Origin of the sequence: Aeromonas sp. 601027, assembly GCF_049174455.1 — a bacterium.
GTDB classification, from domain to species: Bacteria; Pseudomonadota; Gammaproteobacteria; order Enterobacterales; family Aeromonadaceae; genus Aeromonas; species Aeromonas veronii_A.
The window spans coordinates 1-115,343 of record NZ_JAAKTN010000005.1; the positions used below are offsets into that span (position 1 = coordinate 1).

The following is a 115,343-nucleotide window of genomic DNA, read 5'->3' on the forward strand; positions in this document are numbered from 1 at the left end:
CAGACTGTAAATCTGACGGCTCTGCCTTCGAAGGTTCGAATCCTTCTCCCTCCACCATCATTCAGAAAACCCGGCCTAGTGCCGGGTTTTCGCATTTTTGGCCCATCGCAATTCATTCTCCCTCTGCACTGCCAACCTTTATCACGGCTTGCCCGCGGCCGATCGAGCAATACAAAACGGGAGGCCTGCGCCTCCCGTTTAGATTCATATCAGCCCTGTTACGGGATGAAGCGTTACAGAGTAAAGCGATAGAAGATATCGACCGCCTGAGCCACCCCGCTCATCGCCTGCAGATAGAGCCGTGGCAATACCTCGTAGCGCAGCTTGAACTCGGCGATGGGGCTGAAGACCCCGACCCCGTACTGGAACTGCAGGCCCGGCAGCAGATATGCAGACAGAGTCACCTGGGTGTTGTCACCACTGCCCGCCGTATCGAGGGAGACATCGCTCATCCCCAGCGACTCGCCGATGCTCGACACCACGCCGTTGGCCTGACTCACCGCGCCGGCTACCAGCAGGCCGTTGAAACCGCCATCCTCACCGCCGGTCTGCAACCCTTTGCCGCGCAGCAGATAGGAGAGCTGTTCCGACTGCGCCATCTGCGGTTCGGAGTAGACAGTGATCTCCGGCTTGCTGGCAGGGCCAGTCACCCGCACCCCGACCGTCACCTGACCCTCGATGGTATCGGGATCCCGGTTGGCCTCGATGTTGAGGAACGGCCGATCCAGCGGACCGGAGAAGAGGATCCGCCCCTCCTTGATGATGAGGTTCTGACCATAGGCCTTGAAGCGGCCGTTGGTCAGCACCAGCTGGCCGTTGCCTGCCAGCGGTTTCTCGGGATCCTGACGGATATTGAGGCCACCGGAGACATCGGTCTTCAACCCCATGGCATCGAGCTTCACATCGTTGCCAAGGCGGATCGCCACCTTCATCGCCAGCGGCAGACTTGCCTGCTTGGGAGCAGGGGGCAGATCGTCATAGACCACGGTCACATCATCGGAGACCGCCACCGCCGAATCCGGCAGACTCTTGACCAGAATGCGCGCCCAGGGAATATCCACCTGACCGGTAATGCGGGTCTCCTCACCCAGCGACACCGCGATATCGGGCGAGACTCTGACCCGGCCCATGCCTGGATATTGCGCCTCCAGATCCTTGCCCTGAATGGTGAGGCTGCCGCTGACCGGCATCTTGGCCCAGCTGAGCCAGCCTCCCAGTGCCAGCGGCCCCTTGCCCACCAGCATGGAGCCATCGAGCTCGGCGCGATTTCCCTCGATCTTGAGGCGGGTCACCAGCTTGGTCAGGGTCACCATATCGGAGTGAGTCTGCACTTCACCGTCACGCAGGTTGAGCTGGCCAAACAGCAGGGGCGCCGCAAGCGTGCCGTCGAAACGGGCATCGGCGGAGATGATCCCTTGCAGGGAGCGCACCTCAGGGATGAGCGGCGCGAAGGTATTGAGCTTGAGATCGTCAAACTTGAGCTGACCACCGAGCAGACCGCGACCGGCAGGCTCCCTGATCAGCAGATCGGTATCGATATTGCCGATCTGTTTGGAGGCAAAATCGAGGCGAATGGCCGCCTGCTGCCGCTCGAAATCCAGGGCCAGAGCCAGCTGCTGATAGTCGGTCTTGAGGCCATCTGCCACAAAAGTGCCCGGCGTGGTGCGTACCACCGCATGCAGGGTCGGCTGATTGCCACGCCAGCTGGCACGCCCATCGGCCGAGAGCATCGCCTGCCAGCGGAAGTTGTCCGGCAACCAGGGGCGCAGCCGCTTGAGATCAAACTCGCTCAGGGCAAACTCCAGAGTCCCCTGGGCAGCGGAAACCTGACTCCCCTTGACGCAGAGGCTGGCCCCCTGGGAGCCGAGGCAGAGATCCCCCATCGCCAGACGCTGACGCGGCAGATCGAGATCCAGTGCCCACGGGGAGCTCAAGTCCCAACGGCGCAGCGGGGTTTTCAGCCGCAACTCGGAGAGCGCCCCGCGCCAGTGATCCCCGCGCACGCCGCCACCCAGTTTGAGGTTGGCCGCAACAGGGTCACCCTTCATGGTCAGGGTCAACAGATGTTGACTGATATCGCCGCTGAGGTTCAGGGCAAGCTGGCTGAGCTTGGTTTCGCCCTGTTTCAACTGCGCCACCAACAACGCGAGATCACCGGCCGGTTTGGCGCCGATCGCCGCATTGCCCTTGAGGCTAATACCCTTCATGTCGGTGCCGGCATAGTAGAGCCGCTCGGAGGCGAGATCCGCATCGATTTTTGGCGTCTGCTGATTGCCACTGACCTTCACCTGTCCCTTGATATCCCCTTTCAGGCCGGGATAGATGCCCCCCAGCTGGGGAGCCAGCAGGTTGGCATCGAGCTTCCACTGGGCGCTGCTGATACTGCCCTTGGCCTGCAACTGGTTGGGGCCACTTTGCAGCGAGAGCGTCGGGATCAGCCACTCCATCTTGTCGTTACCGCTAAGCTCCCCCTTGAGGGCCAGCGGATACTGGTTGAGTTTGCCATCCACCTTGAGCTTGGGCAGTTTCAGCTCCCAGTGGCCCGCTTCGTTCATCACGAAACGGCTCTCCAGCTCACCGGCCAGCGTCCCTTTCAGCTCGGGCAGCAGCTCGGCCGGATTGATCCCCTTGAACAGGGTGGTTCCCTGCCACTCGATCCCCTTGTTCCAGGCGAGCTTGCCATCGAGCTTGAGCTCCCCCTTGAGGGCATTGAGCTGCAAGGCGATCTTGCTGAGCCGCTCCAGATCCCCCTTCCCGTCCAGCGCAAGCTTGAAGGGGGGCACATCGGTCCCCTTGCCGGAGGTATTGAGGGCAAACTGGTAGCCGGAGAGCTTGCCCTTGGCAGTCAGGCTCCCTTTGTCCAGCCGATAGCTCGGCTCATCTTTGGCAGGCTTATGAAATGGCCAGCCGAGGCTCTTCCAGTCGAGGGCCAGATCAAAAGGGAGATCCGGGTCGAGGGCGGCCAGCGAGCCCCTGAGATTGGCGGCGACCGGCCCCTTGGCCGACAACGCCAACCCCAGCTTGCCGACCGAACCGCTCAGCGCCAGCGTGGCCTGCTCCCCTTGCAGCTCGCCATCCAGCAGTCCCTTGCGGGCCTTGGCATCCAGCGTCACCGCCAGCGGGTAGTCATCACTTAGCTGAATGTGGCCATTGAGCGCCAGATCGGCCATGGCGTGGCGCAGCGAGAGCTCGCGCACCTCGATGCGATCGTCGGCAGCAGTGGCCGACAGCAGCAACCTGTCGAGCCCTTCGATCAACTCGCCCTGCTTATATTGCACCCGGGTCGCGCTGACCCCTTCCAGCTTGATGGGGAAAGGAAGATGAATGGCGGGCAGGAGAATGGGGGCAGCCTTTGTCGTATTTGCAGCTGGCGCCCCTTTGCCCTGTTTGGCTGTCTCGGCGCTGGCCTTGTCGTTGCGCGCCACCGCAGCACCGGCTTGCTTCTCGTTAGCGGCTGGCTGCTTGGCAGATTTGGCTGCGCTGGCGGGTGCCGCGTCATCCAGCGTCACCGTCAGGTTATCAAGCACCGGGCCGCGTACAATCAGCCCCTTGCGGTTGAGGGTGGCGCCGATATCGAGGGACCCCAGGGTCACGGCAACACCGGGCACCGCCAGATCGAGATCGGCCACCTTGAGGCTGTCGACCTGAATTTTGAGTGGCAGCGGGCGCCAGACAAAGGGTTCGGAAGGCTCTTCCGGTGCAGGCTCCGAGTCGGCCACCTTCACCACCGGATGAGTCACTTCAAGCGATTTGATCCAGAGTTTGCCCTGCAGCAACTTGCCGAGATCCCAGTCGAGCACGGCGCGATCCACCGTGACATCCACCAGCTCATCCTGCCAGCCGGCCCCTTCCAGGGTCCAGCCATAGCCAAGCTGACCGGCAACCAGCTCCCCCTTGAGGGAAGGCAGCGCCCCTTTGGCCTGTTGCCACAACCACTTGTTGCCCTGATGGGTAAAGCCCAGCAGGCTGACGCCGATGAGCAGCAGGAACACCAGCCCCATCAGCCAGAGAAAGATGCGTTTTAGCCAGATCACAATGCAGACCCCCGCGAAAGATACAGCCGCAGCGGCCAAAGAAAAAAGCGTTTAGACAACATCATAATTCAGGCCCCAGTGCGAAATGCAGCCGCAAGGGCTTGTCCTCCTCCGATACCCCGACCGCCAGATCCAGCCTGACCTGGCCGATGGGGGTGACCCAGCGCACACCGACGCCGGTACCTATTTTCCAGGGCTCGCTGTAATCGGTGGTGGAGGTGCCGCCATCCACAAACATGGCCCCCAGCCACTTCTCGCTGAAGCGGTAGTTGTATTCCAGACTGGCCACGCTGGTGTAGCGGCCACCGGTCAGCTTGCCATCCGGCCCGGTGGGGGAGATGCTCTCGTAACCAAAGCCGCGCACCGTCTGATCGCCACCGGTAAAGAAGCGCAAAGACGGCGGCACCAACGAGAAGCTGTCACCTATGATGGCCCCCTGCTCTGCCCGCATCAGGAATCTGTGGTTATCGCCGAGGGTTCGCAGCCACTTGCTGCGTCCCCACACCCGCATAAAGCTGATGTCGGAGCCCCATCTGGGGTCGGAGAACTCCAGCGTCAGTTGCTGGCGATCCCCCCAATCGGGCACCAGGGTGCCGCGCACCCGCAGTCGGGACCAGGAGACCCCGGGGATCAGCAGCAAGCTGTTCCCCTCGTCGGCGCCCTGGGTATAGATCTCGTTCTCCAGCCGGATAAAGACGTCCCGATCCCAGCTCTCCGGCCGCCGCGTCCAGCGGTGCACACCGATGGTAGTGAGATCGGATCGGGTATCGTTGTTGTCCTTGTACTGGTAACCGGTCTGGATGGAGTAGTAGTCCCGCAGCGGGTTGCCCACCGGGATCTGGTAGTCGAAGCTGAGCTCGGCCTCCGGCGCCGACACCTTGGCGGTGGCAAACAGGCGGTGGCCGTAGCGGTTGACCCAGGGCTTCTCCCAGGTGGCACTCATCCGCGGCCCTACGTCGGTGGCATAACCGATACCGGTCTCGATTTCGTGATCGACCCGGTTATCCAGCGTCACCGCGATGGGCACCCGATAGTTGCTCGCCTCGCTCAATACCGGCTTGATATCGACCTGACGGAACAGCTTGGTGGAGGAGACATCCTGCGACATCTCGGCCAGACGGATAGCGAGATAGGGGTCGCCGCTCTTGATGTTGATAAGCGGGCGAATAAGGTGAAGCGCTTCGGGGGTGGCATCGTAGCGGATCTCGCCAAAACGGTAGCGATGGCCCGATTCGAACAGAATAAAGATCTCTGCCGTCCCCTTGTCCGGGAACACCTTGACCTGACTCTTGCTCAGCTTGGCATCAAAGTAACCGCGAGCCAGTCCGAGGCTGCCCAGATCCGCCTTGATGGATTCATACTTGGCGTGGTTGAGGGGCTCGCCCTCTTTGAGGGGCAACTTGTCCAGCAGGGCGCTGTAAAGCTCGTCGCTGCCCGCATCCCCCTCCAGCAGAATATCGAGGCGGGAGACGATGACCGGCTCCCCCTTGTCCACCTCAATCACCACTTTGGACGGGGTTTTCTTATCGCGACTCAGGGTGATTTTCGGCTGGTAGTAGCCATAAACCTGCAGCGCCTTTTGCACGCTCTCGGTGATTTTGGCGCGGGCCGGGCGGTATTGCCGCTCCTGATAGACTGGCAGGGCATTGAGGTAGGCTTCGACGTTATCCTTGTTCTCCCCTTTCAACCCCTTGACCTGATAGGTGAGCTTGGCGGCAAACGCGGGCGAAGCCAGCAGCGACAGCAACAGGCCCACCCCCAGTACCCGCAGGCCGCGGCGAAAGGCAGAGCCAGACAGTGAACGCCCTGCCAGCAGGGATGAAATGCATCCTGTCAAAGGTCAATATTCCTGAATCTGTGGTGAAGGAAACCAGCGCCCTTTCGGGCCAACCCCGAATGCGGCGCAGCACGCCATGCCGTGCATGGCCGTGACACCAAAATGCGCGCCAGAAAAATGGCGAACCTTATCCTAACATAGGCATCGGCCAGCGACAGCGCAGCACCATTGGCAAATTCGCCATATCTTTTAAGAGGTTGACCACAAATCACACATTTTGGTGACAATGACGCCGCCCGCTTTCCCGATGGAAGCGAATTGACCTGCCCTGAATAAGGCTCACCCCACCATCAGGCACCATTTGTCACCTCTCCTCCTCTCTTTACCACCAGAAACCCACCACGACAGAGTTTGTCGGCATCACCCCACCCTCACCGTTTAACAGGCCCGGCACACGCCAAAGCCCGCCGTAGCGGGTGATTAAGAATTGCTCGTTCAGCGCAATCGAATTATCCCGCTGCCTTTGCAGACGTCCCTCCCTCACACTTGAACCATCAACTGAAGGAGACACATCATGCATGCACGTAGCGAACAGATGGCTGACTATATTGCCGATCGTCTCGAGTTCATCACCTTCCTCGCCTGTTGCAGCGCCCTGCTGGCCCTGCTGACCGGCATGAGTGGCCAGCAGGCGCTGGCCTTTACTGCCCTGAACCTGCCTTTTGGCCTCGGCATTTTGCTGGCGATGGCGATGCTGGCCCCCCTGCCCGTCCACTGGCGGCTGCCGGGGGTCACCTTGCTGCTGGCAGGTTGCGCTCTGATGACCCTGCAACTGGGGGGCGAATGGCTCAATCCGCTGGCTATCTGGAGCCTCTACGCCCTGCTCGGGCTGGAGATCATCTGGCAAGCTCGTCCCCGCGCCGTGCTGGCCACCCGCGCTCGCCAATAACAGGGCCGACGAGCGCCGATAAATGGCAGGCAGTGATGGCTGACGCCGGTGGCAAATTGGGGTACTCTTGCGCCCCCATTTGTCACCACACTTGGCATTAACAACCTTCGCCATCACTCCCAGGAGCGCCCCGATGAAAAAAGCCTGTGCCCAGCACATTCTGGTCAAGACCGAAAAACAGTGTCTGGAGATCAAGGAGAAGATCGAGAAGGGAGCCGACTTCGGCCAGATGGCCAAGCGCTTCTCTACCTGTCCCTCAGGCAAGCGTTTTGGCGATTTGGGAGAATTTTCCAAGGGAGATATGGTGAAAGCATTTGACGATGCCGTATTCAAGGGTGAACTGCTCAAGGTGCTGGGGCCGGTGCGCACCAAGTTCGGCTTCCATCTGATCAAAGTGCTCTATCGCAACTAAGTCATCGCAACTTAACATTATCTCGGTGAAGCTCCCGTCAGGCGGGCTTCACCGACCTCTGTATACCCCTCGCAAAACTGACCAAAACCACGCCAAACTCTCATCAATTTACTAACGTTATCAGGCAATTAAGTTTATCCTTCTCGGCATTGTCCACATTCGACGATGGATCCCGTGCTATGCCCCGCTCTTGCTTGTGGCCCCTGATGGCTTGGTTACTCCCGCTCGCTGGCGCCCTCGGCAGCCGCTTTCATCTCTGGCCTTGGTGGATCGGTTTTGCGATCTGTCTCATCGGAGCCCTTGTCTCCCTGATCTTGCTGGTACGCCTGCCCTGGAGCCGTAACCGCTATGCCAGCGGCCTTGGCGCCTTGCCACTGCTGCTGCCGCTGACCTTTGTGGCGCAGGCGCTGCGCATGCCGCTGATCAACGATGTGAGCACAGATCCCTACAATCCCCCCCAGCTACGCTGGGCGGCAGAGCTCAGAACGGCGCAGGATCTGCCAATTAATAGCGCACCGCTGAAAGCATTTGAAAGAAATCCCGGTCCTCTCTTTACCCATACCGCCCCCGAAGAGGTGGTTATTGAGGCTGAGGAGCTGATGCAGGAGCTGGGCTGGCAGGTACTACCCAGCCCCGACGGCCTGGATGCAGTGGTCACCACCGGCTGGTTCGGCTTTCAGGATGATGTGGCGCTGCGGGTCTTTGCCGGCCCCAAAGAGACTCGCATCGATATGCGATCAGCCTCCCGTCAGGGGCAAAGCGATCTGGGCACCAACCGGGCGCGGATCGAGGATTTCCTGACCCGCCTGAATGAACGGTTGGGCCAAGCCTACAAACCCAATTTGAAACCGTAAGTGTGAAACAACAAGAAGGTAACTGATGCGCGTTGAGGTCAAACCCGACCGGGAATATGCCTGGTTTATCCGCCCCTTTTTCTGGCTGCAAAAGCGCAACTATGGTCAAGTGCTTATTCCGGGCAAGTGCTGGGGCCGCTCGCCGCGCCTCTTTGCCGCCGTCGCCACCCTCTATGGCGTCATCAACCGCAAGCGATCCCCCATAGATCCCGTGCTGCGCTCACTGGTGACGGTGCGGGTCTCCCAGCTCAACTGGTGTCGTTTTTGCGTCGACATCAATGCCATGACCCTGGTAAAGAGAGCTGGCTCCAGCGAGAAGGTGGAGGCGCTGGCCAACTGGCGCGAAAGCCCCTTGTTTGACGAGCGGGAAAAAGCGGTGCTCGACTACACAGAAGCGATGACTGGCCTCGATGGGGTGAGCGACGAGCAGGCGGCCCGCCTCAAACCCTGGTTCGATGACGATGCCATGGTGGAGCTGACCGGCCTTATCGCCTTCCAGAACATGTCGGCCAAGTTCAACGCCGCCCTCGATATCGCGCCTCAGGGCTTCTGTCAGCTGCCGGTGCAACCGGAACGCCCTGCCCAGCCAGACAGCAAGGACGCCTGATGAACCGGACCCGCCTGCTGCTTGCACTGGTGATGGGTAGCCTTATCGGCGCCTTTTTTGCCCTCGATCTCGGTCGTTACCTCACTCTGGACGCCTTGCAGGCACAGCAGGCGACAGTGGCGCAATGGGTCGACAGCCACTTTGTCTCGGCCAGCCTGCTGTTCGTGCTTATCTATGTGCTGAGCACCGCTCTCTCCCTGCCCGGTGCCAGCCTGCTCACCCTGGGTGGCAGCGCGGTGTTCGGCGTCGGCTGGGGGCTGCTGCTGGTCTCCTTTGCCAGCACCCTAGGCGCGACCCTGGCCTTTCTCAGCGCCCGCTTTCTGCTGCGCGACTGGGTCACCGCCCGCTTTGGCGACAAGCTGGCCACCTTTCAGTCCGGCATGGCGAAGGAGGGGGCCTTCTATCTGCTGAGCCTGCGCCTCATCCCCATCTTCCCCTTCTTTCTGGTCAATCTGCTGATGGGGCTCACCCCCATCAGAGTCAGCACCTACTACTGGGTCAGCCAGCTTGGCATGCTGCCCGGCACCTTCGTCTATGTACTGGCGGGCAGCGAGCTTGGCCAGTTAACCAGCACCGGCAATATCCTCTCCCCCGGCCTGATGGTCGCGCTGACCCTGCTGGGGCTGATGCCCTGGCTGGTCAAGAAATTGACCACACACCTTGCGCAGCGGCGCCTGCTCGCCCCCTACCGCAAACCCGCTCGCTATGACTACAACCTGCTGGTGATCGGTGCCGGTGCAGGTGGGCTGGTTACCAGCTATATCGCGACAGCGGTGAAGGCCAAGGTGGCGCTCATCGAGAAGCACAAGATGGGGGGCGATTGCCTCAACAGCGGCTGTGTCCCCTCCAAGGCGCTGATCCGAAGCGCCCGCTTTGCCGCAGAGCAGCGTAAAGCCGATGAGCTGGGCTTTAGCCCAAGCCACTCCCGCGCCGATTTTGCCGCCGTGATGGAGCGGGTGGCTGAGGTTATCAAGGAGGTCGAGCCCCACGACTCCATCGAACGCTATCAGGGGCTTGGAGTGGAGTGCATCGAAGGAGCGGCACGACTGGTCTCCCCCTGGGAGGTAGAAGTCAATGGCCAGCGCCTCGCCAGCCGCCATATCGTTATCGCCACCGGCGCCCGGCCGCTGGTGCCCAAGCTGCCGGGGCTGGAACAGGTGCCTTACCTCACCTCGGATAGCCTCTGGCAGCTGCGCACTCCACCGCGTCGCCTGCTGGTGCTGGGCGGTGGCCCTATCGGCTGCGAGCTGGCCCAGAGCTTCGCCCTGCTCGGCATTCCCGTGACCTTGGTGGAACTCTCGGAGCAACTGCTACCCCGCGAAGAGAGAGAGGTAGCCGACGCCCTGGCAGGGCAGATGAGCCGCGATGGCGTGCAGCTACTCACCGGCTGGCGCGCCGAACGAGCCGACTATCTGCCCGCAGCCAAGGGGAATCTCCCCATCCGGCTGCAACTGCGCCGGGGCGATGAGACACAAGTGGTGGAAGGGGATCAACTGCTGCTGGCACTGGGTCGGGTCGCCAATGTGAGCGGCTTCGGGCTCGAAGCGTTGGGAGTCGAGCTTGCCCCCCGCGGCACCATCGCGGTCGATGGCTTCCTTGCCACCAACTTCCCCAGCATACTGGCTGTAGGAGACGTAGCGGGCCCTTACCAGTTCACCCACTTCGCCGCCCATCAGGCCTGGTATGCGGCGGTCAATACCCTGTTTGGCCAGTTCAAGCGCTTTCGGGCCGACTATCGGGTCATTCCGGCGGCCACCTACACCACGCCGGAGATTGCCCGGGTCGGCCTCAATCGCAAGGAAGCCGAAGCGCAGGGGATTCCCTTCGAGGCGACCCGCTTTGAGCTGGCTGAGCTGGATCGTGCCATTGCCGATAGCGAGCGCCACGGTTTTGTCGAGGTGCTGACCGTGCCGGGCAAGGATACTATCCTTGGCGCCACCATAGTGGGCACTCACGCCGGTGAGCGGATCGCCGAGTTCGTGCTCGCCATGCGTCACCGCCTCGGCCTTGGCAAGATCCTCGGCACCATTCACGCCTATCCCACCCTGATGGAGGGGAACAAATACGTGGCAGGTGAATGGAAACGGGCCCACCAGCCCACCCGGGTGCTGGCGTTGCTGGCCCGTTATCACCGCTGGCGCCGTGGCGCCTGACAACTAGAGAAACGTTTATGCTCAAGCCATTCTCACTGCTCGGCTCACACCTCAACTCTCGGCTCAAACAGCGGCTAAATGCGCTGCTGTGCACCCTGCCACTGCTGGCCAGCGGCCCGCTGTTAGCCACCCCTGATGACAACTGGCAACAGACCCTTGAGGAGGCGAAGGGGCAGACCGTCTACTTCAACGCCTGGGGCGGCAGCCCGGAGATCAACGCCTATCTGGTGTGGGCCGGGCAGGAGCTGGCGCGCGACTATCAGGTCAAACTGGTGCAGGTGAAGGTGGATGACATCGCCCAGAGCGTCAGCCAGTTGCTGGCCAACAAGCAGGCGGGCAAGCAAGCTGGCGGCCCCATCGATCTGCTCTGGGTCAACGGCGAGAATTTCAAGGCGCTCAAGGAGCAGGGGCTGCTCGGCGCTCCCTTTACCTCCGAGCTGCCCAACATGGCACTGGTCGACAGCAGCCTGCCGGTGAGTGAGGACTTCACCCTGCCGGTGGAAGGGCTGGAAGCCCCCTGGGGCATCGGCCAGCTCAATCTGATGGTCGACACAGAAGAGGTCGCCAGAGCGCCCACCTCGGCAGCTGCCCTGCTGGCGTGGGCCAAGGCCCATCCCGGCCGCTTCACCTATCCCAAGCCGCCCCAGTTCCATGGCTCCAGTTTTCTCAAGCAGATCCTGCTGGAATTGACGCCAGACCCCGCCCCCCTCTATCGGGAGGCGACCGAGAGCGATTTTGCCCAACTCACCGCCCCGCTCTGGGCCTGGCTCGATGAGCTGCATCCGGCACTCTGGCGCAAGGGCAAACTGTTCCCCACCAGCGCCGCCGAAACCCGCCAGCTACTCGATGATGGCGAACTGGCCATGGCTATCAGCTTCAACCCGCAGGAGGCGCAGAGTGCCGCCCAGATTGGCGCCCTGCCCCCCAGCGTGGAGGCAGTTGCCATGGAGAAAGGGGCGCTCACCAACAGCCATTTTCTCGCCATCCCCTTCAACGCCAGTGCCCGTGCGGGTGCCAAGGTGGTGGCCAACTTCCTGCTGAGCCCGGCGGCGCAGGCGCGCAAGGCCAATCCGGCCTTCTGGGGTGATCCCAGCGTGCTGCGGGCCGATGCCCTGCCTGATTCAGCCAAGGGGCAACCGGCACTTCGCTTCAAAGCGGTGGCCGAGCCTCACCCCAGCTGGCAGCTCAAACTGGAAGCGGCCTGGGCCGAGCGTTACGGCCACTGATGAGTGCCGCTGGTCACCCGCTTTCCCGCTCCCGACCGTGGCGCCAGTTGACACGCCACCCCACTATGAGTACGGGGATGGCGGTCATTTATCTGGCACTCTTCGTCATCCCATTGCTGGCGGGGCTGTGGCAACTGCTGGCGGAGGGGATGGCCGCCTCTCATCTCGCCTTGCTGCTGGCCCAGCCAGGCCTGTGGCACTCCGCTGCGCTGAGCCTGTGGATTGGCGCCGCCTCCACCCTCGGCAGCCTGCTGTTGACCTCCTTGCTGCTGGCCCACAGCGACAGCCGGGCTTTCGGGCTGCTCCGCCGCCTGCTCTCGCCCATGCTGGCCATGCCCCACGTCGCCTTTGCCATCGGTTTTGCCTTTTTGCTCGCCCCCTCCGGTTGGCTGCTGCGGCTCATCTCGCCAGCTCTGACGGGGTTTGATCTCCCCCCCGATTGGCAGACCATCCGCGACCCTTGGGGGCTCGGGCTGATTGCACTGCTCGTTTTCAAGGAGACCCCCTTTTTGCTGCTGATGGCGATGGCCGCACAACAGCCCATCTTGCTGGCACGCCAGCAGTGGCTGGGGGCAAGCCTCGGTTTTAGCGCCCCCCAGATCTGGTGGCGCCTGCTGCTACCGGCGCTCTGGCCCGCCCTGCGCCTGCCCATCTATGCGGTGGCGGCCTACGGTGTGGCGGTGGTGGATCTCGCCCAACTGCTCGGGCCCGATGCCCCCGCCCCGCTGGCGGTGCGGTTGTGGCTCTGGTATCAGGACCCGGATCTGCTCTGGCGCGGCGCCACCGCCAGCGGCGCCCTGCTGCTGCTCGCCATCACGGCGCTGCTGATCGCCATGCTCAGATTACTGGAGTGGCTTCATCAAGAGGTGAGCAAAGGCTGCTGGCTCGATGGCAAACGGGCTGCGTCCCACTCCTTTGCCAACCGGCTCGCAGCAGGCTTTGCCTTCACCCTGATCACCCTCAATCTGGCGGTGCTAGCGGCGCTGCTGCTCTGGTCACTGGCGCGCCGCTGGCCCTTTCCCGCCCTCTGGCCGAGCCAGTGGAGCACCCGTTATTGGCTCGACCTGTTGCCGACCCTGTCGCCGCTGCTGACCACCAGCATCCTGCTAGCGCTGGCGAGCGGGGCGATAGGGCTGGCGATGGCGGTGCTGAGTCTGGAGGCACAGGCGGGCCGTCGCCCCTGGCCGCTCTGGCTCATCTGCCTGCCGCTGCTGCTGCCGCAGGCCAGCCTGCTGTTCGGCATTCGGCTCGGGGTGGACTGGTTCAGCCTCGGGTGGGGGGGCGATGGCATAGGCTGGGGCTGGGTGCTCTGGAGCCAGCTGCTGTTTGTCTTTCCTTATGTCTATTTGTGTCTGCACGGCCCCTATCGCCAGTTCGATCCGCGGATCACTCAGAGCGCCCTGCTGCTGGGGGCTACGCCGTGGCGAGCCTGGTGGCAAGTCAAAGCGCCACTGCTAGCGCGCCCGCTGCTGTTTGCCTTCAGCGTCGGAGCGGCGGTGAGTTTGGCCCAATACCTGCCGACCCTGCTCTTTGGGGCTGGCAGAGTGGTCACCATCACCACCGAAGCAGTGGCCATCGGCAGCGGCCTCAACCGGCGGCTGGCGGGGCTCTACGGCCTGCTGCAACTGCTGCTGCCGCTCGTTATCTATCTGCTGGCACTCTGGCTGCCGGCGCGGATCAATCCGGCGCTCAAGGGGGGCGGCTCACGATGAACTCTGATGATGGAAACAGCCATATGCTGAGCACCACGCCTCTTCGGCTTTACCTTGATGAAAATCTGCTGCTTTCGCTGCCCGCCCTGCAAGTGGCCCCCGGCGAGGTATTGACCCTGATGGGCCCAAGCGGCTGCGGTAAAAGCTCCCTGCTAGCGGGGCTGGCTGGAGTACTACCGAGCGCGCAGACAGATAGCGGCCCGATCCGGCTGGAGGGGGAGGTAAGGCTCGGCGAGCGGCCACTCAACACCTTGCCTGCGCAAGCACGGCGCATCGGCATGCTGTTTCAGGATGACCTGCTGTTCGACCATCTGACGGTGGCGGAGAACCTGATGTTCGGTATGCCTGCGACCATCAAGGGAAAATACGCTCGGCGGGAAAAGGCATTGACAGCGTTAACGCAGGTCGCGCTGGTGGATCAGGCTGACAAGCTGCCGCAGTTGCTGTCAGGGGGTCAGCGGGCGCGGGTCAGTCTGCTGCGGGCACTGTTGGCGGAACCCGACGCCCTGCTGCTGGACGAGCCCTTCTCCCGCCTCGACAAGCCGCTGCGGGCGGCCTTTCGCGAACTGGTGTTCGCGCAGATCAAAGCGCTGGCCATCCCCGCCATCCTGGTGACCCACGATGCGGAAGACGCGCCGGGCACCATACTCCACCTCACCGAATCCTGTTTTTGACCGAGGAGTTCACCTTGTTTGACCGCCATCTGATCCCCGTGATCCGCAGCCCCCTCGCCCAGCTTGCCAAACCGCTCTGCCGCGCCGGGGTCAGTGCCAATCAGGTGAGCCTCACCGGCTTTGCCATCGGCATGCTGGCGCTGCCGCTGCTGGCCTTTGGCTGCTATCAGTGGGCACTCGCGGCCATCCTGCTCAACCGACTGCTGGACGGGCTCGATGGCGCCGTGGCGCGGGAAACCGGCATCACCGACTGCGGCGGCTTTCTCGACATCACGCTGGATTTTATCTTCTACGCCGCCGTGGTACTGGGCTTTGCCCTCGCCGCCCCCGCCAATGCACTACCCGCCGCCACCCTGCTGTTTGCCTTTATGGGCACAGGGTCGAGCTTTCTGGCGTTTGCCATCATGGCGGGCAAGCGGGGGATCGACAATCCGGTCTACCACCACAAATCCCTCTACTATCTGGGCGGCCTCACCGAGGGGAGCGAGACCATCGCCCTCTTTGTGCTGATGTGCCTGTGGCCCGCCGCCTTCGCCCCGCTCGCCTACGGCTTTGCCCTGCTCTGCGCCATCACCACCCTGACCCGGCTCTGGAGCGGTTATCACACTCTGCGCCCCCCCCAGCCCTAAACTGCACAGCCCTCACCGGAGGGCTAATCCATCGCACGATGAATTGGCGGCAAACAAGGCGCACGGAACACTTGCACGGGGATGACAATGTTTTACCATTGCGACACTTTTATCAGTCTCTTTGAGAACCCTATGCGTCGCCTTGCCTCTCTTCTCACTCTGTCATTATTCCCCCTGCTCGGTGGCTGCAGCAGCGCCCCAGCGCCAAAACCCGTGGTCGTCCCCCAACCCAAGAGCGCCTTTATCAATCAGGCGCCATCGAGCAAACCCGTTTATACACAAGGGGTTAGCAAGGGGGACTTCGCCAATCGCCCCAACGTGGACCGGTTCGTCCAGAAGATGGTCGAAAAGCACGGTTTTGACAACGCCCAGCTGCATCAGGTGCTGGCACAGGCAGAGCGTTACGACTGGATCATCCGCCTGATGGATGCCCAGGCGCCGACCACCGCCAAGCCCACCGGCCCGACTGGCGCCTGGAACCGCTATCGCGCCAAGTTCATCACCCCCGACAACGTACAGAACGGCGTCAACTTCTGGCGTGAATACGCAAGCGAGCTGAACCGGGCGGAGCAAATCTACGGGGTGCCGCCGGAGATCATCGTCGGCATTATCGGGGTGGAGACCCGCTGGGGCCGGGTGATGGGCAAGACCCGCATTCTGGATGCGCTGGCCACCCTGGCGTTTGATTATCCGCGCCGCGCCGAATTCTTCACCAGCGAGCTGGAAGCCTTCCTGGTGATGACCCGCGATGAGGGGATGGACCCCACCGAACCCAAGGGCTCCTATGCGGGCGCCATGGGCTACGGCCAGTTTATGCCCTCCAGCTTCCAGCGCTATGCGGTGGACTTTGACGGCAACGGCCACACCAACCTGTGGGATCCGGTGGATGCCATCGGCAGCGTCGCCAACTACTTCAAGGCCCACGGCTGGGAGAAAGGCCAACCGGTTGCGGTGCGCGGTCAGGGCCAACTGCCCGGCTATGAGCATGGCTTCCAGACCCGCTACCCGGTCGCTACCCTGCGCCGCGCAGGGCTGACCCCCACCAGCAGCCTTGGCAACCACAGCGAGTCGAGCCTGCTGCGCCTCGATGTCGGCACCGGCTACCAATACTGGTACGGCCTGCCCAACTTCTACACCATCACCCGCTACAACCACAGCACCCACTACGCGATGGCGGTGTGGCAGCTGGGTCTGGCGGTGAAAGAGGCCAAAGGCGGTTACTGAATCATTTGCTTATAAACGCGAGGCAGGCCTGTCCAGGCCCGCCTCGTCTGCACTCCACACGGCGCCTACTGGCACCGTGTCGGTTTAAAGCATCCCGGCCGCGGCCAGTCTGTCCAGCTCAGCGATCAGCTGGGTCGGCTCTGCGCGTTGGGTGTAGTCCACATTGACGAAGTGGTAGCGCACCACCCGATCCTGGCCAAGGATATACGTCGCCGGGACAGGCAAAGTAAAACTGTCATCCCCGTTGCTGGCCGGAATATCGATACCAAAACGCTCATAAATTGGGCGCAGCACCTCGGGCAGCTCGAATACCAACCCCAGCGAAGCCGACACCCGGTTGCCTTCATCGCTGAGCACGGTGATCGCCAGCTCGTTGGCGGTGAGAGTGTCCTGCGCGGTTGTTGGCATCTCGGGAGTCAAACCGAGGAGGGTGACCCCCCGTTTCACAAGCTCGGGCAAAGCGATATTGAGTGCCTGCATCTCGAGATTGCAATAAGGACACCAACCACCTCGATAGATGTTGAGCACCACAGGCCCCTCAGCCAGATAGTGGGAGAGCGGGCGCACCACCCCGTGCTGATCGGGCAACGTAAAGTCAGGAAACTGATCGCCAGTGACAAATGCCCCTTGTCCCAGTCCGCTCGCCCGTAGCGCTTCTGTTACCCCCTCCATCACCGCCAGTACATCACCAGGGACTTTAGTTCGCTTTATCGCATCGTACTCTTTGATTTTTTGCTCAAGTGTGGGCATGATTACCATCCTTTCTGTAGTGGTCACTACAATATCAAACAAGCCACCAACACTGGTCAAGATGTTTTTTAGTGATCACTACAAAAAGACAACGCAAGCAGGAATCGAAATGGCAAGACCGGCATCATTTGACAGAGAACAAGTTCTGGAGATTGCCCTCAACAGCTTCTGGGAAACTGGCTTCAGCAACACTGGCATCGCCACACTCGTTGACAGAATGGGGTTGAAGCCCAGCAGCCTGTACGGCGCCTTCAGCTCAAAAGAGGGATTGTTTATCGAAGTGTTGCAGCGCTATTCAGCACAGAGTCTGGCGCAGATCGAACTGTTGCTGGCCTCGGCAGATTCTCCCCTAGCCGGTGTGCGAGCCCTGCTCGATGCTGTAGCTCGGGATGCCATAGCCAGCGAAACACATCGTGGCTGCCTGCTGGTCAATACCCTGCTGGAAGTGGGGCGCCAAAATCCAACGATTCAGCATGAAGCCAGCGTGCACTTAGCCGAAGTGGAAAAGCGGGTGGCCAATAACTTGCGCCAGGCACAAGCCGTTGGAGAACTGGCCGCCGAGCGCGATATCGACACCCTCGCGGCTTTGTTGATGACTATGGTGTGGGGAATGCGCGTACTGGGTCGCACCCATCCACCTGCCGCCAAGGTACAGGCAGTGTTGGCCCAGATACAGGCCATGCTTTAAGCCACAGACCAGCAGCCCCTCGCACAATTCGTAGCCACCACAGAAAAACAGAGGAGCCGATTTGGCTCCTCTCTTCACCTTGTCTTTAGCCCGAGGACCCGGGCGCTGACGTGATGCGCTGCTTAGACACCTGCCTTAGCCAGTGCCGCGGAGACGATCTGCTGGGCTTCCTGCTGGATGAGGTCGAGGTGCGTGTCGCCCTTGAAGCTCTCCATGTAGATCTTGTAGATGGACTCGGTGCCGGAGGGGCGCGCCGCGAACCAGCCGTTCTCGGTCACCACCTTGAGACCGCCGATGGCGGCATCGTTGCCCGGCGCCTTGGTCAACTTGGCGATGATGGGCTCACCGGCCAGGGTTGAGGCTTCCACCAGTGCCGGATCCAGCTTGGAGAGCACCGCTTTCTGGGCACTGTTGGCCGGTGCGTCGATACGACGATAGCTGGAGCGGCCAAACTTGGCTTCCAGTGCGTCGTAGTGGGCCTGCGGATCCTTGCCGGTCACCGCCAGAATTTCCGCCGCCAGCAGCGCCAGAATGAAACCGTCCTTGTCGGTGGTCCAGACGGTGCCATCTTTGCGCAGGAAGGAGGCGCCCGCGCTCTCCTCGCCGCCAAAGCCGAACTCGCCGCTGTAGAGGCCATCCACGAACCACTTGAAGCCGACCGGCACCTCTTTCAGGGTGCGGCCAATCTCGCCGGCAACCCGGTCGATCATCGAGGAGGAGACCAGCGTCTTGCCGACGGCCGCATCCGCAGACCAGCCGGTACGATGGGTAAACAGATACTGGATCGCCACCGCCAGATAGTGGTTCGGGTTCATCAGGCCTGACTTGGTGACGATGCCGTGACGGTCGTAGTCAGGGTCATTGCCAAGGGCGATGTCGAACTTGTCCTTGAGCGCGATCAGGCTCGCCATGGCGAACGGGCTGGAGCAGTCCATCCGGATCTTGCCGTCTTTATCCAGGGTCATGAAGGAGAAGGTCGGGTCGACCTTGTAGTTCACCACCTCGATATTCAGGCCGTAGGTCTTGGCGATGACGTCCCAGTAGGCGACACCGGAGCCGCCCAGCGGATCGACACCGATCTTGATGCCCGCGTTCTTGATGGCATCCATGTCCAGCACGTTCTTCAGATCATCCACATAGGGGGTGACATAGTCGTACTCGACCACGAACGGGCTCTTGAGCGCTTCGGCGAACGGCATCCGTTTCACGCCAGCCAGACCCGCTTCCAGAATCGCGTTGGCACGGTCCTCCACCCACTTGGTGATCTCCCCTTCGGCGGGGCCACCGTGAGGCGGGTTGTACTTGAAGCCACCATCTTCCGGCGGGTTGTGGGACGGAGTGATCACCACGCCGTCAGCACGGGCAGCCGGTTTGCCTGCATTGTGGCGCAAGATGGCGTGAGAGATGACAGGGGTCGGGGTAAAGCCGAGGCCAGCCTGAATGCGGGTTTCAACGCCGTTGGCGGCCAGCACTTCGACGGCGCTGGCAAAGGCGGATTCGGACAGGGCGTGAGTATCCATGCCGACAAACAGCGGGCCAGTAATGCCGGCCTGCTGGCGATACTCCACCAGGGCCTGGGTCACAGCCAGAATATGGGATTCGGTAAAGGCGCTGTGCAGGGCGCTGCCGCGATGGCCGGAGGTACCGAAGGCAACTCGCTGCTCGGGGCGGCTCATGTCCGGCTTGTTGAGGTAGTAGGCGCTGACCAGACGGGGGATGTTAGTCAGATCGCTTAAACGGGCCGGTTGACCGGCGTGGGAATGCTGAGCCATGGCGTTTTCCTTGCGTAATGGCGGCCTTGCCGGGCAAGGCCTGAGTCTTGAAGAATCGTTAAATGGCGCCACACACCTGCGCGATCACCTCTTCGCCATAGCCCATGCTGGCCATCAGCTGGGCAACCATGTTCTGCTTGCGGCTGGTGTTGGTGTTGGTGATCACCCAGAACGGGGTCTCCGGTACCGGCTTGGGCTTGGTGGTGCTACCACTGGCGCGCAGAGCCTCGGGATCCTGCGAGAAGTAGACGCGCTTGCGCCCCTTGATTTCGGTGGCCTGGGTAAAGCCTTCCGGGTTATCCCGGTAGAGGGTACTCAGCACCAGCATGAAGCGGTTGATGGACTTCTCTTCTTTTTGCAGCTCACCAGAATCGAGCAAGGCTTGCAGCCCTTGTTGGGTGGCTACGGTACTGGGCTGCGCGACAGCAACGGGCTCGGCAACCGGCACACGTTGGTGAGCAGGCTGTTCCAGCAGACGGCGCAGGATATCGGAGGCACTCTCACCAATGTGCCGGGTCTGGCTGGCGATATAGAAGTAGAGATCGTCATCAAGCTCGATGGTTTTCATAGGGATGCGCTGGACTCGTCGAAATTCGGATGCGGCGATTATACATAGGCAAACCCGACAGCCCAAGCAAGGGGCTGGCAGATGTACATGAATCTCATCGAGAATACGGCATAATAGCGGGCCAAGTGTGTGATCAGCCGCACTGATAGCCGATCCGGACGGGATTTTTTAGAAAAAAAACCACATAAAATCCCAATCCATTGGACGAAATCCTTTTCTTTCCAGTGCGTTAAATAAAACAGCGATACGCACCCACGACCGACAAGGTGTCATTTTGCAACAAAACAGCATATTGAACTTCAAGGAGCAGGGTCAGGGGCCGGCGGTCATTCTGATCCACGGCCTGTTTGGCAGCCTCGACAACCTCGGCCTGCTGGCCCGTGCTCTCTGTGAACAGTACCGGGTCATCAGCGTCGATCTGCGCAACCACGGAGCCTCCTTTCATAGCAGCGAGATGAGCTATCCGGCGCAAGCGGCCGACATCCTGACCCTGATGGATCGGCTGGAGATTGCCGAAGCGGCCCTGATTGGCCACTCGATGGGTGGCAAGGTGGCGATGCAGCTCGCCAAGCTGGCGCCAGAGCGGGTGACCAAACTGGTGGTGGCCGACATGGCGCCGGTCGCCTATCCCCACTCCCGCCACCAGAATGTCTTTGCCGGACTCAACGCCACACTGCGCACGCCGCCGCAAAGCCGCAGTGAAGCGGAAGCCATGCTGGCGCAGCATATCGAGATCGCCGGGGTACGCCAGTTCCTGCTCAAATCCTTCGCCAAAGGTGAATATGGCTGGAGTTGGCGCTTCAATGTGCCCGCCCTTGAGCAAAACTACGCCAACATCATGGGCTGGCCAGAGGATGAGCATCGCTTCGAGGGGCCAGTGCTCTTTATCAAGGGGGGGGATTCCGATTACATGCAGCCCCAATACAGCGAGACGGCACTGGCCCAATTCCCGGCGGCAAAGGTGCGTGTCATCGCGGGTACCGGCCACTGGTTGCATGCGGAAAAACCGGCTCTGTTCAACAAATTGGTTGTGGATTTCCTGTCGACAGGCGGTTAACAGTTTCAAATCCTTTGTGATATAGTGCGCCGGTCATAAGGAGTGTGCGCAATCCATGCTAAGTGAACATATCGACCTGATCGAAAGTTTGGGCCTCAAGTTATTCTTTGTGGCCATTTTCATATTGATTGGCCTGGCCATTCAGGACGTGCTCAAGCGCGGCAACGTGCCCCGTTTCGGTCGTTTTATCGTCTGGTTGGTACTGTTTCTGGGTTGTGCGGGTTTTGTCGCCAAGGGGCTGATCGAACTGGGCTGGGAAGGCTCAGGACTCGGCTAACTTATTTTCATCTGTGATGTATGGCCAAACAGCAAACTGATCGAACAACACTGGATCTGTTCGCAAATGAGAAGCGCCCCGGCAGGCCAAAGACCAATCCACTCCCCCGCGAGACCCAGCTCAAGATCAACAAGCGTAACCAGCTTAAGCGCGATCGGGAAAATGGGCTGAAGCGGGTAGAGTTAAAGGTGGAGGCCGAGTTGCTGGAGCGCCTGAACCAACTTGCGTTACAACAGAACATCAGCCGAGCCGAGCTGATCCAATCTATCCTGAAACAACAGATTGAGTCCGCCTTTGCGGTGGACATTGCAGTCTGAGCGTCGAGCATTAACACCAAATACGGGTAACTAAACACTATGGCAAGTGTAGGTCTGTTTTTTGGCAGCGATACCGGTAACACCGAAGCTGTCGCCAAGATGATCCAGAAAGAGCTGGGCAAAAACCTGATTGAAGTCCGTGACATCGCCAAGAGCAGCAAGGCCGACATCGAGAGCTTTGATCTGCTGATGTTCGGCATCCCGACTTGGTACTACGGCGAAGCCCAGGCCGACTGGGACGACTTCTTCCCCGATCTGGGCGAAATCGACTTCACCAACAAGCTGGTCGCCATCTTCGGTTGCGGTGATCAGGAAGACTATTCCGAGTACTTCCTCGACGCCATGGGCACCCTGCGCGACATCGTTGAAGCAAAAGGCGCCATCATCATCGGTCACTGGCCGACTGCCGGCTACGAGTTCGAAGCCTCCAAGGCACTGGTCGATGACAAGCACTTTGTCGGTCTGGGTATCGATGAAGATCGCCAGCCGGAGCTGACCGCCGAGCGCGTCAAGGGCTGGTGCAAGCAGCTGCACGAAGAGATGTGCCTGGGCGAGCTGGAGTAATCCGCCTCCCTTCATTTCTCTGACAACAAGGGCCCCGACGGGGCCCTTGTTGTATCTGCAAGTGGCAATGCCTGCCTTCATTCTCCCCTGTTATTCACCTCTGTGCTCCGGTTTGGCTCGCACATAGAGGGTGCGCTTGACCTGCGCCACCAGTTCGCCGCTCTTGTCCTGCACCGAGACCTCGAATTCTGGGAAGTGTTTGTTGCCACCTTCGGTCGCCGCCACGATTTCGGCCAGCTTGCCCTCGGTCAGGTTAAACTCGGCCACCAGCTTGCCCTTGCCCGGCTTGATGTAGTTGATGCTGCCCGCCTTGTCCCAGACGTAGTAGCGATTCTTGAAGTAGCCCATCAGCATCAGCGGATAGATGGGGTCAGTCATGGCAAACATGCTGCCGCCAAACTGGGTGCGGTTGGCATTCTTGTTCCACCAGCGGGATTTCAGGGTCACCCGACAGTAGCGAAAGTCATCGCTCAGGGTCTCTATCTTGATACCGGCCCCCCAGAAAGGGGGCCAGGCGTTGAGTGCGCGGCGCACCCAGGCCGCATTGTCAAAAAGCCAATCCATGGATCTCATCCGACCAGAAATATGAAAGTTACATCTTATCAACATCTGCCATGCCAGCAAGTCGGACGACACGATTGATTATTTCAATCCAACCGGCCATTTATGGCTAAACCCCTTGAATTGCTGGGTTTATTTTTAGGGAGGCTACGACCTATAATGACAGGCCAAGCGAGTTCAAGGTTGCCATTCCTGCGGCAGTCCATCAGAATAACCCCACCTTCGAGAATGCGAATAAGTAGAATATGGCAGACAACAACCAAGCGTTAAAAAAGGCCGGGCTCAAGATCACCTTGCCCCGGGTCAAAATCCTGGAAATCCTGCAACAGCCGGACTGCCAGCACACCAGCGCCGAAGATCTCTATAAAAGACTGATCGACCTGGGTGAAGAGATTGGTCTCGCTACCGTCTATCGCGTTCTCAACCAGTTTGATGATGCCGGTATCGTTACCCGTCACCACTTCGAAGGTGGCAAGTCGGTATTCGAGCTGGCCACTCAGGAGCACCACGACCACCTGGTTTGCCTCGACTGCGGCAAGGTGATCGAGTTCTCCGACGAAGTGATCGAACAGCGTCAGCGCGAGATCGCCAAGAAATTCAATATCCGTCTCACCAACCACAGCCTCTACCTCTACGGTCATTGTGCTACCGGTGAGTGCAAGCACGACGAATAAGTCGCCCGCGACTTGCAGATAACGGACAATAAAAAAGCCAGCATCAGCTGGCTTTTTTATTGTCCGGCGCAGGCCTTTGGCATCGCACAGGGCAGGGTCTCCCCTGCCCCATCGGCTTAGCCTTCGACTTTGCCCCAAGAGTCGCGCAGGGCAACGGTGCGGTTGAACACCAGATGCTCCGGGCTGGAGAGCTTGTTGTCGGCGCAGAAGTAACCTTCACGCTCGAACTGGTAAGCTTGCTCCGGCTTGGCGTTTTTGAGCGACGCCTCGACACGGGCACCCTCGATGATCACCAGGGATTCCGGATTCAGGGCGGCTTCGAAGTCATCCTCGGCACCCGGGTTCGGCACCTTGAACAGACGATCGTAGAGACGTACTTCCGCTGGCAGGGAGTGAGTGGCGCTGACCCAGTGGATCACCCCTTTCACTTTGCGGCCATCGGCCGGATCCTTGCCCAGAGTCTCGGGATCGTAGGAGCAGTAGATGCAGGTGACTTTGCCATCGGCATCTTTCTCGATGCGCTCGGCCTTGATCACATAGGCATTGCGCAGACGCACTTCCTTGCCCAGCACCAGACGCTTGAACTGCTTGTTCGCCTCTTCTTTGAAGTCCGCTTCGTCGATGAAGATTTCACGGGTAAAGTTCAGCTCGCGGGTACCCATCTCGGCATTGCTCGGGTGGGCCGGGGCTGTCAGCACTTCGTCGGCAGCCAGGTTCTCGATGACCACCTTCACCGGATGCAGCACGGCCATGGCGCGCGGTGCATGCTCGTTGAGGTCTTCGCGGATGCAGGCTTCCAGCATGCTCATCTCGACGATGTTGTCCTGCTTGGTGACGCCGATGCGCTTGCAGAACTCGCGGATGGAGGCCGGGGTGTAACCACGACGACGCAGACCGGAGACGGTCAGCATGCGCGGGTCGTCCCAACCATCGACGTGCTTCTCGGTCACCAACAGGTTCAGCTTGCGCTTGGACATGACGGTGTATTCGAGGTTCAGACGAGAGAACTCGTACTGACGGGGGTGGCAGTCGATGGTGATGTTGTCCAGCACCCAGTCGTACAGACGACGGTTGTCCTGGAACTCCAGGGTGCAGATGGAGTGGGTGATCCCTTCCAGCGCGTCCGAGATGCAGTGGGTAAAGTCATACATCGGGTAGATGCACCACTTGTCACCGGTCTGGTGGTGGTGGGCAAACTTGATGCGGTAGATAACCGGATCACGCATCACCATGAAGGGGGATGCCATGTCGATCTTGGCGCGCAGGCAGGCGGTGCCTTCGGCGAACTCGCCGTTCTTCATTTTGGCAAACAGCGCCAGGTTCTCTTCCACACTGCGATCGCGGAACGGGCTGTTCTTGCCAGCTTCAGTCAGGGTGCCACGGTACTCGCGCATCTGCTCGGGCGTCAGCTCGTCCACATAGGCCAGACCCTTTTCAATCAGCTCGATGGCGTAGCCGTGCAGCTTGTCGAAATAGTCGGAGGAGTAGCAGATCTCGCCATTCCACTGGAAGCCGAGCCACTGTACGTCCTGCTTGATGGACTCTACGTACTCGATATCTTCCTTCACCGGGTTGGTGTCATCGAAACGCAGGTTGCACTGGCCCTGATAGTCGCGGGCGATGCCGAAGTTCAGGCAGATGGATTTGGCGTGGCCGATATGGAGATAACCGTTCGGCTCGGGCGGAAAACGGGTATGCACGCTGCTGTGCTTACCGCTGGCCAGATCTTCATCAATGATCTGACGAATAAAGTTAGTTGGGCTGTTCGCCTGACTCATGGCTCACCTCAAAAAAGCGTCACTGGCGGAAGTTGTGCCGGCTGGCACCCTCATCCCCCCGCCGTCAAGCCGGGTATGATCCCTTATTACGGGCGCTGTCTCAACCTGAATTTGGCACTTCCGGGCCATTTCCCGGCCATTGCACCGCTAAAAACGGCGTGGCTTGCCACATTGCACACCAAATGCATAAAAAAGCCCCGCACTGGGCGGGGCTGAAAGTGATGAAAAACGCAAAACAGACAATTACACACAACAAAGGCTCACACGCACAGTCAACCTTTCCCAAACCCGATGCGCCATCGCCCTTGGGAAAGGCGGGTCTTGCGACCCACCTCATGTTAACGGTTGACTGCTATCAGTTCAGTTCGGTGACACGGCTGGTGCGTTTGCCATCGAAGCTGGTGGTACGCAGGTAGACCTTGCCATTCACGCTCGGCTTGGCCGCGGCGTCATAGGCACTCCAGTTGGTACCGTCCAGGCTGTACTGGATGGGCAGACCCGGCAGATCCACGTTCGCTTCCAGCACACCGTTCACTACCTTGGCACCCGGTACGGAGAGGCGGTATTCAACACCGGCCTGATCCAGTTTCGGCAGCACGCGCTGACCCAGTACGTTGGCAAACTGGTTCCACTCTTTGTTGAGGGTGGCCTTGTTGACGAACTTGGTCTCGCCGGAGAACTCACGACCCTTCACATAGTTCAGCTCGAAGCCACCTTTGTGCCAGGCACGCTCGGCCACGGAGAAGATACGCGGGTAGACCATGTACTCGTACTGAGCATCGGTACGCACGGTTTCACTCCACTGCTGACCGGAGATCCCCTTGAACTTGACCGGATCCTGGTCACCCTTGGCCACGAAGGCGTTGCCGTCGCGATCAACCGAGGTCTCGGCGTTCTGTGGCAGGTTTTCCGGGGCGAAGGCAAACACCTTGCGCGTGTCGTTGAAACGGGTTGCCCAGTAGTAGCCACGCTCAGCCGGGTGTACTTCGTTCGGGAAGTCGAAGTAGAGGTAATCCGGGTTGGACAGCACTACTTGGTAACCCTTGTGCGCCCACTTCATCGCTTCGTTGAAGCCACCCCAGTAGAGGGTTTCCCAGAAGTTGACACGGGTGTTGTCGGTGGCAAAATCCTTGGCTCCGCTGGCGTACTTCAGACCATCTTCCCACGCCTGCAGGGTAGAGAAGCCGCGGTCTTTGACCATCTGGCCCACTTCCTTGGCGAAGTAAACCGGCAGCTCGCCCACTTCCTTGATCTTGCCTTCGTCGATCATCTTCTGGCACATCGGGGACTTGCCAAACGGCTTGTCCTGCTTGCTGGAGTCGACGTTACCTTTCCAGGCGACCAGCTCTTCTTTCTTGGTGACGGCCGGATCCTGATAGCCACCGCCCTGCATGATGTTCTTAGCCTCATCACCACCGTAGTGCCATGCGGTCAGCGGCTGACCGGCGGCCTGGTGCATCTGGGCAACTTCATCCATTACCTTGGCCACGAAGGTGGCAGCACCTGGCTGGCAAGGGTTAATGAAGGACATCTTGTCGTAGAACTGGACTGAGGTGACGTTGGAGGTGTCAGCCGGATCAGTCAGACGGAACTGGTTGGCTTCCGCTTCTTTGCCTTCCGCCATCAGACGCTTGTAGCGCGCTTCCATGGAGACCACGGCAGCACGGGCGTGGGCCGGCATGTTGATTTCGGGGATCACAGTCACACCGCGAGCCTTGGCATAACGCACCAGATCCACGTAGTCAGACTTGCTGTAGAAACCGGAACCCTGGTTGTCGCTGGTCGGGCCGGAACCCAGTTGCGGCATCAGGCACTTGGTTTCGGACTCGTCGTGGCAACGCTGGCTACCGACCTGGGTCAGCTCCGGCAGACCCGGGATCTCCAGACGCCAGCCTTCATCGTTGGTCAGGCCAAGGTGCAGCACGTTGAGCTTCATGGCAGACATCTGGTCAACCAGCTTCTTCATGGTATCCAGGCTGCGGAAGTGGCGGGCCACGTCGGTCTGCATGCCACGGTATTCAAAGCGCGGCGCATCCTCGACGGTCATCGGGCTCACCAGCTTGTCATCAACACCCAGCAGGGAGATCAGGGATTGTGCCCCCCAGAAGGCGCCATCGATGTCGCGACCCTGGATCACTGTGCCCTTCTGACCGATGGTCATGTCATAGCCTTCAGCCTGCTTGAGCTTGCTGCCGAGCTTGATGGTCACCGGGTAGCCGGTGTCGGAGAGGGTAACACCCAGCTTGGTCAGTTGAGCCTTCAGAGCCTCGGCGCGATCGCTCGGCAAGTCCAGGGCATTGAGTTTGATGGTGGAGAAGTCAACCTGCGGGCCAGCTTTGACTACCTGCTTCATCGGGGTCGGCAGGATCTGGTTGTCAATCTTGCCAGCAGGCAGCAGGGTGCTGGTCTGGTTGGCCGCGAAACGGGTCTCGCTGTTCATCAGGATGTTCTTGTCATCCTTGGTACGCTTCCAGCCATCAGCCGGCATCGGCTTCTCGTAGGTGCTGGCATCATTGATGTTGCTCATGCTGGCCAGTACTTTCGGCTCGGCACCTTCGCTGGCGACATACCAGTTCGGCATGATGTCAGATTCGAACAGTACCCAGTATTCCACCACCAGCGGCACTTCGACCGTGGCATCCTTGGCAAAGCCCTGGAACTTCTCGGTTGGCGTCAAACGATAGAGATCGCCGGTCAGGTGAGTGATGGTGAACTGGTCGTTATCCACACGCTGGATACGACGGATGGAGGAGACGTAGATGCTCCAGTCTTTGGAGGTGACGTCCGCACCGGTATTGGTCAGGTGCAGCTTGGCAACGCCACAGCTCGCCCACTCGGAACCCAGCGCCTGGCAATCGAGGCCGGCACCTGCACCGTCGTTGGTGACCACTTCATACTTGACCACCAGGTTGTTGGCGAGGGAGTCGACCACAGCCTGCTTGGCGGCATCGGCTGCCTGGACCTGGCTGACAAAAACGGTAGACATGGCAATGGCTAACAGAGAATGTTTCAAGTTCATAACTGCTGCTCTCATTTGAAGTAAAGGTTGGATTTTCTTGGCTTTTTTATATAGGGCCCCTGAGCGGGGCCCTTAGTTATGTCAACAATGGACTTAGACTTGAGGTGAGCGAGTCGCTCGATTAACGCAGGGCTTTCATCTCACCGGCGATGATTTCGGCCAATGGGCCCAGAATCACCTGCAGGTTCTGCTCACCGAGTTTGACCACACCGGCAGCACCCAGGGCTTTCAGCTTGCGCTCATCGACGATGCTGCGGTCTTTCAGAGTCAGACGCAGACGGGTGATGCAGGCATCGATGGAGACCAGGTTCTCTTGACCACCCAGCACTTCCAGGTATTGCTTGGCCAGCTCGGTACGGTTGGTAGATTGAGCGGCAGCCGGAGCAGTCTCTTCGTCATCTTCACGACCCGGGGTTTTCAGGTTCAGCTTGGCAATCACTACGCGGAACACGGTGTAGTAGAGGCCGAAGAAGACCAGACCCTGAGGGATCAGCATGTACCAGTTGGTCGCCAGCGGGTTACGGCTGGAGAGCACCATATCCACCAGACCGGCACTGAAGCCGAAACCGGCCATCCACTGCATGGAGGCAGCGATGAACACGGAGATACCAGTCAGTACGGCGTGAATGACATACAGTACCGGCGCCACGAACATGAAGGAGAACTCGAGCGGCTCGGTTACACCGGTGAAGAAGGAGGCAAAGGCAGCTGCGATCATGATGGAGGCAACTTTCTCTTTGTTCTCTTTCTTGGCGGAGTGGTAGATGGCCAGAGCGGCACCCGGCAGACCGAACATCATGATGGGGAAGAAGCCAGCCTGGTACATACCGACCACGCCTTTCACCTGCTCCAGGCTCTTGCCAGCGGCCAGAGCGGCATCGATGGTAGCCTGACCACCCAGGAAGTTCGGGATGTCGTTGATACCGGCCACGTTGAACCAGAACACGGAGTTCAGGGCGTGGTGCAGACCGATCGGGATCAGCAGACGGTTGAAGAAGGCGTAGATACCGGCACCGGTTGAGCCCAGGCTCACGATGGACTCACCGAAGGAGACCAGACCACCGTAGATTGCCGGCCATACGGCCATCAGGATGAATGATACGACGATCATCACCACGGAGGTTACGATCGGTACCAGACGACGACCGGAGAAGAAGGAGAGTGCCTTGTGCAGCTCGACGTTGCTGAAGCGGTTGTACAGCTCAGCGGCGATAACACCACACAGGATACCCACGAACTGGTTGCTGATCTTGGCAAACGCGGCAGGAACCTGCTCCACCGGGATGCTCTTGATCTGGGCCACGGCACCCGGGCTCAGCAGGGTGGTAACGACCAGGAAGCCGACCAGACCTGCCAGAGCAGCAGAACCGTCTTTATCCTTGGACATACCGTAGGCGACACCGACTGCGAACAGTACGGACATGTTGTCGATAATGGCTGCGCCCGCCTTGATCAGGAAGGCAGCCAGCGCACTGTCACCACCCCAACCATTCGGGTCAATCCAGTAGCCAACCCCCATCAGGATCGCGGCGGCAGGCAATACCGCTACCGGCACCATCAGGGCACGGCCGATCTTTTGCAAATAACCGAGAATGTTCACGGTTCCTCTCCTTAGTTAATGTTTTTCTAGAAATTAAGTGCTTATCACGTTTGACGCATAAGCCATCAAGGCTTGATTGGCAGTCTAGGGCTTTTATTTCGCTGCGCAAATTAATAAACCGATAATCGTGATCGTTATCACCCAAACAAGATAAAGGTGGTGGATAGATGTGGCTTAGTTCGCAATCTTTATTTACGCTATAAAACAACTTGAATCCGTCTTAGCCAATTGCCACCGCCAAACCGGTCGCAACCCGACACAGAGGTATCCCATATGCGCCTGATCCCGTTGAAATCTGCCAGCCAAGTAGGCCTGTGGTCTGCTCGTTACATCGTTGACCGCATCAACGCGTTCAAGCCGACCAGCGATCGCCCTTTCGTACTGGGCCTGCCCACCGGTGGCACCCCGCTCAACACCTACAAGCGCCTGATCGAGTTGCACAAAGCCGGTGAAGTGAGCTTCCAGAACGTGGTCACCTTCAACATGGACGAGTACGTCGGCCTGCCGGAAGATCACCCGGAGAGCTACCACAGCTTCATGCACAACAACTTCTTCAGCCACATCGACATTCGTCCCGAGAACATCAACATCCTCAACGGCAATGCAGAGGATCTGGTGGCCGAGTGCAAGCGCTACGAAGACAAGATCAAGTCCTACGGCAAGATCCACCTGTTCATGGGTGGCGTGGGTAACGACGGCCACATCGCGTTCAACGAGCCGGCCTCTTCCCTCTCCTCCCGCACCCGGGTCAAGACCCTGACCGAAGATACCCGTATCGCCAACTCCCGCTTCTTCGGTGGCGACATGGAGCAGGTGCCCAAGCTGGCCCTGACCGTTGGTGTAGGCACCCTGATGGATGCGGAAGAGATCATGATCCTGGTTACCGGTCACGGCAAGGCACTGGCCCTGCAGGCCGCCGTGGAAGGCAGCGTCAACCACATGTGGACCATCTCCACCCTGCAACTGCATCCGAAGGGAATGATGGTGTGTGACGAGCCCTCCACCATGGAGCTCAAGGTCAAGACCGTTCGCTACTTCCAGCAGCTGGAAGCCGCCAACATCGGCCGTCTGTAAGGAGTCGTCATGTACGCATTGACCAACTGCACCCTCTACACCGGCAGCTGCGTGCTGACCGGCTACGGGGTGCTTATCGAGGGCGACAAGATTGTCGCCATCTCTCACCTGGCCGAACTGCCTGCGGGCATCGAGCAGATTGACCTCAAAGGCGCCAACCTGACCGCCGGTTTTATCGATGTGCAGCTCAACGGCTGTGGCGGGGTGATGTTCAACACAGACATCACGGTCGAGACCCTGGCAACCATGCAGGCGGCCAACCTCAAATCCGGTACCACCAGCTTCCTGCCGACCCTGATCACCAGTCCGGATGCGGATATGAAGCAGGCCGTTGCGGTGACCCGTGACTACATGGCTGCACACCCCAACGAGGTGCTGGGCGTCCATCTGGAAGGGCCTTACACCAACCTCAAGCGCAAGGGGATCCACCCTGCCGCGCAAATTCGCCAGCCAGCGGACGAGATGATCGACTTCTTCTGCGCCAACGCGGATGCCATCACCAAAATCACCCTGGCTCCGGAGCGCAACGAACCGGCCCATATCCGCCGTCTGGTGGAAGCGGGCATTCTGGTCTCGGCCGGTCACACTGCCGCCAGTTACGATCAGGCCATGGCCGGGTTCGATAACGGTATTCGCTTTGCGACCCACCTCTACAACGCCATGACCCCGACCCTCAACGGTCGCGAACCGGGCGTCGTGGGCGCCATCTATGATCGCAAGGATGTCTACGCGGGCATCATCGTCGATGGCCACCATGTGCACTGGGCCAACGTGCGTCTTGCTCACAAGGCGCTGGGGGAGCGACTGGTGCTGGTCACCGATGCCACCGCAGCAGCCGGAGCGCCGGAAGGCTTTGAGAAATTTGATTTTTGTGGCACCACCGTCTTTTTACGCGATGGTCAGTGTGTCGACGAGAATGGTACACTCGGCGGTTCCTCCCTCACCATGATTGAGGGGGTGGAAAATCTGGTCAAGCAGGTCGGATTACCGCTCGATGAAGCACTGAGAATGGCCAGCCTCTACCCCGCTCGCGCCATTGGATGGGACTCATGTCTCGGTAGTATCCAGGTCGGTAAAGTAGCCAACCTCACTGTCTTCGATCAGGACTTCACGGTCCGTGGGACCGTGGTTAACGGACACTACACACAACAGTGACATCATGACTGGCGGACAAATAGCAAACGTAGATCTTATCAAGCAGGTCAACAGTGCAGCCGTGTATCGGCTCATCGACCTGCAAGGCCCCATCTCCCGGGTCAAGATTGCCGAGTTGAGTCAGCTGGCACCGGCCAGCGTGACCAAAATAACCCGGCAACTGATCGAGCATGGCCTGATCAAGGAGACCTCTCCGCAAGCCTCAACAGGCGGGCGGCGTGCCATCTCCCTGACCACCATCAAACATCGCTTTCAGTTTGTCTCTGCCAAGCTGGGCCGCGGCTACCTGCAACTGAGTCTCTATGACCTCGATGGCAAGGAGCTCGACCAGCACGTCATTCAGGTGACCGAGATCGACCAGCAACCCGTGGTCGACATGCTGCTGCGAGAGATTGGCGCCTTTATCGATGCCAACCGCGAACGCTGTCGCAACCTCATCAGCATCGCGCTGACCATGCCGGGTCTGGTCAACCCGGAATCCGGTATGGTCATCTACACCCCCAAGTACCAGATCCGCAATCTGGGGCTGGCGAAGCTGCTTGAGAACCACTTCAACCTTCCCTGCTACGTGGGTAACGACACCCGTTCCCTCGCGCTGGCCGAACACTTCTTCGGTGAGTCCCGCGACTGCATGGACTCCATTCTGGTGAGTGTTCACCAGGGGACGGGCTCGGGGATCATCACCAAGGGTCAGGTGTTCCTCGGTCAGAACCGCAACGTCGGCGAGATCGGCCATATTCAGGTCGAGCCGCTCGGCAAGCGCTGCCACTGTGGCAACTTCGGCTGCCTCGAAACCATCGCCTCCAACGAAGCGATCATCGACAAGGTGAAGGAGCTCATCAGCCGCGGCCACCAGAGCGCGCTGCAGGAGAAGCACATCACCATTCAGGAGGTGTGCAAGGCGGCGCTGGCAGGTGATGAACTGGCCCGCAGCGTCATCGAGAACGTGGGTGAGCATCTGGGACGGGCAGTGGCCATCACGGTCAACCTGTTCAACCCGCAGAAGGTGCTGATCGCCGGTGAAATCACCGCCGCCGAAGAGATCCTCTTCCCGGCCATCCGTCGCTGCGTCGAGCATCAATCCCTGCCGAGCTTCCACCGTGGCCTGCCCATCGTGAAAGCCCGCTTCCAGAACCAGCCGACCTATGGCGGCTTTGCGCTGGTCAAGCGCGCCCTGCTGGAGGGAGATCTGCTGCAGATCATCATGGAGCAGAAGTAAGGCACTGACCTTGCGAGATAACAAAACGGCAGCCACTGGCTGCCGTTTTCTATTGTGTGCTTGCTAGCGGTTTAACCCGCCCGACATGGCTTGAACAGGTCCAGCTTGTTGTCGTAAACACGGGTCTGCACATCCATGATCCCCAGCATGGAGTGAAAGAGGTTGTCATGGGAGAAGCGCTGGCTGCTCGCCTCCGCCGCCAGGCAACCCATATCAAGCTGGCGATCGGCCTGTAACTGGGGCGAGAACCAGGTCAGCAGCGGCACCCGGGTCTGATCATCCGGCGCAAACTTGTAGGGCGTGCCGTGCAGATAGAGCCCCATAGCCCCAAGGGATTCGCCGTGATCGGAGAGATAGACCAGTCCCACATCATACTGGCTCTCCAGCGACTTGAGCTTGTCTATCAGCAGTCCCACCACCTTGTCGGTGTAGCGGATGGTGTTGTCATAGGTGTTGACCAGCTCTTCGTTGCTGCAGTTTTCAATGTCGCTACGCGGGCAGTCCGGCATAAAGGCGCGCTCGCTGGCAGGGTAACGACGAAAATAGGTCGGGCCATGGCTGCCCATCAGGTGAAAAGCCACCAGCTTGTTGCCCTTCATGCCGGCAATCTGCTGATCCAGCCCCTCCAGCAGCACCTCGTCATAGCAAGACTCCCCCTGACAGAGCGCAGGATAGGATTTGGGGAGGATCTCGATGGTCGGCACATTGCGGCACACCCCTTTACAGCCGCCATCGTTCTCTTTCCACAACACCGAGACCCCGGCATGTTGCAGCACATCGAGCAGGCCGTCACGGGAGCTGGCAAGCTGGTCATCGTAACCGCGGCGAGTGAGGTTGGAGAACATGCAGGGCACCGAGACGGCGGTGGCTGTACCGCAGGAGCGCACATTCCTGAACGACACCACCCCCTGCTCTTTTGCTGTAAAGCTGTTGGTCGCCTTGCCATACCCGTTAAGGGAGTAGTTCTGGCTGCGCGCCGTCTCCCCCACCACCAGGAACATCAAAGTCGGCTTGCTTCCCCGCGCCACCACCCTGGCATCTGTCCCCAGATGCTGGTAGGGGATCGGCGTGGCAAACAGCACATCCCGCCCATATTTGTAGAGGCCGTGCACATAGTTGGCGGGCACAATCTCTTTGGCCAGCGACTTGTTGTTGCGCCCGACCGAGGCGTAATCCTGATAGTAAAGTGACGCGACGCCCCCGATAAACAGCAGAGAGATAGCCAGTGCACCAGCCCGCCACGCCAACCCCTGATACCAGCGAGCCGGATAGCGGATCCGCAGTGACCAGAGCACCAGAACAGGCAGCAGCCCGGTCAGCAGAAACCAGAGCGCAACCGAGCCATTCAAATAGGCACCCGCCTCACCACTGTTGGTCTCCACTATGTTCTGGATCATGCCGGCATCAAAGATGACACCGTATTTGAGCATGGCGTAGCTGACGATGGAGCCAGTCAGAATGAGCACGGTAAAAAAGGGCTTGAGCACAAACCGGAACGTGAAGGGAATAAACACGGCATTGAGCGCAGCGATCAGCACCAGCGGGATCGAGATGGCAAATCCGGCTTTGACATGGGTCAGGGCGCTGAGCACCGTATAGAAATGCAAAAAGATTGGCCAGTTCAGTACCAGGGCGAAAAAGAGCACCAGCAACAGATTGGTCTGCAGTACACCGAGAGTTACACGCATAAACAACTCCTACATACCGGCCTGCAGCGCAGCGGGCCGGCCAAGCCAACAAAAACGACGGGGCCAGCGTAGGAAGTAAAACTTAAGCGCGAATTAAGAGGAGAAGCACGGCGCTCGTGCGCCCCATAACAGCACGGGGTGCTCCGTAGCCCCGAAATGGATTTTTAGTTGTCTATCCATCGGATTTTGCTAGCTTGTTGAGTAGGCATTCCAGAAATGCAGGTTAACCGATGGCACTGATCCAAGCCTCCATAGAACAGTTGCGGGTAGGCCACTATATCCATCTCCCCACCGGATGGACCAACCACCCGTTTATGTTCAATGCCTTCAAAATCAAAGATCAGCAGCAGCTGGATATCATCCGCCACCTTGATCTGAGCCTGATGATGGTGGATCCGGACAAGAGCGATCTGCCTATCGAGCCACTGTTGCGTGGCGATATCCCCGATGCCGGGCCCGATCTCGAAGAGCTGGAGTCCCTGATTGATGCCGGCCCGCCCCCTTTTGACGAAAAAGCCTTTCGCCGCTCCATGCGCGCCGCCGACAAGGCCTTTGGCCAGTCCATGAGCGAGCTGCGCGATGCGCTCGGGGCACTCAACCTCAAACCGGATGAAGGGCTGGCCAACACCGCCCAGATCGTCCGCAATGCCGCCTTCACCCTCAGTCAGCACGAGGGCCCCCTCGGGCTCCACCTGATCCGCAGTCCCCACACCGATGTCCTGCTGCAGCACAGTCTCAACGTGGCTTTCATTGCCATGTTGATGGCGCGCGAACTGGGGATGAATCCCATCGAGCTGGAAGAGACCGGGCTTGCGGGACTTATCCACGATATAGGTGAACTGAAAATTCCCAGCCAGATCACCCAAAAGCGTGGTGAGCTAAACAAGGCTGAGCAGAACTTCCTCAAGATGCATCCCCAGTACGGATTTGACATGCTGAACCAACTCAATGCCTTTGAGCCCAAAATTCGTCAGGTAGCCCATCTGCACCACGAACGGCTCGACGGTAGCGGTTATCCGCTGGGGATCAAGGGGGGGGAGATCCCGCCGCTGGCGCGGCTGATCGGACTGGTCGACTTCTACGACGAGCTGCTTCATCCCCGCAACAGCGGCACGCCGGCGGCACCGAGTCAGGCCATCAGCCAGCTCTACAAGTTATCCCAGAAGAAGTTCGACCAGAATCTGGTCAAGTTGCTGGTCAAGGTGCTGGGGGTCTACCCGCCGGGATCCCTGGTGAAACTCTCCGACGAGAGCATTGCGCTGGTACTCTCTACCGAACCCACCATGCCCCTCAAGCCGAAGATCCTGCCCTATATCAAGGCCCAGCGGCCGGAAGCGGTCGCCATGATCGATCTGCGGGAAGATGAACGCACCATCAGTGCCTTTATCAAACAGGAGGAGCTGGATGAGGGACAGCGGCAGTTCTTCAATCTGACCCGCCGCTTCTGTTACTACTTTGCATTCTGAGTTATCCCCAGAAGCTGGGGATAACTCATTGGACAAACCGGAATAATTGCACGAATCCCCACCAACAGGTTGCCATCTGATCATGTATAAAAAACGCCCAGCTAGGGGGCCGGGCGGAGCATGCCACTTCCATGTGGCGTATCCGACGGATACATTCATGCTCTATCCATCAATAGCAATCTGTCGCCTCTTACACAAATATCAATTTAACATGCTGATTTAATGTAGTTTTATCCATTTGTTCTGGCAAACTGGCGGTCCGTTGCGACCCGCAGGGCCAACCGAACAAGATCTTGATCACACTTATTCACGGGCTGGTTGTTTTTTAGGCTGGCTGATGAGGCGCGTTTTTTATGCAGTTGGTTCTCTCTTTGTTACAGCAGATGAGCGTCAGCCTGGTGATCGCCTATCTCTTCTCGAAAAGCCCGCTGCTTCGCCCGCTTGCCAACTATTCAGTGAGGATTCCTCACAAGGTACTGATATACATAATATTTTCATGTTTTTGCATCCTCGGAACCTATGTGGGCCTAGATATCGACGATGCCATCGCCAACACCCGGGCTGTCGGCGCCGTCTTGGGGGGATTATTGGGGGGACCGCTGGTGGGCTTTCTGGTGGGGCTGACCGGCGGTCTGCACCGCTATACGCTGGGGGGATTTACCGATCTCGCCTGCGCCATCTCCACCACCTGCGAGGGGTTGCTCGGGGGCATAGTGCACTGGCGACTGATGCGCTCGGGGCGAACGGATGCCCTGTTTGAACCACGCATCGCCTTCTTTACCACTCTCTATGCCGAGATCATGCAGATGGTCATCATCCTGCTGGTGGCGACCCCGTTCGACAAATCCCTGCTGTTGGTACGCACCATCGCCACCCCGATGATTCTGGCCAACTCCTGTGGCGCGGCGCTCTTTATCAGCATGATCCGCGACCAGCAGCGGATGTATGAGAAGTTCTCCCGGGTCTTCTCCGCCAAGGCGCTCAATATCGCCAACCGTACAGTGGGGATCATGAGTCAGGGCTTTACCCCACAGGCAAGCAACAAGATTGCCCGCATCATTCAGGAGGAGACCGGCGTTGGGGCGGTCGCCATCACGGACACCGAGCAGATCCTCGCCTTTATCGGCACCGGCGAAGATCACCATCTGCCGGGCACCCCCATCGCGTCAGCCATCACCATGCAGGCCATCGCCCAGAACAAGGTGCTGTTTGCCGATGGCAACAGCCAGCCCTATCGCTGCAGCCTCTCCTCCGCCTGCCAGCTGGGCTCGGTGCTGGTGATCCCGCTGCAGGGGGACAAGGGGGTGATCGGCACCATCAAGCTCTACGAGCCGAAGAAGCGACTGTTTCTCAAGATCAACCACACCCTGGGGGAAGGGATTGCCAACCTGCTGTCACAGCAGTTGCTGGCCGGTCGGCTGGAGCAGCATCAGCGGCTGCTGGTGCAGTCCGAACTCAAGCTGATCCAGGCCCAGATCAACCCCCACTTTCTGTTCAACACCCTCAACACCATCAGTGCCATCACCCGGCGCGATCCGGACAAGGCGCGGGATCTGCTGCTGCATCTGTCGCTGTTCTTTCGCAAGAACCTCAAACGCCAGAGCGGCCTTGCGACTCTGCAGGAGGAGCAGGAGCACTGCCAATCCTATCTGGAGATCGAGCTGGCCCGTTTTGGCGATCGGCTGACGGTGATAAACGAGATCCCGCCCCATCTGGCCACACTGCGACTGCCCAGCTTCACCCTGCAACCGTTGATCGAGAATGCCATCAAGCACGGCATCTCGACTCTGCTGGAGCAGGGGCGCATTCGCCTCTGGACCGATGAGCATCCCACCAGCGTCACCATCCATGTGGAAGATAATGCAGGCACCTGGCAAGCACATCCCGCTGGCGACGGTCTGGGCATGACCATCGTAGACCGGCGACTGAAAAGCGCCTTTGGCGAGCGCTATGGCGTGACTATTGCGTGCGAGCCGGAACAGTGGACCCGGGTGTCGTTCACCATCCCCAAGGAGCAACCATGATCCGCACTCTGATAGTCGATGACGAACACTACGCCCGCGAAGAGCTGAGGCAGCAGCTGGCCTGCGATCCTGCCATCGAGATCGTGGGGGAAGCGGCCAACGCCATCGAGGCGCTGCCGCTTATTCAGCGCCTCAAGCCTGATGTGGTGTTCCTCGATATCCAGATGCCCAAGCTGAGCGGCATGGAGCTGGTCGCCATGCTCGACCCCCTGCCCCGCATCGTCTTTGTCACCGCCTTTGACGAATATGCCATTCAGGCCTTTGAAGAGAACGCCTTCGACTACCTGCTCAAGCCGGTGGAGCCCGCCCGGCTCGCCAAGACGCTGGCTCGCCTCAAGCAGGATATCTCCCCGCAGCCCATCGAGCGGCTGGCCCCCACCATCGCACATATTCCGGGCTATCTGCACAATCGGGTCAGGCTGCTGCCCATCGCGCAGGTGGAGTATGCCTTCTCCGATCTGGGCGGGGTCCATGTGGCCTGTCAGGGCGAGCTGTTCCACACCCAGCTCACCCTCAAATCGCTGGAAGAAAAGAGCCCGCTGCTGCGCTGCCACCGCCAGTATCTGGTCTCCCCCAACGCCATCTTCGAGATCCGGCTGCTGGATAACCAGCTGGCAGAGATTGTCACCCCGAGCGGCGCCCGAGTGCCGGTCAGTCGTCGCTATCTCAAGGAGCTCAAAGATCAGCTGGGGCTGGACTGAGCCGCGGAGTGTGCGCCTGATCACAGCCGCCGACCGCTCGGCGCGCCAAAGCGCCGCTCGGGGAGTTTCACCTGCCAGTCAGGCGCAACCGTTTTAGACTCGCTCTGCACACTAAAAAATAACAATGCAGGAGCGTAGCAATGATCTGGTTCTTCCTCTGTGTCGGCTTACTTGTGGCCGGCTACTTCATATACGGCAAATTCATCGAACGGATATTCAGCCCGAAACCCGAGCTGAAAACCCCCGCAATCACCATGGCTGACGGGGTGGACTATGTCCCCATGTCGGACAAGAAAGTCTATCTGGTTCAACTGCTCAACATCGCAGGTGTCGGCCCCATCTTCGGCCCGATCCTGGGTGCCCTCTACGGCCCCGTCGCCATGCTGTGGATCGTCTTTGGCTGCATCTTCGCCGGTGCGGTACATGACTACTTCTCCGGCATGCTGTCGGTGCGCGCCAAGGGTGCCTCGGTGCCAACCGTGGTCGGTGAGCATCTGGGCACCGCCGCCAAGCACTTCATGAACCTGTTTGCCGTGGTGCTGCTGATGCTGGTGGGCGTGGTATTCGTGCTGAGCCCGGCAGGCCTCTTGGCCAACCTCACCTCCACCGATCTGGTCTACTGGATTGTGGCAATCTTTGCCTACTACATCCTCGCGACCATAGTCCCCATCGACAAGATCATCGGCCGCTTCTACCCCATCTTCGGCGCCCTGTTGGTCTTCATGTCGGTCGGCCTCATCGTTGGCCTGATCGCCTCCGGCAAAGGCTTCTACAACACCGGGATGGACTTCTCCAACCTGCACCCGACCGAGCTGCCGCTCTGGCCGCTGCTGTTCATCACCATCGCCTGTGGCGCGGTATCCGGCTTCCACGCCACCCAGTCACCGCTGATGGCGCGCTGCATGCAGAACGAAAAATCCGGCCGCTTCATCTTCTACGGTGCAATGATCGGTGAAGGGATCATCGCCCTTATCTGGTGCACCCTGGGTCTCTCCTTCTACGACAGCACCGAAGCGCTCAACGCTACCATGGCCAACGGCGGCCCGGCAGCCGTGGTACACGAAGTCTCCACCAGCCTGCTCGGCACCGTAGGAGGCATTCTGGCCATCCTCGGCGTGGTGATCCTGCCCATCACCTCCGGTGACACCGCGTTTCGCAGTGCTCGCCTGATCGTGGCGGACTTCCTGAAGATGACCCAGAAACCGCTGGCCAAGCGTCTGCTGATCGCCATCCCCATGTTTATCCTTGGTTTCATCATCTCCAAGGCTGAGTTCGGGGTGATCTGGCGCTACTTCGGCTGGGCCAACCAGACCACCGCCGTCATCATGCTGTGGGCTGCGGCTGCCTACCTCATCAAAGAGGGCAAGCTGCACTGGATCTGCACCATTCCCGCCATGTTCATGACTGCTGTAGTGATCACCTATCTGGCCAACGCCCCCATCGGGTTCGGGCTGGAGATGGGGACCTCCACCATCATCGGCCTGACTGCAACGGCGGCCATTACCGTGGCCTTCCTGATGAAGTTCCGCCAGCCCTTGGTCAGCAGTACCAGCGAAGGGTAAAACAGCAAAAAATTGCTGCGAAAGCAGTACAAAAAAGGCGCCTGATGGCGCCTTTTTTAATGACAAAAAGACTAATAAGACAACTGTCGAACGGCTTCAGCTTCAATACAGCAAATAGCTTTAAGATTCCGGGCAAACTGACGATAAATGTGTGATTCTTAATTGCTTTAGTGCTTGTTGGAACCCATGATTAAGCTGTGCGTCATGCCAGTGGAGGTTATAAATGGCCCTTGATTATTTTGCCCTTGGTCTGCTCGTCTTTGTCGGGCTGGTCATTTTTTATGGCGTCATCGTTATCCACGATATTCCTTACGAGATTGCCAAACATCGGAATCACCCTCATCAGGATGCCATTCATGTGGCAGGTTGGGTCAGCCTGTTTACCCTGCACGTGCTGTGGCCCTTCCTCTGGATCTGGGCAACCCTCTATCGGCCGGATCGCGGCTGGGGCTTTAGCCAGCGGCTGCAAGAAGATGAAGAGGAGCTGGCGGCCCTCAAGCAGGAGTTGGCGGATCTGAAGAGCCGTATCAACACTATCGAACAGAGTGAGCAACAGGGATAAACCATGGACCTGCTACTGATCCTGACCTACACGGCACTGTGTGTCGCCATATTCAAAATCTTCCGCATCCCGCTCAACAAGTGGACCGTCCCCACCGCAGCACTGGGCGGCGTGCTGCTCATCGGCACCCTGATCATGCTGATGAACTACAACCACCCCTACTCCGAGATGGCGCGCAACTACTACGTCTCCACCCCCATAGTGCCGCTGGTCAAGGGCCGGGTGGTTGAGGTGCCGGTACAGGCCAACCAGCCGGTGAAAAAAGGGGATGTGCTGTTTCGCATCGATGACGAGCCGTTCCGCCTGAAAGTGGAGAGCCTCACCGCACGGGTCGAATCCAACCGCGAACACCTCAAGTCCATCGAGGCGAGACTGCGCTCCGCCAGGCTGGATCGGGATCGCGCCAGCGACCTGATGCGCCGTGGCGTGGGCAAGCAGCGCGACCTCGACGTCACCCAGGCCAACGTGGACGACATCGTGGCCCAGATTGACCAGCAGAAAGCCACCCTGAACGATCTGCAGGCCCAGCTGATGGAAGCCAAGTACCAGCAGTCACAAACCGTGGTCTATGCCCCGAGCGATGGTCATGTGGTGCAATTGGCCCTACGCCCCGGCATGATCGCCACCCCCTTCATGTATCGTCCGGTGATGACCTTCATCCACAAGGATGACACCGCCTACGTCGGCTGGTTCTGGCAGAACAGCATGCAGAGACTGGCGGTGGGCGATGAGGCCGAAGTGGTGATCGATGGCGTACCCGGCAAGATCTTCAAAGGCAAGGTGACAGCCGTGGTTCCGGCCATTGCCGCCGGTAACGTGCAGGCCAACGCCGGTCTGCTGGATCAAACCACTGCGGTGCGCCCGGGTCGTCTGCCGGTGGTTATCTCCATCACCGACCCCGAGTGGGCCAAGTATCAGGTAATTGCAGGCTCCAGCGGGCAGGCTGCCATCTATACCCACTACTTCCACCATGTATCTGTGATGCGCAAAGTGCTGCTGCGCATGGCAAGCTGGATGAACTACATCTTCCCGTTCCATTGATCAGCACCCAAGCACCCTGCGGGCCGGCATCATGCCGGCCCGCTGTTTTTGTGACGGCAAGCACCCTATAATGGCGCCATCTTGCACCACCCCACATCGACATACCCAAGCCTGCATGTTCGTTCTCAGACCCTATCAGACCGACGCCGTCAACGCCGTTATCAGCCACTTTCGCAAACACCCGGATCCCGCCGTGGTGGTGCTGCCCACCGGGGCCGGCAAGAGTCTGGTGATCGCCGAGCTGGCCCGCAAAGCGCGCGGTCGGGTGCTGGTGCTGGCCCACGTCAAGGAGCTGGTGGAGCAGAACCACGCTAAATACGAGGCGTGGGGGCTCAAGGCCGATATTTTCGCTGCCGGCCTGGATCGCAAGGAGGCGAGCGCCCAGGTGGTGTTCGGCTCGGTGCAGTCGGTCGCCCGCAATCTGGCGGCCTTCGACGGGGCGTTTTCGCTGCTGATCATCGATGAGTGCCATCGGGTCTCGCTCGATGACGACAGCCAGTACCATCAGGTGTTAGGCCACCTCAAGGCCGCCAATCCCGCCCTCAAGATCCTCGGCCTCACCGCCACCCCCTATCGGCTCGGGCTGGGCTGGATCTACCGGCGCCACTACCACGGCATGGTCAAGAGCCACGGCGAGCGGCTGTTTGGCGACTGCGTGTTCGAGCTGCCCTTGCGTTTTATGGTGAAAAACGGCTACCTGACGCCGCCGCGCATGGTGGATGCCCCCATAGTCCACTACGACTTCAGCAAGCTGGTGGCGAGGGAGAACGGCCTCTTTAGCGAGGCAGATCTCAACGGAGAGCTCAAGCGCCAGCAGCGGGTCACCCCCCATATCCTGAGTCAGGTGCTGGAGTATGCCGCCGACCGGCAGGGGGTGATGATCTTCGCCGCCACCGTCGAGCATGCCCGCGAAATTCACGGTCTGCTGGGCGCCCGAGGCCAGCAGGCAGCCCTTATCACCGGCGAGACGCCGGGGCCGGAGCGCGATGCCCTCATCAGCGCCTTCAAGGCGCGGGAGCTCAAGTTTCTGGTCAACGTGGCGGTACTCACCACCGGCTTCGACGCCCCCCATGTCGATCTTATCGTGATGCTCAGGCCCACTGAGTCGGTCTCCCTCTACCAGCAGATCGTGGGGCGGGGCCTGCGCCTCTCGCCGGGCAAGAGCGATTGTCTGGTGCTCGACTATGCGGGCAACAACTTCAACCTGTTCGCCCCCGAAGTGGGGGAGCCTCGCCCCCACGCCGGTACCGAGCCGGTACAAGTACCCTGCCCCGCCTGCGGTTTTGCCAACACCTTCTGGGGCAAGACCGACGAGGATGGCAAGGTGATCGAGCACTACGGACGCCGCTGTCAGGGGCTGTTTGAAGATGACGAGGGCAACCGTGAAGAGTGCGACTACCGCTTTCGCGCCAAGATCTGCCCCGGCTGTGGCGCGGAGAACGACATCGCCGCCCGCCGCTGCCAGAGCTGCGATCAGCTGCTGGTGGACCCTGACGACAAGCTCAAAGAGGCGCTCAATCTCAAGGATTGTATGGTGATCCGCTGTGCGGGGCTAACCCTCACAGCAGGGCGCGGCAAACAGGGGGAGCGGCTGGAGGTGACCTACCACGATGAGGATGGATTGACCCTCAGTGAATACTTCGGATTTCACTCCCCGGGCGCACGGCGCTTGTTTCAACAGCACTTTGTGCGTCATCATTGGCCCGCCCCGGGGCTGGAGCCCGAATTTGCCACCCTGGCGAGCGTGCTGGCCGCGCAAAGCCAGTTCCGTCATCCCGATTTTGTCATCGCCCGCAAATCGGGTCGCTTCTGGCAGATAAAAGAGAAAATTTTTGATTATGAGGGTCGCTATCGTACCGCCAACTCGATGACATGATGGCGACCGGCATACATGGCATGAATTGCGTTATCCCGTCGATCCCGCATCGGCGGGTTGAATTATCAGGGTCGGCACCACTGCCGGGCCCTTCGTCACGTTAGAGGATGTTATGCAGCGGCTGTTGATTGGTTTTTGTGCTCTCTTTTCTTCTCTGGCGGCTCATGCCGCCCCGCTGACGCCCCCTCAGGGTGGCCAGTACGCCATCATGGTGCAGGGCAATAACGGCGTCGAGTTCGCCCGCCATGCGGATCAGATGATCGCCCCCGCCTCCACCATGAAGGTGCTCACCGCGCTGGCGGCCCGCCTCGAGCTGGGTGCCGATTTCCGCTTCGCCACCGATATTCAGTCCCAGCCGGGCGCCAAACAGGGTGACACCATCAACGGCGATATCTGGATTAACTTCGTCGGCGACCCCACCCTCTCCCGCATGGATCTGCTCGCCCTGTTCAAACAGCTCGGCGTCACCAGCATCAAGGGCAATGTCTACGTCAACACCGGCGCCTACAACGGCTACGAGCGCGGCAACGGCTGGTCGTGGGGAGATCAGACCCTCTGCTTCGCAGCACCTGTCTCCTCGGTCATCATCGACAAGAACTGCGCCTACGCCACCATCACCGCCACCCAGATCGGCAAACCAGCTGTGGGCAATGTGGCCACCGGCGTCCCCATCGGGGTCGGGGCCGACAACGTGGAGGTGATGAGCTATGGCGACATGGCGCGCCAGTTCTGCGCACTGGAAGTGGACATGGCCAAGGGCAACTTCTACGAGCTCAAGGGCTGCATCACCCCGAATAAAGAGCCGCAGGGGCTGCGTTTCGCCATCCACGACGTGGAAGCCTGGGGCTGGGACAATATCCGCTGGGCGATGAACCGGGCCGGTATCAAGCATGATGGCCTGCTGCGGGTCACCCACAAGGCCCCTGAAGGGGCAGAGACGCTGGGCACCCACTACTCGGTCTCCCTGCCGGTGATGCTCGCCAAGATGCTGAAGAAATCGGACAACCTCTACGCCGATACCTTCCTCAAAACCGTGGGCCGTCACTACTACAACAAGCCGGGCAGCTATCGCAGCGGCACCATGGCGGTGCGCGCCATTCTGACCAAGAACGGTATCGATCTGGGCAACGCCACTCTGGCTGACGGCTCCGGTCTCTCCGCTCACAATCTCATCAGCGCCCGTCAGATGATGTCGGTGCTGAACTTCATCCAGAAAAATGATGCCGAGCTTGGCCTGATCAAGCTGCTGCCGAGCTCTCAGGTAGATGGCACCCTGGCGTGGCGCCGCAGTGTCACCGCCCCCATGATGAAGAACAAGGTCCACGCCAAGACCGGCACCATCACCGGCACCTCCAATCTGGTGGGCTTTATCGACACTGCGGGCGGCCAGCGCAAGGCGTTCGTGATGTTCCAGCGCGGCCTGTCCCAAGATCCGGCCACCCATGAGCGCTACCGTGCCAGCAAGGCGCCGTGGCCCTGGACTGTATTCGAGAAGGGGGTGCTGGAGAGCATCTATCAGCAGCAGCCGATCCAGATCGCCGATGAGAGCTGAGCCAATAGGCCCACTCGAATCACGGTATCGATAATTTCGGCTTCAAGTCGCCACGAGGCAGGGCTATGCTGTTGCCTGCCTCATATTAACGGCCATACATAAACGGCTTAAAAAACGGAGAGAAAATATGTTTGCAGTGATTTTTGGTCGCCCGGGTTGCCCCTACTGTGTCCGTGCCGTACAGATCGCCGAGCAGCTGACCGAACAGCGCGATGACTTCAAATTCCGCTACGTGGATATCCATGCAGAAGGCATCACAAAAGAAGATCTGGCCAAGAGCGCCGGCAAGCCGGTCAATACCGTGCCGCAGATCTTCTTGGACGAGCAGCACATCGGTGGCTGCACCGATTTCGAAGCCTACGCCAAAGAGAATCTGGGTCTCTACCAGTAATGCCTGCGGGTCATCCCGAGCGGGTTGACCGCTAGAGCGTATAAAAAATCCGGCGCCATCAGGCGCCGGATTTTTTATTAGCGGAACTCGCACCATCCCTTGTCAGGAAGTCACAGACTGGGGTCAGGGAGTCACAGACTGGGCGGCAAAGCGCGCAATGATGGGGTTGTGATCCGAACTGTCGGTCGCCGGTGAGCTCACCTCGACCAAATCCAGATTGCGGTAGTAGAGGTGATCCAGCGGGCGACCGAAGGCGGTTCGGCGCAAGTCAGGCACCGGCACGGCCTCTTGCAGACCCAGCTCGTCCACCAATTTATTCAGCCAGAACTGGCGCTTGTCGCTCCAGGTGTTGAAATCACCGGCCAGGATCACCGGCCCCTGATGGCGGCGCACCAGCGCAGTCAGATCGTTGAGCTGCTCGCGGAAGGTAGCCATCCCCAGTTCGAAGTTGACCGCATGGATATTGATGACCATGACGCCATCAGGATCGCCCTGCAGCGGATAGAGGCTGACCAGCCCGGATTTGGGGATGCGCAGCAAAGGTTCGGGGGAGCGCACGCCACAGACGAACGCCTGCGGGGTCTTGGCCACCGTCATCACCCCGAACGAGACGCCGCCCTGGGTGAAGGCTTGCAGCTGTTGCCACTGGAAATCACCGGCGCGCAGCCAGTCGAGCATATCGGGACGGGTGGCCGACTCTTGCAGCAGCACCAGATCCTGCCCCTTGGCATAACTGTCCATCCCTTCGCGCCAGTTTTTGCGCTGGCCCTTGTAGAGATTCCACACCGTCACCCCGAATTCACGGGGCAGCGCCGTGGTCGCCAACGCTACCAGCGGCGGACGCTGGCAGTCGAGTCCCGGCACAATCCCTTGAGCTGTGACCAGATGGTTCTGATCCGGCACCTCAAAACAGCCTACCAACCCCAGGGTCAGCAGGGAGGTGCCAAGAATGCGATAACTATTTTTCATTGGCTAACAACCGCCCGCCTTTGCTTTTTGTTGCGACCATCACAAACGTCATCCACGCCGACTAAGCTGATAGTCCCTGTTCCACCCAACCAGAAGGACCTTGTCTCATGGCGAAAGAACTTCGGTACAACGTGACGTTTTATGATCAACAAGGAAATTGTCATCAAGTGGAGCTGTCCACCGTCTACCAGATAAGACGGGACCCTCAATGCGATCTCTGCCTGTTCGACACCCTGCAATATGTGGGCTCGGAAGAGATGCTGGAACGCATGATACGGCAAAAAACCGGGCTTGAGCAGGAAATATCCATCATCAATGCCCGGCTGATTTAATCAGGCACTCACCGGAACCGGGCGGGATTTGCCCTGTTCGTCGATGGCGACATAGGTGAAGATCCCCTCGGTCACGCAGTAACGCTGGGCATCGTTTTCCCGCAGTACCGGCTTGACCCACACCTCCAGCTTGAGCTTCATGGAGCTGCGGCCGATCTTCATGCAGCGGCCGTAGCAGCAGACCACATCGCCCACCTTGACCGGACTGTGGAAGGTCATGCCTTCGACGGATACGGTACAAATACGTCCTTTTGCCAGCTCCTTGGCCATAATGCCCCCACCTATATCCATCTGGGACATGATCCAGCCACCAAAGATGTCGCCATTGGGGTTGGTATCGGCTGGCATTGCCAGGGTTCTCAGCAACAACTCCCCATCGGGGTGACGTTTTGTATCTACCATCATTACCGCCTCTCTCTCATGGATGGCGGCATGATAGGGGGCGATCACCCCCTTGGCAAACCTCAATTGCCCGAGGCGGCGAGCTCGGCAAACCAGTGGGCCGGATCGGGCCAGCGATAGTTGAATCCCATCTGCTGGCAAATCAGCTGACCGTCGATGGGCTGAAATTCACCGGCAGGCTCGATAAAGACCGGAACTGGCAGCCCCTGCTGACGCGCCGCAAAGGGGTAGAACTGCTCGCGGCGCGGATGCACCGGCGCGCTCAGGTTGAAAACATCCCCATCCTTGCCCCGCTCCAGCAGCAGCATGCAAGCCGCCACCACATCGTCCAGATGGACCAGATTGACCGACTGAGCGCCGCCATCCAGCGTTTTGCCCGCAAGGAAACGGCCGGGATGGCGATCCGGGCCATATAGGCCGGAGGGGCGCACTATCATCACCGTCTCGAAACCGGCCGCCAGCACCGCCTGCTCCGCCGCAAGCATCCGCTCGCCACGGGCATGGCGGGGTTGGGGCTGTTCACCTTCTTCTTGACCCGCACCCCATACCGAGGTGGCGCTGACAAACAGCACCCGCCGGGTGCCATTCGCTTTGGCAAGCTGACAGGCCTTTGCCACCGCTTGCGGATAGTCATCGGTCTTGCTGGGCGGTACGCAAATAACCAACGATTCGCAGGGGATGGGCCACGGCGCTTGTTGATCAGCAACGGGCATCCCGGCAGAGCCCATGTTGGCAGAGATGGTCAGCGGATGGGCAGCGATCCCCTCCCCCTGCAGACGGGCCGCCTTCTCGGCGCTGCTGACCGTCACCACCACCGGCTTGCCTGCCGCCAGCAGGGCCCGCGCCAGCGGCAGCCCGAGCCAACCCGCCCCCAGAATACCGATCGTCCCGGCGATATGTTGTTCTGTCATCGTCCCTTCTCCTGCTTGACGCTATTTGCCCCGCAGCTTACCTGCCTTGGTCGGAAAAGGAAGTCTTGGCCAACTCTCCTAGAGCCTACAGATAGACAAATGCCGCCAAGACGGCGGTATCTGTCTATCTGCTAACAACACCCAGATTCATATTTACCCCCACATCACTTCCCTCGCTCGGTCAGCCTGAGGGACAGAGAAAAGAGTAAAGGCTACAATCACAGAACTTAACTCAGAAAATTGTTAGAGATTATTTGATATCGGAGGCATACAAATTGCTCTTTTTTCTGCCAACTTCAATATTTCACGTTGCAGTGGCAGCCGACCAGATAATACAACAGACTGCATACAAGCTAAAATAGCCAGTCCATTTGCATTTTTTAGCACATCATGAATTAGCTTTACTGGATATCCTTCACTATGTCTTCGAATAGGATGGATACCTGCATGTACATAAGAGTTTAAAGCTTTCCATGAATGATCTTTGAAGCGAGAAAGAGCCTTGAATGCTTCTATAGGAGCATCCTTTGCTAGTGCATCCATCATTAGTGACATTTGTGGAATGTTTTTCGCTGCTTGTTCCGACTCTAAAGTCAATTCAACACTCAGCTTTGCTAACTGAGCATCTGAAGCGCTATATAGTAACCAAATGGAACGAACTATCGATTCAAATTGCGATCTATGAACGACAAGAGCAGAAGGTAAATAGCCAAGCTCTAAAGTTACTCTTATTGAATGCCAATGTTCCAATGATAAGCTACATGCCACATCACTAATCACAACGCGTGCTGAATTATCACAAAGCGGACAATTAATAACTTTATACAGCTCTTCCGACAATTTTGTCGACTGTGTAAATATATCCATATATTATTACTCTCCATTATTAACCTAACTCTAAAGATAGACAGCAGACATGCCAACAAATACAACCAAAACAAAATACTGAACAATTAGCATTACGCTCTGCCAAAAGTAATTTACAATCATCCTTTTATGATGAAAGTTCCGATTTTCTTTTGCCTTGCTCATTGATCTGCTCAACGCCAGCTTCATATACCATGGACATAAGTTTTGGAAAGATGAAATGCTTTTCATTAAGTCAAACTCAGATTTTATATCCAGACCATTTCTTTCTGCCATTTTCTCTATGTTTTGAACATGCTGCTCATAATTATCAATTATTGGAATCAAACGTTCTCTTACTTCGATTGAAGTAGAAATGCTAAGCGAACACAACATTGCATAATATTTTTGAAACAATGAGAATAATAATGAGACAGCTAAACAAGAAAATAGGAACTTAAGTTCAGATTGCTCATAAAAATTAGCCATTTTATCGACATTAGTTACTGATAACCCTGCAACAGCCGCACTACCTGCCGCAGCCCAAGTTGATAATTTATCTATAATTGGACTTGTTGAGACTGTTGCCTCAGCCAAAGCACCTACTGAGTCATAATGAACATTCTCATCAGTGATTACTTTCCAATTTTCTAAAGACCTCTCGAACTCTGTCATTTACAGCACTCCTATTTATTATAAATGCCTATATCACACAAGATGAAATTCTTATATATTTTTCCAAGCTCGTTCTAAATCACCAACCACATCATTACCTAGTCTAACACCAAATTGTTAGTTAACTTGAACTTTCTTACATAGAGAATATGACCAACGTACCTTATTTACATATGAAATGTATGTCTTATTAACACCACACATTTATACATCTACAACAAATAAATATATGTGTAAAAATATATATTAACCTTGATAGCCAGATAAAAAGCGGGCCAATGGCCCGCTTGGTTATATTTCACTCACACAATCCTCACACCGGCGGATGGAAATGGCTGGCTTCGCGGGTGGCCATCTCCTCGTAGGTGGCCCACTTCTGCCACGCCACTTGTTGCGCCACCTGCATCAGCCGCTCAGCCTCCTCCGGATGGCTCTGGGCCAGCACCCGATAACGGGTCTCCTCCTGCCGGTATTCAGCAAGGGGAATGGAGGGGCGCAGGCTGTCGAGGCTGAAGGGGTTCTGCCCCGCTTGTCGCAGTACCGGGTTGTAGCGCATCAGCGGCCAGTGACCGGAGGCCACGGCGCGTTTTTGCTGGGTCAGGCCAAACTCCATATCGATGCCGTGGGCGATACAGTGGCTGTAGGCAATGATCAGCGACGGGCCCGGATAGGCCTCAGCCTCACGCAAGGCTTGCAGCGCCTGCTGCGGGTTGGCACCAAAGGCGATGCGGGCAACATAGACGTTGCCGTAGGAGATGGCCTGCAACGCTACATCCTTCTTGGCCAGCGTCTTGCCTCCCGCCGCGAACTTGGCGACGGCACCAAGCGGCGTCGATTTCGACATCTGGCCGCCGGTGTTGGAGTAGACCTCGGTATCCATCACCAGCACGTTCACATCGCGCCCAGAGGCGAGCACATGGTCGAGCCCCGCTGAGCCGATGTCATAAGCCCAGCCATCGCCGCCGATGATCCAGACCGAACGGCGCACCAGCTGATCGATGAGTGACAGCAGCTCGCGGGCCTTGCCGGATTTCACCTCTTCCAGCCGCTCGCGCACTTGCGCGACCCGGGTGCGCTGGGCGCGGATCTCCGACTCCAGCCGCTGCGGGGCGCTAATCAAGGTATCGACCAGCTCGGCGCCCAGCTCCCCCTTCATCGCTTCAAGGGCCGCCACCGCCTGACCGTGATGCTGATCGGCGGTGAGACGAAAACCAAAGCCAAACTCGGCGTTATCCTCAAACAGGGAGTTGGACCAAGCGGGCCCCTTCCCTTCGCCGTTCTTGGCCCACGGGGTGGTCGGCAGGTTGCCGCCGTAGATGGAGGAGCAACCGGTGGCGTTGGCCACCAGCATGCGATCGCCAAACAGCTGGGTCAACAGCTTGAGATAAGGGGTCTCGCCACAGCCGGCGCAGGCACCGGAGAACTCGAACAGGGGTTCGAGGAACTGAGTGCCGCGCACCGTGGAGAAGTCCACCCGCTCGCGGGCAGGCCACGGCAGGCTTTCGAACCAGCGCAGCGCCTGTTTCTGACCAGCCAGATGGGGCGCCTTGTCCATCATGGCGATGGCGCGCTCGCCTTCATGGCTCTCATCCGCTCCTGCCCGCACCGGACAAGCCTGCACGCACTGGCCACAACCGGTGCAATCCTCCGGATAGAGCTGCAAGGTGTAGCGGCTGTCGGGGAAGCCCCTGGCGGTGACGGGCACCGACTGCGCCGCCTCGGGGGCGGTCGCCAACCAGTCCTGATGGTAGAACTTGGCCCGCAGCGCCGCGTGGGGGCAGACAAAGACACAGTTGCCGCACTGGATACAGATATCGGAGTGCCAGATCGGGATCTCGCGGGCGATATCCCGCTTCTCGAAGCGACTGGTGGCGGTGGGGTAAGTGCCATCCACCGGCAACATGGAGACCGGAATAAGATCGCCGCGCCCCGCCAGCATCTCGCCAGTGACGCGCTGGACAAACTCGCTGCCCCCCGGCGCCAACGGCAGCGGATAGTCGCTGATCTGCTCCTCACCGGCCGGGATGGCCACCTGATGGAGATGGGCCAGGGTGTCATCCACCGCCGCGAAGTTGCGCTCAACCACCTCGGGTCCCTTGCGGGCATAGCTCTTCTCGATGCTCTCCTTGATCAGCGCAATCGCCTCATCCCGCGGCAAGATGCCAGCCAACGCGAAGAAGCAGGTCTGCATAATGGTGTTGATGCGATTGCCCATGCCGTTGCGCTCGGCCACCCGATCGCCGTCGATGCAGTAGAGGCGAATATCGAGAGCGCGAATACGGGCACGCAGCCGCTCGGGCAGCTGGTCCCACACCTTGTCCGCCTCATGGGGGGCATTAAGCAGCAGGGTCGCCCCTTCCGCGGCATGTTCCAGCAGATCCACCGACTCGACAAAGCCCCACTGGTGGCAACCGATAAAGCTCGCCTGCTCGATAAGCCAGGGGGCGTCGATGGGCTCGGGGCCAAAGCGCAGGTGGGAGACGGTGCGCGAGCCCGACTTCTTGGAGTCGTAGACGAAGTAGCCCTGGGCGTGGAACCCCTCCAGCTCACCGATGATCTTGATGCTGTTCTTGTTGGCGCCCACGGTGCCGTCGGCACCGAGGCCGAAAAAGAGCGCCCGCACCCGACTGGCGGGCTCAAGATCACCGATGGGGTGCCAGGCCAGACTGAGGCCCGACACGTCGTCCACTATCCCCACGGTAAAGCGCGGACGCGGCGCATCGGATGCCAGCTCCTCGAACACCGCCGCGCACATGGCGGGGGTGAACTCTTTGGAAGAGAGGCCGTAGCGACCGCCACTGAGCCACGGCAGCCGCTTGATAAGGCCGCGCTGCAAGCCATCGATCAGCGCGCTCTGCACATCCAGCAGCAGCGGCTCGCCACCGGCGCCCGGCTCCTTGGTGCGATCCAGCACCGCCATGCGCCGCACGCTCTGCGGCAGCGCATCGAGCAGCGCCTGTACCGGGAAGGGGCGATAGAGGCGAATGACCAGTACCCCGGTCTTGCGATCCTGTTGGTTGAGCCAATCCACTGTGGTGCGGGCGGTAGCCGCCCCCGAGCCCATCAGCACGATCACATCGGTGGCATCAGGCGCGCCGTGGTACTCCACCAGCCGGTAGTGGCGGCCGGTCAGCTCGCCGAGATTGTCCATGCATTGCTGCACCCGTGCCGGCACCGCTTCGTAGAAGGGGTTGACGCTCTCGCGGGACTGGAAATAGGTATCCGGGTTCTGGGCGGTGCCACGCATCACCGGATGATCCGGGTTGAGGGCCCGCGCGCGGTGGGCGCGCACCCAGTCGTTGTCGATAAGGGCGCGAATTTCATCCCGATGCAGGGCGGTGATCTTGTTCACCTCGTGGGAGGTGCGAAAGCCGTCGAAGAAGTGGATGAAAGGCACCCGGCACTGCAGGGTGACGCTGTGGGCAACCAAGGCCAAGTCCTGCGCCTCCTGCACCGAGCCGGAGGCAAGCATGGCAAAGCCGGTGCTGCGCGCCGCCATCACGTCCTGATGGTCGCCAAAAATCGACAGCCCCTGCGCCGCGAGCGATCTGGCCGCCACATGGAACACCGCCGAGGTCAATTCACCGGCGATCTTGTACATGTTGGGCAGCATCAGCATCAGTCCCTGACTGGCGGTGAAGGTGGTGGCGAGCGCCCCCGCCTGCAGGGCGCCGTGTACCGTACCGGCCGCCCCCCCTTCACTCTGCATCTCCACCACAGTGGGAATGTTGCCCCACAGGTTGGTCTGCCCCTCCGCCGCCCAGGCGTCGGCCAGTTCGGCCATGGTCGAGCTCGGGGTAATGGGATAGATGGCACACACTTCACTCAGCTGGTACGCCACCCGGGCCGCGGCTTCGTTGCCGTCGACCATGATCAGTTCATGTTTCATTGGGACTCCTGTGGTTGGCGCAACTCGATGGCGTGACAAGGACACTGGTCGTGGCAGGCGCCGCAGCCGGTGCAGCGCTCGGCATCCACCTGATAGCCCTTGCCCGGCCCCAGCTTCTCGATGGCCTGCTCGGGGCAGCTGCCGTAGCAGCCGTCGCACTCGAAGCAGTTGCCGCAGGAGTAGCAACGCGCCGCCTCGTAACGGGCGGCCACCTCATCCAGCCCACCGATGATCTCGCCAAAGTCGTCCCGCGCCCACGCCGGTTTGACCGGCTGATTGCTGGCGGGCGCGTGGGTCTGGAACCAGAGCTGCAACTGCTCCGGCCCCACCAGCGGGTAGGAGAGCATCTTCTGATAGTGGCGACCACGCAGCCAGGCATCCATGTGGCGCGCCGCCTTCTTGCCATGACCGGTGGCGATGGTAACAGTGCGCTCGGAGGGCACCATATCGCCGCCGGCAAACAGCCCGGCGACATCTGTCATCAGATTGCCCGCCACCTGCACCACCCCCTCCTTGTTGACCCGCACGCCGGGGATGCTCTCCAGCACCGAGAGGTCGACCTCCTGACCGAGCGCCAGAATAAGGGAATCCGCTTCGAGGGTTTCAAACTTGCCGGTGGGTACCGGCTTGCCCTCTGCATCCAGCGCCATCACCTCCACCTCGATATTGGTGTTGTCGAGCTGGCGGATGCTGCGCAGCCAGTTGATCTTGATCCCCTCCTCCTCGGCCTCATCGGCTTCAAAGGCGTGGGCCGGCATATGGTCCCGGTCGCGGCGGTAGATGATCATTGCCTCTTCAACGCCCAAACGGCGGGCGGTACGGGCCGCATCCATGGCGGTGTTGCCACCCCCATAAATCGCTACCCGCCGTCCCAGTTTAGGGGGCGGCAAGCCCTGTTCTTCGGCCAGACTGGCCTGTTCGAGGAAGCTCACCGCATCGAGGATCTTGCCCGCTTCCCGGGCCGGAATATCGACCCGCTTGGCCAGATGGGCGCCGATGGCCATAAAGACGGCGTCAAAGCCCCCCTCGTCGCGCTCACGCAGCACATCCTCCACCTTGTGGTTGAGAGTCAACGTCACCCCGGCAGCCACGATGCGGGCCACCTCCCGATCCAGCACGTCGCGGGGCAAGCGGTAAGCGGGAATGCCAAAACGCAGCATGCCGCCGGCAAGCGGCCCCGCTTCGCGGATCTCCACCTGATGGCCAAGCCGGTTGAGGTGCCAGGCGCAGGAGAGGCCGGAGGGACCGGCACCGATCACCAGCACCTTCTTGCCGCTGGCTGGGGCCGGTGGCGCAGGCAGCCAACCACGGGCCAGCGCCTCGTCGCCGAGGAAGCGCTCGATGGCATGGATGGAGACGGATTCATCCACCTGCCCGCGGTTGCAGGCACTCTCGCAGGGGTGATAGCAGACCCGGCCATGAATGGCGGGCAAGGGGTTCTCTTCGATCAGGGTCTGCCAGGCCGCCTCAAAACGGCCGGCCTGCGCTAAAGAGAGCCAGGCTTGGATATTTTCTCCGGCCGGGCAGGCGTGATTGCAGGGTGGCAGGGCCGGCCGCCAAACGGGTAGCCGGGTACGCACCGGGCCTGTTCCCGTTTTCAGGGAGAGATCCGGCAATGGGGTCATGTCCAGTTGTTTGCTCATACATTGCTTTCTTCTTTTTGTGTGACAGGCCCCACCCGATGGCGCTTGATACCGTGTAGCCGAGGCGGACGGTGGCCGGATGGGGAAGAAGCGAAAGCGTTAGAAACTGGGAACTGAGTCGATAATGGCCGCTTTTTTGTACTGATTAGCGAATCAGGATCAAAAAATGTTGCACTTTATGGTTCATAGAGACCAGAACGTGACTCAAGTAACATCTTCTCCAGCTGACCGCTGGCTTTCAGTTTGGCGAGGCCCCGATTGAAGGTTTTGATCAGCTCGTCAGCGTTGGCACGCTTGCGGCTGATCAACAGGTGACCTTCAACTTTCATCACGGGTTTTGAATGGGTTGCAAAGAGATCGACCGTGCTGGCCGGGTAGAACTGACGCAGGGAGTAGTAGCCGACATCTATGTTCTCCAGGGTCAGGTCGGCGCGGCCGGAGAGCAGCAGATCAAAGCTCTGGCGCAGCCGGGTGACGAACTGCACCTGCAGCGGAACCTGTGCGATGGCTGCAAAAAAATCTGCATTGTAGGTATAGCCACTGACCGCAGCCAGCTTGCGATCCGCCAGATCCTGATAGCCACGCCATTCCAGCGGATCTGACTTGAGATAGAACCAGACGTAGGTTTCGCTCAGGATGGGATCGCTGTAGAGATGGGTTTTGCGCCGCTCGCTCGACTCATACCAGTGGACAGTGCCATCCACCACTCCCTCCTCCGACAAGCGAAAGGCCCGCTTCCAGGGCAGAAACTGGAACTTGACGCTCACCCCTTCACTCCTGAATGCCTCGCTCACCACATGGGGGATAAGCCCCTGATATTTCAGCGTCTCGGAGCAGTAAGGGGGATACTCTCCCGTGGTCAGGGTCAGCTCCTGCGCCCAGAGCCCGTGGCAAAAAAGGCTCCCCGCCAGCAACCAGCTTATTTTCATCCCGATGCCCTCTTGTTCTCTTTTCCCAACTATAGACCGCCCCCTTGAAAGGATTGCCGGATCGCCGGGGAACCGTTATGTTCCCCTTTTTCTAGGCGATCGCGCCGCGTCACAAGGATATGAAGATGCCCAGGCTAGACAGCATTCACCTCTACCCCATCAAATCGACTGCAGGTATGCCGCTGGCTCGCGCCCGGGTGACCGAAGAGGGACTGGCAGGGGATCGCCGCTACATGGTGGTCAAACCGGACGGCACCTTTATCACCGCCCGTACCCATCCCCAGCTGCAACAGGTCGTGGCCACCCCCATCGAAGGAGGCTTGCAACTGCGCTATCCGGGCTTTGAACCGCTCACCCTGCAAGAGGCCGACTTCAGCTGCGCCCCGCAAGCTACCGGAGTCTGGAGCGACCGTTTCACCGCCCTGCACACCGACCCCAAAGCCGATGGGTGGCTGAGCCGGGTGGCAGGGGAAACGGTGCAACTGCTCTGGCTGGGTGAGACCTCTGATCGCTTTCGCGAGAAGACCGGCACCCGGGTCAGCTTTGCCGACGGTTATCCGCTGCTGCTGATAAGCCAGGCTTCCCTTGAGGATCTCAATCTGCGCTCCGATGCGCTGCACCAGATGAGCCAGTTCCGCACCAATCTGGTGGCAAGCAATACCCAGCCCTTCGAGGAGGACAGCTGGGTGCGCATCCGCATCGGCGAAGTGGAATTTAAAGTGGTCAAGCCCTGCAGCCGCTGCATCATGACCACGGTGGAAGCGGGCACCGATCGTTTCAACGCCCTGAAAGAGCCGCTGGCCACCCTTACCCGCTACCGCCGTGGCGAGGATGGCGAGGTCTACTTCGGCCAGAATCTGGTGGCGCTGAACGAGGGCTGGATTGAGGCAGGCAGCGAGATAGAAGTGCTGGAGCGCACCCGTCCGGTGGTCTATCCCGCCGCCGCGCCGAAGAAGCGGGAGCTGGTCTGCATGGCCCGCGAACCGCTGGCGCGGGCTCTGGAGACCTTCTGGTTCGAAGCAGCCGATGGCGAGCCTCTGCCCGACTACCTGCCGGGCCAGCATCTGCCCATCAGCCTCGATATCAAAAATGAACGGATCCAGCGGCGCTATACCCTGAGCTCCACGCCGGATCACCCGGAGCGTTACGGCATCAGCGTCAAGAAGGTGGAGGGTGGCCGCATCTCCCACTGGCTGCACCAGCAGTTGCAGGTGGGTGATCGGCTGCTGGCCGCCAACCCCGCTGGCGATTTTCACCTAGGCCGCGAGCGCAACCTCCTGTTGCTCTCCGCAGGCTCCGGCGTCACCCCCATGCTGGCGATAGCCCGCACCCTGGCGCTACGCGGGGAGCTGGAAGAGGTTCACTTTATGCACCTGTGCCGCAGTGAAGCGGACATTCCCGCCGCCAGCGAACTGTACGCCATGGCGCAGCAGGGCATGACCCTCACCATTATCCTGAGCCAGCCGGACAATCACTGGCAGGGGCTGCAAGGGCGACTCAATGATGAGCATCTGCGACTGGTCAAAGGGTTGGCCGAAAAAGAGGTCTTTATCTGCGGCCCCCACGGTTTTATGGCCGATGCTGCCGCCAAAGTTGCGGCCCTCGGCGTTCCGGCCGCACGGATCAAACAGGAGAGTTTTGGCGGCGCCATTCTCTCGGTGGCCCGCCCCCATCAGGCGGTACAACTGCGTATCGGCGCCCAAGCCTTTACCGGCAACAATCAGGGCACTGTGCTGGATCAGGCCAACAAGCAAGGCGTAGAGCTGCCCTGGAGCTGCCGCGCCGGGATCTGCGGCAGTTGCAAACAGACGCTGATCTCGGGCGAGGTGGATCACCCCGACGCCCCCGCCATCAGTGCCGCCGAGCGGGCAGAGGGCAAAATCCTCACCTGCTGCGCCGTACCGCTCACAGACATCGTCATCAAATAAGGTGATCGAGCCACGAAAAGGCTGGCTGGGCCCCGATCCTGGCCGACCTTTTCCCCCCTGTCGACCCGCGGTTCCTCCATTCTCGTCTCTTTCTCGCCCCGCCTGCGCAACCATGCCGACGATGACTTCTATACTCACAGCAATAACAACAAAACCCCTCCGACGTAGCGGCCTTTGCCGTCTGACCAAGGGGGTTACCCGGTGAGAATAAGGACGCTCAAACCATGGAACAGAACAAACCCGCCTTTCAACTCAACCTCTTGCTCTCCGTGATCACCCTGATCCTGCTGTCACTGGTGTTTTTCGCCTACAGCTGGGCGGGTAAACAACTGGAAGAGAGTTATCGACAACAATATCTCTCCTACCTGCTGGCCGACGAGCTGCGCCAATCCTCCGATGACCTGACCCGACTCGGTCGCACCTACGTCATCACCAAGGATCCAGCCTACGAGCAGCAGTACATGCGGATACTGGCCATTCGCAACGGCGAACAGCCGAGACCGGATGGCTACAACCGTATCTATTGGGATTTTGTCGCGGCCAACGGCCAGAATCCTCGCCCCGACAGCAATGTTCGCCGCGGCCTGATCGATCTGATGAAGGATGCCGGTTTCACCGATGCTGAACTCGCCAAGCTCAACGAGGCCAAGAACAACTCGGATGCACTGGTCAACACCGAGGTGGCTGCCTTCAAACTGGTGCAGCAGACGGACGGTGATCTGGCCGCCAACCAGCAGAAGGCCATCGCCATGATGCATGACAAGGCCTATCACCAGAACAAGGGTCGCATCATGTCACCCATCGACGATTTCTACGTGATGATGGAGGGGCGCAACCAGGAGGCGGTCGAGAGTGCCACCGCCAATACCGACATGCTGCGCTACCTTTTTATCGCTCTGGGCCTGGTATTGATGTTCTTCCTCTGGCGCACCTATCGCTCCCTGCTCGATCTGGTGGGCACCTCGGTCGAACAGCTCAAGACCGATCTCCATCTGCTGGCGGAAGGGGATTTCTCCCGCCCCATCAAGGTGCCCCAAGGCTCGAAAGAGAGTCTTATCGGCCTGCTTGGCACCACACAGAGCACCCTCAAGGGGATCATCGGCAAGGTATCCCACTCCACCGAGGAGTTGTCCAATTCGGCCGACAGCATCGCCCAGATAGCGGAGCAGACCGCCCAGTTCGCCACCGATCAGCAAACCAGTACCCAGACCATGGCCGCCGCCATCGAAGAGCTGGTGGTGAGCATCAGCCACCTCTCCGACAATGCCAGCCATGCAGACGAGCTCAGCAAGGTCTCAGCCGACACGCTGGAGGAGGGCTCCGGGGTCATCAAGGAGACGCTTGGCAGCATCGAGAATATCTCCACCACGGTCGGTGAAGCAGCCAGCACCATCGCAGAACTCAACAGCCATACCCAGCAGATCTCGGAGATCATCGGCGTGATCCGCGGCATCGCCGATCAGACCAACCTGCTGGCCCTCAACGCGGCTATCGAGGCGGCGCGGGCCGGTGAGCAGGGACGTGGCTTTGCGGTGGTTGCCGACGAAGTACGCAATCTGGCCAGCCGCTCGGCGGCCTCGACCCAGCAGATCACCGGGATGATCAGCAAGATCCAGAGCGGGGCGGATGCCTCTATCCGCAGCATGGAGAACACGGTCAACAACGTCTCCCGCGGGGTCACACTGGCCAACCAGACCGGGCAGGCAATCGCCAGCATCCAGAGCCACGCCTCCAATCTCACCGGTCTGATGGGAGAGATCAGCCACACCCTGCGCGAGCAGTCCACCGCCGCCAACGAGGTGGTCTCTACCGTCGGCAACATCACCTCCCTCTCGGAACAATCGGGGGATGCCGCCCGCCACGTGTCCCAAGAGGCAGCCAAGCTCAAGCAGCTGTCACGGGTGCTGCGCCAGGAGATGGGGCACTTCAAGCTTTAAAGAAGGCTGCAAAACAAAACGGCTGCCCCAAGGCAGCCGTTTTTTATGCGGGGTTATCCCCTGTCATTCAGTATCTATCAACCACGCAGGGCGGCGATACGCTGCTCAATGGGCGGGTGGCTCATGAACAGTTCGCTCATGGAGCGCTTGCCGTTGATGCCAAAGGCCATCATGGAGCCTTCCAGCTGCGGCTCGGCACCGCGGGAGAGGCGCTCAAGGGCGGCAATCATCTTGTCGCGACCTGCCAGCTTGGCGGCACCGGCATCGGCACGGAACTCGCGCTGACGGCTGAACCACATGACGATGATGGAGGCCAGAATGCCGAACAACATCTCCAGCACAAACACGGTGATCATGTAGGCAAAACCACCGGTGCTGCTGCTCTCTTCCTCGTTGTTGGAACTGAAGAAGTTGCTGATGACGCCAGCCACGATGCGGGCGAAGAACATCACGAAGGTGTTCACCACCCCCTGGATCAGGGTCAGGGTCACCATGTCGCCGTTGGCAACGTGGCTCACCTCGTGGGCCAGTACCGCTTCCGCCTCGTCACGGCTCATGCTGTAGAGCAGGCCGGAGGAGACCGCCACCAGCGAATCATCTCGGCGGGCGCCGGTCGCAAAGGCGTTCATCTCGGGAGAGTCGTAGATCCCCACTTCCGGCATCTTGATACCCGCTTCGCGGGCCTGACGGGCAACAGTGCTCACCAGCCAGTGCTCGGTCTCGTTACGGGGTTGCTCGATGACCTGGACGCCATAGCTGCGCTTGGCCATCCACTTGGACATCAGCAAGGAGATAAAGGAACCCCCAAAACCGAACACGGCACAGAACATCAACAGCCCGGAAATGCTGGACTTGTTGATCCCCAGAACCGAGAACAGGATATTGAGTACCACCCCCAGCACCAGCATGACGGCCAGGTTGGTCACCAGGAATAGCATAATTCGCTTCATATAGACTCCTTGTGAGAATTAAAGACACGGAGAGAGATCACTCGACCTCCCTATCTCCATGTTATGGATGAATTTTAGGGAGACTCGATGAATGTTCGCTGAATGTGACGTCACAAGAGCGGAGAGATATCAAGCCGCCCCTGCAAATCAGCCTCAAATGGATTGTTTATAAAGGGAATTTCCCCCAGAAACGGGGCCGGTAACATCCCCCTCAGGGTGTCCAGATTTTCCTGATAGTGGCTCATGGCACTGTGAAGGCGATTAATAACCCATCCCGCCACTGGCAACCGATCGTTGCGAATGGCAGCAAAGGTGAGCAGTGCATGGTTGAGACAGCCCAGCTTGGCCCCCACCACCAAAATCACCGGCATGTTCTCCTGCTTCACCCAATCCGACAGCAGATGCTTGCGATCCAGCGGCAGATACCAGCCCCCCGCCCCTTCCACTACTGCAAGCTCGGCCCCTGCCTGTTCAATCTTGCGCAGCCCCTCGCTCAGCCCCTGCATGGTAATGGGCTGGCGCGCCTCGCTGGCAGCGATATGGGGCGCAATCGGCGGCTCATAGGCAAAGGGATTGACCACCTCATAAGGCAGCTGAACACTCGCCGCCTCCTGCAACAGAACAGCGTCGAGGTTGCGCAATCCATCGGGTGTTCGGGCACACCCTGCCGAGATAGGCTTGTAGCCGGCACAGCGGATCCCCTGTGCGCTGAATTCGCGCAGCAGAGTGCGTGCCACCAGCGTCTTGCCCGCATCGGTATCTGTGCCGGTGATAAAGAATGATTTCATATGGTTCTCTCCTTGGCAGGGAGTGGCTCACTGCCCTGCACACACTGCAATTCCCGGCGCTCAGCAAGGCTTGCTGAGGCGACCGAGACACACCCGATAACTGGCGACCAACCTGCCATCGGGCTGGCGAAATGCTTCATATGCCTGAGCCAGCTGCTGCAATCTGGCGCGACCGCTCAGACCGGCCGGGGCGGCGCCCCCTTGATTGTCGTTGATCTGATTGGCCCCAATCCCCTTGAGATCGCGCAACAACTGCGGCAATTCAAGATAGGCGAGATCCCAGGTGATACAACGCAGCTCGGGAGCAGATACCCCGGCGCTAGCCAGCGCCTGCTCCAATTGTGGCAGGCTGAGGAAGCGATTGACATGGGCGCGACCATCAAGCCGCTGCCAGGCGGCTCGCAACTGCCAGAGCGACTCATCGAGCAGGGTCGAGAAAAAGATCTGGCCGCCCGGTTTGACCACCCGCAGCAGCTCGCCAAAAGCCTGGGCCGGACGCTCGCACCACTGCAGCGCCAGACTGGAGAAAACCCAGTCGAACGAGTTATCGGCGAAAGGAAGCTGCTCCGCATCGCCGCAGAGCAGGCGGGCGCCGCTGTCACGCAAGGCAGCCTGCGCCAGCATGCCGGGGGCGAGATCCAGCCCCACCAGCTGGTGACAACGGTTCGCCAGTTGGGGCAAGAAAAAGCCGGTGCCGCAGCCCAGATCCAGCCCGCTCACCGTCAGATCAGTGCCAACCGGCCTGCTCGGCATCCATTCCAACAGCGCCTGACCCACCTCCTGCTGAAAGCGGGCGTGGGCATCGTAATGACGAGCGGCGGCGCCGAAACGGCGAGCAAGCTGCGCCTTGTCGACCGTTTGAAAACGCTCAGTCATAGTGAGCCTCCCCAAGCGTTGTAACTGCAGGGCAGACCCCCAAGGCATCGAGCAAGCGATCCACATCCTGCTCGCGGTGAGCCGCGCTCAGGGTAATGCGCAGCCGGGCCGTACCGACTGGCACAGTAGGCGGGCGGATGGCGCTCACCCAGACGCCGCGCTCCCGCAGCCGTTCAGCCAGTTGCAGGGCAACACTGCTCTCCCCCACCAGCAGCGGCTGGATCGGGGTATCGCTCGCGCCAAGCTGCCAACCCTGATCCTTTGCCCCTTGCCGGAAGCGAGCGTTCAGCTGGCCAAGATGGGCGCGGGCATCCTCGGCGGCGCGCACCAGCTCGATACTCTTGCTGACTGCGCAAGCCTGCGCCGCCGGCATATGGGTGCTGTAGACATAGTGGCGGGCGAAGTTGACCAGATACTCTACCAGCTCACGACTGCCGCCGACAAAGGCACCGGCGACGCCAAGCGCCTTGCCAAAGGTGCCCATCTGGATGTGTACGCTGGCCGGGTTAACTCCCTGCGCCGCCAGGGTGCCGCGCCCCTCTGGCCCCAGCACGCCGAGACCATGGGCATCGTCGATCATCAGCCAGTTGCCGCTCCGGGCTGCCAATACCGCGAGTTCCCCCCAGGGGGCCTGATCCCCGTCCATGCTGAACACCCCTTCCGAAACAATCAGTCCGCGATTTGGCTCAAGCTGCCGTTCAAGGGCAGCCATATCGTTGTGACCAAAGCGCTTCATCTTGCAGGGGAGCTGGCTGCCCATCTCCTGCAGGGAGGCGTGGTTGAGTTTGTCCTGCCACAGCAGGTGTTCCTTGCCGAGCAGGGCTTTGAGCACCGCCTGATTGGCCGAAAAACCGCAGTTGAAGAGCAGCACCGCCTCCACCCCGAGCCACTCGGCCAGGGTCTTCTCAAGCTCTTGGTGGGCACGGCTGTAACCGGTCACCAGCGGCGAGGCGCCGGCGCCCGCGCCATAGCGCTCAATCCCCGCTTTGAAGGCAGTTTTGATGGCGGGATGATCCGCCAGACCCAGATAGTCGTTGGCGGAAAAGTTGAGGTAGTCGCGCCCCGCGACCCTGAGCCGCCCGCCACTCGCCCCATCGGTCGCGATGCGGTTGCGCAGCAGGCCCGCCTGCTCGCGCTTGGCCAGCGCTGCGCCCAATGCAAAAGGGCCTGTTACTGCTGGGCCAGTCATGACCGCGCAGTCTCTGCACGGGGGCGGGTAGCGTCATAAAACATCTCGGCAGGTTCGCTCTGGCGGCTCACCTCGGCCAGCAACTCCTCTTCTTGTACCTGATCCGGCTTCTGGGCCCGCTGGGCGGGACGAATGCCGAGCCGCTTGAACAGCTGCATATCGCTGTTTTCGTCCGGGTTGGGGGTGGTCAGCAGCTTGCAGCCATAGAAGATGGAGTTGGCCCCAGCCATAAAGCACATCGCCTGCATCTGCTCGTTCATCTTCTCCCGCCCGGCGGAGAGGCGTACATGGGAGGCCGGCATCATGATCCGCGCCACGGCGATGGTGCGGATAAATTCGAACGGATCGAGGTTCTCCTGATCCTCCAGCGGCGTCCCCTTCACCTTGACCAGCATGTTGATGGGCACACTCTCCGGGTGGCGCGGCAGGTTGGCCAGCGCCATCAAGAGGCCCGCCCGATCTTTCGCCTGCTCACCCATGCCGACGATGCCACCGGAGCAGACCTTCATGCCAGCACTGCGTACATGTTCCAGGGTATCGAGCCGGTCCTGATAGGTACGGGTCGAGATGATCTCGCCGTAAAACTCCGGCGAGGTGTCGAGGTTGTGGTTGTAGTAATCGAGCCCCGCAGCCCCCAGACGCGCCGCCTGATCGGCGGTGAGCATCCCCAGCGTCATGCAGGTCTCCATCCCCAGCCCGCGCACCTCCTCGATCATCCGGATGATGTAGGGCATGTCCTTCTCTTTGGGGTTGCGCCAGGCGGCCCCCATGCAGAAACGGGACGAGCCGTTGGCCTTGGCTTCGCGGGCCCGCTCCAGCACCTTCTCCACCTCCATCAGCCGTTCGGCCTCAAGGCCGGTGTGATAACGGGCACTCTGGGGGCAGTATTTGCAATCCTCCGGGCAGGCGCCGGTCTTGATGGAGAGCAGGGTGCTCACCTGCACTTCGTTCGGGTCAAAGTGGGCGCGGTGGACACTCTGGGCCTGAAACAGCAGATCGTTGAATGGCAGGGCAAACAGGGCCTGAACCTCGGACAGGGTCCAGTCATGACGAAGGGCGTGACCGCCCGTGGTGAGAGCATTCATACATGGCTTCCGGTTGTTATTGGTGGGATCCTGCGCCCGCCATCCTTGCAAAAGGTTTTTGCAAGAGCGTGAGCGTAAAACCCGCCGCCGGGCCCGCGCGCTCAAGGTGATGCGCAGTGCCAAGTGGCTGAAATTGTTGGCTAGTGTAGAGAGCACGCGTAGACTGTCAACACCGACCAGATCAAACAAATTGACAACAGAACAACAAATGACCAATCAAGAATTCGACCTGCACCACATCTGGCACCCCTATACCTCCCTCACTCACCCCCTGCCCTGCTATGAAGTGGTCAGCGCCAAAGGGGTGAAGATCACCCTCAGCGACGGCCGTGAACTGGTGGATGGCATGAGCTCATGGTGGGCTTGCGTGCACGGCTATCAGGTGCCGGAGTTGGACGCCGCCGCCACCGCCCAGCTCGGCAAGATGTCCCACGTGATGTTTGGCGGCCTCACCCACGCTCCGGCGGTCGAGCTCTGCCGCAAGCTGGTGGAGATCACTCCAAAGGGGCTTGATCGGGTCTTTCTGGCCGATTCCGGCTCGGTGGCAGTGGAAGTGGCGCTCAAGATGGCGCAGCAATACTGGCACGCCAAGGGGACGCCCAGAGCCAAATTTGTCGCCCTGCGCAGCGGCTATCACGGCGACACCTTTGGCGCCATGAGCGTCTGCGATCCCGATGGCGGCATGCATGAGCTCTACAAGGGCTTCCTGCCAGAGCACTACTTTGTCGAAGCCCCCAGCTGCCGCTTCCACGCCGAGTGGGACGAGCAGTGCGTGGTGGAGCTGGCGACACTCATGGCGGATCATCACGAGGAGATCGCCGCCATCGTGCTTGAGCCCATAGTGCAGGGCGCTGGCGGCATGCGCTTCTATCACCCCCGCTACCTGCAGTGGGTGCGCGCCCTGTGCGACGAATTCGGTGTGCTGCTGATTGCCGACGAGATCGCCACCGGCTTTGGCCGCACCGGCCAGCTGTTTGCCTGCGACTGGGCGGGGATCAGCCCCGACATCATGTGTCTGGGCAAGGCGCTTACCGGCGGCTACCTCACCCTCTCGGCGACCCTGACAACCGAGCATGTCGCCCATACCATCTGTAACGGCAAGGCCGGCGTCTTTATGCACGGCCCCACCTTTATGGGCAACCCGCTTGCCTGCGCGGTGGCCAACGCCTCCATCGATCTGCTGCTGACCTCACCTTGGCAGGAGCGGGTGCGCACCATCGAGCATCAGCTGCGAACAGAACTGGTAGAGCTGACCCTGCACCCGGCGGTCGCGGATGTGCGAGTGCTCGGCGCCATCGGGGTGGTGGAGATGAAAGAGCGGGTGGATGTGGCGCGCATCCAGCGCAAATTTGTCGAACTGGGCGCCTGGATCCGCCCCTTTGGCAAGCTGGTCTACTTGATGCCCCCCTTCGTCATCACCCCTGAAGAGCTGCGGGTATTGACCGGCGCCATCCGTCAGGCCATCGCCGAAGGCGAGTTTTAATGCATGCAGCGGGCGGCCATCGCTGCCGCCCGTTTGACTACCGGCATTTGATATATAATGAGGACAACTTTATCCACTTCAGTGCGCTTTCACTTGCCGTAATGTGAGCAAAACACCAGACCTGAGGCCCCAAGAGGGGTAAACTGCTGCGGTTTTACCATCAAGAAAGACTGCTCATGCGCCTCTCCATTGCTGCCAAAATCAACTTTTTCCTGCTCTTCATCTTCTCCATGGTACTGGTCTTCTCCGCAGCCTATCAGGCAGTGCGCGAGCGCGATCTCATCCTGACCCTCATCAAGGAGCAGAGCCGCGAGCAGACCGAAGCCTATTTCGACGGTCTCAACATGCTGATGCTGACCGGCAAGATGGATGCCCGCGATACTCTGCGCGGCAAGTTTCTCGACCACGCCCATGTGGAGGATGCACGCATCGTTCGTGGCGACGCGGTGAGCAAACAGTTCGGGCCGGGACGGGAGACCGAACAGGTAAAGGATGAGTTTGATGAGCTGGCACTGGCGGGCAAAGGGAGTCTGGAGGTGGTGCACAACGGCATGCACAGCCGTCTGGTAGTGACCCGACCGCTGCTGGCCAAGAAGGATTTTCGCGGCACCGACTGCACCAGCTGTCATCTGGTGCCGGAGAACACCGTGCTTGGTGCGGTGCGCTTTGACTACTCCCTCGATTCGCTGTTTACCCGGGTCGAGCAGAATATTCTCACCTCGGCGCTCATTCTCACCGGCATCTTCGGGATGGGACTGCTGCTGACCCTCTGGGTCATCCGCACCTGGATCGTGCGCCCTCTCAACCAGTTGACCCGCTCCATGGAAGAGGCCACCGACTTGCACGACTTCGGCCACCGGCTGGAGGGGGATGACGGCGACGAGATTGGCCGGGTGGCGGTGGCCTACAACCAGATGCTCGACAGTGTGGAGCGCCAGCTCGGCAAGCGACCGCTCGGCGGCAAGCCGGGAGCTCGCCCTGGCGAATAGCGGACCACACCGCCCGGCATCGGCTAACCGGTGTAATAGAACAGCAGACAAGCAATAAGGATCAGCAGCAGGATCGCCAGATTGACGTGATAGGCATCATCCCTGCGCCGACTGCGCCGCCGCTCCAGCAGCAGTACAGCCAGGGTCAGCAAGCTGCAACCCCACAGGCCATGCACCAACCAGGGAGTGAGTGCGGGATCCCAGTAATCGCGTACCTTGATGCCGCCGTAAACCAGAAAACCATATGCAATCTCCGGCCTAGCATAGTGATAGAGCGCAAGCAGCACGATAAAACCGCACCAGCAGATCAGCACCATTGCTCGCAACAGTCGTGTCAGCCAATCCGGCCCTTGTCGCCGCTCTTTCACTCGCATCTCCTGTCCCGAGGGAACCCTGCTTGGGTGAACCATGCTGAAAACCCCACCAGAGTCCGACATTTTTGCTTGTTTATCAAACCCGCGCGGGTAAGATTGACGGCTTAGTCTGCCATGGTGGGCCATCTGTGCCCGGGCCAGACTCCCTAGTGTTGCAAATAGCGCTGCAAGAACAAGCTGGAGACAATATTTCGATGACGCACGCATCCGTAGTTGATGTGCTGACCGGTAAATATGCGGTTGGCACCACCCTGACTGTACGAGGGTGGATCCGGACTCGCCGTGATTCCAAGGCGGGGATCTCATTTTTGGCCATTTCCGATGGCTCCTGTTTCCATCCGGTACAGGCCGTCGTCCCCAATACCCTGGCCAATTACGAGAATGAAGTGCTGCGTCTGACCACCGCCTGCTCCGTGGAAGTGACTGGCATCATCGCCGAATCCCAGGGCAGCGGCCAGGCTTTCGAACTGCAGGCCACCGATGTGAAGGTTGTCGGCTGGGTCGAAGATCCGGACACCTACCCGATGGCCGCCAAGCGCCACAGCATCGAGTACCTGCGTGAACAGGCTCACCTGCGCCCGCGCACCAACATCGTTGGCGCCGTGACCCGGGTTCGTCACTGCCTGGCTCAGGCCATCCACCGCTTCTTCCACGAAGAGGGTTTTGTCTGGGTAGCGACCCCGCTCATCACCGCCTCTGACACCGAAGGTGCCGGCGAGATGTTCCGCGTCTCTACCCTGGATATGGAAAACCTGCCGCGCACCGACGCTGGCAAGGTGGACTACAACGAAGATTTCTTCGGCAAAGAGGCCTTCCTGACCGTATCCGGCCAGCTGAACGCCGAAACCTATGCCTGTGCCCTCTCCAAGGTCTACACCTTCGGTCCGACCTTCCGCGCCGAAAACTCCAACACCAGTCGTCACCTGGCAGAGTTCTGGATGGTGGAGCCGGAAGTGGCCTTCAACAATCTGGAAGATAACGCCGCGCTGGCTGAAGCCATGCTGAAGTACGTCTTCAACGCCGTCCTGACCGAGCGTCGCGACGATCTGGAGTTCTTTGCCCAGCACGTGGACAAGGATGCTATCGGCCGTCTGGAGCGTTTCGTCGCCTCCGACTTCGCCCAGATTGATTACACAGATGCCATCGAAGTGCTGAAAAACTGCGGCAAGAAGTTCGAGTTCCCGGTCTCCTGGGGCATCGATCTCTCCTCCGAGCACGAACGCTATCTGGCCGAGGAGCACTTCAAGTCTCCGGTGGTGGTGAAGAACTATCCGAAAGATATCAAGGCGTTCTATATGCGCCTCAACGACGACGGCAAGACCGTTGCCGCGATGGACGTACTGGCACCGGGCATCGGCGAGATCATCGGTGGCTCCCAGCGTGAAGAGCGTCTGGAGGTACTGGATGCCCGCCTGGCCGAGATGGGCCTGAAGCAGGAAGATTACTGGTGGTATCGCGATCTGCGCCGCTACGGCACAGTCCCGCACTCCGGCTTCGGTCTGGGCTTCGAGCGTCTGGTGGTTTACGTGACCGGTATGGGCAACGTCCGCGACGTGATCCCGTTCCCGCGAACTCCGCGTACCGCCGAGTTCTGATCAGCGGCATATTGCCACTACATTGCAAAAGCCGTCCTCAGGGTCGGCTTTTTTATTACCCCCGTTATGGGTAATACTCAGAACCAATCGACACAAGGAATGGGTCGTTCATGGGATATCGTCGGCTTCTGACACTCTTGCTGCTCTGGCTCCCCCTGCAATTGCGGGCAGAACCCGTGCACCTGACCACCCTGGAGTGGCCCCCCTATACCAGCCAGCATCTCCCTGATGGTGGCCTTACCGGCCATATCGTCAAGCGTGCATTTGCCGAAGCGGGGCTGGAGGTTCAGTTTGACTTCTACCCCTGGCATCGAGCCATGTTGCTGGCATCCGATCCCGCCCAGCACTACAGCGGCTACTTCCCCAAATACTTCGCCGATGATCTGGATAAACGGTGGCATATTTCCACCAGCGTGGGCAGTAGTGTGCTGGGCATGGCGCAGCAAGCCGGCCCCCCTATCCACTGGCAGCGACTCGAAGATCTCGCTTCCTACCGGATTGGGGTCGTCGCAGGTTATATCAATACCCGTGAATTTGATGCCCTGATGGCCAGCAAGCGCCTCAACACCTTTGCCGTGGACGACGATCACCTCAACCTGCGAAAATTGCAGCGCGACCGGCTCGATCTGGCCGTGATCGACCGGGATGTTTTCTACTGGCTCACCTATCACGATGACAAACTCCACCCCGAACAGCTGCAGTTCAACCCGAAGATCCTCGGGTACAAGAGCCTGCACATCATGTTCCGTCCCGATCAACAGCAACTGCAACAGCGAGTGAACAATGCGCTAGCCAGACTCGATATCAAGCAGCTGAGCGAACAGTATCAGCGTCGCTATCTGCTATCAGCACCCGCCCCCCGATGAGCAGAGTCGCAGAACACCCCATTTGTCAAAAAAGATATCTTTAACCCGTGTTTTTACAGCCTCTTCTCCCCTGACCCGGGCCTTTTTCCACAACTTCCTTACCAACGCATTCCCCATCACAACGCCTCTGGTTGCACTCTGATGGGCTGGCCCCGAGTGATACCACTTGGTGACAAAAATGATGTTTTTGTTAGTACGTGGTTTTTAAGTGGTTTAATCAAAAATTCATCGAGTTATTGAAGTAACTCAATTTTTTCACTTTTTCAGGGGAGCAGAATAGCAACTAACCCTTTCGGGCTAAATAAAACAGACAATGACAATTCATGGTTCAGGCTACCCGCGGCAATATGGGTTGAATCACACGAGGTAACGGAATGATCTTGATGGAATTTTTAGTGGTACTCGGCTGCTTGCTGCTGGGTACCCGCTTTGGGGGCATGGGACTTGGTCTCATCAGTGGTATCGGTCTCTTCCTGCTGACCTTCGTCTTCGGTCTGGTTCCGGGCGAACCGCCTGTTCAGGTAATGCTGACCATTCTGGCGGTGATCGGCTGTGCCGCCACCCTGCAGACTGCCGGTGGCCTTAACCTGATGATGCAAGTGGCCGAGCGTCTGCTGCGCCGTCACCCGCAATACATCACTATCCTGGCGCCGCTCACCACCTGGACCCTCACCTTCCTGTGCGGTACCGGCCACGTGGTCTACACCATGTTCCCCATCATCGCTGACATCGCGCTGCAAAAGAACATCCGTCCCGAGCGCCCGATGGCTGTCGCCTCCGTTGCCTCCCAGATGGCCATCTGCGCCTCCCCGGTCTCCGTTGCTGTGGTCTCCATGGTCTCCATTCTGGCGGCTGGTCACGGTATCGGTCAGGCTTACGGCCTGCTCGACATCCTGATGATCGCCATCCCCTCCTCCCTGACCGGTGTCATCGTGGCAGCCCTGTGGAGCCTGCGTCGCGGCAAGGATCTGGACAAGGACGAAGAGTTCCAGGCCAAGATCAAAGACCCAGAGCAGCGCGCCTTCATCTACGGCGGTGGTGAAACCCTGCTCAACACCAAGTTCCCGAAAGAGGCCTACTGGTCTACCTGGATCTTCTTCGCCGCCATCGCCGCCGTGGTATTGCTCGGTGCCAACGAAGGTCTGCGTCCGGTGTTCACCATCAAGGACAAAACTGGCCCGCTCTCCATGAACCTGGTGATCCAGATGATGATGCTGATCGCCGGTGCCATCATACTGATGCGCTGCAAGGTCAAGCCGGGCGAGATCGCCAACGGTGCCGTCTTCAAGGCGGGTATGGTCGCCATCTTCTCCGTATTCGGGGTGGCATGGATGAGTGAGACCTTCTTCCAGGCTCACATGCCGCTGCTCAAAGAAACCCTGGCCCACGTGGTACAGGCCCAGCCCTGGACCTACGCCCTGGTGCTGTTCCTCATCTCCAAGCTGGTGAACAGCCAAGCCGCAGCCCTCACCGCTATCGCCCCCATGGGTCTGGCGCTGGGTGTCGAGCCCAAGCTGCTGATTGCCTTCCTGCCAGCGAGCTACGGCTACTTCGTGCTGCCGACCTACCCGAGCGATCTGGCCTGTATCGGTTTCGACCGCTCCGGCACCACCCGCATCGGCAAGTTCATCATCAACCACAGCTTCATCATTCCAGGGCTGATCGGGGTGGTGACCTCCTGCTCGCTGGGCTTTATCCTCACCAGCATCCTGCTCTAATCGCAGCGGTGTTTACCACGCTATTGCAATACAGGCCCCCGCTTCGGGGGCCTGCTTTTTTCCAGCTCCGTTACCTCAACCACTTCCCCGCCGCCATTTCCGGACACTATGCCTTTACCTCTGCCCCCGCCGCTGGGTAGCATGCCCCCTCGTTCACCACCGGAATCTCATCCATGTCTCGCGTCATCCTGCTCTGGAGCGGTGGCAAAGATGCCATGCTGGCTCTCTGTCATGCCCGTCAAGCGGGCCATCAGGTGGTGGCACTGGCCACCTTTGCGCCGCCAGAGTCCCGATTTCTCGCTCACCCCTTGCCGCTGGTGCGCCGTCAGGCGGAAGCCCTCGGGCTGCCCCATCTGCTGGTCACCATCGAAGCGCCGTTCGAGCAGAGCTATGAGACGGCGCTGAGCCACTTGCAGCAGGAGTGGAACCTCGACGGGGTAGTGACCGGCGATATCGACAGCGTGGGGGGCGCACCAAACTGGATCCGCGAACGCTGCCGCCCGCTCGGGCTCACCGTCCATACCCCGCTCTGGCAGCAATCTCGCCAAGCCTTGCTGGCGGATATGCTGGCCCGCGGCATCGTCGCCCACCTCTCCTGCATCGATACCCGGGTGCTGGCCCCCGAGTGGACTGGACGCCCCCTCGATGCCGCCACCCTCTGCGAGCTACAACAACTGGCCGAGCGCGAGGGCTTCGATGCCTGCGGCGAGCAGGGGGAGTACCACACCATGGTGACTGACGGCCCGGGCTTTGCCGCCCCGCTGCGCCTCGATGGCTGGCAGGTAGCACGGCAGGATCATCTGGCCTATCTGGCTGAGCCACAGGGGTAACGGCCTCAAGCCATCTGGCGCGCTCGTTCAGGGACGCGCGAAAAATCGAGATAAAAAAAGGGAGGCAACAGCCTCCCGTTTGGAGTGGAGCGGACCAATTTTGAGCGGGCCATGATGACCCGAACAAGGGATAAACCGGCTTATTTCGCCAGCTTGCCCAGCACCCGCTGCAGCAGGCGGATGCGCGGCTCGATGCTGTCCAGCAGCAGGAATTCCGCCTCCGAGTGAAAACCGCCCCCCATGGGGCCGAAACCATCGAGGGACGGCACCCCCGCGGCGGCGGTAAAGTTGGCATCCGAACCGCCACCGGCCTCCAGCCAGTTGAAGGAGATCCCCTCCTCTTTCGCAGCCGCCTCCACCAGCGCCATCACAGCTTCTGTATCGCCGCTCGGGCGCATCGCCGGCTTGAAGGTCTGGCGATCCACCTCGACCCGACAGCCCGCAAGGAAGGGGTTGTTGGCCATAAAGGTGAGCCGCTCGTGCACCGCAGCGGCCTCTTCGTTACTCCAGAAACGCAGATCGACGATTGCCTCGGCAAAGTCGGGCACCACGTTAACGCCGGTGCCGCCCTGTACCACGCCGACGTTCATGGTGGTGCCCGTGGTCATGTTGACCTGCTCGTTAATGGCCAGCACCCAATGAGCGAGTTCTGTGATGGCAGAGACCCCTTCGGTCAGAGCCGAACCGGCATGGGACGCCTTGCCGTGAAAGGTGATGCGGTACTTGGCATTGCCCTTGCGGGCGCTGATGAGATCCCCGTTGGGGCGCGCCGCTTCGGCCACCAGCACGCAGCCGCTCTGTTTGGCCTTCTCCACCAGCCAATCTTTCGACCAGGGGGAGCCAATCTCTTCGTCGCAGTTGCAGCAGACCAGCACCTTGAGCTTGGCCAGCTGCACCGGATCCATCTCTTTAAGTGCATACCAGATAGAGAGCAGGCCACTCTTCATGTCCGAGACACCGGGGCCAAAGGCTTGATTGCCTTCGATTTTCAACGGGCGCTTGGCCGCTGTTCCCTCGGGGAAGACGGTGTCCATGTGGCCCACCAGCATCACGTCGTAGTGAGCGGCACCCGGTGCATTGGTTGCCTCGAGGCAGGGGCCGCACTCGGCAGCAAACTGGTGGCGGGTCACCTGCCAGCCGATGGCCTCATATTTCTCGGTCATGATGTCGGCCACTTTGGCCACCCCGGCCGGGGTGCGAGTACCGCAATCGAGGTTGATGAGCGGGGCCAGATCTGCCAGGTAGGCATCCAGAGAAAAAGCGTTGCGAGAGTCTGTCATTGTCATCTCCTGGGACGGGAGGGCAGGCCTCCCGTCCGACAGCCGAGTGAAAGGGGCGGACAGCTCGTGCCGTCCGCCACCCGCTTACATAAACAGCAGATAGTTGAGGGTCAGCGCCGTCACCAGCGCCCCCGCCATCGGCACGCTGGTGCGTTTGACCACGGTAAAGGGCGACACCTTGGCAATCCCCGCACAAGCGATCAGCACCGCCGCGATGGGAGAGATGGTGCGGCCGATACTGGAAGCGAGCTGCATCGGCAGCAACATGGTCACCGCAGGCACGCCAAACTTGGCCGCCACCGCCGGTGCCAGGGTCGAGAAGCTCAGGAACGCCGCGTTGCCGGAGCCCATGATGACCGCCGCCACCATGATGAGGCCCACCATCACCAGGGTCATCAGGCCGCTGCCGATACCGGCATTGCTGGCAGAGTGCAGCAGGGTATCGATGGCGCCGATGGCCTTGAGAGATTCGGCAAACAGCTCGGCACAGACGATGAGCGCCACCACAGGGCCAAACACCTTGCCCATGCCATCGAGGAAGCTCGACAGCCCCGCGAATGCGGTTCGCACCGAGCGGCTACGCAGCAGCTCGCACAGCATGCCGATAAAGACCGACAGCAGCATGGCCACCTCCACGCTCATCTTGATGTCGCTCACCAGCAGCTTGGAGAAGGTCATCATCAGCACGAAGGGGATTATCGGCAGCAGGGCATACCAGGTGGGCGCCTGCACGCTCTCGGTGCCCTGCTCGTCCAGCTCGGCGTGATCGCCGCGATGGAGCGCAGGATCCCAGCCATCCTTGCGATCGCAGTGACGCTGCCAGAAGAAATGCAGCACCATGGTCACCAGCAGCATGGGGGCCACCAGCCAGATCTGGTAGTCGACGAAATAGCTGGTCGGATCCATGCCGGATTGACCGGCGGAGAAGATGGCGTTGGTCTGGGTCGGGCCAATTTCAAACGCCTGGGAGGTGGCGATGACACCACAGGCGGAGGCCGGGCTGATGCCGAGGTTGCGCATCACCGGATACATGGTGACCATCAACAACAGGCCAAGGCCGGTGGCGGAGGTGACGAACAGGGAGACAAAGACCGCCACCAGATAACAGATGGCGAGCATCAGGTAGCTGGACTGGATGCCCGCCACCGGCTTGACCGCCACCCGCACCAGCGCCTGAGAGGCCCCGATATGGGACATGTAAGTGGCAAAACCCGCCACCGCCATGATGGTGAGGCCGAGGCCCGCCGCGCGGTAGGAGAAGATCCCCTTGAACACTTCGAACAGGTCGAACAGGGCGAAGCCGGTGCTCTTGTCAGCGGGGAGAATGGGGTGCAGCCCCAACCAGTAGGCCACTGCAAAAATGGCCATGCCCGCCAGCGCCAGCACCGCCTGCGGGTTGTAATCCTTGATGATGCCGTAGACCACGGCGACCAGAACGAGCAAGACGAATAAAAGTTCCAATATTCACTCCTGATAAATTTATCGAGGAGCGAAATCTAGTGATCTGACTACTGTTTGCCTTTGATCCCCATCAATAAAGGTGACGACATTGGGCTTTGACAGCACAATATGTTAGCCAAGTGCCAAATTTTCGTTTTTTCACCCACAGAAAAACCTTTACCATTCTCGGAAAGAGAATTGTCTGACGCGACTCCCCTCTTTTTTGCGTTGGATCAACATACGACAGCGCCGAAGTGGCGAAGATGCGCTTCGACATATAGCGACCATTTCGCGCCGGAGAGAGTTATGACAAGCCAAGCCACCGCAGGTGTCTCGACCTGCGACTACAAGCTGTGGGACATCCTCGTCGAGTCTGCAAAGGAACGCACTACCATTCGTTATTCCAAACTGGCCAAGCAGGCCGGGCTGGAGCAGTGCCAGGATGAACTGCGCACCCTGCTGCAACGCATCCGCATGTACTGCACCGAAAACAACCTGCCGATCCTCTCCGCCATCGTGGTGGACGACGTGGGCAAATACACTGGCCTCTCTTCCAGCCTGCCTGATGCACCCTGGGAACGGGCCCGGGTCTTTGACCATGAGTGGACCACCCTGCACTGATTGAGGTACTTGATGATGCCGACCAAAACGCGCCCACTGGCGCGTTTTGGCTATCTGGCGTTTGCCCCCTTCTCTTTTTCTCCTGCAATAGTCGATCTTCTCCCGCAATACCCAACCCCATCGGGCACGCCAGCCCCACTGCTTCTGACTTTGTGCTCAAAATCGCCGTTCAGGTGTGACCAGTTCCGGTAAAACCCGCGAGCCGGACCATCGGCGTTGCCATGGGATTGCCACAATGCCAGAATCGGGCCCTTGCACTCTGTTGATTCGGATTTTCGGGCGCGGCCACGGCCAGCGCCCACAAGAGAAGGACTCCCCATGGCCATCACCCTCTATGGCATCAAGAACTGCGACACCATCAAGAAAGCCCGCAAGTGGCTGGATGAGGCCGGTATCGACTACCGCTTTCACGACCACCGCGCCGACGGCCTGAACCCGGACGATCTGGACAGCTGGCTGGCAAAACTCGGCTGGGAAGCCCTGCTCAACAGCCGCGGCACCACCTTCCGCGCCCTGCCGGATGAGGCCAAACAGGGGCTCGACACCGCCAAGGCGCGCGCCCTGCTGCTGGAACATCCGGCCATGATCAAGCGCCCGCTGCTCGACCGTGACGGCGAACTGACCCTGGGTTTCAAGGCTGATCACTACCAATCCCTCTTTTCCCGTTAAGGACAACTAAGGACAACTGATGTCGGATGTCATCGCACTGGCCAAGGATCTGATCCGCCGCCCCTCCGTTACCCCCCTCGATGAAGGGTGCCAGACCCTGATGGCGGAGCGCCTCGCCAAGCTCGGGTTTGTCATCGAGCCCATGGTGTTTGAGGACACCACCAACCTCTGGGCCCGTCGTGGCAGCGAGGGGCCACTGTTCTGCTTCGCCGGTCACACCGACGTGGTGCCCGCCGGGCCGCTGGACAAATGGCACACCCCGCCGTTCGAGCCGACCATCAAGGATGGCGTGCTCTACGGACGCGGCGCCGCCGACATGAAGGGCTCGCTGGCTGCCATGGTGGTGGCGGTAGAGCGCTTCGTGGCCGAGCATCCGGATCACACCGGGTCCATCGCCTTTCTCATCACCTCCGATGAGGAGGGGCCCTTTATCAATGGCACCACCCGGGTGATCGACACCCTGGAGGCCCGCAACGAGAAGATCCGCTGGTGCATCGTCGGCGAGCCCTCCTCTACCGCCGTGGTAGGGGATGTAGTGAAGAACGGCCGCCGCGGCTCCATCACCGGCGATCTGCTGGTACGCGGGGTGCAGGGCCATGTGGCTTATCCCCATCTGGCTGACAACCCGATCCACAAGGCGGCGCCAGCGCTGGCCGAACTTGCCGCCACCGTGTGGGATGAGGGCAACGCCTACTTCCCCCCCACCAGCTTCCAGATTGCCAACATCTCGGCCGGCACCGGCGCTTCCAACGTCATTCCGGGCGAATTGCAGGTGCAGTTTAACTTCCGCTTCAGCACCGAACTGACCGACCTGGATATCCGCGAGCGGGTCGAGGCGCTGCTGGATAAACATGGCCTCGATTATCAGCTGAGCTGGACCCTCTCCGGCCAACCTTTCCTCACCGATACCGGCGCGCTGCTTGATGCGGCCGTGGCGGCCATCGAGGCGGTGAACGGTCAGCGACCGGCCCTGCTCACCACTGGTGGCACCTCCGACGGGCGCTTTATCGCCCCCACCGGCGCCGAGGTGATTGAGCTCGGGCCGGTCAACGCCACCATTCACAAGGTGAACGAGTGCGTGAAGGCGGACGATCTGGATCTGCTGGCCGACATGTACCAAGGGGTGCTCGAGAGATTGCTGGCATGACGCAGGAACAACTGCTGGGGCTCGACGAGAGCCACCTTATTCTGGTGGGGCGCGGCCCCCATCGGCTGACCGCCGCCACCGCGGCGGCCTTCAACGACATGCAGGTGGCGGCCGCCTACGAGGGGTTCAACCTGCAGGCGGCCTCCAGCTGGCGCAGCTTCGAGCGCCAACTCGCCATCTGGAATGGCAAGTGGCGCGGCGAACGGCCACTGCTCGATGCCCACAGCCAGCCCATCGACGCCCTGCAACTGAGCGACGAGGAGCGCCTCCACGCTATCCTGCGCTGGAGCGCCCTGCCCGGCACCAGCCGTCACCACTGGGGGACCGATCTCGATATCTACGACCCGGACTGCCTGCCCGCCAATACCAAACTGGCACTGGAGCCGTGGGAGTATGAAGCCGGGGGCTGGTTTGCAGGCTTGAGCGAGTGGCTCAGCGACCATATGAGCGACTTCGGCTTCTTCCTCCCTTATGCCAAGCCGGTCGGGGCAGAGAGCGGGGTCGCCTACGAGCCCTGGCATATTAGCTTCTCGCTGGAGTCCGACGAGCAGCGACTTGATCCCGCGGCACTGGCGCTTTGCCTGCAACAGGCGGATATTGAAGGCAAGTCGACCATATTGGCCAACCTTGATGAAATTTTGGCCTGTTATGTCACCACCTGTCCTGACGAAAGGAAAATCCCATGAATCTCTGGCTGTGGATAGGGTTGCCGCTGCTGTTCCTGCTCGGGCTGTTTCTCAATGCCATCAAAGACATGAAACGGCTGGAGAAGCAGTTGCCCAACTACAAGGACAAGATCCGCGAAGTAAAGGATGACGAGGACGACTGAATCCCGCCCCCATCCCGTGGGGAGCGCCCTTGTGCTCCCCTCTCCCTCTGCTGTGCCGTTTCGCTTTTCCCCGCCCTCTCCTCCCTGCGCATCCTGAAATCGACGCTCCTTTGACTCCGCTTTCGTTAACCCCGTCACAGTCAGAATATGGCGCGGCCATGCTGAAAAAAGGGATGAAAAATGTAAGAAAGTGAAAATTGATGCACAAATAAGCCACACAAGGGGTGCCTAACTGCATATAATGTGCCTACTTTGCACATTACCAGGAAGGAGTTCGCCCTTGGATGCCGCTACCATCAACAGTTTCTTTTTTGTCGCTGCCCTGTTGGTGGGAGCCAGCGTACTGTTGAGCGCCCTCTCTTCCCGCCTCGGTATTCCCATTCTGGTTATCTTCCTCGCCGTCGGCATGCTGGCCGGTGAGGATGGCCCTGGTGGCATCCACTTCGCCGACTACTCCATCGCCTATCTGGTGGGCAACCTGGCGCTTGCCATCATTCTGCTCGACGGTGGCATGCGCACCCGGGTCTCCTCGTTTCGGGTTGCACTCTGGCCTGCCTTGTCGCTGGCGACAGTCGGGGTGGCTATCACCACCGGCCTGACGGGGCTTGCCGCAGCCTGGCTGTTTGACCTCAACCTGATGCAGGGGATGCTGATCGGCGCCATCGTCGGCTCCACCGATGCGGCAGCGGTTTTCTCCCTGCTTGGCGGGCGCAGCCTCAACGAGCGGGTGAGCGCGACGCTGGAGATAGAGTCGGGCAGCAACGATCCTATGGCAGTGTTTCTTACCGTCACCCTGATCGAGGTGCTCGCCACCGCCCAGCAAGGGCTGGATGGGGGCTTCCTGCTGCTGCAACTGGTCAAGCAGTTTGGTCTTGGCGCCGGGATCGGCCTTGGCGGCGGCTGGCTGCTGTGGCGCCTCATCAACACAGCCCGCTTGGCGCCGGGGCTCTATCCGCTGCTCACCGTCAGCGGCGGTCTGCTGATCTTCGCCCTCACCACGGCGGTCGGTGGCAGCGGCATTCTCGCCATCTATCTCACCGGTCTGTTGCTCGGTAACCTCGCCCTGCGCAGCCGCAGCACCACATTGTCGGTGCTGGACGGTCTGACCTGGCTCAGCCAAATCGGCATGTTTCTGGTGCTGGGGCTGCTTGCCTCCCCCCACAAGCTGCTGCCCATCGCCCTGCCCGCGCTGGCGCTGGCGATGTGGATGATCCTGTTTGCCCGCCCGGTGTCGGTCTGGATCGGGCTGCTACCGTTCAAGAACTTCGCCCCCCGCGAGCGCTGGTTTATCTCCTGGGTTGGCCTGCGCGGCGCCGTGCCCATCATTCTGGCGGTGTTCCCCATGATGGCGGGGCTGCCCAACGCCCAGCTCTACTTCAACGTCGCCTTCTTTGTAGTACTGGTCTCGCTGATTTTGCAGGGCAGCTCGCTACCGCTGGCCTCAAAACTGGCGCGGGTGGAGGTACCGGCACCGCCGTCGCCCATCAACCGCTCCGGGCTCGAAATCGATCTCGACAGCCAGTGGGAGACCTTCGTCTACCAGCTGGGGGAAGAGAAGTGGTGCATCGGCTCGCCACTGCGGGATCTGCAGATGCCCACCGGCACCCGGATCTGCGCCCTGTTTCGTGGCCGCGAGCTGCTCCACCCCTCGGGTAGTACCTGTCTGCAGGCCGATGACATCCTCTGCGTCATCGGTCACGAACGTGACCTCCCCGCCCTCGGTCAGCTCTTTAGTCAGGCACCGGAGCAAGATCTCGGCCCCCGCTTCTTCGGTGACTTCCTGCTGGAAGCGGCGGCACGGCTGGTGGATCTCGCCCCTCTTTACGGGCTGGATGTGAGCGAGGTGGCGGATCAGACACTGGGCGATTTTATTGCCAGTCAGTTGGGCGATAATCTGGTGGTCGGTGACAACATCGAATGGCAGGGCCTGATCTGGACCGTGGCCGAAATGGACGAGAGCGTGCCGAGCAAGATCGGGGTGCGCTTTCAGGAAGAGGACCCGGTCTGACTGACCGTCCCGTATCAAGTCCCCAGCAAGAAGGGAGAGAGTTATGCCATATCAAAGTTTGCTGTCCGGCCCCCTGCCCCCCGCTGCCAATCTGGGGGTCATTGAAGGCTTTTTTGGCAAGGGATGGAGCTGGCAGGCCCGCGCCCGCTACGCCCAGTGGCTGCCACGCCACGGTTACGGTTTCTATATCTATGCACCGAAAGAGGATGGCTATCTGCGCAAGCACTGGGCCCTCCCCTGGCCCGAGCAGCAGCTGGCGGATCTCGCCGAACTGGCGCGCCAGTGCCGCGCCAACGGCCTCGCCTTCGGGGTGGGCTTGAGCCCCATGGGGGCTCATCACGACTACGATCGCAAACGCTCGGCGCTGCTTGAGAAAGTGCGCCTCATCGACGAGATGCTGCAGCCTGACATTCTGGCAGTGCTGTTTGACGACATGAAGGGGGATACCCCGGATCTGGCGCACCATCAGCTCATCATCGCCCACGACATCGCGGCTCACAGCAAGGCGACCCGCCTCATCTTCTGCCCCAGCTACTACTCGACCGATCCGGTGCTGGAGAAGGTGTTTGGCGCCATGCCTCCCCACTATCTGGAGGAGCTTGGCGAGCGGCTCGATCGCCGTTTCGAGATCTTCTGGACCGGCCCCAAGGTCTGCTCCAGCGAATATCCGGCCAGCCACCTCAAGCAGGTGACCGAACTGCTCGGCCGCAAGCCCTTCCTGTGGGACAACTACCCGGTCAACGATGGCAGCAAGGCGAGCAGCTACCTGCACCTGCGCGCCTTCGAGAATCGCCCTGCCGAGCTGGCAGAGCTGGTCTCTGGCCACGCGGTCAACCCGATGAAACAGGCGGCGCTGTCGACCCTACCCCTCGCCACCCTGCCGATGAGCTACCGCCTCGGCAAGCAGTACGACCCCGACAAGGCGCAGCATGCCGCCCTCAACGCCACCTGCGGCCCACAGATCTCGGCGATGATCGAGGCCGACCTGCCGCTGTTTCAGGACATAGGGATGGCCCAGCTGACCCCTGAGCAGGTGGCCCATCTCAAGGCCCGCTACCTGCCGTTTCGTGACCAATCCTGCGTCGACGAAATCGTGCGCTGGCTGGATGGGGAGTATGTGTTCGACCCCGACTGCCTGACCGATTGATCTGCCTCGGCAGGCGTGATGGGCACAGCCACTCTGGACAAGGTGTGCGCACAGTTACGGCAACAAAGAGTTAATCACTGAGAATATCGGGCATAACCCGGGGCCAGGATGGCAGTTAAACAGCCCTGACAAGATGGTTTCAAGGGAGCTTGTATGGATACACATCTGCTTTACCAGAATCTGGCGGTGATCGCTGCCTTCTTGCTGATCTACAGCCTGATCGCGGGGCGCTTCGAATCAAAGCTGGTCAACGGCCCCCTGCTCTTTCTGCTGACCGGCTGGTTGCTGGGGCCTGGCGGGCTGGAGCTGCTCTCCCTCTCTATCGACAGCGCCGGCATCAAGCTGCTAGCCGAGCTGACTCTGGTTATCGTTCTGTTCAACGATGCCGCCAATACCAACTGGCAAGTATTGCTGGCCAACCGCCAGCTCCCCATCCGGCTGCTAATGATCGGCCTGCCACTGACGCTCATCGCCGGAGCCCTGTTTGGTCACTGGATCTTCCCCGACCTGCCACTGCTGGAGATGGCCATCCTCTCCACCATTCTTGCCCCCACGGATGCGGCGCTCGGCAAGGCGGTGGTGAGCAACCCGGCCGTACCGGCGCCACTGCGCGAAGGGCTCAATCAGGAGAGCGGCCTCAACGACGGCATCTGTGTGCCTGTGCTGCTTCTGCTGCTGGCCCTTATCGCCCCCACAGAGCAGCACGCAGGCACAGCCACGCTGGCCATCACCCTGATGCTGGAGGAGATCGGCATTGGCCTCCTGGTCGCTTTTGTACTGACCAGCCTAACCATACGGCTGCTGAAAATCTCCTATCTCAACGGCTGGCAACTGCCGCTCTGGCGCCAGCTCACCATGCCGGGACTGGCCCTGCTCTGCTTTGCGCTGGCCCAGAGTCTGGGGGGGAGCGGCTTTATCGCCGCCTTTGTCGGCGGTCTCTTTATCGGGCGCAGACTCGGTGAACACAAGCACGCCTATATGGACAGTTGCGAAGGCTACGGCGACCTGCTCTCCGTGGTGATCTGGATGGTGTTTGGCGCAACTCTGCTCCCCATGTTGTCGGAGCTGATGCACTGGCAATACTGGCTCTATGCCATTGCCAGCCTCACCCTGCTGCGGATGGTGCCGGTCTGGCTGAGCCTGCTCGGCACCGGCCTCAAGCCAGAGCTCAAGCTCTTTATCGGCTGGTTCGGCCCGCGGGGCCTTGCCAGTATCGTCTTTGCAGTGATGGTGCTGCAAAACCAGCCTGCCCTGATTGGCCAGCGCCCCATCATCGCCACTGTGCTCTGCACCATCATATTGAGCGTGCTGCTGCATGGCATCACCGCCAACCCCTGGGTCACACGTTTCAAACCCCGCTGAACCACTTGGCACTCATAAAAAATGCCACCGACCGGTGGCATTTTTCTTGTCTGGTGGGGGTCACTAACAGCGCTTAACCAAGCGCCAGCCAGACTCCCACCCCCAGCATCAGAGTACCGGCGATGCGGTTCATCAGGGTGACGTTGCCGCTCTTGGCGAGGAAGTGGCGCAGAGTTCGGCCACCACTGGCGTAGAGCAGCAGGCAGGAGAATTCGATGACCAGAATAAGCGCCACCAGCGCAGTGATCTGCGGCACCATCGGCTTGCTGGCCGAAATGAACGGTGGCAGCAGGGAGATCATGAAGGCCCACCCCTTGGGGTTGGCAATGGCGGTGACGAAACCCTGCACCGCCAGTCCCATGGCGCTGGTCTGCTGACCGGACGAAAGATCCGCCGGAATGGCCATCTTCCCCTTGGCCTGCCACATCTGGATACCGAGCCAAACCAGATAGGCGCCCCCCACATATTTGAAGGCGGCAAAGATCCCCGGATAGTTGAGCATGATGGCAGCCACCCCGATCACCGACAGCACCGAGACCAACCCGACTCCGATCAGCTCCCCCCACATCATGTGCAGGGTACGGCGCACCCCCAGGCTCATCCCCAACGTCATCGACAGGGTCATGCACATGCCGGGGGTCACCGAGACAAAGAAAAAGGTCGGGATAAACAGAGCCAGAATGGCCGGATCGATCCAGCTGGACACTACACACCTCCATACGCCAAGAGCGGGGAATCACGAAAACGGGACAGGATTGACTCAATCCGGCCAGTTGTACCACATATTCAGGGGATCAAGCGTTCAATCATGCATATATGGCGCCTTTTTCACAAGGAAAAACCTTTTCTTCAGCAAATTTCAGCAATAAAAGCCTGTGACAGCTCCTGACGTAGGTGTGTAATATGTCGGCTCCTCCCATTTCGGATTAGAGCCATTTATGTCATTGAATAATCTATCAATACGTGTCCAGGTCCTGATACCGCTGCTGCTGGCCAGCCTGCTGATGATGGTGATGATTGCCATCAGTAAACAGGGGCTGGATGAAGCCATCAATGACATAGATGAGACGACCCAGAGCGTGGTCCAGCACAAGGACGATATTGCCAAACTGATCCACGCCACCTACCGGCTGCGCACCAGCGCCATCTATGGCCTCTACGATGCCAAGCTGTTTGCCGCACTACCTGCGAACCTCAACAGCGCCGAGCAGGAGATCAACACCATTCTCGGCCGTCTGGTGCTCCCCGGTGCCGAGCAGGATAACCGGCAGGTCGCTGCCGCCCTGCAGGCCTACCTCAGCCATACCCGCAGCAACATGCTGCCGCTGCTGGCGCAAAAACATCAGGGTGGCGGCGATCCGGTCGCCTACGAGGCGGCCCGCCTCCATTTCCGCGAGCTGGGTGAACAGCTGATCAAACAGATCGACAGCATGTCGGCCCACATCAACCAGCTGATCCAGCAAGAGCTGGCCGACGAGCAGGCTCACTACGACGCAACCCTGCTGCGTACCCTGCTGCTCACCGCCGGTACCCTACTGGCGGCGCTGATCTGTGGCTGGGTCCTCTCCGGTCGCATCGTCAGCCCCATCGGTCAGTTGCAAGAGGTGATGCACGCCGTGGCGCAAGGGCGCTTCAACGTGCGCGCCAAAGCGGATGGCAACAACGAGCTGACCCGTCTGGCCAAAGATATCAACCTCACTCTGGGGCAACTTGGTAGCACCATCGAGAACCTGACCGGGATCAGCAACAGCGTCGCCTCCGCCGCCACCGAGCTGGCCGCCGTGATGACCCAGGCTGAAGCCAACGCCCAGCAGCAGCACAGCGAGATCGAACAGGTCGCCTCCGCCGTGACCGAACTCTCCAGCACAGCAGACAACGTCAACCACAACGCCGCCATCGCCGACGAGCTGGCGCGGGATGCCAATGGCCGGGTCGAACAGGGGCTCGCCCTCTTTACCGAAAGCATCGCCGCCAACAGCCGGATGGCAGGCAGTCTGGAAGATGCTGCCGCCATCGTGGCTCAGCTCAAATCCCAGTCCGAGCAGATCGGCAAGGTAATTGAAGTGATCCAGGGGATCTCCGAGCAGACCAACCTGCTGGCGCTCAATGCCGCCATCGAAGCGGCCCGTGCCGGCGAAACGGGTCGTGGTTTTGCGGTGGTGGCCGACGAGGTGAGAATGCTGGCAGCCCGTACCCAGGACTCCACCAAGGAGATCCAGGCCATCATCGAGCGGCTGCAGAGCCAGTCCCAATCCGCCAACAACGGCGTGCAGGAGACCCTGGAGATCCTCGGTCATAACCAACGCCTGTCAGCTCAGGTGCAGGATCTGCTGAGTGGCATTACCGGTGCCGTACGCCAGATCAACGACGCCAACGCCCAGGTCGCCACCGCAGCCGAGGAGCAGTCCTGCGTCACTGCCGACATCAACCGCAACATCACCAATATTCACGAGATCGTGAGCCAGAGCTCCGCCGGCATCAGCCAGAGCGCCAGTGCCAGCAACGAACTCTCCCAGCTCGCCGAGCAGCAACGCAAGCAGCTGGCCCAATTCCAGCTGTAAGCGCACAAAGTGAACCAGACAAAAAGGCCCGCAAGGGCCTTTCTTGTTGATGGATCAATGGCTTTGTATCTGTTTTAAACGCCATTTTTTGGCTTGTGGCGCCATAAGGGGCTGGGCTGCCCTGTCAAATATCGGTATGGTAGAGGCACGTTACTCCCCCTCACGTGAGCACACCATGAGCCTGAGATTCAAGAAACCCGCTTTTATCGCCTTGGGGCTCATCGCCCTCATTTCCGCCGCCTGGCTCGACTACTACCTGCCGGAGCACACCATCGCTACCATCACCGGGGTCGAGGTGAAGCGCACCGACAAGGATGGCCCCATCAGCCAGAAAAACCCGGCTGACGGCCCCACCACCGACGTCTATTACATCTACACCGAGCGCCCCGGCGAGAAGATCCGGGTGTTTCGCAATGAAGATACCGAGTGGGGCTGGCCCTTCTACTTTAAGTTCAACGCCGCCGACGTCCAGGCCAAGGCCAAGTCGATGGAGTTCGAGAAACGCCTAGCCATCATCACCTCCTACGGCTGGCGCGTGAACATGTTCTCCATGTTCCCCAACGTCACCAAGATCGAGAGCACAGAGCCTGACGCCTCCACCTGGAGCTTCTTCCGCTGGTTCTGGTTCGGCCTCTGGGCACTGGTGATGGGCAAAGCCGCCATCGCAACCTGGCGCTACTTCGATCGTCTTGAGGATGAGATCTGATGGAGCCGAGCAAGACCCGCACCAGTTTCTACCGGCGGCTCTACGTGGCCTGGCTGATCAGCCAAGGCACGGATACGGTGCCCGCCATCATGGAGGCAACCGGCATGCCGCGCCGCACCGCGCAAGATACCCTGAGCGCGCTGGCCGAGCTCGACATCAGCTGCGCCTTCGAGCAGACCGAGGGGGCTCGCCACCTGCAGGGACACTACCGCATCAGCGACTGGGGCCCCATCAATCCGGCATGGATCAAGGCTCAACTGCCGCTTATCAAAGAGACGTTGAGCTATCCCTGAAATGATGTCGAGTCAGGCCTGCGACTGGGGAACCTATTGCAATCCGGCATGGATCAAGGCTCAACTGCCGCTTATCAAGGAGACGTTGAGCTATCCCTGATCAGGGCGCTAAGCAACAATAAAAAAGAGGGGCCAGCCGACAAGGCTGGCCCCTCTTTTTTCAGGCCGATGGCCTAACAGGTGGCTCTACTCGGGCATGGCCGAATCTTCAAGCTCCCCGTCTGACTCACCGCGGGTGCAGTCGATGATGGAGCGCTTGGGGTTGTTGGGATCGCGCAGCAATAGGGGCGCCAACCCCTCGTCATGCTTCTGCTCGTCACCAAACTCGCTGCCGTAGGCGTTGTGGGTCAACCGGCGGGCATTGGCGATGGGGGTATCGACAAAGAGGGCATGCACTTCGAAGCTGGAAGCGGGCACGATAAAACCGACCACCGGCAAGCCGTGCAGCTCCTCGTGCACCTTGTACCAGGCAAAGCCGTCGCTCACCTTGTAGGGGGTGTAGTTGGCCAATTGTAGATTGGCGGGCCTGCCCGTCTCATCCACATAGAGATCGGTAAATTCACAGGTCGCCAGCCCCTGCCACATCCGCTCGAATGGCGTCGCACAGCCTGTCAGTTGCAACCCGGCCAGCAGCACCAAGCCTCTCTTCCACATTCCCCGCCCCTTCTTGCAAAAATGAACCGGCGCTCAGTCAAACGCCCGCAGCCGCGTCACCAGCAGATCGATAAAGCCCGGACGATCCAGCCCCAACAATACCAGCGCATTGGCTGGCTTGCCGGTCAGACCATAACGATCCACCACCGTCATCCCCACGGTATGCTCCCCCCGGGTCTCGATATCGACCCGGCACTCGACCCCGTGAAACAACTCGGGAGCCAGCAACCAGGCAATGGTACAGGGGTCGTGGAGCGGCGCACCAGCAAATCCCCACTTGGGATCCCGATGGTAGATCATGAAAAAGTCGAGCAACCCGGCCACACACTGGGCCACCGGGTTGGTGATGGCGCGCACCCGTTCGATATCCTCATCCATCACCTGCGCCTCGTGGGTCACATCGAGGCCACACATGATGATGGGGATGCCCGACTTGAACACCATATCGGCCGCTTCCGGATCGACATAAATATTGAATTCCGCCGCCGGCGTCCAGTTGCCAGCCCCTGCGGCGCCCCCCATCAATACGATGCGGGCAATCTTGGGTTTGAGCTCGGGGTGTGCTGCCAGCAGCAGGGCGATATTGGTGAGCGGCCCAGTCGGCACCAGAGTCACAGGCTGCTGGCTCTCGCGCAGACATTTGGCCATCAGCTCGATCCCCGTCATCCTCTGCGGTGCAAAGGCGGGATCCGGCAACTTGGGGCCATCGAGGCCCGATTCGCCATGGACGTTGTCGGCGATAATCAACTCGCGGGCCAGCGGTTTCGGCGCCCCGGCCGCCACCGGAATATCGTCCCGCCCCAGCAAGGTGAGGATGCGCAGGGCATTGTTGAGGGTCTTGTCCGGTGTCTGGTTGCCCGCGCTGGTGGTAACTGCCAACACGTCAAGTTCAGGGCTGGCCAGCGCCAGAATCAGGGCGATGGCGTCGTCGTGGCCGGGATCACAATCGAGAATAACGGGCAGTGCCATGGGATGAGTCCTTACAACATAACAGGGAGCCATACCTTAACAAGCAAGCCTCGGATGAACTCGGGAAGGGGTCACAAAACGGGGCCTTGTTGCTGACCTGGGCGGTTTGCACGGCACGCAACCTCGCTCAACACGGCTCATTATCAAAAGGTTGCATGGCGTCATGCCGTTCATTTTCCGAGGCTGCGCACCACCCATTCGCCCGGCCGCGCCGGTTCGGGTATGATCGTCCCCCGTTTCCAGCCCGTGTGCCCTATGTCTGTTATCGTCGACACCTTTATCGCCCCGCCCTGCAGTGCCGCCATCGAGATCCTGTTTGAGGATGAGCATCTGCTGCTCATCAACAAGCCGAGCGGCCTGCTGAGCCTCTCGGGCAAAAATCCGCAGAACCTCGACTCGGTTCACTATCGACTGGTGCAGGATTTCCCCGGCTGCACCCTGGTGCATCGCCTAGATTTTGGCACCTCAGGCATCATGGTGGTCGCCAGAAAAAAGGCCATCAATGCCCTGCTCTGCCAGCAGTTCAGCCAGCGGGCGGTGAGCAAAGCCTACAGCGCCCTGCTCTGCGGTCATCTGATTGACGACGAAGGAGTTATCGACGCCCCTATCGCCAAGGATCCAGCCCTCTTTCCGCTGATGAAGATCTGCGCCGCCAGCGGCAAACCCGCCCGCTCCCGCTATCAAGTGATCGAGCGGCTGGAGCAGCAGATTCAGGGGCAGACCGTACCTTTGACCCTGGTACGACTGGTGCCGGAGACCGGCCGCACCCATCAGCTGCGCATCCACAGTCAGCTGCTGGGTCACCCCATCCTCGGCTGCGATCTCTATGGTGGCCTGCTGCCAGCCAGCTGCGAACAGGCGCCGCGGCTGATGCTGCACGCCAGCGAGCTGGATTTTACTCATCCGATGAGCGGCGAGCCGATGCAGATCCGCTGTGCGGCGCCTTTTTAGGGGCAATAGGTAGAGGCAGCCAGCGCAAGTGCGACGGGATCAGTGAAAGGCGTGACGGGAGAGGAAAAGCGGTAAACGGCGGATAAAGATAGGGGCCGCGCTTTCGCAACGGCCCCCACCCCCCACTCTTTGTGGTGCTATCAGATCAGCTTGCGGGCAGCGCCCAGTACGATCTTGATGGCATCAGATTCGGTCTTCGCCATGGTCTCGGCGTTCGGGATCTCTTGCTGGGTGCGGTTGACGATAACGCCAGCCACCATACCGGCACGCAGGCCCTGGCTGGAGCACATGGTCAGCAGGGTTGCGGACTCCATCTCATAGTTCAGCACGCCCATGGCTTGCCACTCTTTCATGGAACCCTGGAAACGGCTCACTACGCGGCCGGATACGGTGTCGTAACGCTCCTGACCCGGGTAGAAGGTGTCAGAGGAGGCGGTCACACCGATGTGCAGCTTGGAGCCCATCTCTTTGGCGGTGTTCACCAGCGCGGTGGTGCAGTCGAAGTCGGCAACAGCCGGGAACTCCATCGGTGCGAAGTGAAGGCTGGCACCGTCGAGGCGCACGGAACCGGTGGTCACGATCACATCACCCACGTTCAAGTGCGGCTGGATGGCGCCGGTAGTGCCGATACGCAGGAAGGTGCGGATACCCAGCTGGGCCAGCTCTTCTACCGCGATGGAGGTGGACGGGCCACCGATACCGGTAGAGCAGATGATCACGGCCTTGCCGTCCATCTCGCCGCGCCAGGTAGTGAATTCACGATGGCTGGCCAGGTGCACCGGGTTATCCAACAGCTCTGCGATACGCTTCACGCGCTCGGGGTCACCGGGGACGATCGCCAGGGTGGCGCCTTGCAGATCCGCTTTCTTCAAACCCAAGTGAAATACATCAGACATAGTGGACTCCTGGTTGCCCCCTGCCAGCATGGTCAGGGCACAAGTTAAGATGATTCTTTATGATACTTTCAAGCCTTTACCCCCCTCTTCGGGGAGGCGCCAACTATGGTCGAAAGCGCTTTCCAATTCCTTGAAGCGCCTCACACTTCCACGCATTGACAGTGACAAACATTGCGCAAAACGTTTGCTAACTCAATGAAATAATTGACAAACGTTTTTCTGCTAATCGAGTCAGATGCGGGAAAGTCAAGCCTGGTTCAGCGCTTAATTAACGACTCGTGATCGACCCCGTAAAGTTGTAAATAAGATGCTTTTGTATCCCTTTCTAGATGGTAGCCTAACTCTCAACTACCACTTAATGGCTAACTATAGGAAGTCCATCATGGCTACATTCAAATTCTATATTCCCGCAATCAACCTGATGGGTGCCGGCTGTCTGCAAGAGGCCGCCGCCGATATCAAGGGTTACGGCTATCGCAAGGCGCTGATCGTCACCGACAAGATCCTCAACCAGATCGGTGTGGTCGCCAAGCTCACCACCCTGTTGGCTGAACATGGCATTGAAAGCGCAGTTTTCGATGAGACCAAACCCAACCCCACTACCAGCAACGTCGAAGCGGGTCTGGCGATGATCAAGGCCAACGGCTGTGATTGCGTCATCTCGCTGGGTGGCGGCTCGCCCCACGACTGCGCCAAGGGCATCGCGCTGGTCGCCGCCAACGGTGGCAGCATCAAGGATTACGAAGGGGTGGATCGCTCCGCCAAGCCGCAGTTGCCGCTTATCGCCATCAACACCACCGCCGGTACCGCCTCCGAGATGACCCGCTTCTGCATCATCACCGACGAAGCGCGCCACGTGAAAATGGCCATCATCGACAAGCACGTTACCCCGCTGATGTCGGTCAACGACCCCGAGCTGATGCTGGCCAAGCCGGCTGGTCTCACCGCCGCCACCGGTATGGATGCCCTGACCCACGCCATCGAGGCCTATGTCTCCACCATCGCCACCCCGGTGACCGATGCCAGCGCCGTGATGGCCATCGAGCTGATTGCCAAGCACCTGCGCACCGCCGTTCACCATGGCGATGACCTGCATGCCCGCGAGCAGATGGCCTACGCCCAGTTCCTGGCCGGCATGGCCTTCAACAACGCAAGCCTGGGCTACGTGCACGCCATGGCCCACCAGCTGGGCGGTTTCTATGACCTGCCCCACGGTGTCTGCAACGCCGTGCTGCTGCCCCACGTTCAGGCGTTCAACGCCCAGGTGAGCGCGGCTCGTCTGAAGGATGTGGCCCGCTACATGGGTGTGGACGTGAGTGCCATGAGCGACGAGCAGGGCGCTGCCGCTGCCATTGCCGCCATCAAGCAGCTGGCGCTGGATGTGAAGATCCCGGCCGGTCTGGAGCAACTCGGCGTCAAGGCCGATGACTTCGATACCCTGGCCAGCAACGCCCTGAAAGATGCCTGCGGCTTCACCAACCCGAAACAGGCGAGCCACGACGAGATCGTCGCCATCTTCCGCGCGGCGATGTGACGGCTGCCGGATTGCCAGAAAGGGTCGCAGTGCGGCCCTTTTTATTGGCTGATGGATCAATGGCTTTTTACTTCCGTGGAGGGAGTCGGTATGATTTGCCGAGCCAAAAAAGCCAAATTCTCTATGTAGATCAATCACCTGAAAGAAATCAGAAGTCCCTTTTAATCGTTCTCTGGGGCACTTCTGAGGCACCTTTGAGGCACTACAAGAGGATTAAACGATGAGATATTTAGAATCACGGAACGGCATCTATTACTACCGCCGTGTTGTGACAGTTAACGGCAAGAAACACACAAAACGAATCTCTTTGAGAACACGTGACTATCTAAGAGCACAAAAGGCGGCTCTTGATTTGTTTTTTGAATCTGAGTCAATTGAACCTATTGCACTGCATACAAACAGCGCTGATAAACAATCTGTTATACCGAACCACACGCCCTATTTTGAATCTGAAGCTGTTCAGGCTGTCAGTGTATTGCCCTGCCCTAAAGAATCGATCCTAGAGCATCCTACAGCGTCAGAAGTTGAAGCACACAATAATATAGAGGTTGTTTCTGATGATTCTGGGAATACACTATCTACTATTATTGATATGTATGTCTCTGAGGCTTCGCTTAACTGGAGCATCAAAGAAAAACAGACACAACAATCATTGTTTGATTCATTTATTAAATTTGTGGGTGATGCAGATATTAAATCTCTATCTAAACAAGACGCTGTTAATTATAAAAACAGTCTGAATAATTCACCTGTAACACTCAATAAAAAATTGTATAAGCTGCAAGCATTGTTTGAATACATCCATAATCATTATGAAATCCCTAATATATTTAATGGGTTATTGGTTAAACGTGTCAAATCAACAAACAAGCGCACTGCATACAAACACAATGAAATTGAGTCATTGTTAAAATTTGCTGATGCTATTCCAAAATCAAAGGAGTGGCGTAAACACCTATTGTATTTGAGTATCTTCACAGGATGCAGGGCTAACGAGTTGTGCCAGTTGTATAAAGAAGATGTCATTAAAGTTGATAATGTTTGGTGCATATCTATTAATGATAACCATGCAGATAAGTCGTTGAAGACACCACAAGCTAAACGGTTGGTGCCTTTGCACACAAAACTATTGAACAATGGTTTTATAGAATATGTTAAGAATACACCAGATAATAAGCGTCTGTTCAGGATGTTAAATTTTAGGGATGGTGGATACAGCAAGGGATATGCGGCATGGTTCCATCGCTCTAACCCTATTGTTGCTCGCAATCTGCATGAACTTAGACACACCGTTAGCACACGCCTAAAAGAGGCCAATGTCACATTGCAAGTTGCGGCTGCTATCATGGGACACAGCACAGGCAACAACATGACATTTGAAACTTATGGGTCTGGGGCCAATATGCCTGTTAAATTGCTGAAAGAATCATTGGAGTCTGCACTATGAACACAAAACTATTCTTAATGTTTATTGAGCCCATGATAAAGGGCTCGGCATCTTTGATGCTGGTGTTATCTCTCACACTATCATCATTTGTTTATGGTGCTGCTTATGACCATTACAGTCTGAAATCTGATGAAGTTAAGGGCAAAAATCGTATTTGCTACTATGAAAACAGTAGAGGTGATGGGCACACAGTCACTTTGCCTAAAGCCAAACGATGCAAGAATTATATTAAATTGAATTAAATAATAGATATAGGCGTTTTTAATTATATTAAATTCATTTGATTTGTAATTTTTAAACTCGTTGACACACAACACAATTATATATTAGTCTCTTGGAGTCCTTCGGGGCTCCCTGTTTCATGTGAGATAGGGGAACACAACACAAGAGGTAATAGATGTACGAAGATATTAATGTTGTATTGTCAGATATTCAGTCTCACTTAGAGTCAAAATATAAAACAAACAGTTTGAATATTATTAATGAGGAGCGCTTTGCTGTTTTTCAAAATGAAAATTTTCATTTTGTAGTGGATGCATGTTTTATACAATGCCGTACAGACAGTGATTTTTTAATTCCAATAGAAACAAGAATTAATGATGCAATTGGAAATCTTGCTATAAGTCAAGGAAAGAAATACAAGTTAACAAGGGATGAAAACCCAAGTCAACTCCCATCTTACGTTATAGTTGAAATTTAATAGATAGTGTTAGGGTGTTTGGCGATCTCAATGGTCGCCTATCTTCCAACACAAACAGTACAGTAGGTGACGCACCCGTGTGCGTTACTCAAAGCAACACAACAAATGTTTAGTGCGAAATCGTACTATACACATATTTACTTTAGGACGGAATCGTCCCTTACTTTATAACCTTGGGACGAAATCGTACTAAACATTATATTGTTTGGGACGGAATCGTCCTTCTATGTAAGAACAAGAATTAAGTAAGAACAATAAATATATAAGAACAATAATTAAATAAGAACACTATATAATAGGCTGTCGCCTTAACACACAAACATATTATTCCTTTATTTTATATTTGTTTATATATTATATTATGTTATTGAGTCGATTAGACTCTATGTTATTCAATAGCGACAGAGGTCGCCTATACTGTTGTGTTAATGAGGCTATTCGCCTCTAATGTTGTGGTGCCAAAACAGACTGGCCCCAATATACCTATATGCTTCGTGTCCAAATACAATGACACTGTGCCTATATGATAAATCTAAATTCATAACCAACATAAAAACACATGTTGTCTATTCATTAAGATTTATAGTGACAAACAAATAAAATAAAAAACATAGAGTATTGCTGTGTGATATAAACCATAGTTTAAATTATAAATTATGTGTGTTGTGTTCAATATGAAATATATGTGTGATAAGCGATAGCTATGTTATTGGTGTTCAAGCGTAGCTAATACGGCCTGTATGACCCTGTATTCAATTGTGTTGTGTTGGGGAATACACATGCCGCCATAACGGCTCAGAAGCTCGTATAGAGCGTTATAGAAGGTTTGGTGTGTTATATTAAGCCTGCTGTGTTGTATATAGAAGGTTTGATTTGTGTTTGACATTGAAATTTTTTGTGTGTTATACTGAGCAGGTGAAAAATATTTTCAAAAATGCTTGAATTTTTTGGTTTTATATGTTAAAATACAATTATACAATCGAGAAAGGAAATTAAAATCTAATCTTGTTGTATTCCATTTGACTATTTAGTCACGACGCATTCACTAAAACTTATGCTTTCATATCCTGTATGAACGGCAGATTTTTATTTTATCTAAATAAGAGGAAACATGTATAGAACAGTAGAGCAAGCAGTCTCCGCCATGTTGGCAAAGTATGAAGATATCCGCAAAGCCATCCAACGCGCACAACAGTATATGAGCAAAGCAAAAAGCGAGGAATCTTTCGATTTCTGGGCAAGTGTTGTTGAGGAACTTCAGAAGTTAAAACCGAAGAAACAATACAAATTTAAAACTAAAGAGGAATAAAACATGCAACTTAATCTTCCGCGCCTGATTCTTCGTTGGATTAACGAGAGTCGGGGAAATATGAGTATCCAATCCTTTATTATCAAAAAAATTACAGAATCCAAAGACTTTAGAGACTTCGAGGAAAAATATGGCAAACAAGAAAACTAATGAGATCGTCTATAAAAACGGCCTGTTTACTGGAATTTATAAAGGCCCTAATGGCAACATGCTGACCGCAACACAGATGATTTATGAAGTTAATGGTCATGAAGTTGTGGCAGAGATTGAGAACGATTTTAAACTTCTCTATGCCTTCTTATATGACCAATATCGCAGCTTTCAATTCCAACAAAAAGATTTTTTTGAGGAATGGGGGACAATATTCAAAGCTATTGGTCGCAGCTACAACGCTAAATCTAAAGCTATGGTGAAGTTGTTAGAGGATTGCGGCCTGTTAAAACAAATTAAGATGCCTAACGATAATCGAAGAATCAAGATTGTTAGTGATGTATCCCTCAAGAATATTCGTTTCATTAATTCAGATTATGATAAACACCGCGAACAACAGAAAGCCAACAACGCTGAACGTGTTGCCGAATATGCTGCATTCCACGAAGAAAAAGAAAAAGCAAAGCACCAAGCCAAACAACCCCATAATAACACCAAATCAAAAACTGAGGTAAAAGACGATGGGTCTCGAAACGAAATTGCGATTAATACAGTTGAAACTCCACATGATACAAATTCAGAAGGATTTGGAAGTGCAAAAAACATTGCTGTTGATGTGATGAAAGATAAACAAGACGACTTGCCTGATCCCTTCCTTGATGATTGCGGTGTGTCCCATGATTCTGGATTCGAGGAGTACAATAGCACCAGAGGTGCCGAGCCTTACGGCTCACTTAACAGCCAGCCCAAACCCATAAAATCCGTCAAGCAATCACCCCATCACGAACCTGGAAGATTGTGTGATAAATGCTTCAAGGACTCCAAGGGCGATTGGGATTGTCGTGATAGTTATTGTGATAACTGTATACCCTTTTAAATAGAGGAACGAAATGGATAATCAAGAAGTCATCGAATATTATCACAATGATAAAAAGTTAATCAATCGCTATTTTCTAATCAAACAAATCGCAAATAAATTAAAAGAAGGAAATGAATAATGTCTATTACTACCGAAAGCCTAAACTACCTTGGAACTCTGATTGCTAACAGTTCAGCAGAACAGCCTGAGAAACATGAAATGCTTGCCTTCCTTGCAGAAATGGAAGATGCACAAAAGCAGTTAGATAAGCTGCTGCTGACGTTGGCGGTGATGTTCGACCAAAACGATTACTCTGAATTAGCGACAGAGTGCCGCAAGTTCATTTTTAAATAAGAGGTGTAATGAGCAAAACAAAATCAGAATATTCAATCTATTATGCAATTCATGACAATAACCAAAAATTGTGTGCTGTAATCAAGAAAAGAAAGAATAAAAGTTCCCTCATTGCGGGTTTCATGCCTGCAAAACAATACACTAAAACTTTGTTAGGTTTCTTCCCCTCTGATTTCTCTGTGACATCGGCCATTGATGAAGCTATGAAGCATTCTGTCGCCAAGCGAGGGCGAAGGTTAACGGACAAACAGAAACAGCATATAAAGCAGCAGGCGCAGCTTCTTATCTCTTCTAATGTGTCTATGCGAGAAGCAGCAAAACTATTAAATATCGACCGTCAAACATTACAGAAACTTTTGTAAATAGGTGGCGATTATAGGGGGTCGCTACCTATGTATCAGAAGGTGGCGATCTTTGTTTTAAGTTGTTGATTTTAATGGCTTTATCTCGCTTATTTTTAACCGTTATAGCCCATCTAAAAAATAAATATAAGGAAAAATTTATGTCTAATTTCTACCAAGAAAATGAAGGACTACCAGAGGTTACAACAAAGTCAGGTGGCAAGGCGGTAATCCCTCGACAATCGGGGCACCTTGATCAACCAATGGATTACTACGTACACCGAGAGTTACCAATCGTTATAGGAATTTATAGTTATACAGTTAATAAGAATAGGAGTATCAATACTTTTTCAGCATGTGAGGTTATATGTTTAGAAACAGGGATTGTGTTACCAGCACACCATAAATATAGCTTGCTTGCTAAACGTCTTGTTAGTTCTGGAAAGCTGAATTTCAATTCCTATTATCTCGGTTCGTATAAACCTTTAGATTTAGAGCTTCAGGATAAGATTAAAAGCAAGCGTGAACAACGCCTACAACAACAATAAAAAATAAAATAGGAATATAAAATGACAGACCAAGTGATTTCAAAATTAGTTAACCAAGTCTCTTTCAAAATTGATAATAAGAGCTGGCGGGACGCTCAGAATAAGATTAAACGCCTTGCCGGAATGTGGCACAAGAGCAGCCAGGGATTTTCAAAGGCAATGGAGCAAGGCCGTAGGGCCTCCAATATGCAAGCTAAAGCCACTCAACAACAAACACGTGCAGAAATTCGAGCATACCGAAACCGAAAGAACACATTAAAAGCAGATAACATTAGATTCCAAGAACAAATTAAAAATAACATTGATTTTCGCAAGCAACTCCAAAAGACAAACATGGAGTTTTTGAAGGGCTCGCTATCAGCAAAAGAACGTGCTGCAACTATCGGGCAACTGACCAAACATTATCGCTCTCTAAATCAACAGGCTAGCCGCTATAATCAATCCTCCAAGGCTCTTGGGGCGATTAACAAGGTTAGGCAAGGGGTATCTAGCGTCACACGCTTAGGTGTTGCAGCAGCAGGCGCAGGCGTTGTTGGTGGCGCTGCCATTGCACACAACCAGTACAATAAAGTTAAAGGTGAAGGTCAGCAATACGAGGCTCTGACTATTCGCTTAATGAATGTGTTTGGTGATAGAGCAGAAGAGATCTCAGACATCATTGCAAACATGTCAGACAAGAATGGCAGAAACATTTTAGACACTGGTTTGGCTTTGGTGGAGTTTGCCGCTCTGATGCAGCCCCTCGGCGACAATGTAGACAAAGCAATCTCAAGTTTCCAGAAGTATCAAGATGCCCTGGCATCTTATGGGCTCGACAAACAAGCAAGCCAAGGCTTTATGACTCAGTGGTCACAGGCCCTAGCATCTAACACCCTTGATTCATATCAAGAAGCCATGCGCCAATGGGCTCCTAACTTCAAAGCCGATTTTGAAACATGGATTAAAAAGCAGAAAGGCATTAACGACTTCTCCGAAAACATCACAGGTGGCAAAAAATACAATCTTAAAAAGTTGATGGATGAATATCTAACAGCTAATGCCGCAATGTATGCCAGCAAAGCACAGCTATATAAAAATAGCTCAATGGCACAAGATGAAAGAGCAGGCAATGCTTTATCGCTTGCGATCTATCGTGTCTTCGATAGTAGCGGATTTAAAGATGCGATGAAATTTGCTAATAAAATCGTATTGTCATGGTCTAACACATTAGAAAATAATTCTGACAAGATTGGTACAGTCTTCGCCAATCTATACAAAATCGCCAGTGAATTAGGCGATGGTGGATTTAAAGTCTTATCTACATGGTTGTCAGAAATAACAGCACAAGATATCAAAGGATTTTTCCACGAAGTTAAGAGTGCTGTTCAAGATTTTGCCTATGTGATTCGGAGTGTCGCAAACTTTATTCGCTCATTTATCCCTGACGCACCAACTCCAACACCAATAGACATTGCACAACAACGGACAGCGGACCGACAAGCACAAACGAGCAATTGGGCGAACTCTGCAAGCACCTATGGCCCTAAAATCAACATTCCTCAACCAACATTCAAAGCTCCTAGTTTCGCTGATAATTTGGTAAGTAGTCGTGTCATTCGCAGCCAATCACAACCCTCTAATTTCTCAGGAATACTAAGTTTGAAAATTGACACTGAGGTTAATAAGAAAGGATTTGCGGATTTTGTAGATTACCGAATCGATAACAATATGCAACAAACAATTAACTTGCTTTCAGATTAATTATAACAGGGGGCTTTAAATGTAGCCCGATTAACAATAGAGGATAGAATGCCAAATTACACCATGTTCATCTCTGGCAATAAACATAATAAGACACAACAATCTACGTCTGATTCAGATATTGTTATGATTTTTGATAGTGTTCAAAATTATAACATCTCATTGCAAAATGAAAAGACACAATATGCTATTGAATCACGTTCTAATATAACAGATCATGTATTCTCTCCTGATGGAAAATTTAGATTTACAGGTGTCATTACAACCGCACCATATTATGTCAATAGGGATGTAGAGTGGGACAAGAACACCGACCCTAATGCACCTAAATCTTCAGACCGTATTTCAAAAGCTTATGAGGTATTAAAAGCTGCACGAGACAGCCGAAGCGCCATTAGCTTAGAGTTTGAAGAGGGCTCAATTAGCAATTACGTTATTACAGATTTAGATATGAGCCGAGAAGGCCCGTTAGACCAAATGGTATTTAGTGTTACACTAACAGAAATGCGAAAAGTAACTATAGGTCGCACTGTGCTTGCTATGAATGTGGGTGCAGATTTAGATAATAGTGCCAAAGCAAATAAGAACTTGGGTAACAAAAATAATAAGGTTGAGGATTTCAATAAGCGCGCTGACATGTCAAAACCTGCAATCAATCCTAACACACCAAAATTTAAATTCTTTGAACAAAACTTGAAAAAATAAACCAAATATGGTTGCTAACTATTGAATAATTTATGTTTTTATGATAAGATAGTTATATAAAGTTGAAAATCAAAAAGCCTTTTTTAGTTGCATTTAAAAGACCTCTGACGATTCATATTTTATAACTCCGAACAATTAACATGTGGCTATCCTTCAGCAAGATAGTCACTATGTTTCTTTAAATGTTTTAGTTTTAGAATATTTAAAGAAGAATAGAGATTGAGCCCTTTGTTCCTCCGATAAAACTAATTACTTTTTTTTGTGATTGCGAGTTGCGATTTAAGTTAATTAGCCTCTGTAAGGCCGAGCGTAAAACCTCGGCTTTATTTTTATTTGCTAACAACCAATGTTGGCTAATTTCAATGGTTAATTATCAATTAAATATTTAATTAAATTTAATATCTGGCTGAATCCTTGTGTATCAAGGGTTTAGCACACGTATTTATTTTAATTTAAATTAGGTAATTAAATGGAAAATTAAATGGATAATTATAACCATGCGTTAAATGCTATCAAGAAGTCATCTAATCCTGAAAAACTTGATTCCTCAAAAGTTGAAATTAAAAAATTCAATGAAGAACAGATGATTGCAATCGAACCCCTATATTGCAAACCTATGGACTCTGATTCCCACAACCAAGGCATGACAGAAGAAGAGATTCGCAAGATGGTCGATAATATCAACGCGAATATTCATAAAATCTCTGGGAATATTGGGCACGTATTTAATACAGATGGTTTTTATTTTGTTAAAGCTTGGGTGAATGAGTGTGAATGTATGATTGGTTCCGAGTTTGTTCCAGAAGGTCAGCCTATTATTAAAGTTCAATTTACAGATGAAACTTTGTGGTCTATGCGTAAGACAGGTCAACTTCAAGGTTTGTCTATTGGTGCATTAGGTGTTGTTGTTGAGAATCCAGAATATAAAGAGGTTAAATGATTCCAAAGGAATTAATTAAAGATGTCACATTTGATTTCGATGCCGACGAAACTACGTGCGGCCCCCATATTGCTTATACCCTACAATCCCAAGGTGGGGCGGCTTCTGGTTTGAATGATAGTTATCTTTTCAAATCTAAAAGTATTTCAGAAGAAACTATCAACGAAGCGGAAGAAATAAAAAAAGCAATGCTTGCCCAAAAGTCAGAAGTTACTCTAAAAGATTCTACTGATTTTTTAGAATTATTCAGGGCATATAAAAACAACCTAAGTAATAATAATTAAACAAGGAACAATAATATATGAAACTTGCTACTCAATCCCGCTCACGTCATGATGTTCTGCAATATGCAGTTGATGACGTATGGTGTGTTAAGACTATTAATTTCCCTTCGGGGTTGCCTGTCGATCTAACTACTGGCGATGCCGTAGATCCTGCAACCATGACTAAAGTCACTGGCACTTCAACGGAATGTGTTGTTGTCGCCGACCCAGTTAAAGCAGGCGCTAATTATGTTGTCGTATTCGATAAACTCGTGAACCTTATCAGTTCACAGATTAGCGGTGCAAGTGCAGCAGGGACAACTAAGGCCCTTGAACTACTGGCACAAAACCAATTTATTCGCCTAGTCTAAAACTATAATAAGGAAATAAAATGTCTGATATTAACAATTTCGTAGTCAGTGACTTTTCTACCGTCTTCGCTGACCGTCCTGTTTATAATCGCCTGCTACAATCTCTCGGTATGTTCCAGTTTGAAGCAGTAGGGCAAAGCCGTGTTAGCTTTGATTATCTGCTAAACAACAAGCAAAGCACTGTTGATGCTGTAGCCCGCTATGGCTCTGAGTTCAAAAGTTCCTCTAAGTCTAAAGCCTCTCTGCACCAATTTGAAATCCCTCATTTCGCCTTGATGGATAGCGTGACACCTGAAGACTGGCAAGGTAAACGCTCACCAAGCACTAACCGTCCAATGGATGCTGAGGATGTAGTGGCACAATATCTTGTCAATCACTATGATAGTTTTGAAGATACTATTGAAAAATATATGGCTGATGCCCTTTTCCGTAGCATTCAAAATGCACCATATACCCAAGAACCTGTTATTGATTTACAAGTCGAGTTCGGCCTGAACCAACAGACACAGAATATTGATTGGTCTAATTCTGCAACTGATGTTGATAGCGCAACAGATGACATTCAAATTAAAATCAAAACTGCCCTCGGTGAACGAGTTCGGATGATGGAGAAAATTGTCTGTGTATGTGGCTCTCAATACTTCAAAAGCGTAAAGGCTAATGCCAAGGTTCGAGAAGCGTTTACTTTTGTTAAACCTTATGAGCCAGAAAACATTATCCATAAGTTCTATGAAGTTTTGCCAGGGGTTCAATATTTCGATTACAACGGCATTATGTTTGTTATGACGACTGACCCCCTCCATGGTGTTGGATCTAATGATGCATATTTCTTCCCGAAAATGCGAAAAGAAAGTGGTGTGTTTAAACACTTTGGCGGCCCTGCATCTCGCCATGCTGACATGGCAATGAAAGGCGGTGCCCGTTATCATCAATACCAGCTTAAAGACCCCAAATGGGGCAACCTTGAGGTTGTGGGTGAAATGGGCGTTATTGCTGTAAACCACCTTCCTAATATCGTTGTGAAATCTACTAATGCAGTCTAATATCTATTGATATCTGCATGGTTATTGAGGGTTCTATTATTCACTAACAAAATTTAAAGGGAGGGTTATTGCTTTTATTTAAGCTTTCCCTTTATGTCACTACAATTTTATTCTGTATATGGTTGTGGTTAGGTATCTTTAAGATATTTGGTTTTATATTGCCACCTGTAACACTATGGATAATTTATAGTATGTGGGTTAGTGATAATTGAGGCCTTATGGCCTCTGGCATCTTTGATGCTATTTGATAATTGAGACCTAAGTGTATGTGCCTTTATGTTTAAATTAACAATGGTCATTAATAAATAATTGACAACCTGAGTTGTCCGAGCCTTATGGCTCAATAAATAGGGAGTTGCTGGCCTCCCTTATCTATCTAAATTTTATGTGAGGTCAGATTATGATTCGTATTACAATTGAAGAATATACCCCGTCAGGATGGGAAGTAAAACAGAAAACAACAGACCTAGACGATATGAAAAAGTATCTTAGTTTGTCTGGACTTGCTAAGCTACTCGGATTGACACGCGGACAATTTCGCTATAAATACAAAAAGTAAACACCCTTAAGGCTATCTGTTTTATCAGGTAGCCTTTTCTTTTTATGTATTAAAAGGTATTTAGACAAAATAAATTCAATTTAAATCAATTAAATCGAATTAATTGTAAAATTTCCAATTGAGTCTATTTGTGTTGGTTTAGCACAATACCATATTTATATAAGAGCCCCAACCCCCCTCTGCAATCCTTGATACACAAGGCTTGAACTAAATTTGGTTGTAGCTATAAATATCAATCTGATTATGTACCTATCAACACCAATATATTATTTGCTGCTAAATATGCCCTCTGTAAGCCCTGTATATACCGAAAAAAAGATTTTAATTCCGATATTGATTTTATCCACTTGACACCAGCCGCCAGCGCTAACTATTTGCTCTAATAACTTTAAAATATCAGAGCATAAATAATCATTGTATTGATGCAATAGTGGTTCGTTCTAAACTTATCAACAGCCATCAGTGTTATCCACAATCAACAGTAATACAGGGCTTTCAGCCTGTTCTGCTCTGCTTCTTCTCTATCTTCTGCAAGTCACACAACATGGTGCCTCAACAGTATTGCTCTAAGCTACTGTTGTTATTGGTGTTTGTCTGTCTGTTGCCTCATATGTGCATACATCTATGTATGTGGTCGGTGTTTATTGCCGATTTATATTTCCATTCTTCTTGTTATCTCTAACACATATCCATTGTATTTAGTTGCATGTAACAACATTCCTTATATTCAATATTCATTCTAGCACGTCATTCCCCCTTGCGACGATTGTAGCACGTCAATTCCCCTATGGAGGATACTTTTATAACTTGTGAAACCATTAGGTGGTTGAAAAGTTGACATTGTCTAACACTGTAATTTTATACAGTCATTATCCAAAGTTGGCTCAAGTCGCATCACACAAGGCTTGTAGAGATGATGTGATAAACCAAGCTGTGTTGTGTTCCTTGAGTTATCTAACCTGTCGCACCGAATGACTCGGTGATGTCACGGTTTAAGCCTCTGTTTTTGCCGATTTATCTTGATTTTTGGGGCATTTTTCAGTAGCTTTCTTGGGCACAGGTGTTTGTTTTTGCATAGAGTCGGGGGCTGTTAAGCCTCTGTTTTTGTGGACATGGGACACAAAAAACTGGATGATTTGCCGAGCCAAAAAGACTGTATGGATGATCTGAACTCGATATGCGGATGAAACACCTGATTGCCGCGGCTTTGACCGCCCTCACCCTCTCCGGTTGCAGCCTGGTCTATCGTATCGATATTCCCCAGGGCAACTATGTGGAACAAAAACAGGTCGACAAACTGCGCCAGGGGATGACCCGCGAGCAGGTCAGCTATGTACTGGGAACCCCCATGCTGCGTGACGGCTTTGACCCCAACACCTGGTACTACCTCTATGAATTCCAGCCGGGCCACGGCGACAAGGAGCGCAAAGAGCTCACCGTCACCTTCGCCAATGACAGGCTGACCACAGTGACGGGTGACTTCCCGCTGCCAGCAGCTTTCAATACCCCGCTCTGATATCCCGCAAAACCGGCCTCGCGCCGGTTTTGTTTTATCCAGCCCCGCGTAATTCATCCTGCCCGTGATCCTGTCAGGGGATACAGTGTCATCTCCCCCATTGCAGCTGCTCGCAAATTGCCTGATGCTGATGAGCAGCCACCATGGCATCAACACCATCGAATGACACAGGGAGAATCCCCATGAGCCGGATCCTGATTGCCGGAGCCAGCGGCCTGATCGGTCGCGAACTGGTGCAGCAACTGCCTGCCGAACATGAACTGACCCTGCTCTGTCGAAAGCCGGGCAAGGAGGCGCACCACTGGCTACCGGTCAATTTTGATGATCTGGCCAGCGTTACCCTCTCCCGCCCGGTGGATATCGCCTTCTGTGCCCTCGGCACCACCCGCAAGGAGGCGGGCTCTGCCGAGGCGTTTCGCCGGGTCGATCTCGACTATGTGGTCGCCTTTGCCGAGCTGGCCCGCCGTCACGGCTGTCAGCGCCTTATCGTGGTCTCGAGCATGGGGGCCAGCGCATCGTCCCCGGCTCTCTATCCGCGTACCAAGGGAGAGATGGAGCAGGCCCTGCTGGCCCAATCCTGGCCACGGCTCGCCATCGTGCGGCCCGCCATGCTGCTCGGGGATCGCCAGCCACCGCGCCTCTCCGAGCAGATCTTTCAGACCATCTATCCGCTGTTTCGGCCACTGCTGGTGGGCAAGCTCGCCCGCTGGCGCGCCATCGAGGCCAGTCAGGTGGCTCGCGCCATGATCGCCCTCTCGAAACTGCCCGCCGGGTGCGAGATTGTCGAGAACGAGCAACTGCTGGCCCTCTGAACTAGGCCTTCCCCACTACTTACGCACAGTGCTGCAAAAACAAAAGAGCAAGCCAATTGGCTTGCTCTTTTGTTTATCTGTTGGCGAGGTACCCTGACAGCCTCTTGCCATCACAGGCCGCGCTCGACTGTCAGGGCAACATCCATCAACCGCGAATATGGTCGATAAAGGCGTCGATCTGCTCGCGAGTGCAGGCAGGGTTCATAAATACCGCCTTCTCCCCGGCGATGTAGGAGTACTTGCCGCGGGCGTCATAGTCGGAGTGAGCCACCGCCTCCACCCAGTTGGTGTAGAGCCCCACCTTGCCGCGCCCCTTGAACAGGCTGCGGTGGTAGTCGGTGTTGCGCTGCAGTCGCGCCTTGTAGGCAGGGTCGCTGGAGCGGGCCAGCTCGAAGGCGAACTCGGCCTCTGGATCGCTCACCCACTCGGGGTTGTAGATCTTGAAGCCGACGCTCGGCCCCTGGTTCTCCTGCGCCACCAGCTTGACGTTGCCAAGCTGGCTCAGGCGATAGCGGAAGTAGTTGGCATTTTGCAGGCAGTGGGCCAGCACGGTGCGATACCCCTCGACCCCCATATAGTTGAGCGCCGCATAGGCACCAAACAGACCGCTCGCGCCGCGGGAGCACTCGATGGTGGATTGCAGGTGGGTCTGGCCCTGAATGTCCCGCTCGAAGTAGGAGAAGTTCTCCGGGTCATTCTCCATCGCCTTGAGGTCATCCTGCTCCTTGATCATCACCAAGCTGGAGGTGTAGGGCACATAGCCCCACTTCTGGAAGTCGACGGTGAAGGAGTCGGCATATTTCAGCTCGGCAAAGCGCGCCACGTTGCGCTCGATCCCCGCCAGAGTGGCGCTGTTGATGGCGAGCGGGTTGGCGGCAAAGTCGTAACCCAGGAAGAAGATCATCGACCAGCCGATGGCGGCATCGACGTGGATATGGGGCTTGACCGCCACCTCGAACTGCTCGCAGAGGCGATTGCGCAGCTCGAACACGGGTTTCACCTGATCCACCCCGAAGGTGTCGGTGGTGCCCATGGTGAGCATGATGGTGGGCACCACGTGTTTGAGGGCAAAACAGGCGGTCAGGGTGCGCTCGAGGTGGTCGAGATCGATGTCGTTGTTCTCGCCGACCTGAATGCGGATGGTCTTGTTCTCGATGTCGACCCCGAGCAGGGAGAGGTTGGTGATGTTGGAGTAATGCCCCCCCTGGGAGTTGATGATGCGGTAATCCTGATAGTGACCGAGCCCCTTGTGCTTGGCCTCCGGCAAAGTTTTGCGAATGCCGAGCAGGTAGCCGTAGAGGTTACAGAAGGTCCCCCCCTGGGTGAAGATGCCGGTGGCCCGCTCGGGGTCATAGCCTGCCAGCAGCGCAATCTGGCGCACTACCTTCTTCTCCAGCTCCTCGGCGACCCCGGCGTATTCGGAGTAGACCAGATTGGGGTTGGCCAGAATGCCCAGCTGGGCGCCATAGATAGCGGGATCCGCCGACATGGTGATGACGTTCTCGACGCTGGAGGGATTCTCCCAATCCTTCGACAGGGCGGCGGCAAACAGCAGCTCGGCCATCGGCTCGCCCGGGGTGCGCATGGTGGCGGGCACCGGCATGGTCTCGCAGAGATCGGCCAGGCGTGCACGGCCATCAGGCCAGGCGTTCAGGCGGGCATCCGGCGCCAGACCACGGGCCCGAAATTCGTTGAGGGTGGCAAATCCGGGTTCGCGAAAAACGGGCCAGAGATCGGGATTGCGCGAGAAAAAGTTGGCTTTGACTGTGGCGAAACGGGCGGAGAAATCGGGGTGAACGGCATTGACGCTTTCGTCTTGCAAATAAACTAAGTCACTCATTTTTATACCATTAGTACAGCAAATGTGCGGCCGTTATACCCCTGTGCCAGCGGGGCCGACAGTGACAATATCTAATGGCCTACCCTACTTTTTGTCATGTATCAGCCAGCACAAGGGCTGGCAAAAAGGCGCCTTTGAGGCGCCTCTTTAGATTTCGTGATCTTGCTCCCATCCTGGCTGACAGCGCCCTCACTAACGGACCGCCATCAGCACAGCGCCCCCTCAACGCAGGGAGGCCAACAGCCACTCGGCAAACTCCGCCAGCTCGCTCTGCTGCTGCGGGAAGGCCGCCAGCCAGGGCTGCAGGCGCGCGGCAACAGCGTCCGGTCGATAGCCACAACCCGCCAGTTCGGCCGCCAGCAGATCAAACGGGGCCGGCTCCAGAGTATCGCTAAAGAGCTGCGCCCGGGTGATAACCCCCTTCTCCACATCAAAGTGCAGCTCCACCCCGCCCCAGCTGAACCGCTCCTCCAGCAGATGGCTGAACGCCGGGGCATGACCGTAGTTCCACTCCCAACTGCGCTGACGGGCGAAGGTCTCGGCAAAACCGGGCAGATCGGGCATCTGCTCGGGGGAGATATGCTCGGGCTCAACTCGCGCGCCGTAATGGTGGAAAAAGGCCTCCTGCAGCGCCTTGCTCACCTGTTGATGGTCGATCCCCGGCAGCAGTTCGCACAGATTGGCCACCCGGCTGCGCACCGAGGTGATCCCCTTGGCCGCCAGCTTCTTGGGGTCGGGGTTGAGGTAGTTGGCAAGGCGGCCGAGATCGGCGTCCAGCAGCAGGGTGCCGTGGTGGAATCCGCGATCCAGAGTCTCCCGATAGGCCGACCCCGATACCTTGCGCTCCCCGTCCGGGGTGGCCACCAGCAGATCGTTGCGACCGGAGGCAAACGCCTCGATCCCCAATCGCTTGAGCCCGTCCAGCACGATGGCGGTGGAGACGCTCTTGTCATACTCCGGCTTGCCCGCCATGAAGGTGAAGCAGCTGTTGCCAAGGTCGTGGAACACGGCGCCGCCACCGCTGCTGCGACGCGCCAGGGTCACCCCGTCCTCTTCCATGCGGCGGGTATTGCACTCCTTCCACGGGTTCTGGGCACGGCCAATCACCACGGTATTGGCATTGCGCCAGAGGAACAGCACCCGCTGGCCGGGGTCCATCTGGCGGAAGATGCACTCCTCAACGGCCAGATTGAACAGGGGATCGTGAGAGTCGGAGACAAGCAGACGCAAGCGGGACATAAAAAGACCTTATCCGGAACTGGGGGCAGCATGATAACACTGACGGGGTACCATCACTGAGCCATCGCACATTAACCGGTGCGCAGCAGCCGCGATACATTTGCGTCACACCTGACTGCCCCATAAAAGTATCTATTGATATAACGACACAGCTTGACGTGCAACCACGGAAAAAATGCAGTCAAGCCACAATGACAACGATAAAAATGGGAAAAAGTGGCTAGAATGCGACCACTTCGATAGGCCATATGACTCTCTTATTGGTCACATAACTTGCAAAAAAACGGCATGTATCCATCCCGTGTGATGAACGACACAAAAATGACTTTCCAACCCCCCTATACCCCATTGCAAACGCCTTTTCTCCCCTTGCAGGTGACACAAAATTGCTTGAATCTAGCCTAGACACCGCTCCCGAGAGAAACGTTGTATGACGGAGAACGCAGCCCCCCGCCAGCCCCTCAGCTGGTTTATGCCAATGCTGGTCAGTATGGTCATCACGACCCTGACCTCTTCCCCCGTGCGAGCCGGCGAGCAGGTCATCGTCCAGTTGCCGTGGCAGCACCAGTTCCAGTTTGCCGGTTACTACGCAGCCATCGCCAAAGGGTTTTATCGGGAGGCCGGTCTGCATGTGACCTTGCGTGAAGCGGACTCCCGCACCGATGTGGTCAGCGAGGTGATCTCGGGAAAGGCCCAGTTTGGCATCAGCGGCAGTGATCTGCTGCTGGATCGGGCTGCCGGTCGTCCGGTGGTGGTGCTCGCCGCCCTGCTGCAGCACTCGCCGCTGGTTCTGCTCACGCTGGATCGGCCAGATATTCGCAACCCGGCCGATCTGGCCAACAAGCGACTGATGCTGGAGCCTGGCTCCAATGAGCTGCTGACCTACCTTTCTCACCAGACCCGCAGCCGCGACTGGGTAACCCTCCCATACAAACAGGGGATACAGGCACTGCTGGCGGGCAAGGTGGATGCCATCAGCGCCTACAGCACTACCGAGCCCTTCTATCTGCAACAAAAAGGGATCCCCTATCGGGTTTTCAGTCCGCGCACCATCGACTTCGACTTCTACGGCGACAACCTGTTTACCTCCGAACGGGAGCTGATCACCCGACAGGATCGGGTCTACGCCTTCCAGCAGGCCAGCCTCAAGGGGTGGCGCTATGCGATGGACCACCCCGACGAGATGATCAACCTGATCATGGAGCAGTACCCGACCGGGGCTGGCCGTGAACAGCTGGAGTTCGAGGCTCGCGAAACCAGAGAGCTGATGCAGCCAGATCTGATCGAACCTGGCTACATGCAGCAGGAGCGCTGGCTGCAGATCGCCAAAACCTATCTGGAGGCGGGCATGCTCACGGTATTGCCCAACCTCGACCGCTTTATCTACGACCCGGCGCAGGAGCGGCTGCGCCAGCAACGGCAACTGCTCGACAAGAGCGTGGCGGTGGCCATGCTTATCACCTTTACCCTGATGACCCTGCTCGGCATCTTCTTGCACCTCTATCTGCGCCTGCGTGAGGAGGCGCGGGATCGCCAGCGGCTGACCCGTGAACTGGCCCAGAGCGAGCAGCACTATCGCTTCGTGGCGGAGAACAGCGCCGATGTGATCTGGACCATGGATGCCGCCAGCTTGCGCTTTCGCTACGTCAGCCCGGCCATAGCCCCTCTGAGCGGCTACGAAGCCCCCGAGTTGTTTGCCCTGCCCCTCAAACAGCTGCTGCCGGATGCCTCAAGGCAACTGCTGCGCGAGGAGATCTCCGCCACCCTGGAGGCCTGGCAGCGGGGGGAGCATGACCAGACTCGCCGGGTCATTCGCACCCAGCTGCGCCACAAGGATGGCCATCTGGTGGCGACCGAAACCATCACCACCCTCCATGGCAACCACAATGCCCAGCCGGAGGCGATCCTCGGGGTCACCCGGGATATCACCGAGCGGGCAGCGCGAGAGGAGATGATGCGCCGCCTCGCCTTCTACGACCCCCTCACCGGGCTGCCCAATCGCCGCTTGCTGCAGCAACGGCTCAAGGAGCTGATGGAGCAGGAGACGCCCCGTCCGCTGGCATTGATGTTTATCGATCTCGATCACTTCAAGCCGATCAACGACACCTTCGGTCATGAGACCGGGGATATTCTGCTCAATATGGTGGCCGAGCGGATGAGCCACTGCGTGCGCAAACAGGATCTGGTGGCACGGCTGGGGGGCGACGAGTTCGTTATCTTGCTGCCGGAGACCGGCGACGAAGTGCTGGCAGTAGCCGACAAGCTGCACCAGCAGCTGCGCCATTCGTTCCAGCTGGAGGGGCAGGAGCTGCTCATCTCCAGCAGTATCGGGCTGGCGCTCTACCCCGAGCACGGGGAGGATGCCAAGACCCTGATGCACCACGCCGATCAGGCCATGTATCAGGCGAAGAATCGCGGCCGCGGCCGGGTCTGCCTCTATACCGAAGGCCTTGATCCCGAGCAGGGCGCCCTGCTGTGGCAACCCGGCCACGAGTGCGGTCACCCGCGCATCGATGCCGAGCATCGCCAGCTCTTCGTGCTGACCAACCGGCTGCTGGAGCGGATGAAAGATCAGCACGAGGATCCGGCCCCGTTTCTGGAGAGTCTGGAGAGCCTGTTCGACATGGCTCGTCACCACTTCGCCTTTGAAGAGCAGATGCTGGCGGAGATAGACTATCGGGAACTCGTCAGCCACCGTCAGGATCACCAGCGCCTGCTCAACAAGGCGAGCCAACTGCTGCACGCCGCCAAAGCGGGGACATTGGGCAACGACGAGCTGCTCAACTTCATCATTCAGGAGCTGGTAGTCGGCCACATGAGTCAGGCGGATCGCCGCTACTTCCCCCTGTTCAGATCTGAGCGCAGCCTGTCGGTTGCGGAGGTGGTCGCCTAGTCCCCCTCTGCTCAGACCCGAGCGTAATGCGCCTCTTGCGGAAGGGGCGACCTAGTCACCGCGCAGGGCCACCACGGGGTCGAGACGCACTGCCCGCAGTGCAGGAGCGACCCCGGCCAGCAGACCCACCAAAGCGCTGCAACCGAGCGCCAGCAGCAGATAGAGAGGATGGAGGGTGAGTGGCAAGCCGGCCGCCAGCAGGGTGAGCAGTAGCTTGAGCCCCCCGAGCAGGGCCAGTCCCATGGCCCCGCCCAGCAGCGCCAACACCACGGCTTCGAGCAGGAACAACAATAGAATGCGCCGCCGTGGGCAACCCAACGCCATCAGCAAGCCCACTTCAGGGATCCGCTCCTGCTGGGCGATGCTCATGATGCTGAAGATGCCGACCGCCCCGATCAGCAGCGAGATAATGCCGAGCCCGCCAACCGCCAGCTTTATGATGGAGAGGATCTTGTCGAGGCTGCTCAGCATGTCCTGCTGGGAGGTGAGGGTGAAGTCCTCGGCGCCGTGGCGGGCGATCAGCACCCGCCGGATCTGGGCGGTGATATCGGCCTCCGTCTGTCCGGCGCGATAGATGACGTCGATCTCCTGCAGCCCCTCCTTGTTGAACAGCGCCTGGGCGTGAGCGGCGGGCAGATAGATCATGTCATCCAGATCAAAGCCGAGAAATTGCCCCTTGGGCGCCAGCACGCCGGCCACCCGAAAACGGCGATCACCGGCCCGCAGCAGACTGCCCGGCGCATCTCCGCCGGGAAACAACTCAGCCGCCACCTTGGCCCCCAGCACCGCATAGGCGCGGGGCATGGCACTGTCGTCCGCGGGCAGAAAACGTCCCTGCACCAGGGTGAGTCGCCAGCCGGAGAGCGCCGCCGGACCTGTGCCCAGAATGGCAGTGCTGCGGGTCAATCCGCGGCTGCGCACCTCCCCTTGCCCCTGCACCACAGGGAGCGCCGCCTCTACCCCTGCCAATCTGGCTAGGGCATCGGCATCCTCCAGCAGCAGGGGACGGCTGCTGGAGAGGATGCCGGGCGGGCCGCCGGCGGTCTCTGTCTTGCCCGGGGTCACGGCGATCAGCCGGGTGCCAAATTGGGAGAAGCTGTCGAGCAGATAGAGCCTGAGCCCCTCGCCGATGCCGGTGAGCAGGGTCACCGAGGCGATCCCGATGGCGATGCCGAGCGCCGACAGCAGACTGCGGCTGCGCCCCGCCAACAAGGCGCGCCAGAGCCAGAACATCAGATCAGCTGCGCGCATCAGCCACCGCTCCATTGCCCGCTGCGCAGGCTGCTGACCGGATCTTGCCTTGCGGCCCGGGAGGCGGGCAGCCAGCTAAAAAACAGTCCAGTCAGCAGGGCCGCCGGTATGGTGCAGAAAGTAGCGAGCAGAGGGACTGCCGCCGGAAATCCGGGCCAAATCACTCCGGCGAGGCCAACCAGGGCATAGCCCAACACAGTGCCAAACAGCGCGCCACTGCCGCTCAGCAGCAGCGCCTCCCACAAAAACAGCTGGCGGATCTGGCGACTATCGGCACCCAGCGCCTTGAGCAGGCCGATCTCGCCGGTGCGCTGGCGGGTGCTGATCAGCGCCAGATTCATCATCATGATGCCGGAGACCAGCAGGCTGATGGCGCCGATGCCGGCAACTGCCAGGGTGAGGGTCGAGAGAATGGTGGAGAAGGTGGCCAGCATGGCGTCACGGCGCACCACGGTTACATCGAGCACCCCGTGGCGCGCCTGCATCAGCTGCTCCAGTCGCTTGACCAGCGGGGGCACTGCTTGTCCCGCCAGCGGCTGGATCAGCAGCCGAAACAGCCCCTCGGTGTTGAACAGCCGCATGGCGCTACCCACCGGGATCAGCGCCGCCTCGGCCATATCCATCCCCAGATTGCTGCTCTGGCTGGTGAAGACCCCCACCACCCGAAAGCGGCGATTGTCAAAACGCAGCCACTGACCGACCGGATCGGCCTGACCGAACAGCTCACGGGCCACCTTGGCCCCGAGCAGGACGGCCGGTCGATCCTCTGCGGCATCCCCTGGCAGCCAGCGGCCGGAGAGCAGTTCCAGCCCGTGGGTATCGCGTAGCCCGTTGCTGCTGCCAAGCAGCATAGTCTGGCGCAGCCGCGCCCCCTGCTTGGCCTCGGCAAAGCCCATCACCAGCGGCACCAGCCGCACGTTTGGCTGATGCTGGCCAAGGTAGTGCATGTCATCGAGTGTGATCTGCCGCAGACTGTTGCCGGTGACCGGCGGCAGCCCGCCGGTGGTCTCCTTGCGACCCGGGAACATCACCAGCAGATCCTTGCCAAGGGAGCTGAACTGGTCGGCCACATAGCGTCTCGCCCCCTCCCCCAGCGCGGTGAGCAGCAGCACCGAGGTGACGCTCAGACTCACCGCCAGGATCAAGACCAGCGCCCGTGAACGCTGACGCAATAACGCCACGGCGGCAAAGCGGATCACATCGGGCCGCCGCATTCAGCCACCGCCGCTATCAATGTTGATGTGGCCATCGTTCATCAGGATCCGCCTGCCCGCCCGCTCACCGAGGCGCGGGTCGTGGGTCACCACCACCAGCGTGATCCCCTGCTCCCGGTTGAGCCCCTCCAGCAGGGTAATCACCTCCTCCCCGGAGCGGGAGTCGAGATTGCCGGTGGGCTCGTCGGCCAGGATCAGCCGCGGCGCCATTGCCATGGCCCGGGCGATGGCTACCCGCTGACGCTGACCGCCGGAGAGTTCGGCAGGGCGGTGTCCGGCCCGGTTCTCCAACCCCAGCTCCCCCAGCAACTGCTGGCTTCGGCGATGGCGCTCGGCGGGGGCGATCCCGCACAGCATCAGCGGCAGCTCGACGTTTTCACGGGCGGTGAGGCGGGAGATGAGGTGAAACGACTGGAACACAAAGCCGATGCGATGGCCGCGCAGCTGGGCCAGCGCCGGTTCTGACAGGGTGGCGGTATCTTCCCCTCCCAGCCAGTAACGCCCCTCGTCTGGCCGATCCAGCAGCCCCAACACATTGAGCAGGGTCGATTTGCCGGAGCCCGAGGGCCCCATCACCGCCAGATACTCCCCCTCGGCAACCCGCAGAGAGACGCGATCGAGGGCAGCCACCTCGCTCCCCCCCAGAGTGAAACGACGGCTGACGGCATCAAGGCGAATGAGATCACTCATCCATCTGCTCCGTGGCGGCGCTAAAAGGACCCTCCCCGACAATCTGTCCGGGCTGGGCCGCCAGCCGATCACCGGCGGCGAGCCCCTCGGCGACTTCAATC

The 115,343-nt window shown here is 57.7% G+C and carries 102 protein-coding genes (1 of these 102 running past the window's edge); 66 read left to right on the forward strand and 36 right to left on the reverse strand.

The window, feature by feature from the left end:
- Nucleotides 1-233: 233 nt before the first annotated feature.
- A complete protein-coding gene (locus tag G5193_RS08030; RefSeq protein ID WP_421205768.1) occupies nt 234-4,034 on the reverse strand; it encodes a translocation/assembly module TamB domain-containing protein in 3,801 nt (1,266 codons plus the stop codon).
- Between the two features lie 61 nt (nt 4,035-4,095).
- Nucleotides 4,096-5,871, reverse strand: coding sequence for an autotransporter assembly complex protein TamA (locus G5193_RS08035; protein ID WP_100646312.1), 1,776 nt, complete (start codon nt 5,869-5,871; stop codon nt 4,096-4,098).
- A 514-nt stretch (nt 5,872-6,385) separates the two neighbouring features.
- Here G5193_RS08035 and G5193_RS08040 point away from each other — a divergent pair.
- The 10 genes from G5193_RS08040 (at nt 6,386) to mltB (ending at nt 16,251) form a co-directional block, all read left to right on the forward strand.
- A complete protein-coding gene (locus G5193_RS08040; RefSeq protein WP_204379570.1) occupies nt 6,386-6,760 on the forward strand; it encodes a hypothetical protein in 375 nt (124 codons plus the stop codon).
- Nucleotides 6,761-6,893: 133 nt separating this feature from the next.
- Nucleotides 6,894-7,172 (forward strand): peptidylprolyl isomerase, encoded by a 279-nt coding sequence (locus G5193_RS08045; RefSeq protein WP_040066119.1) that lies wholly within the window; start codon nt 6,894-6,896, stop codon nt 7,170-7,172.
- Between the two features lie 179 nt (nt 7,173-7,351).
- Nucleotides 7,352-8,026, forward strand: a complete 675-nt coding sequence (locus G5193_RS08050) for a DUF1499 domain-containing protein (protein ID WP_319919572.1) — start codon at nt 7,352-7,354, stop codon at nt 8,024-8,026.
- A 25-nt stretch (nt 8,027-8,051) separates the two neighbouring features.
- Nucleotides 8,052-8,633: a carboxymuconolactone decarboxylase family protein gene (locus tag G5193_RS08055; protein WP_021231092.1), complete on the forward strand. Its 582-nt coding sequence runs from the start codon at nt 8,052-8,054 to the stop codon at nt 8,631-8,633.
- Complete coding sequence (locus G5193_RS08060; protein WP_421205771.1) at nt 8,633-10,786, forward strand: FAD-dependent oxidoreductase; 2,154 nt, start codon at nt 8,633-8,635, stop codon at nt 10,784-10,786. The genes G5193_RS08055 and G5193_RS08060 overlap by 1 nt, the downstream gene beginning before the upstream one ends.
- A 17-nt stretch (nt 10,787-10,803) precedes the next feature.
- Complete coding sequence (locus tag G5193_RS08065) at nt 10,804-12,012, forward strand: ABC transporter substrate-binding protein (RefSeq protein WP_421205772.1); 1,209 nt, start codon at nt 10,804-10,806, stop codon at nt 12,010-12,012.
- Between the two features lie 77 nt (nt 12,013-12,089).
- Nucleotides 12,090-13,724, forward strand: coding sequence for an ABC transporter permease (locus G5193_RS08070; protein WP_421205773.1), 1,635 nt, complete (start codon nt 12,090-12,092; stop codon nt 13,722-13,724).
- Between the two features lie 23 nt (nt 13,725-13,747).
- A complete protein-coding gene (locus G5193_RS08075) occupies nt 13,748-14,398 on the forward strand; it encodes an ATP-binding cassette domain-containing protein (RefSeq protein ID WP_421205774.1) in 651 nt (216 codons plus the stop codon).
- A gap of 14 nt (nt 14,399-14,412) precedes the next feature.
- The gene (locus tag G5193_RS08080; RefSeq protein WP_421205775.1) at nt 14,413-15,027 is read left to right on the forward strand and encodes a CDP-alcohol phosphatidyltransferase family protein; all 615 of its coding nucleotides are present in this window, start codon (nt 14,413-14,415) and stop codon (nt 15,025-15,027) included.
- A 132-nt stretch (nt 15,028-15,159) separates the two neighbouring features.
- Nucleotides 15,160-16,251 carry a lytic murein transglycosylase B gene (gene mltB, locus G5193_RS08085; RefSeq protein WP_100654094.1) on the forward strand — a complete coding sequence of 364 codons (1,092 nt, stop codon included), beginning with the start codon at nt 15,160-15,162 and terminating at the stop codon, nt 16,249-16,251.
- A gap of 84 nt (nt 16,252-16,335) precedes the next feature.
- Here mltB and G5193_RS08090 read toward each other — a convergent pair whose 3' ends face one another.
- Complete coding sequence (locus tag G5193_RS08090) at nt 16,336-17,001, reverse strand: peroxiredoxin-like family protein (RefSeq protein ID WP_042080239.1); 666 nt, start codon at nt 16,999-17,001, stop codon at nt 16,336-16,338.
- Between the two features lie 109 nt (nt 17,002-17,110).
- Between G5193_RS08090 and G5193_RS08095 the strand changes: the two genes are divergently transcribed.
- A complete protein-coding gene (locus G5193_RS08095; RefSeq protein WP_021231100.1) occupies nt 17,111-17,689 on the forward strand; it encodes a TetR/AcrR family transcriptional regulator in 579 nt (192 codons plus the stop codon).
- A 122-nt stretch (nt 17,690-17,811) separates the two neighbouring features.
- On the opposite strand, the gene pgm is transcribed toward G5193_RS08095, so the two are convergent.
- Both pgm and seqA read right to left on the reverse strand, forming a co-directional pair.
- Complete coding sequence (gene pgm / locus G5193_RS08100; RefSeq protein WP_421205776.1) at nt 17,812-19,461, reverse strand: phosphoglucomutase (alpha-D-glucose-1,6-bisphosphate-dependent); 1,650 nt, start codon at nt 19,459-19,461, stop codon at nt 17,812-17,814.
- Between the two features lie 58 nt (nt 19,462-19,519).
- Entirely contained in the window at nt 19,520-20,029 is a 510-nt protein-coding gene (gene seqA / locus G5193_RS08105; protein WP_005350541.1) for a replication initiation negative regulator SeqA, read from the reverse strand.
- Nucleotides 20,030-20,303: 274 nt separating this feature from the next.
- Here seqA and G5193_RS08110 point away from each other — a divergent pair, with 274 nt between their 5' ends.
- From G5193_RS08110 to fldA, 4 genes are read left to right on the forward strand one after another with little or no spacing between them, the layout of a single operon-like run.
- Nucleotides 20,304-21,086 carry an alpha/beta fold hydrolase gene (locus G5193_RS08110; protein WP_421205777.1) on the forward strand — a complete coding sequence of 261 codons (783 nt, stop codon included), beginning with the start codon at nt 20,304-20,306 and terminating at the stop codon, nt 21,084-21,086.
- Nucleotides 21,087-21,141: 55 nt separating this feature from the next.
- Nucleotides 21,142-21,363, forward strand: a complete 222-nt coding sequence (locus tag G5193_RS08115) for a DUF2788 domain-containing protein (RefSeq protein ID WP_005334296.1) — start codon at nt 21,142-21,144, stop codon at nt 21,361-21,363.
- A 20-nt stretch (nt 21,364-21,383) separates the two neighbouring features.
- Nucleotides 21,384-21,680 (forward strand): LexA regulated protein, encoded by a 297-nt coding sequence (ybfE, locus tag G5193_RS08120; protein WP_005334297.1) that lies wholly within the window; start codon nt 21,384-21,386, stop codon nt 21,678-21,680.
- 39 nt (nt 21,681-21,719) lie between these two features.
- A complete protein-coding gene (gene fldA, locus G5193_RS08125) occupies nt 21,720-22,244 on the forward strand; it encodes a flavodoxin FldA (RefSeq protein ID WP_005334298.1) in 525 nt (174 codons plus the stop codon).
- A 90-nt stretch (nt 22,245-22,334) separates the two neighbouring features.
- Here fldA and G5193_RS08130 read toward each other — a convergent pair whose 3' ends face one another.
- On the reverse strand, nt 22,335-22,808 hold the full coding sequence (locus G5193_RS08130) for a DUF4442 domain-containing protein (protein ID WP_058056010.1): 474 nt from the start codon (nt 22,806-22,808) through the stop codon (nt 22,335-22,337).
- A gap of 242 nt (nt 22,809-23,050) precedes the next feature.
- Here G5193_RS08130 and fur point away from each other — a divergent pair, with 242 nt between their 5' ends.
- Entirely contained in the window at nt 23,051-23,479 is a 429-nt protein-coding gene (fur, locus tag G5193_RS08135) for a ferric iron uptake transcriptional regulator (RefSeq protein ID WP_005334301.1), read from the forward strand.
- Nucleotides 23,480-23,595: 116 nt separating this feature from the next.
- Here fur and glnS read toward each other — a convergent pair whose 3' ends face one another.
- From glnS to nagE, 3 genes are all read right to left on the reverse strand, one after another.
- Nucleotides 23,596-25,257: a glutamine--tRNA ligase gene (gene glnS, locus G5193_RS08140; RefSeq protein WP_005334302.1), complete on the reverse strand. Its 1,662-nt coding sequence runs from the start codon at nt 25,255-25,257 to the stop codon at nt 23,596-23,598.
- A 355-nt stretch (nt 25,258-25,612) separates the two neighbouring features.
- A complete protein-coding gene (locus tag G5193_RS08145) occupies nt 25,613-28,276 on the reverse strand; it encodes a beta-N-acetylhexosaminidase (protein WP_005334304.1) in 2,664 nt (887 codons plus the stop codon).
- Between the two features lie 121 nt (nt 28,277-28,397).
- A complete protein-coding gene (gene nagE / locus G5193_RS08150; protein WP_421205778.1) occupies nt 28,398-29,876 on the reverse strand; it encodes an N-acetylglucosamine-specific PTS transporter subunit IIBC in 1,479 nt (492 codons plus the stop codon).
- A 273-nt stretch (nt 29,877-30,149) separates the two neighbouring features.
- On the opposite strand from nagE, the gene nagB reads away from it, so the two are divergent.
- From nagB to nagC, 3 genes are read left to right on the forward strand one after another with little or no spacing between them, the layout of a single operon-like run.
- Nucleotides 30,150-30,950 carry a glucosamine-6-phosphate deaminase gene (gene nagB, locus G5193_RS08155; RefSeq protein ID WP_005334308.1) on the forward strand — a complete coding sequence of 267 codons (801 nt, stop codon included), beginning with the start codon at nt 30,150-30,152 and terminating at the stop codon, nt 30,948-30,950.
- Nucleotides 30,951-30,959: 9 nt separating this feature from the next.
- On the forward strand, nt 30,960-32,105 hold the full coding sequence (nagA, locus tag G5193_RS08160; protein WP_421205779.1) for an N-acetylglucosamine-6-phosphate deacetylase: 1,146 nt from the start codon (nt 30,960-30,962) through the stop codon (nt 32,103-32,105).
- Between the two features lie 4 nt (nt 32,106-32,109).
- Entirely contained in the window at nt 32,110-33,324 is a 1,215-nt protein-coding gene (gene nagC, locus G5193_RS08165; RefSeq protein ID WP_005334312.1) for a DNA-binding transcriptional regulator NagC, read from the forward strand.
- A gap of 71 nt (nt 33,325-33,395) precedes the next feature.
- On the opposite strand, the gene G5193_RS08170 is transcribed toward nagC, so the two are convergent.
- The gene (locus tag G5193_RS08170) at nt 33,396-35,012 is read right to left on the reverse strand and encodes a phosphoethanolamine transferase (protein WP_421205780.1); all 1,617 of its coding nucleotides are present in this window, start codon (nt 35,010-35,012) and stop codon (nt 33,396-33,398) included.
- Between the two features lie 230 nt (nt 35,013-35,242).
- Here G5193_RS08170 and G5193_RS08175 point away from each other — a divergent pair, with 230 nt between their 5' ends.
- The 9 genes from G5193_RS08175 (at nt 35,243) to G5193_RS08215 (ending at nt 46,187) form a co-directional block, all read left to right on the forward strand.
- Complete coding sequence (locus tag G5193_RS08175) at nt 35,243-36,478, forward strand: HD-GYP domain-containing protein (RefSeq protein ID WP_216954168.1); 1,236 nt, start codon at nt 35,243-35,245, stop codon at nt 36,476-36,478.
- A gap of 353 nt (nt 36,479-36,831) precedes the next feature.
- Nucleotides 36,832-38,502, forward strand: a complete 1,671-nt coding sequence (locus G5193_RS08180) for a sensor histidine kinase (protein WP_216954170.1) — start codon at nt 36,832-36,834, stop codon at nt 38,500-38,502.
- Complete coding sequence (gene btsR / locus G5193_RS08185) at nt 38,499-39,203, forward strand: two-component system response regulator BtsR (protein WP_005344408.1); 705 nt, start codon at nt 38,499-38,501, stop codon at nt 39,201-39,203. The genes G5193_RS08180 and btsR overlap by 4 nt, the downstream gene beginning before the upstream one ends.
- A 140-nt stretch (nt 39,204-39,343) precedes the next feature.
- The gene (locus G5193_RS08190; protein WP_005350521.1) at nt 39,344-40,765 is read left to right on the forward strand and encodes a carbon starvation protein A; all 1,422 of its coding nucleotides are present in this window, start codon (nt 39,344-39,346) and stop codon (nt 40,763-40,765) included.
- Nucleotides 40,766-40,988: 223 nt separating this feature from the next.
- Entirely contained in the window at nt 40,989-41,327 is a 339-nt protein-coding gene (locus G5193_RS08195) for a DUF3302 domain-containing protein (RefSeq protein ID WP_257124649.1), read from the forward strand.
- Between the two features lie 3 nt (nt 41,328-41,330).
- On the forward strand, nt 41,331-42,368 hold the full coding sequence (locus G5193_RS08200; RefSeq protein WP_075115488.1) for an HlyD family secretion protein: 1,038 nt from the start codon (nt 41,331-41,333) through the stop codon (nt 42,366-42,368).
- A gap of 115 nt (nt 42,369-42,483) precedes the next feature.
- A complete protein-coding gene (locus tag G5193_RS08205) occupies nt 42,484-44,244 on the forward strand; it encodes a DEAD/DEAH box helicase (protein ID WP_266134418.1) in 1,761 nt (586 codons plus the stop codon).
- 112 nt (nt 44,245-44,356) lie between these two features.
- Nucleotides 44,357-45,796 carry a D-alanyl-D-alanine carboxypeptidase/D-alanyl-D-alanine endopeptidase gene (gene dacB / locus G5193_RS08210; protein ID WP_266134419.1) on the forward strand — a complete coding sequence of 480 codons (1,440 nt, stop codon included), beginning with the start codon at nt 44,357-44,359 and terminating at the stop codon, nt 45,794-45,796.
- A gap of 94 nt (nt 45,797-45,890) precedes the next feature.
- Complete coding sequence (locus tag G5193_RS08215) at nt 45,891-46,187, forward strand: GrxA family glutaredoxin (protein ID WP_257493009.1); 297 nt, start codon at nt 45,891-45,893, stop codon at nt 46,185-46,187.
- A 123-nt stretch (nt 46,188-46,310) separates the two neighbouring features.
- On the opposite strand, the gene G5193_RS08220 is transcribed toward G5193_RS08215, so the two are convergent.
- Nucleotides 46,311-47,156 (reverse strand): endonuclease/exonuclease/phosphatase family protein, encoded by an 846-nt coding sequence (locus G5193_RS08220; protein ID WP_005337873.1) that lies wholly within the window; start codon nt 47,154-47,156, stop codon nt 46,311-46,313.
- 107 nt (nt 47,157-47,263) lie between these two features.
- Here G5193_RS08220 and G5193_RS08225 point away from each other — a divergent pair, with 107 nt between their 5' ends.
- A complete protein-coding gene (locus G5193_RS08225) occupies nt 47,264-47,488 on the forward strand; it encodes a hypothetical protein (RefSeq protein ID WP_005344394.1) in 225 nt (74 codons plus the stop codon).
- Here the strand turns inward: G5193_RS08225 and yciA are convergent, their stop codons facing one another.
- From yciA to G5193_RS08260, 7 genes are all read right to left on the reverse strand, one after another.
- On the reverse strand, nt 47,489-47,893 hold the full coding sequence (gene yciA, locus G5193_RS08230; RefSeq protein WP_005337875.1) for an acyl-CoA thioester hydrolase YciA: 405 nt from the start codon (nt 47,891-47,893) through the stop codon (nt 47,489-47,491).
- A 59-nt stretch (nt 47,894-47,952) separates the two neighbouring features.
- A complete protein-coding gene (locus G5193_RS08235) occupies nt 47,953-48,801 on the reverse strand; it encodes an NAD-dependent epimerase/dehydratase family protein (protein WP_216954180.1) in 849 nt (282 codons plus the stop codon).
- Nucleotides 48,802-49,044: 243 nt separating this feature from the next.
- The gene (locus tag G5193_RS08240; RefSeq protein WP_216954181.1) at nt 49,045-49,668 is read right to left on the reverse strand and encodes a DUF6988 family protein; all 624 of its coding nucleotides are present in this window, start codon (nt 49,666-49,668) and stop codon (nt 49,045-49,047) included.
- Between the two features lie 30 nt (nt 49,669-49,698).
- A complete protein-coding gene (locus G5193_RS08245; RefSeq protein ID WP_421205781.1) occupies nt 49,699-50,322 on the reverse strand; it encodes a hypothetical protein in 624 nt (207 codons plus the stop codon).
- 313 nt (nt 50,323-50,635) lie between these two features.
- Nucleotides 50,636-54,211 (reverse strand): pyruvate:ferredoxin (flavodoxin) oxidoreductase, encoded by a 3,576-nt coding sequence (gene nifJ / locus G5193_RS08250; RefSeq protein WP_421205782.1) that lies wholly within the window; start codon nt 54,209-54,211, stop codon nt 50,636-50,638.
- Nucleotides 54,208-55,854, reverse strand: coding sequence for an NAD(P)-binding protein (locus G5193_RS08255; protein WP_421205783.1), 1,647 nt, complete (start codon nt 55,852-55,854; stop codon nt 54,208-54,210). The genes nifJ and G5193_RS08255 overlap by 4 nt, the downstream gene beginning before the upstream one ends.
- 176 nt (nt 55,855-56,030) lie before the next feature.
- Complete coding sequence (locus G5193_RS08260) at nt 56,031-56,783, reverse strand: substrate-binding periplasmic protein (RefSeq protein WP_021231119.1); 753 nt, start codon at nt 56,781-56,783, stop codon at nt 56,031-56,033.
- Nucleotides 56,784-56,908: 125 nt separating this feature from the next.
- Between G5193_RS08260 and G5193_RS08265 the strand changes: the two genes are divergently transcribed.
- Both G5193_RS08265 and G5193_RS08270 read left to right on the forward strand, forming a co-directional pair.
- Nucleotides 56,909-58,711: an MOSC N-terminal beta barrel domain-containing protein gene (locus G5193_RS08265; RefSeq protein ID WP_216954187.1), complete on the forward strand. Its 1,803-nt coding sequence runs from the start codon at nt 56,909-56,911 to the stop codon at nt 58,709-58,711.
- Nucleotides 58,712-58,935: 224 nt separating this feature from the next.
- Nucleotides 58,936-60,648, forward strand: a complete 1,713-nt coding sequence (locus tag G5193_RS08270) for a methyl-accepting chemotaxis protein (protein ID WP_266134426.1) — start codon at nt 58,936-58,938, stop codon at nt 60,646-60,648.
- A 77-nt stretch (nt 60,649-60,725) separates the two neighbouring features.
- On the opposite strand, the gene htpX is transcribed toward G5193_RS08270, so the two are convergent.
- From htpX to bioB, 5 genes are all read right to left on the reverse strand, one after another.
- Nucleotides 60,726-61,598 (reverse strand): protease HtpX, encoded by an 873-nt coding sequence (gene htpX, locus G5193_RS08275; protein ID WP_069527876.1) that lies wholly within the window; start codon nt 61,596-61,598, stop codon nt 60,726-60,728.
- A 110-nt stretch (nt 61,599-61,708) separates the two neighbouring features.
- Nucleotides 61,709-62,386: a dethiobiotin synthase gene (gene bioD, locus G5193_RS08280; protein ID WP_227340888.1), complete on the reverse strand. Its 678-nt coding sequence runs from the start codon at nt 62,384-62,386 to the stop codon at nt 61,709-61,711.
- A 60-nt stretch (nt 62,387-62,446) separates the two neighbouring features.
- Complete coding sequence (gene bioC, locus G5193_RS08285; protein WP_421205784.1) at nt 62,447-63,262, reverse strand: malonyl-ACP O-methyltransferase BioC; 816 nt, start codon at nt 63,260-63,262, stop codon at nt 62,447-62,449.
- The gene (gene bioF, locus G5193_RS08290; RefSeq protein ID WP_421205785.1) at nt 63,255-64,451 is read right to left on the reverse strand and encodes an 8-amino-7-oxononanoate synthase; all 1,197 of its coding nucleotides are present in this window, start codon (nt 64,449-64,451) and stop codon (nt 63,255-63,257) included. Before bioF ends, bioC begins: the two co-directional genes overlap by 8 nt.
- Nucleotides 64,448-65,536 carry a biotin synthase BioB gene (gene bioB, locus G5193_RS08295; protein WP_421205786.1) on the reverse strand — a complete coding sequence of 363 codons (1,089 nt, stop codon included), beginning with the start codon at nt 65,534-65,536 and terminating at the stop codon, nt 64,448-64,450. Before bioB ends, bioF begins: the two co-directional genes overlap by 4 nt.
- Nucleotides 65,537-65,744: 208 nt before the next feature.
- Between bioB and bioA the strand changes: the two genes are divergently transcribed.
- Together bioA and G5193_RS08305 are read left to right on the forward strand one after the other, a co-directional pair.
- Nucleotides 65,745-67,019: an adenosylmethionine--8-amino-7-oxononanoate transaminase gene (gene bioA, locus G5193_RS08300; protein ID WP_421205787.1), complete on the forward strand. Its 1,275-nt coding sequence runs from the start codon at nt 65,745-65,747 to the stop codon at nt 67,017-67,019.
- Between the two features lie 176 nt (nt 67,020-67,195).
- Nucleotides 67,196-68,008 carry a HAMP domain-containing protein gene (locus G5193_RS08305; RefSeq protein WP_216979127.1) on the forward strand — a complete coding sequence of 271 codons (813 nt, stop codon included), beginning with the start codon at nt 67,196-67,198 and terminating at the stop codon, nt 68,006-68,008.
- Between the two features lie 23 nt (nt 68,009-68,031).
- On the opposite strand, the gene G5193_RS08310 is transcribed toward G5193_RS08305, so the two are convergent.
- Nucleotides 68,032-68,382, reverse strand: coding sequence for a hypothetical protein (locus tag G5193_RS08310; protein WP_216979128.1), 351 nt, complete (start codon nt 68,380-68,382; stop codon nt 68,032-68,034).
- Between the two features lie 194 nt (nt 68,383-68,576).
- Here G5193_RS08310 and asnS point away from each other — a divergent pair, with 194 nt between their 5' ends.
- From asnS to G5193_RS08330, 4 genes are all read left to right on the forward strand, one after another.
- Nucleotides 68,577-69,977 (forward strand): asparagine--tRNA ligase, encoded by a 1,401-nt coding sequence (gene asnS, locus G5193_RS08315; RefSeq protein WP_005344365.1) that lies wholly within the window; start codon nt 68,577-68,579, stop codon nt 69,975-69,977.
- 110 nt (nt 69,978-70,087) lie between these two features.
- The gene (locus tag G5193_RS08320) at nt 70,088-70,843 is read left to right on the forward strand and encodes a substrate-binding periplasmic protein (RefSeq protein ID WP_216979130.1); all 756 of its coding nucleotides are present in this window, start codon (nt 70,088-70,090) and stop codon (nt 70,841-70,843) included.
- Between the two features lie 374 nt (nt 70,844-71,217).
- The gene (locus tag G5193_RS08325) at nt 71,218-72,561 is read left to right on the forward strand and encodes an anaerobic C4-dicarboxylate transporter (protein ID WP_005337916.1); all 1,344 of its coding nucleotides are present in this window, start codon (nt 71,218-71,220) and stop codon (nt 72,559-72,561) included.
- 173 nt (nt 72,562-72,734) lie between these two features.
- Nucleotides 72,735-73,391 carry a hypothetical protein gene (locus G5193_RS08330; RefSeq protein WP_421205788.1) on the forward strand — a complete coding sequence of 219 codons (657 nt, stop codon included), beginning with the start codon at nt 72,735-72,737 and terminating at the stop codon, nt 73,389-73,391.
- Between the two features lie 140 nt (nt 73,392-73,531).
- On the opposite strand, the gene G5193_RS08335 is transcribed toward G5193_RS08330, so the two are convergent.
- Both G5193_RS08335 and dcuC read right to left on the reverse strand, forming a co-directional pair.
- Nucleotides 73,532-74,671: a M20 family metallopeptidase gene (locus G5193_RS08335; protein ID WP_216954207.1), complete on the reverse strand. Its 1,140-nt coding sequence runs from the start codon at nt 74,669-74,671 to the stop codon at nt 73,532-73,534.
- 84 nt (nt 74,672-74,755) lie between these two features.
- The gene (dcuC, locus tag G5193_RS08340; RefSeq protein WP_216954209.1) at nt 74,756-76,132 is read right to left on the reverse strand and encodes a C4-dicarboxylate transporter DcuC; all 1,377 of its coding nucleotides are present in this window, start codon (nt 76,130-76,132) and stop codon (nt 74,756-74,758) included.
- Between the two features lie 285 nt (nt 76,133-76,417).
- Here dcuC and G5193_RS08345 point away from each other — a divergent pair, with 285 nt between their 5' ends.
- The 8 genes from G5193_RS08345 (at nt 76,418) to G5193_RS08380 (ending at nt 83,894) form a co-directional block, all read left to right on the forward strand.
- Nucleotides 76,418-76,732 carry a hypothetical protein gene (locus G5193_RS08345; RefSeq protein ID WP_266134434.1) on the forward strand — a complete coding sequence of 105 codons (315 nt, stop codon included), beginning with the start codon at nt 76,418-76,420 and terminating at the stop codon, nt 76,730-76,732.
- 318 nt (nt 76,733-77,050) lie between these two features.
- Complete coding sequence (locus tag G5193_RS08350; RefSeq protein WP_005337930.1) at nt 77,051-77,401, forward strand: ArsC family reductase; 351 nt, start codon at nt 77,051-77,053, stop codon at nt 77,399-77,401.
- A gap of 19 nt (nt 77,402-77,420) precedes the next feature.
- Nucleotides 77,421-78,548, forward strand: coding sequence for a succinyl-diaminopimelate desuccinylase (gene dapE / locus G5193_RS08355; protein WP_216954214.1), 1,128 nt, complete (start codon nt 77,421-77,423; stop codon nt 78,546-78,548).
- Complete coding sequence (locus G5193_RS08360; protein WP_216954216.1) at nt 78,545-79,234, forward strand: M15 family metallopeptidase; 690 nt, start codon at nt 78,545-78,547, stop codon at nt 79,232-79,234. The genes dapE and G5193_RS08360 overlap by 4 nt, the downstream gene beginning before the upstream one ends.
- A complete protein-coding gene (locus G5193_RS08365; protein WP_005337933.1) occupies nt 79,231-79,377 on the forward strand; it encodes a hypothetical protein in 147 nt (48 codons plus the stop codon). The genes G5193_RS08360 and G5193_RS08365 overlap by 4 nt, the downstream gene beginning before the upstream one ends.
- Before the next feature lie 280 nt (nt 79,378-79,657).
- Nucleotides 79,658-81,385, forward strand: coding sequence for a potassium/proton antiporter (locus G5193_RS08370; protein WP_005359340.1), 1,728 nt, complete (start codon nt 79,658-79,660; stop codon nt 81,383-81,385).
- Between the two features lie 43 nt (nt 81,386-81,428).
- A complete protein-coding gene (locus G5193_RS08375; protein ID WP_216954218.1) occupies nt 81,429-82,532 on the forward strand; it encodes a beta-N-acetylglucosaminidase domain-containing protein in 1,104 nt (367 codons plus the stop codon).
- Nucleotides 82,533-82,685: 153 nt separating this feature from the next.
- On the forward strand, nt 82,686-83,894 hold the full coding sequence (locus tag G5193_RS08380; RefSeq protein ID WP_421205789.1) for a cation:proton antiporter: 1,209 nt from the start codon (nt 82,686-82,688) through the stop codon (nt 83,892-83,894).
- A 73-nt stretch (nt 83,895-83,967) separates the two neighbouring features.
- Here the strand turns inward: G5193_RS08380 and G5193_RS08385 are convergent, their stop codons facing one another.
- Nucleotides 83,968-84,600, reverse strand: coding sequence for a LysE family translocator (locus G5193_RS08385; RefSeq protein ID WP_216954223.1), 633 nt, complete (start codon nt 84,598-84,600; stop codon nt 83,968-83,970).
- Between the two features lie 232 nt (nt 84,601-84,832).
- On the opposite strand from G5193_RS08385, the gene G5193_RS08390 reads away from it, so the two are divergent.
- The 3 genes from G5193_RS08390 (at nt 84,833) to G5193_RS08400 (ending at nt 87,454) form a co-directional block, all read left to right on the forward strand.
- Nucleotides 84,833-86,455 (forward strand): methyl-accepting chemotaxis protein, encoded by a 1,623-nt coding sequence (locus tag G5193_RS08390; protein ID WP_216954225.1) that lies wholly within the window; start codon nt 84,833-84,835, stop codon nt 86,453-86,455.
- Between the two features lie 175 nt (nt 86,456-86,630).
- The gene (locus G5193_RS08395) at nt 86,631-87,161 is read left to right on the forward strand and encodes a DUF1523 family protein (RefSeq protein WP_005337948.1); all 531 of its coding nucleotides are present in this window, start codon (nt 86,631-86,633) and stop codon (nt 87,159-87,161) included.
- Nucleotides 87,161-87,454, forward strand: a complete 294-nt coding sequence (locus G5193_RS08400) for a winged helix-turn-helix domain-containing protein (protein ID WP_204827381.1) — start codon at nt 87,161-87,163, stop codon at nt 87,452-87,454. The genes G5193_RS08395 and G5193_RS08400 overlap by 1 nt, the downstream gene beginning before the upstream one ends.
- A gap of 186 nt (nt 87,455-87,640) precedes the next feature.
- On the opposite strand, the gene G5193_RS08405 is transcribed toward G5193_RS08400, so the two are convergent.
- Nucleotides 87,641-88,108, reverse strand: a complete 468-nt coding sequence (locus G5193_RS08405; protein ID WP_005337958.1) for a hypothetical protein — start codon at nt 88,106-88,108, stop codon at nt 87,641-87,643.
- A 33-nt stretch (nt 88,109-88,141) separates the two neighbouring features.
- Nucleotides 88,142-89,077 (reverse strand): pyrimidine-specific ribonucleoside hydrolase RihA, encoded by a 936-nt coding sequence (rihA, locus tag G5193_RS08410; protein ID WP_216954227.1) that lies wholly within the window; start codon nt 89,075-89,077, stop codon nt 88,142-88,144.
- 222 nt (nt 89,078-89,299) lie between these two features.
- Between rihA and G5193_RS08415 the strand changes: the two genes are divergently transcribed.
- Nucleotides 89,300-90,028, forward strand: coding sequence for an RluA family pseudouridine synthase (locus tag G5193_RS08415; RefSeq protein WP_216954229.1), 729 nt, complete (start codon nt 89,300-89,302; stop codon nt 90,026-90,028).
- Between the two features lie 140 nt (nt 90,029-90,168).
- Here the strand turns inward: G5193_RS08415 and udp are convergent, their stop codons facing one another.
- Nucleotides 90,169-90,924 (reverse strand): uridine phosphorylase, encoded by a 756-nt coding sequence (gene udp / locus G5193_RS08420; RefSeq protein WP_005337975.1) that lies wholly within the window; start codon nt 90,922-90,924, stop codon nt 90,169-90,171.
- A 382-nt stretch (nt 90,925-91,306) separates the two neighbouring features.
- On the opposite strand from udp, the gene yiaY reads away from it, so the two are divergent.
- The 16 genes from yiaY (at nt 91,307) to G5193_RS08500 (ending at nt 106,115) form a co-directional block, all read left to right on the forward strand.
- Nucleotides 91,307-92,458 carry an L-threonine dehydrogenase gene (yiaY, locus tag G5193_RS08425; protein WP_058058016.1) on the forward strand — a complete coding sequence of 384 codons (1,152 nt, stop codon included), beginning with the start codon at nt 91,307-91,309 and terminating at the stop codon, nt 92,456-92,458.
- A gap of 220 nt (nt 92,459-92,678) precedes the next feature.
- On the forward strand, nt 92,679-93,905 hold the full coding sequence (locus G5193_RS08430) for a tyrosine-type recombinase/integrase (RefSeq protein ID WP_421205790.1): 1,227 nt from the start codon (nt 92,679-92,681) through the stop codon (nt 93,903-93,905).
- Nucleotides 93,906-94,302: 397 nt separating this feature from the next.
- Complete coding sequence (locus G5193_RS08435; RefSeq protein WP_421205791.1) at nt 94,303-94,605, forward strand: hypothetical protein; 303 nt, start codon at nt 94,303-94,305, stop codon at nt 94,603-94,605.
- Between the two features lie 1,111 nt (nt 94,606-95,716).
- Entirely contained in the window at nt 95,717-95,914 is a 198-nt protein-coding gene (locus tag G5193_RS08440; RefSeq protein WP_411665864.1) for a hypothetical protein, read from the forward strand.
- A 130-nt stretch (nt 95,915-96,044) separates the two neighbouring features.
- A complete protein-coding gene (locus tag G5193_RS08445) occupies nt 96,045-96,941 on the forward strand; it encodes a DUF6945 domain-containing protein (RefSeq protein ID WP_421205792.1) in 897 nt (298 codons plus the stop codon).
- 120 nt (nt 96,942-97,061) lie between these two features.
- Nucleotides 97,062-97,277 (forward strand): hypothetical protein, encoded by a 216-nt coding sequence (locus G5193_RS08450; RefSeq protein WP_421205793.1) that lies wholly within the window; start codon nt 97,062-97,064, stop codon nt 97,275-97,277.
- Nucleotides 97,278-97,285: 8 nt separating this feature from the next.
- Nucleotides 97,286-97,639: a hypothetical protein gene (locus G5193_RS08455; RefSeq protein ID WP_421205794.1), complete on the forward strand. Its 354-nt coding sequence runs from the start codon at nt 97,286-97,288 to the stop codon at nt 97,637-97,639.
- A gap of 140 nt (nt 97,640-97,779) precedes the next feature.
- Entirely contained in the window at nt 97,780-98,166 is a 387-nt protein-coding gene (locus tag G5193_RS08460) for a hypothetical protein (protein ID WP_421205795.1), read from the forward strand.
- A 21-nt stretch (nt 98,167-98,187) separates the two neighbouring features.
- Nucleotides 98,188-99,906: a hypothetical protein gene (locus tag G5193_RS08465; protein ID WP_421205796.1), complete on the forward strand. Its 1,719-nt coding sequence runs from the start codon at nt 98,188-98,190 to the stop codon at nt 99,904-99,906.
- 48 nt (nt 99,907-99,954) lie between these two features.
- On the forward strand, nt 99,955-100,611 hold the full coding sequence (locus G5193_RS08470) for a phage baseplate protein (protein ID WP_421205797.1): 657 nt from the start codon (nt 99,955-99,957) through the stop codon (nt 100,609-100,611).
- Between the two features lie 481 nt (nt 100,612-101,092).
- The gene (locus G5193_RS08475) at nt 101,093-101,551 is read left to right on the forward strand and encodes an XkdF-like putative serine protease domain-containing protein (RefSeq protein WP_421205798.1); all 459 of its coding nucleotides are present in this window, start codon (nt 101,093-101,095) and stop codon (nt 101,549-101,551) included.
- On the forward strand, nt 101,548-101,835 hold the full coding sequence (locus G5193_RS08480) for a hypothetical protein (RefSeq protein WP_129146530.1): 288 nt from the start codon (nt 101,548-101,550) through the stop codon (nt 101,833-101,835). Before G5193_RS08475 ends, G5193_RS08480 begins: the two co-directional genes overlap by 4 nt.
- A 17-nt stretch (nt 101,836-101,852) precedes the next feature.
- Complete coding sequence (locus G5193_RS08485) at nt 101,853-102,185, forward strand: hypothetical protein (RefSeq protein ID WP_421205799.1); 333 nt, start codon at nt 101,853-101,855, stop codon at nt 102,183-102,185.
- A 20-nt stretch (nt 102,186-102,205) separates the two neighbouring features.
- Nucleotides 102,206-103,228 carry a major capsid protein gene (locus G5193_RS08490; protein WP_421205800.1) on the forward strand — a complete coding sequence of 341 codons (1,023 nt, stop codon included), beginning with the start codon at nt 102,206-102,208 and terminating at the stop codon, nt 103,226-103,228.
- Nucleotides 103,229-104,964: 1,736 nt separating this feature from the next.
- Complete coding sequence (bamE, locus tag G5193_RS08495) at nt 104,965-105,303, forward strand: outer membrane protein assembly factor BamE (protein WP_005337980.1); 339 nt, start codon at nt 104,965-104,967, stop codon at nt 105,301-105,303.
- Nucleotides 105,304-105,485: 182 nt separating this feature from the next.
- Complete coding sequence (locus G5193_RS08500) at nt 105,486-106,115, forward strand: NAD(P)H-binding protein (RefSeq protein WP_236340785.1); 630 nt, start codon at nt 105,486-105,488, stop codon at nt 106,113-106,115.
- 145 nt (nt 106,116-106,260) lie between these two features.
- Here G5193_RS08500 and G5193_RS08505 read toward each other — a convergent pair whose 3' ends face one another.
- Together G5193_RS08505 and G5193_RS08510 are read right to left on the reverse strand one after the other, a co-directional pair.
- Nucleotides 106,261-107,955, reverse strand: a complete 1,695-nt coding sequence (locus G5193_RS08505) for an aspartate aminotransferase family protein (protein WP_368195408.1) — start codon at nt 107,953-107,955, stop codon at nt 106,261-106,263.
- A 222-nt stretch (nt 107,956-108,177) separates the two neighbouring features.
- A complete protein-coding gene (locus G5193_RS08510; RefSeq protein WP_244775083.1) occupies nt 108,178-109,194 on the reverse strand; it encodes a lipoate--protein ligase A in 1,017 nt (338 codons plus the stop codon).
- A 430-nt stretch (nt 109,195-109,624) separates the two neighbouring features.
- Here G5193_RS08510 and G5193_RS08515 point away from each other — a divergent pair, with 430 nt between their 5' ends.
- A complete protein-coding gene (locus G5193_RS08515) occupies nt 109,625-112,087 on the forward strand; it encodes a diguanylate cyclase domain-containing protein (protein WP_421205801.1) in 2,463 nt (820 codons plus the stop codon).
- Between the two features lie 51 nt (nt 112,088-112,138).
- On the opposite strand, the gene G5193_RS08520 is transcribed toward G5193_RS08515, so the two are convergent.
- The 4 genes in view from G5193_RS08520 to G5193_RS08535 are tightly spaced (each overlapping or abutting the next) and all read right to left on the reverse strand, a layout consistent with a single transcriptional unit that may run on beyond the window.
- Nucleotides 112,139-113,338, reverse strand: a complete 1,200-nt coding sequence (locus G5193_RS08520) for an ABC transporter permease (protein ID WP_244775074.1) — start codon at nt 113,336-113,338, stop codon at nt 112,139-112,141.
- The gene (locus G5193_RS08525; protein WP_069527918.1) at nt 113,338-114,552 is read right to left on the reverse strand and encodes an ABC transporter permease; all 1,215 of its coding nucleotides are present in this window, start codon (nt 114,550-114,552) and stop codon (nt 113,338-113,340) included. The genes G5193_RS08520 and G5193_RS08525 overlap by 1 nt, the downstream gene beginning before the upstream one ends.
- Complete coding sequence (locus G5193_RS08530; RefSeq protein WP_244775072.1) at nt 114,553-115,242, reverse strand: ABC transporter ATP-binding protein; 690 nt, start codon at nt 115,240-115,242, stop codon at nt 114,553-114,555.
- Nucleotides 115,235-115,343 carry the end of an efflux RND transporter periplasmic adaptor subunit gene (locus G5193_RS08535; RefSeq protein ID WP_421205802.1) on the reverse strand. 1,031 nt of this gene lie beyond the right edge of the window, so the window shows 109 of its 1,140 coding nt (coding positions 1,032-1,140); its start codon lies beyond the right edge, outside the window; its stop codon occupies nt 115,235-115,237. The genes G5193_RS08530 and G5193_RS08535 overlap by 8 nt, the downstream gene beginning before the upstream one ends.

Bases quoted from the DNA above. Each gene is read 5' to 3' on its own strand.
- bioF (WP_421205785.1), bottom strand. From the start codon at position 64,451: ATGACTGGCCCAGCAGTAACAGGCCCTTTTGCATTGGGCGCAGCGCTG.
- htpX (WP_069527876.1), bottom strand. From the start codon at position 61,598: ATGAAGCGAATTATGCTATTCCTGGTGACCAACCTGGCCGTCATGCTG.
- G5193_RS08405 (WP_005337958.1), bottom strand. From the start codon at position 88,108: ATGTGGAAGAGAGGCTTGGTGCTGCTGGCCGGGTTGCAACTGACAGGC.
- G5193_RS08090 (WP_042080239.1), bottom strand. From the start codon at position 17,001: ATGCCCACACTTGAGCAAAAAATCAAAGAGTACGATGCGATAAAGCGA.
- G5193_RS08145 (WP_005334304.1), bottom strand. From the start codon at position 28,276: ATGAACTTGAAACATTCTCTGTTAGCCATTGCCATGTCTACCGTTTTT.
- G5193_RS08225 (WP_005344394.1), top strand. From the start codon at position 47,264: ATGGCGAAAGAACTTCGGTACAACGTGACGTTTTATGATCAACAAGGA.
- mltB (WP_100654094.1), top strand. From the start codon at position 15,160: ATGCGTCGCCTTGCCTCTCTTCTCACTCTGTCATTATTCCCCCTGCTC.
- G5193_RS08235 (WP_216954180.1), bottom strand. From the start codon at position 48,801: ATGACAGAACAACATATCGCCGGGACGATCGGTATTCTGGGGGCGGGT.
- G5193_RS08205 (WP_266134418.1), top strand. From the start codon at position 42,484: ATGTTCGTTCTCAGACCCTATCAGACCGACGCCGTCAACGCCGTTATC.
- G5193_RS08270 (WP_266134426.1), top strand. From the start codon at position 58,936: ATGGAACAGAACAAACCCGCCTTTCAACTCAACCTCTTGCTCTCCGTG.
- G5193_RS08305 (WP_216979127.1), top strand. From the start codon at position 67,196: ATGCGCCTCTCCATTGCTGCCAAAATCAACTTTTTCCTGCTCTTCATC.
- G5193_RS08130 (WP_058056010.1), bottom strand. From the start codon at position 22,808: ATGGATTGGCTTTTTGACAATGCGGCCTGGGTGCGCCGCGCACTCAAC.
- btsR (WP_005344408.1), top strand. From the start codon at position 38,499: ATGATCCGCACTCTGATAGTCGATGACGAACACTACGCCCGCGAAGAG.
- bioB (WP_421205786.1), bottom strand. From the start codon at position 65,536: ATGAATGCTCTCACCACGGGCGGTCACGCCCTTCGTCATGACTGGACC.
- udp (WP_005337975.1), bottom strand. From the start codon at position 90,924: ATGTCTGATGTATTTCACTTGGGTTTGAAGAAAGCGGATCTGCAAGGC.
- bioD (WP_227340888.1), bottom strand. From the start codon at position 62,386: ATGAAATCATTCTTTATCACCGGCACAGATACCGATGCGGGCAAGACG.
- G5193_RS08325 (WP_005337916.1), top strand. From the start codon at position 71,218: ATGATCTTGATGGAATTTTTAGTGGTACTCGGCTGCTTGCTGCTGGGT.
- G5193_RS08180 (WP_216954170.1), top strand. From the start codon at position 36,832: ATGCAGTTGGTTCTCTCTTTGTTACAGCAGATGAGCGTCAGCCTGGTG.
- G5193_RS08465 (WP_421205796.1), top strand. From the start codon at position 98,188: ATGACAGACCAAGTGATTTCAAAATTAGTTAACCAAGTCTCTTTCAAA.
- G5193_RS08530 (WP_244775072.1), bottom strand. From the start codon at position 115,242: ATGAGTGATCTCATTCGCCTTGATGCCGTCAGCCGTCGTTTCACTCTG.
- G5193_RS08445 (WP_421205792.1), top strand. From the start codon at position 96,045: ATGGCAAACAAGAAAACTAATGAGATCGTCTATAAAAACGGCCTGTTT.
- bioA (WP_421205787.1), top strand. From the start codon at position 65,745: ATGACCAATCAAGAATTCGACCTGCACCACATCTGGCACCCCTATACC.
- G5193_RS08335 (WP_216954207.1), bottom strand. From the start codon at position 74,671: ATGACAGACTCTCGCAACGCTTTTTCTCTGGATGCCTACCTGGCAGAT.
- G5193_RS08070 (WP_421205773.1), top strand. From the start codon at position 12,090: ATGGCGGTCATTTATCTGGCACTCTTCGTCATCCCATTGCTGGCGGGG.
- G5193_RS08195 (WP_257124649.1), top strand. From the start codon at position 40,989: ATGGCCCTTGATTATTTTGCCCTTGGTCTGCTCGTCTTTGTCGGGCTG.
- G5193_RS08175 (WP_216954168.1), top strand. From the start codon at position 35,243: ATGGCACTGATCCAAGCCTCCATAGAACAGTTGCGGGTAGGCCACTAT.
- yiaY (WP_058058016.1), top strand. From the start codon at position 91,307: ATGGCTACATTCAAATTCTATATTCCCGCAATCAACCTGATGGGTGCC.
- G5193_RS08330 (WP_421205788.1), top strand. From the start codon at position 72,735: ATGTCTCGCGTCATCCTGCTCTGGAGCGGTGGCAAAGATGCCATGCTG.
- G5193_RS08115 (WP_005334296.1), top strand. From the start codon at position 21,142: ATGCTAAGTGAACATATCGACCTGATCGAAAGTTTGGGCCTCAAGTTA.
- G5193_RS08470 (WP_421205797.1), top strand. From the start codon at position 99,955: ATGCCAAATTACACCATGTTCATCTCTGGCAATAAACATAATAAGACA.
- G5193_RS08455 (WP_421205794.1), top strand. From the start codon at position 97,286: ATGAGCAAAACAAAATCAGAATATTCAATCTATTATGCAATTCATGAC.
- G5193_RS08360 (WP_216954216.1), top strand. From the start codon at position 78,545: ATGACGCAGGAACAACTGCTGGGGCTCGACGAGAGCCACCTTATTCTG.
- dapE (WP_216954214.1), top strand. From the start codon at position 77,421: ATGTCGGATGTCATCGCACTGGCCAAGGATCTGATCCGCCGCCCCTCC.
- G5193_RS08490 (WP_421205800.1), top strand. From the start codon at position 102,206: ATGTCTGATATTAACAATTTCGTAGTCAGTGACTTTTCTACCGTCTTC.
- G5193_RS08515 (WP_421205801.1), top strand. From the start codon at position 109,625: ATGACGGAGAACGCAGCCCCCCGCCAGCCCCTCAGCTGGTTTATGCCA.
- G5193_RS08415 (WP_216954229.1), top strand. From the start codon at position 89,300: ATGATCGTCCCCCGTTTCCAGCCCGTGTGCCCTATGTCTGTTATCGTC.
- G5193_RS08350 (WP_005337930.1), top strand. From the start codon at position 77,051: ATGGCCATCACCCTCTATGGCATCAAGAACTGCGACACCATCAAGAAA.
- nagA (WP_421205779.1), top strand. From the start codon at position 30,960: ATGTACGCATTGACCAACTGCACCCTCTACACCGGCAGCTGCGTGCTG.
- G5193_RS08505 (WP_368195408.1), bottom strand. From the start codon at position 107,955: ATGAGTGACTTAGTTTATTTGCAAGACGAAAGCGTCAATGCCGTTCAC.
- G5193_RS08375 (WP_216954218.1), top strand. From the start codon at position 81,429: ATGCCATATCAAAGTTTGCTGTCCGGCCCCCTGCCCCCCGCTGCCAAT.
- G5193_RS08450 (WP_421205793.1), top strand. From the start codon at position 97,062: ATGTCTATTACTACCGAAAGCCTAAACTACCTTGGAACTCTGATTGCT.
- G5193_RS08245 (WP_421205781.1), bottom strand. From the start codon at position 50,322: ATGACAGAGTTCGAGAGGTCTTTAGAAAATTGGAAAGTAATCACTGAT.
- G5193_RS08055 (WP_021231092.1), top strand. From the start codon at position 8,052: ATGCGCGTTGAGGTCAAACCCGACCGGGAATATGCCTGGTTTATCCGC.
- fldA (WP_005334298.1), top strand. From the start codon at position 21,720: ATGGCAAGTGTAGGTCTGTTTTTTGGCAGCGATACCGGTAACACCGAA.
- G5193_RS08475 (WP_421205798.1), top strand. From the start codon at position 101,093: ATGGATAATTATAACCATGCGTTAAATGCTATCAAGAAGTCATCTAAT.
- G5193_RS08345 (WP_266134434.1), top strand. From the start codon at position 76,418: ATGACAAGCCAAGCCACCGCAGGTGTCTCGACCTGCGACTACAAGCTG.
- G5193_RS08430 (WP_421205790.1), top strand. From the start codon at position 92,679: ATGAGATATTTAGAATCACGGAACGGCATCTATTACTACCGCCGTGTT.
- nifJ (WP_421205782.1), bottom strand. From the start codon at position 54,211: ATGAAACATGAACTGATCATGGTCGACGGCAACGAAGCCGCGGCCCGG.
- G5193_RS08395 (WP_005337948.1), top strand. From the start codon at position 86,631: ATGAGCCTGAGATTCAAGAAACCCGCTTTTATCGCCTTGGGGCTCATC.
- nagC (WP_005334312.1), top strand. From the start codon at position 32,110: ATGACTGGCGGACAAATAGCAAACGTAGATCTTATCAAGCAGGTCAAC.
- G5193_RS08240 (WP_216954181.1), bottom strand. From the start codon at position 49,668: ATGGATATATTTACACAGTCGACAAAATTGTCGGAAGAGCTGTATAAA.
- G5193_RS08200 (WP_075115488.1), top strand. From the start codon at position 41,331: ATGGACCTGCTACTGATCCTGACCTACACGGCACTGTGTGTCGCCATA.
- G5193_RS08040 (WP_204379570.1), top strand. From the start codon at position 6,386: ATGCATGCACGTAGCGAACAGATGGCTGACTATATTGCCGATCGTCTC.
- ybfE (WP_005334297.1), top strand. From the start codon at position 21,384: ATGGCCAAACAGCAAACTGATCGAACAACACTGGATCTGTTCGCAAAT.
- G5193_RS08170 (WP_421205780.1), bottom strand. From the start codon at position 35,012: ATGCGTGTAACTCTCGGTGTACTGCAGACCAATCTGTTGCTGGTGCTC.
- G5193_RS08400 (WP_204827381.1), top strand. From the start codon at position 87,161: ATGGAGCCGAGCAAGACCCGCACCAGTTTCTACCGGCGGCTCTACGTG.
- G5193_RS08255 (WP_421205783.1), bottom strand. From the start codon at position 55,854: ATGAGCAAACAACTGGACATGACCCCATTGCCGGATCTCTCCCTGAAA.
- G5193_RS08045 (WP_040066119.1), top strand. From the start codon at position 6,894: ATGAAAAAAGCCTGTGCCCAGCACATTCTGGTCAAGACCGAAAAACAG.
- G5193_RS08065 (WP_421205772.1), top strand. From the start codon at position 10,804: ATGCTCAAGCCATTCTCACTGCTCGGCTCACACCTCAACTCTCGGCTC.
- G5193_RS08380 (WP_421205789.1), top strand. From the start codon at position 82,686: ATGGATACACATCTGCTTTACCAGAATCTGGCGGTGATCGCTGCCTTC.
- nagB (WP_005334308.1), top strand. From the start codon at position 30,150: ATGCGCCTGATCCCGTTGAAATCTGCCAGCCAAGTAGGCCTGTGGTCT.
- yciA (WP_005337875.1), bottom strand. From the start codon at position 47,893: ATGATGGTAGATACAAAACGTCACCCCGATGGGGAGTTGTTGCTGAGA.
- G5193_RS08480 (WP_129146530.1), top strand. From the start codon at position 101,548: ATGATTCCAAAGGAATTAATTAAAGATGTCACATTTGATTTCGATGCC.
- asnS (WP_005344365.1), top strand. From the start codon at position 68,577: ATGACGCACGCATCCGTAGTTGATGTGCTGACCGGTAAATATGCGGTT.
- G5193_RS08520 (WP_244775074.1), bottom strand. From the start codon at position 113,338: ATGCGCGCAGCTGATCTGATGTTCTGGCTCTGGCGCGCCTTGTTGGCG.
- G5193_RS08365 (WP_005337933.1), top strand. From the start codon at position 79,231: ATGAATCTCTGGCTGTGGATAGGGTTGCCGCTGCTGTTCCTGCTCGGG.
- bioC (WP_421205784.1), bottom strand. From the start codon at position 63,262: ATGACTGAGCGTTTTCAAACGGTCGACAAGGCGCAGCTTGCTCGCCGT.
- G5193_RS08220 (WP_005337873.1), bottom strand. From the start codon at position 47,156: ATGAAAAATAGTTATCGCATTCTTGGCACCTCCCTGCTGACCCTGGGG.
- rihA (WP_216954227.1), bottom strand. From the start codon at position 89,077: ATGGCACTGCCCGTTATTCTCGATTGTGATCCCGGCCACGACGACGCC.
- G5193_RS08050 (WP_319919572.1), top strand. From the start codon at position 7,352: ATGCCCCGCTCTTGCTTGTGGCCCCTGATGGCTTGGTTACTCCCGCTC.
- G5193_RS08500 (WP_236340785.1), top strand. From the start codon at position 105,486: ATGAGCCGGATCCTGATTGCCGGAGCCAGCGGCCTGATCGGTCGCGAA.
- fur (WP_005334301.1), top strand. From the start codon at position 23,051: ATGGCAGACAACAACCAAGCGTTAAAAAAGGCCGGGCTCAAGATCACC.
- G5193_RS08510 (WP_244775083.1), bottom strand. From the start codon at position 109,194: ATGTCCCGCTTGCGTCTGCTTGTCTCCGACTCTCACGATCCCCTGTTC.
- bamE (WP_005337980.1), top strand. From the start codon at position 104,965: ATGCGGATGAAACACCTGATTGCCGCGGCTTTGACCGCCCTCACCCTC.
- G5193_RS08390 (WP_216954225.1), top strand. From the start codon at position 84,833: ATGTCATTGAATAATCTATCAATACGTGTCCAGGTCCTGATACCGCTG.
- G5193_RS08320 (WP_216979130.1), top strand. From the start codon at position 70,088: ATGGGATATCGTCGGCTTCTGACACTCTTGCTGCTCTGGCTCCCCCTG.
- pgm (WP_421205776.1), bottom strand. From the start codon at position 19,461: ATGGCTCAGCATTCCCACGCCGGTCAACCGGCCCGTTTAAGCGATCTG.
- G5193_RS08260 (WP_021231119.1), bottom strand. From the start codon at position 56,783: ATGAAAATAAGCTGGTTGCTGGCGGGGAGCCTTTTTTGCCACGGGCTC.
- G5193_RS08095 (WP_021231100.1), top strand. From the start codon at position 17,111: ATGGCAAGACCGGCATCATTTGACAGAGAACAAGTTCTGGAGATTGCC.
- dacB (WP_266134419.1), top strand. From the start codon at position 44,357: ATGCAGCGGCTGTTGATTGGTTTTTGTGCTCTCTTTTCTTCTCTGGCG.
- seqA (WP_005350541.1), bottom strand. From the start codon at position 20,029: ATGAAAACCATCGAGCTTGATGACGATCTCTACTTCTATATCGCCAGC.
- G5193_RS08435 (WP_421205791.1), top strand. From the start codon at position 94,303: ATGTACGAAGATATTAATGTTGTATTGTCAGATATTCAGTCTCACTTA.
- G5193_RS08525 (WP_069527918.1), bottom strand. From the start codon at position 114,552: ATGCGGCGGCCCGATGTGATCCGCTTTGCCGCCGTGGCGTTATTGCGT.
- G5193_RS08310 (WP_216979128.1), bottom strand. From the start codon at position 68,382: ATGCGAGTGAAAGAGCGGCGACAAGGGCCGGATTGGCTGACACGACTG.
- G5193_RS08060 (WP_421205771.1), top strand. From the start codon at position 8,633: ATGAACCGGACCCGCCTGCTGCTTGCACTGGTGATGGGTAGCCTTATC.
- G5193_RS08460 (WP_421205795.1), top strand. From the start codon at position 97,780: ATGTCTAATTTCTACCAAGAAAATGAAGGACTACCAGAGGTTACAACA.
- G5193_RS08075 (WP_421205774.1), top strand. From the start codon at position 13,748: ATGCTGAGCACCACGCCTCTTCGGCTTTACCTTGATGAAAATCTGCTG.
- G5193_RS08440 (WP_411665864.1), top strand. From the start codon at position 95,717: ATGTATAGAACAGTAGAGCAAGCAGTCTCCGCCATGTTGGCAAAGTAT.
- G5193_RS08265 (WP_216954187.1), top strand. From the start codon at position 56,909: ATGCCCAGGCTAGACAGCATTCACCTCTACCCCATCAAATCGACTGCA.
- G5193_RS08485 (WP_421205799.1), top strand. From the start codon at position 101,853: ATGAAACTTGCTACTCAATCCCGCTCACGTCATGATGTTCTGCAATAT.
- glnS (WP_005334302.1), bottom strand. From the start codon at position 25,257: ATGAGTCAGGCGAACAGCCCAACTAACTTTATTCGTCAGATCATTGAT.
- G5193_RS08190 (WP_005350521.1), top strand. From the start codon at position 39,344: ATGATCTGGTTCTTCCTCTGTGTCGGCTTACTTGTGGCCGGCTACTTC.